Annotated in this window: 102 protein-coding genes, 1 tRNA gene and 1 pseudogene (2 of these 104 cut by a window edge); 51 read left to right on the top strand and 53 right to left on the bottom strand. The window is 73.6% G+C overall.

The annotated features are described in order from the left end of the window. A protein-coding gene (locus ABZ321_RS23210) for an MFS transporter (RefSeq protein WP_354894441.1) crosses the window boundary here: on the bottom strand, window positions 1-320 show its start. The gene continues 1,357 nt to the left of window position 1, outside the view; the window shows 320 of its 1,677 coding nt (coding positions 1-320); its start codon is at window positions 318-320; its stop codon lies beyond the left edge, outside the window. A gap of 156 nt (window positions 321-476) precedes the next feature. On the opposite strand from ABZ321_RS23210, the gene ABZ321_RS23205 reads away from it, so the two are divergent. Next, entirely contained in the window at window positions 477-1,193 is a 717-nt protein-coding gene (locus tag ABZ321_RS23205; protein ID WP_354894438.1) for a VOC family protein, read from the top strand. Window positions 1,194-1,347: 154 nt separating this feature from the next. Here the strand turns inward: ABZ321_RS23205 and ABZ321_RS23200 are convergent, their stop codons facing one another. After that, window positions 1,348-1,863, bottom strand: coding sequence for a hypothetical protein (locus ABZ321_RS23200; protein ID WP_354894435.1), 516 nt, complete (start codon window positions 1,861-1,863; stop codon window positions 1,348-1,350). A 69-nt stretch (window positions 1,864-1,932) separates the two neighbouring features. Here ABZ321_RS23200 and ABZ321_RS23195 point away from each other — a divergent pair, with 69 nt between their 5' ends. After that, window positions 1,933-2,796 (top strand): LysR family transcriptional regulator, encoded by an 864-nt coding sequence (locus ABZ321_RS23195; protein ID WP_354894432.1) that lies wholly within the window; start codon window positions 1,933-1,935, stop codon window positions 2,794-2,796. Window positions 2,797-2,929: 133 nt separating this feature from the next. Further along, window positions 2,930-4,516: a pectate lyase gene (locus ABZ321_RS23190; RefSeq protein ID WP_344499946.1), complete on the top strand. Its 1,587-nt coding sequence runs from the start codon at window positions 2,930-2,932 to the stop codon at window positions 4,514-4,516. Window positions 4,517-4,574: 58 nt separating this feature from the next. Here the strand turns inward: ABZ321_RS23190 and ABZ321_RS23185 are convergent, their stop codons facing one another. Then, on the bottom strand, window positions 4,575-5,333 hold the full coding sequence (locus ABZ321_RS23185) for a PIG-L family deacetylase (protein WP_344499944.1): 759 nt from the start codon (window positions 5,331-5,333) through the stop codon (window positions 4,575-4,577). A 172-nt stretch (window positions 5,334-5,505) separates the two neighbouring features. Here ABZ321_RS23185 and ABZ321_RS23180 point away from each other — a divergent pair, with 172 nt between their 5' ends. Further along, a complete protein-coding gene (locus tag ABZ321_RS23180) occupies window positions 5,506-6,462 on the top strand; it encodes an ion transporter (protein WP_344499942.1) in 957 nt (318 codons plus the stop codon). A 16-nt stretch (window positions 6,463-6,478) separates the two neighbouring features. On the opposite strand, the gene ABZ321_RS23175 is transcribed toward ABZ321_RS23180, so the two are convergent. Continuing rightward, the gene (locus tag ABZ321_RS23175; RefSeq protein ID WP_354894430.1) at window positions 6,479-7,966 is read right to left on the bottom strand and encodes a phenylacetate--CoA ligase family protein; all 1,488 of its coding nucleotides are present in this window, start codon (window positions 7,964-7,966) and stop codon (window positions 6,479-6,481) included. A gap of 99 nt (window positions 7,967-8,065) precedes the next feature. Here ABZ321_RS23175 and ABZ321_RS23170 point away from each other — a divergent pair, with 99 nt between their 5' ends. Together ABZ321_RS23170 and ABZ321_RS23165 are read left to right on the top strand one after the other, a co-directional pair. Beyond that, window positions 8,066-9,208 carry a histidine kinase gene (locus ABZ321_RS23170; RefSeq protein WP_354894427.1) on the top strand — a complete coding sequence of 381 codons (1,143 nt, stop codon included), beginning with the start codon at window positions 8,066-8,068 and terminating at the stop codon, window positions 9,206-9,208. Then, complete coding sequence (locus tag ABZ321_RS23165) at window positions 9,196-9,843, top strand: response regulator transcription factor (RefSeq protein ID WP_344499938.1); 648 nt, start codon at window positions 9,196-9,198, stop codon at window positions 9,841-9,843. The genes ABZ321_RS23170 and ABZ321_RS23165 overlap by 13 nt, the downstream gene beginning before the upstream one ends. A 93-nt stretch (window positions 9,844-9,936) precedes the next feature. Here the strand turns inward: ABZ321_RS23165 and ABZ321_RS23160 are convergent, their stop codons facing one another. Both ABZ321_RS23160 and ABZ321_RS23155 read right to left on the bottom strand, forming a co-directional pair. Then, complete coding sequence (locus ABZ321_RS23160; protein ID WP_354894424.1) at window positions 9,937-12,474, bottom strand: ABC transporter permease; 2,538 nt, start codon at window positions 12,472-12,474, stop codon at window positions 9,937-9,939. Between the two features lie 8 nt (window positions 12,475-12,482). Then, window positions 12,483-13,217 (bottom strand): ABC transporter ATP-binding protein, encoded by a 735-nt coding sequence (locus ABZ321_RS23155; RefSeq protein WP_354894421.1) that lies wholly within the window; start codon window positions 13,215-13,217, stop codon window positions 12,483-12,485. 139 nt (window positions 13,218-13,356) lie between these two features. Between ABZ321_RS23155 and ABZ321_RS23150 the strand changes: the two genes are divergently transcribed. Both ABZ321_RS23150 and ABZ321_RS23145 read left to right on the top strand, forming a co-directional pair. Continuing rightward, the gene (locus ABZ321_RS23150; RefSeq protein ID WP_344499932.1) at window positions 13,357-14,292 is read left to right on the top strand and encodes a 5,10-methylenetetrahydrofolate reductase; all 936 of its coding nucleotides are present in this window, start codon (window positions 13,357-13,359) and stop codon (window positions 14,290-14,292) included. Next, window positions 14,289-15,059: a phosphotransferase gene (locus ABZ321_RS23145; RefSeq protein ID WP_354894418.1), complete on the top strand. Its 771-nt coding sequence runs from the start codon at window positions 14,289-14,291 to the stop codon at window positions 15,057-15,059. The genes ABZ321_RS23150 and ABZ321_RS23145 overlap by 4 nt, the downstream gene beginning before the upstream one ends. A gap of 8 nt (window positions 15,060-15,067) precedes the next feature. Here the strand turns inward: ABZ321_RS23145 and ABZ321_RS23140 are convergent, their stop codons facing one another. Together ABZ321_RS23140 and ABZ321_RS23135 are read right to left on the bottom strand one after the other, a co-directional pair. Beyond that, on the bottom strand, window positions 15,068-15,574 hold the full coding sequence (locus tag ABZ321_RS23140) for a hypothetical protein (RefSeq protein ID WP_354894415.1): 507 nt from the start codon (window positions 15,572-15,574) through the stop codon (window positions 15,068-15,070). Window positions 15,575-15,664: 90 nt separating this feature from the next. Next, window positions 15,665-16,231 carry a hypothetical protein gene (locus tag ABZ321_RS23135; RefSeq protein ID WP_344499926.1) on the bottom strand — a complete coding sequence of 189 codons (567 nt, stop codon included), beginning with the start codon at window positions 16,229-16,231 and terminating at the stop codon, window positions 15,665-15,667. 114 nt (window positions 16,232-16,345) lie between these two features. Here ABZ321_RS23135 and ABZ321_RS23130 point away from each other — a divergent pair, with 114 nt between their 5' ends. Together ABZ321_RS23130 and ABZ321_RS23125 are read left to right on the top strand one after the other, a co-directional pair. Beyond that, window positions 16,346-16,744, top strand: a complete 399-nt coding sequence (locus ABZ321_RS23130) for a cupin domain-containing protein (protein ID WP_344499924.1) — start codon at window positions 16,346-16,348, stop codon at window positions 16,742-16,744. Window positions 16,745-16,778: 34 nt separating this feature from the next. Continuing rightward, on the top strand, window positions 16,779-17,525 hold the full coding sequence (locus ABZ321_RS23125) for an SDR family oxidoreductase (protein ID WP_354894411.1): 747 nt from the start codon (window positions 16,779-16,781) through the stop codon (window positions 17,523-17,525). A 115-nt stretch (window positions 17,526-17,640) separates the two neighbouring features. On the opposite strand, the gene ABZ321_RS23120 is transcribed toward ABZ321_RS23125, so the two are convergent. After that, window positions 17,641-18,513, bottom strand: a complete 873-nt coding sequence (locus ABZ321_RS23120) for an NAD(P)-binding domain-containing protein (RefSeq protein WP_354894408.1) — start codon at window positions 18,511-18,513, stop codon at window positions 17,641-17,643. A 59-nt stretch (window positions 18,514-18,572) separates the two neighbouring features. Here ABZ321_RS23120 and ABZ321_RS23115 point away from each other — a divergent pair, with 59 nt between their 5' ends. Then, a complete protein-coding gene (locus ABZ321_RS23115; protein WP_354894405.1) occupies window positions 18,573-18,920 on the top strand; it encodes a MerR family transcriptional regulator in 348 nt (115 codons plus the stop codon). A gap of 64 nt (window positions 18,921-18,984) precedes the next feature. Then, window positions 18,985-21,642: a CHAT domain-containing protein gene (locus tag ABZ321_RS23110; RefSeq protein ID WP_354894402.1), complete on the top strand. Its 2,658-nt coding sequence runs from the start codon at window positions 18,985-18,987 to the stop codon at window positions 21,640-21,642. Between the two features lie 17 nt (window positions 21,643-21,659). Here ABZ321_RS23110 and ABZ321_RS23105 read toward each other — a convergent pair whose 3' ends face one another. Then, window positions 21,660-22,184, bottom strand: coding sequence for a zinc ribbon domain-containing protein (locus tag ABZ321_RS23105; protein ID WP_344499914.1), 525 nt, complete (start codon window positions 22,182-22,184; stop codon window positions 21,660-21,662). 7 nt (window positions 22,185-22,191) lie between these two features. Continuing rightward, window positions 22,192-23,190, bottom strand: coding sequence for a M48 family metallopeptidase (locus ABZ321_RS23100; RefSeq protein ID WP_344499912.1), 999 nt, complete (start codon window positions 23,188-23,190; stop codon window positions 22,192-22,194). 109 nt (window positions 23,191-23,299) lie between these two features. On the opposite strand from ABZ321_RS23100, the gene ABZ321_RS23095 reads away from it, so the two are divergent. Then, entirely contained in the window at window positions 23,300-23,824 is a 525-nt protein-coding gene (locus ABZ321_RS23095; protein ID WP_354894399.1) for an RDD family protein, read from the top strand. Here ABZ321_RS23095 and ABZ321_RS23090 read toward each other — a convergent pair. Beyond that, window positions 23,750-26,473: a dipeptide ABC transporter ATP-binding protein gene (locus ABZ321_RS23090; RefSeq protein WP_354894396.1), complete on the bottom strand. Its 2,724-nt coding sequence runs from the start codon at window positions 26,471-26,473 to the stop codon at window positions 23,750-23,752. The two genes, ABZ321_RS23095 and ABZ321_RS23090, sit on opposite strands and share 75 nt — an antisense overlap. 743 nt (window positions 26,474-27,216) lie before the next feature. Next, window positions 27,217-28,212 carry an ABC transporter permease gene (locus ABZ321_RS23085; protein ID WP_344499906.1) on the bottom strand — a complete coding sequence of 332 codons (996 nt, stop codon included), beginning with the start codon at window positions 28,210-28,212 and terminating at the stop codon, window positions 27,217-27,219. Between the two features lie 98 nt (window positions 28,213-28,310). On the opposite strand from ABZ321_RS23085, the gene ABZ321_RS23080 reads away from it, so the two are divergent. After that, window positions 28,311-29,975, top strand: coding sequence for an ABC transporter family substrate-binding protein (locus ABZ321_RS23080; RefSeq protein ID WP_354894393.1), 1,665 nt, complete (start codon window positions 28,311-28,313; stop codon window positions 29,973-29,975). A gap of 3 nt (window positions 29,976-29,978) precedes the next feature. Here the strand turns inward: ABZ321_RS23080 and ABZ321_RS23075 are convergent, their stop codons facing one another. Genes ABZ321_RS23075 through ABZ321_RS23065 form a run of 3 tightly spaced genes read right to left on the bottom strand, consistent with a single transcriptional unit; the run spans window position 29,979 to window position 32,970 of the window. After that, window positions 29,979-30,452, bottom strand: a complete 474-nt coding sequence (locus ABZ321_RS23075; RefSeq protein WP_354894390.1) for a CoA-binding protein — start codon at window positions 30,450-30,452, stop codon at window positions 29,979-29,981. Beyond that, window positions 30,452-31,768, bottom strand: coding sequence for an O-acetylhomoserine aminocarboxypropyltransferase/cysteine synthase family protein (locus tag ABZ321_RS23070; protein ID WP_344499900.1), 1,317 nt, complete (start codon window positions 31,766-31,768; stop codon window positions 30,452-30,454). Before ABZ321_RS23070 ends, ABZ321_RS23075 begins: the two co-directional genes overlap by 1 nt. Then, the gene (locus tag ABZ321_RS23065; protein ID WP_354894387.1) at window positions 31,765-32,970 is read right to left on the bottom strand and encodes a homoserine O-acetyltransferase; all 1,206 of its coding nucleotides are present in this window, start codon (window positions 32,968-32,970) and stop codon (window positions 31,765-31,767) included. The genes ABZ321_RS23070 and ABZ321_RS23065 overlap by 4 nt, the downstream gene beginning before the upstream one ends. Before the next feature lie 87 nt (window positions 32,971-33,057). Between ABZ321_RS23065 and ABZ321_RS23060 the strand changes: the two genes are divergently transcribed. The 3 genes from ABZ321_RS23060 to ABZ321_RS23050 all read left to right on the top strand — a co-directional run bounded on the left by ABZ321_RS23060 (window position 33,058) and on the right by ABZ321_RS23050 (window position 35,361). Further along, window positions 33,058-33,606: an OsmC family protein gene (locus ABZ321_RS23060; protein WP_344499896.1), complete on the top strand. Its 549-nt coding sequence runs from the start codon at window positions 33,058-33,060 to the stop codon at window positions 33,604-33,606. Between the two features lie 10 nt (window positions 33,607-33,616). Continuing rightward, a complete protein-coding gene (locus ABZ321_RS23055; RefSeq protein ID WP_354894384.1) occupies window positions 33,617-34,831 on the top strand; it encodes an NAD(P)-binding domain-containing protein in 1,215 nt (404 codons plus the stop codon). Between the two features lie 77 nt (window positions 34,832-34,908). After that, on the top strand, window positions 34,909-35,361 hold the full coding sequence (locus ABZ321_RS23050; protein WP_354894381.1) for a hemerythrin domain-containing protein: 453 nt from the start codon (window positions 34,909-34,911) through the stop codon (window positions 35,359-35,361). Here the strand turns inward: ABZ321_RS23050 and ABZ321_RS23045 are convergent. Next, window positions 35,339-36,172, bottom strand: coding sequence for an alpha/beta hydrolase (locus ABZ321_RS23045; RefSeq protein WP_354894378.1), 834 nt, complete (start codon window positions 36,170-36,172; stop codon window positions 35,339-35,341). The genes ABZ321_RS23050 and ABZ321_RS23045 overlap by 23 nt on opposite strands. A 56-nt stretch (window positions 36,173-36,228) precedes the next feature. On the opposite strand from ABZ321_RS23045, the gene ABZ321_RS23040 reads away from it, so the two are divergent. Continuing rightward, window positions 36,229-36,651: a helix-turn-helix domain-containing protein gene (locus ABZ321_RS23040; RefSeq protein ID WP_354894375.1), complete on the top strand. Its 423-nt coding sequence runs from the start codon at window positions 36,229-36,231 to the stop codon at window positions 36,649-36,651. A 7-nt stretch (window positions 36,652-36,658) separates the two neighbouring features. Here ABZ321_RS23040 and ABZ321_RS23035 read toward each other — a convergent pair whose 3' ends face one another. Then, window positions 36,659-37,591: a GNAT family N-acetyltransferase gene (locus ABZ321_RS23035; RefSeq protein WP_354894372.1), complete on the bottom strand. Its 933-nt coding sequence runs from the start codon at window positions 37,589-37,591 to the stop codon at window positions 36,659-36,661. 140 nt (window positions 37,592-37,731) lie between these two features. On the opposite strand from ABZ321_RS23035, the gene ABZ321_RS23030 reads away from it, so the two are divergent. Further along, window positions 37,732-41,496, top strand: a complete 3,765-nt coding sequence (locus tag ABZ321_RS23030; RefSeq protein ID WP_354894369.1) for a hypothetical protein — start codon at window positions 37,732-37,734, stop codon at window positions 41,494-41,496. Between the two features lie 750 nt (window positions 41,497-42,246). Here the strand turns inward: ABZ321_RS23030 and ABZ321_RS23025 are convergent. The 5 genes from ABZ321_RS23025 to ABZ321_RS23005 all read right to left on the bottom strand — a co-directional run bounded on the left by ABZ321_RS23025 (window position 42,247) and on the right by ABZ321_RS23005 (window position 52,345). Continuing rightward, complete coding sequence (locus ABZ321_RS23025; RefSeq protein ID WP_354894366.1) at window positions 42,247-44,733, bottom strand: tetratricopeptide repeat protein; 2,487 nt, start codon at window positions 44,731-44,733, stop codon at window positions 42,247-42,249. Between the two features lie 176 nt (window positions 44,734-44,909). Continuing rightward, window positions 44,910-47,099 (bottom strand): DUF4132 domain-containing protein, encoded by a 2,190-nt coding sequence (locus tag ABZ321_RS23020; protein ID WP_354894363.1) that lies wholly within the window; start codon window positions 47,097-47,099, stop codon window positions 44,910-44,912. Between the two features lie 114 nt (window positions 47,100-47,213). Beyond that, on the bottom strand, window positions 47,214-47,900 hold the full coding sequence (locus ABZ321_RS23015; RefSeq protein ID WP_354894361.1) for an MOSC domain-containing protein: 687 nt from the start codon (window positions 47,898-47,900) through the stop codon (window positions 47,214-47,216). Window positions 47,901-48,116: 216 nt separating this feature from the next. Continuing rightward, a complete protein-coding gene (locus ABZ321_RS23010; RefSeq protein WP_354894358.1) occupies window positions 48,117-50,996 on the bottom strand; it encodes a DUF6493 family protein in 2,880 nt (959 codons plus the stop codon). Further along, the gene (locus ABZ321_RS23005; RefSeq protein WP_354894355.1) at window positions 50,993-52,345 is read right to left on the bottom strand and encodes an SWIM zinc finger family protein; all 1,353 of its coding nucleotides are present in this window, start codon (window positions 52,343-52,345) and stop codon (window positions 50,993-50,995) included. Before ABZ321_RS23005 ends, ABZ321_RS23010 begins: the two co-directional genes overlap by 4 nt. A gap of 67 nt (window positions 52,346-52,412) precedes the next feature. On the opposite strand from ABZ321_RS23005, the gene ABZ321_RS23000 reads away from it, so the two are divergent. After that, window positions 52,413-52,487 (top strand) — tRNA-Arg (locus ABZ321_RS23000). Between the two features lie 32 nt (window positions 52,488-52,519). Further along, window positions 52,520-54,052: a hypothetical protein gene (locus ABZ321_RS22995; protein ID WP_354894352.1), complete on the top strand. Its 1,533-nt coding sequence runs from the start codon at window positions 52,520-52,522 to the stop codon at window positions 54,050-54,052. Here the strand turns inward: ABZ321_RS22995 and ABZ321_RS22990 are convergent. After that, window positions 54,045-55,166, bottom strand: a complete 1,122-nt coding sequence (locus ABZ321_RS22990) for a pyridoxal-phosphate dependent enzyme (RefSeq protein WP_354894349.1) — start codon at window positions 55,164-55,166, stop codon at window positions 54,045-54,047. The genes ABZ321_RS22995 and ABZ321_RS22990 overlap by 8 nt on opposite strands. A gap of 74 nt (window positions 55,167-55,240) precedes the next feature. Between ABZ321_RS22990 and ABZ321_RS22985 the strand changes: the two genes are divergently transcribed. Then, window positions 55,241-56,209, top strand: a complete 969-nt coding sequence (locus ABZ321_RS22985) for an aldo/keto reductase (RefSeq protein WP_354894345.1) — start codon at window positions 55,241-55,243, stop codon at window positions 56,207-56,209. A 19-nt stretch (window positions 56,210-56,228) separates the two neighbouring features. Here ABZ321_RS22985 and ABZ321_RS22980 read toward each other — a convergent pair whose 3' ends face one another. Next, window positions 56,229-57,713 carry an MFS transporter gene (locus ABZ321_RS22980; RefSeq protein WP_354894342.1) on the bottom strand — a complete coding sequence of 495 codons (1,485 nt, stop codon included), beginning with the start codon at window positions 57,711-57,713 and terminating at the stop codon, window positions 56,229-56,231. A gap of 84 nt (window positions 57,714-57,797) precedes the next feature. On the opposite strand from ABZ321_RS22980, the gene ABZ321_RS22975 reads away from it, so the two are divergent. Together ABZ321_RS22975 and ABZ321_RS22970 are read left to right on the top strand one after the other, a co-directional pair. Beyond that, window positions 57,798-58,754: an Lrp/AsnC family transcriptional regulator gene (locus tag ABZ321_RS22975; RefSeq protein ID WP_354894340.1), complete on the top strand. Its 957-nt coding sequence runs from the start codon at window positions 57,798-57,800 to the stop codon at window positions 58,752-58,754. A gap of 104 nt (window positions 58,755-58,858) precedes the next feature. Beyond that, window positions 58,859-60,007 carry an endonuclease gene (locus ABZ321_RS22970; protein ID WP_354894337.1) on the top strand — a complete coding sequence of 383 codons (1,149 nt, stop codon included), beginning with the start codon at window positions 58,859-58,861 and terminating at the stop codon, window positions 60,005-60,007. A gap of 47 nt (window positions 60,008-60,054) precedes the next feature. Here the strand turns inward: ABZ321_RS22970 and ABZ321_RS22965 are convergent, their stop codons facing one another. Beyond that, window positions 60,055-61,017, bottom strand: a complete 963-nt coding sequence (locus ABZ321_RS22965; protein ID WP_354894334.1) for a YafY family protein — start codon at window positions 61,015-61,017, stop codon at window positions 60,055-60,057. Between the two features lie 62 nt (window positions 61,018-61,079). Between ABZ321_RS22965 and ABZ321_RS22960 the strand changes: the two genes are divergently transcribed. Together ABZ321_RS22960 and ABZ321_RS22955 are read left to right on the top strand one after the other, a co-directional pair. After that, window positions 61,080-62,066 (top strand): NADP-dependent oxidoreductase, encoded by a 987-nt coding sequence (locus ABZ321_RS22960; protein WP_354894331.1) that lies wholly within the window; start codon window positions 61,080-61,082, stop codon window positions 62,064-62,066. After that, complete coding sequence (locus ABZ321_RS22955; RefSeq protein WP_354894328.1) at window positions 62,063-63,160, top strand: winged helix DNA-binding domain-containing protein; 1,098 nt, start codon at window positions 62,063-62,065, stop codon at window positions 63,158-63,160. The genes ABZ321_RS22960 and ABZ321_RS22955 overlap by 4 nt, the downstream gene beginning before the upstream one ends. Window positions 63,161-63,186: 26 nt before the next feature. On the opposite strand, the gene ABZ321_RS22950 is transcribed toward ABZ321_RS22955, so the two are convergent. The 3 genes from ABZ321_RS22950 to ABZ321_RS22940 all read right to left on the bottom strand — a co-directional run bounded on the left by ABZ321_RS22950 (window position 63,187) and on the right by ABZ321_RS22940 (window position 67,830). Beyond that, window positions 63,187-66,237: an ExeM/NucH family extracellular endonuclease gene (locus tag ABZ321_RS22950; RefSeq protein ID WP_354894325.1), complete on the bottom strand. Its 3,051-nt coding sequence runs from the start codon at window positions 66,235-66,237 to the stop codon at window positions 63,187-63,189. 224 nt (window positions 66,238-66,461) lie between these two features. Further along, the gene (locus ABZ321_RS22945) at window positions 66,462-67,151 is read right to left on the bottom strand and encodes a hypothetical protein (RefSeq protein ID WP_344499856.1); all 690 of its coding nucleotides are present in this window, start codon (window positions 67,149-67,151) and stop codon (window positions 66,462-66,464) included. Then, window positions 67,141-67,830 (bottom strand): ATP-binding cassette domain-containing protein, encoded by a 690-nt coding sequence (locus ABZ321_RS22940; RefSeq protein ID WP_344499855.1) that lies wholly within the window; start codon window positions 67,828-67,830, stop codon window positions 67,141-67,143. The genes ABZ321_RS22945 and ABZ321_RS22940 overlap by 11 nt, the downstream gene beginning before the upstream one ends. A gap of 108 nt (window positions 67,831-67,938) precedes the next feature. Here ABZ321_RS22940 and ABZ321_RS22935 point away from each other — a divergent pair, with 108 nt between their 5' ends. Both ABZ321_RS22935 and ABZ321_RS22930 read left to right on the top strand, forming a co-directional pair. Beyond that, window positions 67,939-69,093 (top strand): histidine kinase, encoded by a 1,155-nt coding sequence (locus ABZ321_RS22935; RefSeq protein ID WP_354894321.1) that lies wholly within the window; start codon window positions 67,939-67,941, stop codon window positions 69,091-69,093. Then, entirely contained in the window at window positions 69,090-69,758 is a 669-nt protein-coding gene (locus ABZ321_RS22930; RefSeq protein ID WP_354894319.1) for a response regulator transcription factor, read from the top strand. Before ABZ321_RS22935 ends, ABZ321_RS22930 begins: the two co-directional genes overlap by 4 nt. Before the next feature lie 23 nt (window positions 69,759-69,781). Here ABZ321_RS22930 and ABZ321_RS22925 read toward each other — a convergent pair whose 3' ends face one another. Then, the gene (locus tag ABZ321_RS22925) at window positions 69,782-70,156 is read right to left on the bottom strand and encodes an Hpt domain-containing protein (protein ID WP_354894316.1); all 375 of its coding nucleotides are present in this window, start codon (window positions 70,154-70,156) and stop codon (window positions 69,782-69,784) included. Window positions 70,157-70,266: 110 nt separating this feature from the next. Between ABZ321_RS22925 and ABZ321_RS22920 the strand changes: the two genes are divergently transcribed. Beyond that, window positions 70,267-70,707, top strand: coding sequence for a hypothetical protein (locus tag ABZ321_RS22920; RefSeq protein WP_354894313.1), 441 nt, complete (start codon window positions 70,267-70,269; stop codon window positions 70,705-70,707). 182 nt (window positions 70,708-70,889) lie between these two features. On the opposite strand, the gene ABZ321_RS22915 is transcribed toward ABZ321_RS22920, so the two are convergent. Then, entirely contained in the window at window positions 70,890-71,477 is a 588-nt protein-coding gene (locus tag ABZ321_RS22915; RefSeq protein ID WP_354894310.1) for a hypothetical protein, read from the bottom strand. Between the two features lie 132 nt (window positions 71,478-71,609). On the opposite strand from ABZ321_RS22915, the gene ABZ321_RS22910 reads away from it, so the two are divergent. From ABZ321_RS22910 to ABZ321_RS22900, 3 genes are read left to right on the top strand one after another with little or no spacing between them, the layout of a single operon-like run. Further along, entirely contained in the window at window positions 71,610-71,987 is a 378-nt protein-coding gene (locus ABZ321_RS22910; RefSeq protein ID WP_344499845.1) for a DUF2089 domain-containing protein, read from the top strand. Then, window positions 71,987-72,244: a hypothetical protein gene (locus ABZ321_RS22905; protein ID WP_344499844.1), complete on the top strand. Its 258-nt coding sequence runs from the start codon at window positions 71,987-71,989 to the stop codon at window positions 72,242-72,244. Before ABZ321_RS22910 ends, ABZ321_RS22905 begins: the two co-directional genes overlap by 1 nt. Window positions 72,245-72,255: 11 nt before the next feature. Then, window positions 72,256-72,678 carry a hypothetical protein gene (locus tag ABZ321_RS22900; RefSeq protein ID WP_344499842.1) on the top strand — a complete coding sequence of 141 codons (423 nt, stop codon included), beginning with the start codon at window positions 72,256-72,258 and terminating at the stop codon, window positions 72,676-72,678. Here the strand turns inward: ABZ321_RS22900 and ABZ321_RS22895 are convergent, their stop codons facing one another. The 3 genes from ABZ321_RS22895 to ABZ321_RS22885 all read right to left on the bottom strand — a co-directional run bounded on the left by ABZ321_RS22895 (window position 72,679) and on the right by ABZ321_RS22885 (window position 74,527). After that, window positions 72,679-73,470, bottom strand: a complete 792-nt coding sequence (locus tag ABZ321_RS22895; protein ID WP_344499840.1) for a class I SAM-dependent methyltransferase — start codon at window positions 73,468-73,470, stop codon at window positions 72,679-72,681. An 86-nt stretch (window positions 73,471-73,556) separates the two neighbouring features. After that, window positions 73,557-73,991: a DUF1801 domain-containing protein gene (locus ABZ321_RS22890; protein ID WP_354894667.1), complete on the bottom strand. Its 435-nt coding sequence runs from the start codon at window positions 73,989-73,991 to the stop codon at window positions 73,557-73,559. Between the two features lie 80 nt (window positions 73,992-74,071). Then, window positions 74,072-74,527 carry a carboxymuconolactone decarboxylase family protein gene (locus tag ABZ321_RS22885; protein WP_344499838.1) on the bottom strand — a complete coding sequence of 152 codons (456 nt, stop codon included), beginning with the start codon at window positions 74,525-74,527 and terminating at the stop codon, window positions 74,072-74,074. 166 nt (window positions 74,528-74,693) lie between these two features. Between ABZ321_RS22885 and ABZ321_RS22880 the strand changes: the two genes are divergently transcribed. Further along, window positions 74,694-76,919, top strand: a complete 2,226-nt coding sequence (locus ABZ321_RS22880; protein WP_354894307.1) for a tetratricopeptide repeat protein — start codon at window positions 74,694-74,696, stop codon at window positions 76,917-76,919. Here ABZ321_RS22880 and ABZ321_RS22875 read toward each other — a convergent pair whose 3' ends face one another. From ABZ321_RS22875 to ABZ321_RS22835, 9 genes are all read right to left on the bottom strand, one after another. Beyond that, entirely contained in the window at window positions 76,920-78,098 is a 1,179-nt protein-coding gene (locus ABZ321_RS22875) for a hypothetical protein (protein ID WP_354894304.1), read from the bottom strand. After that, a complete protein-coding gene (locus ABZ321_RS22870; RefSeq protein ID WP_344499832.1) occupies window positions 78,091-78,624 on the bottom strand; it encodes a SigE family RNA polymerase sigma factor in 534 nt (177 codons plus the stop codon). The genes ABZ321_RS22875 and ABZ321_RS22870 overlap by 8 nt, the downstream gene beginning before the upstream one ends. A 23-nt stretch (window positions 78,625-78,647) precedes the next feature. Further along, the gene (locus ABZ321_RS22865; protein WP_354894300.1) at window positions 78,648-79,268 is read right to left on the bottom strand and encodes a hypothetical protein; all 621 of its coding nucleotides are present in this window, start codon (window positions 79,266-79,268) and stop codon (window positions 78,648-78,650) included. Window positions 79,269-79,400: 132 nt separating this feature from the next. Continuing rightward, entirely contained in the window at window positions 79,401-79,829 is a 429-nt protein-coding gene (locus tag ABZ321_RS22860) for a nuclear transport factor 2 family protein (RefSeq protein ID WP_354894297.1), read from the bottom strand. Continuing rightward, window positions 79,826-80,269, bottom strand: coding sequence for an SRPBCC domain-containing protein (locus ABZ321_RS22855; RefSeq protein WP_354894294.1), 444 nt, complete (start codon window positions 80,267-80,269; stop codon window positions 79,826-79,828). Before ABZ321_RS22855 ends, ABZ321_RS22860 begins: the two co-directional genes overlap by 4 nt. Next, on the bottom strand, window positions 80,266-80,610 hold the full coding sequence (locus ABZ321_RS22850) for a metalloregulator ArsR/SmtB family transcription factor (RefSeq protein ID WP_344499824.1): 345 nt from the start codon (window positions 80,608-80,610) through the stop codon (window positions 80,266-80,268). Before ABZ321_RS22850 ends, ABZ321_RS22855 begins: the two co-directional genes overlap by 4 nt. Window positions 80,611-80,666: 56 nt before the next feature. After that, window positions 80,667-81,188: a hypothetical protein gene (locus tag ABZ321_RS22845; protein WP_344499822.1), complete on the bottom strand. Its 522-nt coding sequence runs from the start codon at window positions 81,186-81,188 to the stop codon at window positions 80,667-80,669. After that, entirely contained in the window at window positions 81,185-81,946 is a 762-nt protein-coding gene (locus ABZ321_RS22840; protein ID WP_354894290.1) for a hypothetical protein, read from the bottom strand. Before ABZ321_RS22840 ends, ABZ321_RS22845 begins: the two co-directional genes overlap by 4 nt. Next, window positions 81,943-82,653, bottom strand: coding sequence for an ATP-binding cassette domain-containing protein (locus tag ABZ321_RS22835; RefSeq protein WP_344499818.1), 711 nt, complete (start codon window positions 82,651-82,653; stop codon window positions 81,943-81,945). Before ABZ321_RS22835 ends, ABZ321_RS22840 begins: the two co-directional genes overlap by 4 nt. A gap of 112 nt (window positions 82,654-82,765) precedes the next feature. Here ABZ321_RS22835 and ABZ321_RS22830 point away from each other — a divergent pair, with 112 nt between their 5' ends. From ABZ321_RS22830 to ABZ321_RS22805, 6 genes are all read left to right on the top strand, one after another. Continuing rightward, on the top strand, window positions 82,766-83,617 hold the full coding sequence (locus ABZ321_RS22830; RefSeq protein WP_354894286.1) for a histidine kinase: 852 nt from the start codon (window positions 82,766-82,768) through the stop codon (window positions 83,615-83,617). A 32-nt stretch (window positions 83,618-83,649) separates the two neighbouring features. Continuing rightward, a complete protein-coding gene (locus ABZ321_RS22825; protein WP_354894664.1) occupies window positions 83,650-84,297 on the top strand; it encodes a response regulator transcription factor in 648 nt (215 codons plus the stop codon). A gap of 54 nt (window positions 84,298-84,351) precedes the next feature. After that, a complete protein-coding gene (locus ABZ321_RS22820) occupies window positions 84,352-85,629 on the top strand; it encodes a sugar efflux transporter (RefSeq protein WP_354894283.1) in 1,278 nt (425 codons plus the stop codon). Window positions 85,630-85,665: 36 nt separating this feature from the next. Beyond that, window positions 85,666-86,346, top strand: a complete 681-nt coding sequence (locus tag ABZ321_RS22815; protein ID WP_344499812.1) for a GPP34 family phosphoprotein — start codon at window positions 85,666-85,668, stop codon at window positions 86,344-86,346. Window positions 86,347-86,405: 59 nt separating this feature from the next. Then, entirely contained in the window at window positions 86,406-87,560 is a 1,155-nt protein-coding gene (locus ABZ321_RS22810) for a winged helix DNA-binding domain-containing protein (protein ID WP_354894279.1), read from the top strand. A gap of 329 nt (window positions 87,561-87,889) precedes the next feature. After that, window positions 87,890-88,438, top strand: coding sequence for a hypothetical protein (locus ABZ321_RS22805; RefSeq protein WP_354894276.1), 549 nt, complete (start codon window positions 87,890-87,892; stop codon window positions 88,436-88,438). 106 nt (window positions 88,439-88,544) lie between these two features. Here the strand turns inward: ABZ321_RS22805 and ABZ321_RS22800 are convergent, their stop codons facing one another. Beyond that, window positions 88,545-89,036: a hypothetical protein gene (locus ABZ321_RS22800; RefSeq protein ID WP_354894273.1), complete on the bottom strand. Its 492-nt coding sequence runs from the start codon at window positions 89,034-89,036 to the stop codon at window positions 88,545-88,547. A 189-nt stretch (window positions 89,037-89,225) separates the two neighbouring features. Between ABZ321_RS22800 and ABZ321_RS22795 the strand changes: the two genes are divergently transcribed. Together ABZ321_RS22795 and ABZ321_RS22790 are read left to right on the top strand one after the other, a co-directional pair. Continuing rightward, window positions 89,226-89,633 (top strand): YciI family protein, encoded by a 408-nt coding sequence (locus ABZ321_RS22795; protein ID WP_344499804.1) that lies wholly within the window; start codon window positions 89,226-89,228, stop codon window positions 89,631-89,633. Next, entirely contained in the window at window positions 89,630-90,775 is a 1,146-nt protein-coding gene (locus ABZ321_RS22790) for a DUF6596 domain-containing protein (RefSeq protein ID WP_354894270.1), read from the top strand. The genes ABZ321_RS22795 and ABZ321_RS22790 overlap by 4 nt, the downstream gene beginning before the upstream one ends. 61 nt (window positions 90,776-90,836) lie before the next feature. On the opposite strand, the gene ABZ321_RS22785 is transcribed toward ABZ321_RS22790, so the two are convergent. The 3 genes from ABZ321_RS22785 to ABZ321_RS22775 all read right to left on the bottom strand — a co-directional run bounded on the left by ABZ321_RS22785 (window position 90,837) and on the right by ABZ321_RS22775 (window position 92,228). After that, entirely contained in the window at window positions 90,837-90,959 is a 123-nt protein-coding gene (locus tag ABZ321_RS22785; protein ID WP_354894267.1) for a hypothetical protein, read from the bottom strand. Window positions 90,960-91,006: 47 nt separating this feature from the next. Further along, window positions 91,007-91,558, bottom strand: a complete 552-nt coding sequence (gene lepB, locus ABZ321_RS22780; RefSeq protein WP_344500718.1) for a signal peptidase I — start codon at window positions 91,556-91,558, stop codon at window positions 91,007-91,009. 214 nt (window positions 91,559-91,772) lie between these two features. Continuing rightward, window positions 91,773-92,228, bottom strand: coding sequence for a TerB family tellurite resistance protein (locus ABZ321_RS22775; RefSeq protein WP_344499798.1), 456 nt, complete (start codon window positions 92,226-92,228; stop codon window positions 91,773-91,775). A gap of 259 nt (window positions 92,229-92,487) precedes the next feature. Here ABZ321_RS22775 and ABZ321_RS22770 point away from each other — a divergent pair, with 259 nt between their 5' ends. Continuing rightward, a complete protein-coding gene (locus ABZ321_RS22770; RefSeq protein WP_354894262.1) occupies window positions 92,488-93,378 on the top strand; it encodes a hypothetical protein in 891 nt (296 codons plus the stop codon). A 13-nt stretch (window positions 93,379-93,391) separates the two neighbouring features. On the opposite strand, the gene ABZ321_RS22765 is transcribed toward ABZ321_RS22770, so the two are convergent. Next, the gene (locus ABZ321_RS22765; RefSeq protein WP_354894259.1) at window positions 93,392-93,787 is read right to left on the bottom strand and encodes an MmcQ/YjbR family DNA-binding protein; all 396 of its coding nucleotides are present in this window, start codon (window positions 93,785-93,787) and stop codon (window positions 93,392-93,394) included. 71 nt (window positions 93,788-93,858) lie between these two features. On the opposite strand from ABZ321_RS22765, the gene ABZ321_RS22760 reads away from it, so the two are divergent. Continuing rightward, a complete protein-coding gene (locus tag ABZ321_RS22760; protein ID WP_354894257.1) occupies window positions 93,859-94,884 on the top strand; it encodes a medium chain dehydrogenase/reductase family protein in 1,026 nt (341 codons plus the stop codon). Window position 94,885: 1 nt separating this feature from the next. On the opposite strand, the gene ABZ321_RS22755 is transcribed toward ABZ321_RS22760, so the two are convergent. Continuing rightward, complete coding sequence (locus ABZ321_RS22755) at window positions 94,886-96,142, bottom strand: hypothetical protein (protein ID WP_354894255.1); 1,257 nt, start codon at window positions 96,140-96,142, stop codon at window positions 94,886-94,888. Window positions 96,143-96,247: 105 nt separating this feature from the next. On the opposite strand from ABZ321_RS22755, the gene ABZ321_RS22750 reads away from it, so the two are divergent. From ABZ321_RS22750 to ABZ321_RS22735, 4 genes are all read left to right on the top strand, one after another. Next, on the top strand, window positions 96,248-98,107 hold the full coding sequence (locus ABZ321_RS22750; protein WP_354894252.1) for a hypothetical protein: 1,860 nt from the start codon (window positions 96,248-96,250) through the stop codon (window positions 98,105-98,107). After that, a complete protein-coding gene (locus tag ABZ321_RS22745) occupies window positions 98,104-100,860 on the top strand; it encodes an ATP-binding protein (RefSeq protein WP_354894249.1) in 2,757 nt (918 codons plus the stop codon). Before ABZ321_RS22750 ends, ABZ321_RS22745 begins: the two co-directional genes overlap by 4 nt. Next, a complete protein-coding gene (locus ABZ321_RS22740; protein ID WP_354894246.1) occupies window positions 100,857-101,546 on the top strand; it encodes a hypothetical protein in 690 nt (229 codons plus the stop codon). The genes ABZ321_RS22745 and ABZ321_RS22740 overlap by 4 nt, the downstream gene beginning before the upstream one ends. Before the next feature lie 287 nt (window positions 101,547-101,833). After that, entirely contained in the window at window positions 101,834-102,523 is a 690-nt protein-coding gene (locus ABZ321_RS22735; RefSeq protein WP_354894243.1) for a class I SAM-dependent methyltransferase, read from the top strand. Window positions 102,524-102,578: 55 nt separating this feature from the next. On the opposite strand, the gene ABZ321_RS22730 is transcribed toward ABZ321_RS22735, so the two are convergent. After that, window positions 102,579-104,153 carry a discoidin domain-containing protein gene (locus tag ABZ321_RS22730; RefSeq protein ID WP_354894240.1) on the bottom strand — a complete coding sequence of 525 codons (1,575 nt, stop codon included), beginning with the start codon at window positions 104,151-104,153 and terminating at the stop codon, window positions 102,579-102,581. Window positions 104,154-104,318: 165 nt separating this feature from the next. Between ABZ321_RS22730 and ABZ321_RS22725 the strand changes: the two genes are divergently transcribed. The 4 genes from ABZ321_RS22725 (at window position 104,319) to ABZ321_RS22710 (ending at window position 110,171) form a co-directional block, all read left to right on the top strand. Beyond that, on the top strand, window positions 104,319-106,670 hold the full coding sequence (locus ABZ321_RS22725; protein WP_354894237.1) for a tetratricopeptide repeat protein: 2,352 nt from the start codon (window positions 104,319-104,321) through the stop codon (window positions 106,668-106,670). 260 nt (window positions 106,671-106,930) lie between these two features. Next, complete coding sequence (locus ABZ321_RS22720) at window positions 106,931-108,370, top strand: S8 family serine peptidase (protein ID WP_344499776.1); 1,440 nt, start codon at window positions 106,931-106,933, stop codon at window positions 108,368-108,370. A 152-nt stretch (window positions 108,371-108,522) separates the two neighbouring features. Continuing rightward, window positions 108,523-109,023 (top strand): SigE family RNA polymerase sigma factor, encoded by a 501-nt coding sequence (locus ABZ321_RS22715; RefSeq protein ID WP_354894234.1) that lies wholly within the window; start codon window positions 108,523-108,525, stop codon window positions 109,021-109,023. Then, entirely contained in the window at window positions 109,020-110,171 is a 1,152-nt protein-coding gene (locus ABZ321_RS22710; RefSeq protein WP_354894231.1) for a hypothetical protein, read from the top strand. The genes ABZ321_RS22715 and ABZ321_RS22710 overlap by 4 nt, the downstream gene beginning before the upstream one ends. 45 nt (window positions 110,172-110,216) lie before the next feature. Here ABZ321_RS22710 and ABZ321_RS22705 read toward each other — a convergent pair whose 3' ends face one another. The 3 genes and pseudogenes from ABZ321_RS22705 to tnpA form a co-directional block, all read right to left on the bottom strand. After that, window positions 110,217-111,602, bottom strand: a complete 1,386-nt coding sequence (locus tag ABZ321_RS22705) for a hypothetical protein (protein ID WP_344499771.1) — start codon at window positions 111,600-111,602, stop codon at window positions 110,217-110,219. Between the two features lie 132 nt (window positions 111,603-111,734). Continuing rightward, entirely contained in the window at window positions 111,735-112,952 is a 1,218-nt protein-coding gene (locus ABZ321_RS22700) for a transposase (RefSeq protein WP_354894227.1), read from the bottom strand. Further along, window positions 112,953-113,172 (bottom strand): annotated as a pseudogene (gene tnpA / locus ABZ321_RS22695) (IS200/IS605 family transposase); it runs 181 nt beyond the window's last position. It abuts the gene before it with no gap.

Here is a 113,172-nt window from a genome sequence, read left to right as displayed (position 1 = left end):
CCGTCGACGACGGCCAGGCCGGCCGCAGCGACGGCCGCGACGAGGCTCACCACCGGCAGCACGACCCTGGCACCGAACCGGTCGGTCAGCACCCCAGCCGGGACCCGCAGCAGCACGCCGACGACGAGCGGCACGCTGCCGAGCAGGGCCCAGGCGCCCGCGTCGAGCCCGAAGCGGTAACCGAGCTGCGGGCCGAGCGGGCCGATCAGCATCCACACCCAGTAATGCAGGATGTAGCCCGTGACGGCCACAGCCAGCGTGACGCCGGCCCTTCCCGCCGGTGCCGCCCTGCCCGGCGGATCCACCCGCCGCATCAGCATCGTGCCATCAGCCCCGCACCCCCACGCAACCCTCGACCTGCCCACCTCGTCTGGTGGACCTCACTCCTCAACGACCTGAGGACGTAGCCGGTTACGCGTGCCCCGGGCGAGATCCCGCGCACGGGTGCGCCGCGGCGGCGGTCGTATCCTCGACGCATGATCGGAACGCTGGACGTCGTGGTCCTGGACGCCGCCGACTACCGCGGCCTGGCCACGTTCTACGCCGAGCTCGCCGGCTGGGAGCAGACCTACGCCGACGACGACTGGGTGTCGCTGCGCGCGAACGACGGATGGAAGGTCGGCTTCCAGCTCGCCCCCGACCACCGCCCGCCGCTGTGGCCCGGCCAGGAGCGCCCGCAACAGGCGCACCTGGACCTCCGCGTCCCCGCACTCGAGCCCGCCCTCGAGCGGGTGCTGTCGCTGGGCGGCACCCTGCTGCGCCGCAACGACCGCTGGATCACCGTCGCCGACCCGGCCGGCCACCCGTTCGACCTCTGCTGGCAGCCCGGCAACGACGGCGTGACCCTCCTCGGCCCGGTCGTGGACTGCGCGGATCCGTGGCGCCTCAGCCAGTTCTACACCGCCCTGCTCGGCAAGCCCCTGACCCACAACGACGACGACTTCGCGCAGATCGGCGACAACGGCGACCGCCCCGTCCTCTTCCAGCGCGTCGACGGCTACACCCCGCCGCGCTGGCCGGACCCGGCCCGCCCGCAGCAGCTCCACCTCGACGTGCTGGTCGACGACCTGGACGGGGCCGAGGCGGCGACCCTGGCCCTGGGCGCGACCCGGCTCCAGGCCGGCGGCGACACCTTCCGCGTCTTCCTCGACCCGGTCGGCAAGCCCTTCTGCCTCTGCTCCCAGCCCGGCTGACCCACCCCGGCCGGCCCGCGGCGCCGCTACGCCGCTGCGGGCGGGTCCGCCGCGGCGCGACGGCGGCGGCGGAGCAGGCCGGCGGCGCCCCGATCACGCTCGGCATCGCCGGCCTTCTCGCCGGGCTCGCGGGGCTGTTCGCCGCGGTCGTCGTCTACCGCCGCGCGGGCGCCTGATCGAGGCTGCGCAGGATCGCGGCCTCGGCGGCGTCCCACGTCTCGGTGTGGTGCAGCCACGGCGGCGCCGGGGCCGGCTGCGGGCCGAACAGGAACCGGTGCGGCACGATGCCGCGCAGCGCCTCGTGCACGTCGAGCTTGTCGTCGACGAAGTGGGTGATGCCCAGCTCCGCGCAGTGCACGGCCTTCTCGGGCCGCCGCAGGCAGAACCGGAGGTGTTCGCGGGGGATGCCGGTGCGGGCCGCGAACGCGTGATGGTCGAGCCATTGCCGCGTGTGGCGCTGCACCCGCTCGCCGCACTTGGAGACCAGCCACACCTGCTCGAAGCGCGGCACGAGACGGGCGAGGGCCTCCAACGCGCCGAGCACCGCCGGCGTGGCCAGCATCCTGGCGGTGTCGCCGCTGAAGAACTGGGTGTCGCCGCCGCCCGGGGCGGCCCCGCCGATGATGACCCGGCCGATGTCGACGCCGAGCCTGCTGCCTGCTGTGTTCATGTGGTTCAGCGTCGCCGCCGCGGTGCTAGCGCGGAACTATTCTTGTCCGCGCGACTATAGTCTGCGGTTATGGCAGTGTCGCCGGACGCCCTCGCCGCGTTCGCGGTGTTCGCCGAGCACCTCAACTTCACCCGGGCGGCGGAGCGGCTGCGCATCTCCCAGCCCGCGCTGCACGTGAAGATCGGCAAGCTGGCGCGGGAGCTGGACCGGCCGCTGTACCACCGGGTGGGGCGGCGGCTGGTGCTCACGCCCGAAGGTGAGGCGGTGGCCCGGTTCGCCCGCGCGCACGACGAGCGGCTCGCGCAGTTCCTGGCCGAGTTCGCCGGTGCCGCGCCGCGCCGGCCGGTCGTGCTCGCCGCCGGTCAGGGCGCCTACCTGTACCTGCTGGGCGACACGATCCGGGCGGTGCTGGCCGAGGAGCCGACCCGGCTGCGCCTGATCAACTGCGACCACCGGCAGATGCTCGCCGCGGTGCGGACCGGGCAGGCGCACCTCGGGGTGAGCGTGCTGGACGTGCTGCCCGAGGACCTGACCGTGGCGGAGCTGGCGACGTTCCCGCAGATGCTGTTCGTGCCAGAAGGACACCGGCTGGCCCGGCGCAGGAGCGTCGGGCTGCGCGACCTGGACGGCGCCCGCATGGTCGTGCCACCGCAGCACCGGCCGCACCGGGTGCTGCTGGAGCAGGCGCTGCGGGCCGCCGGCGCCGGCTGGACGGTCGCGGTGGAGGCGGAGGGGTGGCCGCTGATCGCGCAGTTCGTCGCGCTCGGCGTGGGGCTGGCGGTCGTCAACGGCTGCGTGCCGCCGCCCGCGGGGGTCGTGGCCCGCCCGGTCCGGGACCTGCCGCCTATCACGTATCACCTGGTCCATCAACCTTCGGCGATGTCAGACCCGCGAATCACCGGTCTTGCGCAGCGCATTCTTGCCCGCGCCTGAAAATTTCACGGATCCGGATTCCTGCAACAAACCTGCACACCAGAACCCTTGTCGTGGAGGAAAGCGCTTTCCTAGTATCGGGTTCCGCCGATGCTTTGACACCCCCGTCGCATCACCCCCACGGAGGCTTCGCATGAGCCCACAGTCCCGAACACCCCGCCGCCTCGCACTCCGGGCCGGCGTGGCCGCGGCCGCCACCGCCATCGTCGGCACCGCGATCGGCGTCGCCCTGTCCACGCCGGAGGCGTCCGCGGCGACCGGCGGCGTCACCGGCTTCGCGACCCAGAACGGCGGGACCACCGGCGGCGCCGGCGGGCAGACGGTCCGGGCCACCACCGGCACCGCCATCCACGCCGCCCTGTGCAACCGCGCCAGCAGCAGCACCCCGATCATCATCCAGGTCGAGGGCACGATCAACCACGGCAACACGACCAAGGTCTCCGGCAGCAGCTGCAACACCGCCGAGGACAAGATCGAGCTCAAGGAGATCAGCAACGTCACCATCATCGGTGTCGGCGGCGGGGCGGTCTTCGACCAGCTCGGCATCCACATCCGCGACTCGAGCAACATCATCATCCAGAACGTGACGGTCAGGAACGTGAAGAAGTCCGGCTCGCCCACGTCCAACGGCGGCGACGCCATCGGCATGGAGAGCACCGTCCGCAACGTCTGGGTCGACCACGTGTCCCTGGAGGCGTCCGGCGGCGAGTCGGCGGGCTACGACGGCCTGTTCGACCTCAAGGACGACGTGCAGTACGTGACGCTGTCCTACAGCACCCTGAAGAACTCAGGCCGTGGCGGCCTCATCGGCTCCAGCGAGAGCGACCGGGGCAACAGCTACATCACGTTCCACCACAACTCGTACACGAACATCGACTCCCGCACGCCGCTGCTGCGCGGCGGCATCGCGCACATCTACAACAACTCCTACGTGAGCCTCAACGAGTCCGGCATCAACTCCCGGGCCGGCGCGCGGGCACGCATCGACAACAACTACTTCAAGAACTCCAAGGACGTCATCGGCACGTTCTACACCAGCGAGGCCGGCTACTGGCAGGTCGCGGGCAACATCTTCGACAACGTGACCTGGTCGCCGAAGGGCACCGACACCAACCCGGCGGGCCCGAACCCGACGTCCAACACCAGCGTCAGCATCCCGTACAGCTTCTCCCTCGACCCGGCCAGCTGCGTGCCGGACGTCGTGAGCCGCACCGCGGGCGCGAACAAGGGCCTGCAGGTCTCCAACGGCAGCTGCACGCCGACCAGCCCGACCGGCGGTCCGACCTCCGCCGGGCCGACCTCGTCGTCGCCGCGGCCGTCCTCCCCCGGCCCGTCCTCGCCGGGACCCACGCAGGGCGGCACGAACCTCAGCATCGGCGCCGGCTCCGACGGCTCCAGCAAGGCCGACGGCACCAGCTACGGCGACGTCCGCGACGGCAGCATGAGCACGTACTGGTCGCCGTCCGGCACGACCGGCTCCATCTCCATCAAGTGGGGCTCGGCCACCGCGATCTCGCGCATCAACATCCGCGAGGCGTCCGGCTCCACCGGCGTCATCCGCAACTGGCGCGTGCTCAACGGTGACACCGGCGCGGTCCTCGCCTCCGGCACCGGCGCGGGCGTCATCACCTTCACCCGCACCTCGCTGAAGAAGGTCACCTTCGAGATCACCAGCGCCACGGGCACCCCGAAGGTCGCCGAGTTCGAGACCTACGCCTGATCCACGGGCACGGGCGGCGGGGCCGGATTCCTCCGGCCCCGCCCGCTCGCGGAAGCGGTCAGAGCAGGCTCAGCTTGAACACCTCGAACGCGGCGGCGAACGTGACGCCGAGGCGGGTGCCCGTCTGCCGGGAGAAGCCCTCCAGGAACTCCTCCGCGTCGAAGTCGCCGGTGCCGAGACCGCGCAGGTAGGCCTCGTGCGCCTCCAGGGACCGCACGCCGAGATCGAAGGTGGCGGTCGTGTCGGCGGCGTGCTTGGACAGCGGCGAGTTCGCCGCCCACACCTGCCGCACCCCGCCCCACCGCTCCAGCCCCTCGTCGATCTGCTCCCGGAACACCCACCGGTTCCCCGCGTCGCGCGCGGCGTCGAGGACCGCCCGGCCCGTGACGATGTGGTCCGACATGTTGAGCGCGTCGCCGGCCTCGTCCCAGCTGTCGCGGAAGTTGTTCGTGATGACGATGTCCGGCCGGTGCGTGCGGATCACCCGCGCCAGCTCGCGGCGCAGCGGCACACCGCCCTCCAGGACGCCGTCGGGCAGGCCCAGGAACTCCACCTGCGACACCCCGACGATCTGCGCGGACTCCCGCTGCTCCCGCTCCCGCAGCGGCCCGGCCTCCGCCGGGTCCATCCCGTCGATGCCGGCCTCGCCGCTGGTCAGCAGCACGTACGCCACCTCCTTGCCCTGACCGGTCCAGCGGGCGATCGCGGCGGCGGCGCCGAACTCCAGGTCGTCGGGGTGCGCGACGATCGCGAGGGCCCGCTGCCAGTCCTCGTCGACCGGCTGCAGCGGGTGCGGTGTGGCAGGCGTTTCAGTCATGCCTCCCATCTTGCTGCACGCCGCGCGCCGGTGCCGCCAGGTCCGCCCGGCCCCGGGCAGGCCGGTTGAGCACGGCTTCCTCCGGCGGGTTGTCCCGTCGATCCGGACATGTCGATCATGTCGTAGGCTGCGTCCCGGTTGAAGGTCACCGTCCTGGGAGTCCGGCCCGTCAATGAACACCATCCGTCCGTCCGTGGCCCGCGTCGCCACGGCGTGCCGCACGCTGATCGACGCCCGCTGGTTCACCGTCGCCTCGTTCACGGTGATCGTCATCAACGCGGCGGTGCTCGGCCTGGAAACCTACGACGGTGCGCACCGCGCCGCCGCCGACGTGCTCCGGGTCGTCGAGTACGGCTGCATCGTGTGCTTCGCGGTCGAGCTGCTGGTGCGGTTCGGCGCGCAGCTGCCGGCGCCGCAGGCGTTCTTCCGCGACGCCTGGAACCTCTTCGACCTGTTCATCCTGCTCTCGCCGCTGCTGCCGGGGGTGCGGGAGAACGTGACCGTGCTGCGCATGCTGCGCCTGGCCCGGATCGTGCGGACGTTCCGGCTCTTCCCGAGCCTGCGGGTCATCCTGGTGGGCATCCGGCGCAGCCTGCCCGGCCTCGGCAGCTTCCTGCTCGTCACCGTCCTGCTGCTGTACGGCTACGCCATGCTCGGCTGGATGATGTTCGCCGACGCCAACCCCGCCCGGTACGGCACCGTCGGGCAGGCGATGCTGACCCTGTTCCTGCTGCTGTCCCTCGACGGCATCACCGACACCCTGCAGACCGGCCGCGCCGTCACCGAGTGGGCGGTGCTGTACTACGTCTCCTACATGGTCGCCGCCTGCTTCCTGCTGACCAACCTCCTCGTCGGCGTCGTGCTCAACGCGCTGCAGGACGCCCATCAGGAGGAGCGCGACACGGCGAACGCCGCCCTCGCCCCTACCGAAGACCCTGCCGAAGACCCAGCCGAAGACCCCGCCGACGACCCTGTCGGGCGGCCGGGAGACGCGACGGTCGCGGCGCAGCTGGCCTCGCTGCGGGCGGCCGTCGACGCCCTCGAGCAGCACCTCGCCCGCCAGGCCGCGACGGATCCGGCCGGACCGGTGCCGCGCCAGCCATCGCCGGTCGGCGACGCATCTGGATGAGACCGTCCCGCGCGGGTCACTCGGCCGGGCGGGTGTAGCGGTGCTTGACCTGCGGCGGGAAGTACTCGGGGTCGCCGGTGGGGCGCAGCTCGACCCGCGGTGTCTGGTAGGCGGCCGGGACGTAGTTGGCGAACTCGCTGTTGAGCCTGCGCAGCTCGTCCCGGATCGCGCCGGCCAGCTGCCCGACTCTTGTGGGGTCGCCGGTCTCGCCCTGCGCGAGCTCCGCCACGACGGACAGGTGGCGCTCCTCGTCGCTGTCGGAGAGGACCTGCAGGACGAACTTGCCCGTGACCCAGTCGCTGATGCCGTCGCGTTCCAGGGCGACGGTCACGTTCTCCGGGTAGATGTTGGCGCCGAAGTACGACACGGTGAACAGCGACCGGCCGAAGACCCACACGAACGGCAGCCGCGGGGCGGCGCCGGCGTCCAGGCCCTCCTCCGGGTCGAAGCCCAGGCCGGCGCAGTACGCGAGCATCGCCTCGTGCGACAGCAGGCCGCCCTCGTCGGCGATGTGGTAGCGGACCAGCGGGATCCCGCCGTCGCCGGTGAAGAGCAGCGTGCCCTCGTGGGTCTCGAAGTAGCGGGTCGCCGGGTCGTACTGCACGAGCGTCGGCAGCCGCGGGTCGCCGAACAGCGCGCGGGCGGCGTCGGGGCGGCCGGCGAGGAACCGCCGGATCGCCACGCTCAGCGGCGTCTCCGTGCCCAGGACGCCGGCGTCGGCGGTGCCGTACAGCGAGACCGAGTCCGACAGCGGGTCCGCCATCCCGGCCCTGGCGCCGACGAGCGTGCGCCACTCCTCGCTGAAGACCTCACCGGCGAGCAGCAGCTTGATCGCGTACGCGGGCCAGTCCACGCCCCGCTCCCGGCCGGCGTCCACGACGTTCTTCACGAACGGCGGGTACCCCGCGAGGACCACCTGCTCGAAGTGCGGCCCCAGCTCCTGGACGACCCGCAGGATCTCGTCGACGTTGTTGCCGGGCGTCGCCACCGTGACCGGGTAGCCCTTCGCCGCCAGGTGCCGGCAGGCGGCGGCGGTGTACATGCCGCCGACCCACGACCCGAGCGCGAAGCACACCACGACCAGCGTGCGCCGGCGGTCGGCCCGGAAGCTGCCGACCAGCGCCTGCTCGAACCGGCGGGCGACGACGAGCTCGTCCGGCACGGAGCGCGGCCACACGGTCGGCTGCCCCGACGACCCGGACGACACGGCGACCGTCTCGGCGCCGTCGAGCGTCCCCCCGCGGCACAGCTCCGGCAGCGGATACCTGCGGTGGTAGTCGGCCTTCGTCAGCAGCGGCACCCGCGCGAGGTCGCCCGCCGTGGCGATGCCGGCCGGGTCGACGCCGCGCTCCCGCAGGAACGACCGGTACGCGGGCACGCTCGCGGCGACGTCGTGAAACAGCCGCAGCGCCCGCTCGGCGCCGTCCTCCACCGCCGCCGCGCCCGGTGGTGCCTCGTAGAACTCGCGCAGGCCCGCGAGGACCCGCTGCGCCCTGTCATCCACTGTCCGCACTCCGTCCGCTTCAGGCCCGGCCGATTGTATTGGCGGGCGCGGCGATCTTTGGGCAGACTCGACGCCGTGCGGGCGGCGCGGCGGGGCGGTGTGTACCTCTTGGGCGCGTTGCTGTCCGCGGTCGGCACCGTGCTCGCGCTGCCGCTGCTGTGCGTGCCGCGGCTCGCCCGGTGGTGGGCGGCCTGGCACCGCGACCGCGCCCGGCGGCTGCTCGACCCGGCGTCTGGGGCGCGGCCCACGCTGCGGGCGGCGTGGGCGCACGCGGCGACGGGCCGGACGGCCGGCGCCCTGCTGTGGCTGCCGGTGCACGCGGTCACCGGCGTGGCGTTCGGGCTGCCGGCGCTGCTGTGCGTGGGCAACATCGTGGTCGCGCTGATCGCGACGCCGCTGTGGTGGGCGTTTCCGTTCGTGGAGCGGCCGCGGCTGTTCATCGACGTCCCGGTGACCGGGTGGGCGACGGCGCTGACCCTCGGGCCGCTGCAGATCGGGCTGCTCGCCGCGCTGGCCTTCGTGGCCTTCCCGCCGGTCGCCCGCGCGCACGCCCGGATCTGCGTGGCGGTGCTGGCGCGCCGGGCCGGCGAGGAGCTCGCCGAGCGGGTCGCCGTGCTGACCCGGACCAGGGCGGACGTGCTCGACGCGCACGGCGCGGAGCTGCGCCGGATCGAGCGGGACCTGCACGACGGCACCCAGGCCCGGCTCGTCGCCATCGCGATGCGGCTGGCCGTGGCCCGGCAGGCGTTCGCCGAGTCGCCGCGGGACGAGCAGTTCGTGGAGGGGCTGCTCCGGGACGCGCACGAGGGCACCGAGGAGGCGATGGCCGAGCTGCGTGAGGTGATCCGGTCCGTGTACCCGCCGATCCTCGCCGACCGGGGGCTCGACGGCGCCCTGACCGCCGTGGTCACCCGCTGCGGCGTGCCGACCCGGCTGGAGATCGGTGAGTTCGAGCGGGTCCCAGCCGCCGTGGAGGCCGTCGTGTACTTCGCCGTCGCCGAGGCGCTCACCAACGTCGCCAAGCACAGCGGCGCGACCGCGGCCCGGGTACGGGTCGGCCGCGCCGCGGGCCGGCTGTCGGTGGTGGTCACCGACGACGGTGCCGGCGGCGCCGACGAGCGGCGGGGCACCGGTCTCGCCGGGATCCGCCGCCGGGTGCTCGCGCTGGACGGCGCCGTCGACGTCGACAGCCCGGCCGGCGGGCCGACGACCGTGACCGTGGAGCTGCCGTGCGGGTGGTGATCGCCGAGGACAACGTGCTGCTGTCCACCGGGCTGGAGCTGCTGCTCGGCCGGGCCGGCTTCCAGATCGCGGCCGTCGCGCAGGACGCTGACGGGTTCCTCGCCGCCGTGCGGGAGCACCGGCCCGACGTGACGATCGTCGACGTCCGGCTGCCGCCGACGTTCCGCGACGAGGGGATCCGGGCCGCACTGCAGGCCCGGCGGGAGCACCCCGGGCTGCCGGTGCTGGTGCTGTCGCAGTACGTGGAGCAGCAGTACGCCGCGGAGCTGCTCGCCACCGCCGGCGGTGGCGTCGGCTACCTCCTCAAGGACCGGGTCAGCCGGGTCGACGGGTTCGTCGACGCGCTGCGCCGGGTCGCCGACGGCGGCAGCGCGATGGACCCCGAGGTCATCGCCCAGCTGGTGCAGCGCGCCGGCGACCCGCTCGCCGCCCTCACGCCCCGCGAACGCGAGGTGCTCGGGCTGATGGCGCAGGGCCTCGACAACACCGCCATCGGCGCCCGGCTCGTCATCACGGACAACGCCGTGCACAAGCACATCGGCAACATCTTCGCCAAGCTCGGCCTCGCCGTCACCGACAGCGGCCACCGCCGCGTGCTGGCCGTCCTCGCCTACCTCAACGCCGCCGGCCGCTGAGCGACCACGCCGAGGCCCTCACTCGCGCGCGGCGACGGCGGGTCGTGGCCCTCACGAACGGACGCCGATCCCAGGCGACGGCGGCTGAGGCGTTCACGAGCGGGCGCCGATCGCGTCGACCGGCGCCGGCCGCATCGCGATCCGGGTCGCCGTCATGATCGCCGCCCAGCCGAGCAGTGCCGCGACAGCCACGATCCCGGCGTACATCGGCGGCGGCACCGACGGGATCGGCGTCCTGGTCAGCGCGAGGCTCGTGCCGACCAGCGACGGGAGCGCGGCCAGCGACCCGATGACCACGGCGGCCACGACGACGATCCTCGTCTCGCCGCGCATCATCGCGCGCACCTGCCCGGGGCTCGCGCCGACCAGCCGCAGCAGCGCGAACTCGCGGAAGCGCGCGGCGGTCGCCATCACCAGCGTGTTCACCACCGCGATCGCGAGGTAGCCGAGGAGCACCGCGTTGAGGACGAGGCCGACCACCGACTCGCCGGCGGTGGCGTCCTGTTGCGCGGCCACGAACGAGTCCCGGTCGCTGACCCGGACCGTCGGCAGGTCCCGGACGGCGGACCGCAGCGCGTCGCCGACCGCCCGGGCGTCGGTGCCCGGCGCCGCCGCGACCAGCACGGCGAAGTCCAGCCGGTCCGTGGTGTGCGCCAGGACGAGGTCGTGCGGCAGGGTGACGTCGCCGAGGCCGAGGCCACGCTCGTAGATCGCCACGACCGTCGGGGTGACCGGCGTGCCGTCGCCGAGCCGGAGGTCGACGGTGCCGCCGAGCGTCGCGCCGAGGGTGCCCGCGGCGATACGGCTCAACGCCACCGTGTCGCCCCGCAGGTCCGCGACGTCGCCCTCGAGCACGCCGAGGTCCAGGGTCGCCGCGAGCCGGTCGCCGGTGACCCCTTGGGTGGCGTAGCTGCGGATCTGCCGGTCGTCGCCGGAGCCGAAGAGGGCGAGGGTCCGCGTGCGCACGAGCGGGGTCACCGCCGCGACGCCCGGCACGTCCCGCAGCGAGTCGGCGACCTCGGGCGACACCCCCGCGGAGGTCGCGGTGACGACGTAGCCGGCGCGCAGCCCGTCACCGGCCTGCTCCAGGGCGGCCGCGCCCGCGGTCGTGCCGCTGAAGAGCTGCCCGGCCGCGAGGGTGACGCCGATGATCAGCGGGGTGGTCGCCGCGGCGAGCCGCCGGGAGTTGGCGCGGGCGTTCGCGGTCGCGAGGAACCCGCTGACGCCCGACCCGCGGTGCAGCCAGGGGCTCAGGACGCGGACGGCGCCGGTGAGCAGCCGCGGCCCGAGCAGCCCGACGGCGAAGACCAGCAGGAACGCCGAGAACGCGGCGCCCTCGGCGGCGCCCTCGCCGGGCACCCGCAGCGGCGGCACGATCGCCATGGCCAGGCCTGCGGGGACGAGCAGCAGGCCGGCGGCCAACCGGATCCGGCCGAGTCTCGCCGGCTCCGCGGCGGCCTCGCCGAGCGCGTCGACCGGCCTGAGCCTGGCCGCGCGCCGGGCCGCGATCCAGCCGCCGAGGCGGGCGCCGATCAGGCACAGCACCGTCGCGGCCAGCAGCGGCAGCGGGCCGATCGACAGCTCGAAGTCGTCCGGCACCGCACCGGCGAGGACGAAGACGCCGCGCAGGAGGAAGGCGAGCCCGATGCCCGGGACCACGCCGAGCACCGCGCCGAGCGCGCCCACCAGCACGGTCTCCGCGGCGATCATGCGCAGCACCTGTTTCGGGGTCGCGCCGATCGCCCGCAGGAGGGCCAGTTCCCGCAGCCGCTGCCGTACGGACAGCGCGAGGGTGCTCCCGACGACGACCATGATCACCACGACCATGCTGCCGCCGAAGGCGAACGACAGTTCGGTGATGAACGACCGCGTCGCGCCGACGTCGAGGAACTCGGCCTCGCCGCGGTCCCTGCCCGCGTAGACGACCACACCCGGGACCGCGTCCTTGACGGCGCGAGCGAGGTCGTCGACGCCGGGAGCGGCCAGCACGCCGATCACGGCCACCCGGTCCGGCCGGCCGGTCAGCTCCATGGCCCGCTCGTCGGTGAAGTACACCGCGGGCTGCCGGCTCCCCGGCGGCACCGCGATGCCGGTCACCCTGTACGTGGTCGTGTTCGAGCCGACCGCGAGCCGGACGTCCGCGCCGGCGGTGATGCCGGCCCGATCGGCCAACGCGGCGTCCAGCACCACGTCCCGCGGCGCGGCCGGCGCCCGTCCGGCGCTGATCGTGACCGGGCCGAGCGCGGCGGATCCCCAGCCGTGCCCCAGCACAGGGCGTCCATCCGACGCGTCGGCCGTCAGCAGGCTCACCGGGACGCTCACGTCGGCGATCGCCGCCCGTACACCGGGAACCCGCGCGATCTCCGCGACCTTGGCGGCCGGCAGGGTGGCCCGCTCAGCGAACCGCGGGTCGACGTCGTCGGCCACCGGCAGCGCCTGCGGGGCACCCACCACGAGGTCGGCGGCCCGGTAGCGTTCGGTGGGAGCCCCGGAGCGCTCGCTGCTCTCCAGCAGGATCCCGCACGCCGTGATCACCGCCGAACCGAACACCACCGCCACGAACGCGGCCACGAACGCGCCCTTGCGGTCCCTGACGGTGCTCCCTGCCAGCCACACAGCAAGCCACAGCATTCGCCGGTTCACGCATCCCCCAGGTGCGTCAGCCGCTGCGCGATCCGCTCCGCGGACGGCCGGTGCAGCTCGCCGGCCAGCCTCCCGTCGGCGAGGAACACGACGGTGTCGGCCCACGCCGCGGCGACCGGGTCGTGCGTGACCATCAGCACCGTCTGGCCGAGCTCGTCGACGGTCCTCCTGAGCAGATCCAGGACCTGGCGGCCGCTGCGGCTGTCCAGCGCGCCGGTCGGCTCGTCGGCGCACACCAGGTCCGGCCCGGTGATCAGCGCCCGGGCGACCGCCACCCGCTGCTGCTGGCCGCCGGAGAGGCTGCCCGGCCGCCGGTCGTGGTGCTCGGCGAGCCCGACCGCGGCGAGGACGCCCGCCAGCCGCCCGCGGTCGACCGGCTTCCCGGCCAGCCGCAGCGGCAGCGTGACGTTGTCCGCCACGCTCAGCGCGCCGAGCAGGTTGTACGCCTGGAACACGAACCCGATCCGGTCCCGCCGCAGCTGCGTCAGCTCGGTCTCGGACCGGCCGGACAGCTCCGTGTCGCCCAGCAGCACCCGCCCCGACGTCGGGCGGTCCAGTCCCGCCGCGCAGTTGAGCAGCGTGCTCTTGCCGGATCCGGACGGCCCCATGACCGCGGTGAACGTCCCGCGCGCGAACCCGGCCGTCACCCCGTCGAGCGCGCGCACCGCGTGCTTGCCCGACCCGTACACCTTCGACACCGCATCGAGGCGCACCGCACAGTTGGATCTCATGCCCTCCGAGGCTAGGCACGGCGGCGACCAGGACCGATACCCCGCGCCACCGCATCCGTGGTACAGCGGGCTGTAGTGCCGCTGAGGCGTGAGTCGGGTGACATCGTCCGCGGCGGGGGTCGGCTCGTAAGGTGATGGGATGTCTGGAAGTGGTCTTCACCAGAAGCTGGCGGAGGCGCGGTCGGGGATCCTGCTGTTCAGCCTGACACCGCCGCGGCGCAGCGAGAGCGATGAGCGGGTCAAGGAGATCGCCGCGGTGACGCTCGACCGGCTCGCCGGGCTCGACGTCGACGGCCTCATCCTGTACGACATCGACGACGAGTCGGACCGCAACCCCGACGAGCGGCCGTTCCCGTACCTGCCGACGATGGACCCGGCCGTGTTCCACGCGCAGCACCTCGGCGGCTGGGACAAGCCGACGATCATCTACCGCTGCGTCGGCAAGTACCACGAGGACGACCTCGCCGACTGGCTGCGGCACGCCGACCCGAGCCGGGTCCTCAGCGTCTTCGTCGGCGCGTCGTCGGGCGACAAGTCGGTGCGCACCGACATGCGCCGCGCCCAGGCCGTGCGGCAGGAGGTCCGTCCCGACCTGCCGCTGGGTGCGGTGGTCATCGGCGAGCGGCACACCCGCGGCGGCGACGAGCACCTGCGCATGCTGGCCAAGCAGGAGCGCGGCTGCTCGTTCTTCGTCTCGCAGGTCGTGTACCACGTGAACGACACCAAGAACCTGCTCTCCGACTACTTCTACGCGTGCCGGGAGCGGGGGACGGCGCCGCGGACCGTCGTCTTCACGCTGTCGCTGTGCGGGTCGCTCAAGACGCTCGAGTTCGTCCGCTGGCTGGGCGTCGACGTGCCCCGCTGGCTGCAGAACTCGATCCGCTACTCCGACGACCCGCTCGCCGAGTCCTACCGGCAGGCCATGGCGATCGCCCGGGACCTCGCCGACTTCTGCGAGCACCTCGGCATGCCGTACGGCTTCAACGTCGAGAGCGTCTCGATCCGCCGCGCCGAGATCGAGGCCACGATCCGGCTGGCGGCCGACGTCGCGGCGCTGCTGCGGGAGCGCCGTTGACCGCTGAAGGCGACGGGCAGCGCCTCGCCGGCGGGTTCGACAACGGCGCGGTCCGCGTGGGCGACACCGTCCGGCGGGCCGCGGGGGCGTGGACGCCGGCCGTACACCTGCTGCTGCGGCACCTGGAGACCGCCGGGTTCGACCGTGCGCCGCGCGCGCTCGGCCTCGACGACCAGGGCCGGGAGGTGCTGTCCTTCCTGCCCGGCACGGTCGTCGGCGCGCAGCGGCCGTGGCCGGACTGGGTGCACAGCGACGACGCGCTGCGCCAGGTGGCCACCTGGCTGCGCGACTACCACGCCGCCGTCGCGACGTTCGTGCCGCCGGACGGCGCGGTCTGGCGCGACGGGAGCGTCTGGCGGCCCGGGCTCGTCATCGCGCACAACGACGCCGCGCCGTACAACGCGGTCTGGTCCGGCGGGCGGCTGGCCGGGTTCTTCGACTGGGACCTCGCCGCGCCCGCCACGGTCGAGGAGGACCTGGCGTCGGTCGCGTTCGGGTGGGTGCCGCTGCACGCGCGGCACGTGGTGGCGGCGGAGGGGTTCACGGCGTTCGCCGACCGGCCGCGCCGGCTGCGGTTGTTCCTCGACGCGTACGGGTGGCCCGGCCCGACCGGCGACTTCGTCGGCGTCGTGCGCCGGCGGGTCCTCGCCATGGCGGCGGAGGTCCGTCGCGCCGCGGCGGCCGGCGACGCCACGTTCGTGCGGATGCTGGCACACGGCACCGACGCGACGCTGGAGACGGCGGCCGCCGAGCTCGCCGCGTTCTGATACCGGTTCTAGACCGTCAGGAGCCGGTCCAGCAGCTGGTGGTACCGCAGGACCGTGTCGCGCATGCCCTCGGTGCTGTCCGAGGAGCGGGCGCCGGCGCGTTCGAGCTGGTCCTCGCGCTCGTGGACGCTGGCGGACAGGGCCTGCATCGCCTCGTCGACCAGCTGGCGCGCCTCGGTGACGCTGCCGCGGGGGTCCTCGACGAAGTGGGTCTGCACGTCGTGCCAGCGGTGCCGGAACTCGTCGGCCTTGCCGGTGTCCCAGATGCTCAGGTCGCGGACGCCTTCCGGCGCGGCGGCGGTGGTGGTCTGCGGCGCGGCCGGTTCGCCCGCGCTCGTGGTGGTCGTCTGCGGCGCGGCCGGTCCGCCCGCGCTCGTGGTGGTCGTCTGCGGCGCGGCCGGCTCGCCCGCGCTCGTGGTGGTCGTGGGTGGCGGCGTCGCGGGCGGCGTCTGGAACGCCCCGGGTGGCTGCGGCGCCTGGCCCCCACCGACGGGAGCGTTGTCGTCTCGGATCACGGTCGCGCCTCCTTGCATCCCTGCGTCTCAGCGGTTCCCTGTGGTTCCCTGTGTCTCAGCCGTGCCTTTGTCTCAGCCGTGCCTTTGGTCTCAGCCGTGCCTGGGGATCGGCCGGCCGCCGCCCGAGGGGTCGCCGAGCAGCTCGGCGAACAGCAGGCGGTAGTGCATCAGCGCCTGGCGGAGCTGCTCCGTCGACGCCTGCCCACGCTCGTTCACCTGATTGATCTCGTGGGCCTCGCGGTAGTGGCCGAGCGTCTCGGCGTGGTCGACGCTGAGGTCCTGGACCCGGACGTCGAAGTCCCCGGTCGGGTATCCGCGCTCGTGCATCACCTTCGTCACCAGGTCGTCGGCCTCGCGGGTGGCCGCCTCCGGCTCCTCCACGAAGTGGGCCTGCATGCGCTCCCATTGCTCCGCGTACCGCTGCCGCTGCTGAGGATCGAGCTCCCTGAGTTCCAGCTCGTCGTGGCGGCGCTGGCGCTGCTGCAGGTCGCGCTCGGCCGCGCGGCGGCTCGACTGCTCGCCGATCGCCCGGTCGTACTCGGGCCCGAACTGCTGCTTGAGCTCATTGGTGCGACGGTGCCGGCTGTAGCTGACCGCGATGAGCGCGATGACGAGCACGACGATGATGGCGACGAGCAGGACTGCGGTTGAGGACATCACGAATCCCTTCCGAGGTAGCCACGTCCGACGCTACTGCGACGCGGGACGGCTCGGCCTCACCCTCTCGCCGGCGGCTTGTGTGGGCCCGGTCTGGCCGGGTAGTGCGCCGGCATGAAGGCTCACTCTGATGCCTGGAGGTCGGCGGTCACCGTCGTCCAGGAGGCGACACCGCCGTGGATCCCGGCCGACGCGCACGAGATGACGGTCATGGTGGAGTTCCCGCCGGGAGACCCCGGCACGCCGCCGCACCGGCACCCCGGGCCCGCGTTCGGTTTCGTCCTCGAGGGCGAGATGCTGTTCGAGCTGCAGGGCTCGCCGCCGCGGGTGGTCAAGGCCGGGGAGGCGTTCTGGGAGCCGGGCGGCGACGTCATCCACTTCCGGGACGGCAACAACCGCGACGACGTCCCGCTCCGCTTCATCGTCACCATGTTCTGCGCCCCCGGCGAGCCGATGCTGACGCTCGTCGACGAGGCCGAGCTCCGAACGCTGTCCAGGGAGTCCCAGCTCTGAACGCCTTGTAGGAACGCCTTGTAGGGAGGGCATCATGCACATCGCTGTGATCGGCGGCACCGGCCGCATCGGCTCACGGGTGGTCGACATCCTCACCTCGCGTGGCCACCGGGCCGTGCCGCACGCCCTGTCCACCGGTCTCGACCTGTTCACCGGCCGGGGCGTCACCGAAGGCCTGCGCGGCGCCGACGTCGTGATCAACGTGACCAGCTCGCCGACGTTCGACGACAGGGCGGCGGCGTTCTTCCGCACCACGATGGACAACCTGCTGCGGGCGGCCGTCGCCGAGGACGTCGGCCACACGGTCCTGCTGTCGATCGTCGGCATCGACCGCGTGCCCAACCTCGCCTACTACCGGGCGAAGATCACGCAGGAGGACATCCTGAAGTCCGCCCCGGTGCCGTACTCCATCATCCGCGCCACCCAGTTCTTCGAGTTCATCGACACGGTGATGTCGTGGACCTCCGACGAGCACGCCGTGCGCCTGCCGGCCACCCCGATCCAGCCGATCGCCGCCGACGACGTGGCCCGCGCCGTCGCCGACGTCAGCGTCGGAGCGCCGTTGCGGGGCACCCGGGAGGTCGCCGGCCCCGACGTCTTCTCCCTCGACGCGCTGGGCCGTCTCGCCCTCGCCGCCCACCACGACCCTCGCCCGGTCATCACGGACAGTTCGGCGGGCCTGTTCGCCGCCGTCCCGGGCGACGCCCTCATCCCCCGCCCCGGCGTCGTCATCGCCCCGACCCACTTCGAGGACTGGTCCGCCCGCGTCCCTGTCCGCTGAACCGCTGCCAGAACACCGCGCGCGCTTCCACCGGCACGCGCACGAGGTCGACGGCCTCAGCGACGAACCCCTGCCGGACGAGCCGGACCGCCACTCGCGTGCCGGTCTCGTCCGGTCAGGTCGCGGGCTCGCGGAGGAGCTGGGCGAGGCGGGCGTAGCTGTCGCCGCCGTGGCCCGCGGCGACGGCGCGGTCGACGATGCGCTGGACGGCGCGCAGCGGGGCGGCGTCGATGCCGCGGGCCGTGGCGGCGTCGGCGACGTGGGCGACCGCGGAGCCGGCGGACGCGATGCTGGAGATGTCGGCGGGGAAGCGGCCCTCGGTCAGCTGGTCGGCGAAGCGGTCGGCCATGCCGGGCAGCATGGCGCCGATGCCCCTGGCGAAGCGCGCGAACGCGGCCGGCTCGATGCCCTCCGCCATGGCCAGCGCGAACGCGTGCGCGAGCCCGCCGACCGACATGGCGAACACGTCGAGCAGCGCCATCTCGTAGGCCGCCGCCGCGCCGGCGTCCTCACCGAGGTGGACACCTGTCCCGCCGAAGGCTTCCAGGGTGCGGCGGTTTCGCTCGTACGAGCGGCGGGCGCCACTGTAGAGCACCGTCGCGGCGGGTGTCCCGATCGTCGGCGCCGGCGTGAGGATCGCCCCGTCGAGGTAGTCGATGCCGTGCTGCCCGGCCCAGTCCGCCATGGCGCGCGCCTGCGCTGCGGGCCCGCTGCTCAGGTTGACGAGGGTGCCCCCGAAGCGGTCCCGTACGGGCGCCACACACGCCCGGACGGCGGAATAGTCGAGCAGGCATGCGACGGTGACCCTTGCCCCGGCCACCGCGTCGCCGGCCGACGGCGCGAGCACCGCGCCCTTCTCGACGAGCGGCGCCGCGCGCTGCGGCGTCCGGTTCCAGACCACTGTGGAGCGGCCGGCGGCGAGCGCCGCCGCGGCGAGCGCCCGGCCCATCGGACCGAGCCCGAGAATCGCGATGTCGGTGTCTGTCACGGCGCCGACCGTAAACGTTCACGTTGACGTGAAGGTCAAGTCCTGATGCAGTGCAGGGCATGCGGATCAGCGAGCTCGCCCGCCGGACCGGCACCACGCCGAGAGCCCTGCGCTACTACGAGGAGCAGGGGCTGCTGCACCCCACCCGCCGCGCGAGCGGCTACCGCGACTACGACCAGCGGGCGGTCCACACCGTCGGGCACATCCAGCTCCTGCTCTCCGCCGGACTGGGCACGACCGTGATCGCCGAGATCCTGCCCTGCGTCCCGGACGACACGACCGTGCTCGCTCCAACCTGCCCGGAGCTGCTCGACGGGCTCGCCGAGGAGCGCACCCGGATCACCCGGTCCATCGAGAAGCTCGCCGCCGCCCGCGCCATCCTGGACCGCCTGATCCAGGGCCCTTGACGGGTGCGTGCGGCGCGATCGGGGACTGTCGCGCGTGAGGGGCCGTCCTCTACGTTGGTCCGTGATGGAACTGATCCTCAAGGCGATCGACGTGGACGGCCGGCATGCGTGGCGGTGGCTGTTGACCGACGCCGTCGGCAACGTGCTCGGCGATCACACCGTCAGGGTCGACCGGTCGGCCTGGCAGGCCGCCGGAATGGACGACCTGCACCGGTTGGTGCGCCACGGGAGCGGGGGCGGGTCCGCGGTCCTCGACGGGTTCGGGGAGTGGCTGGGCCGGGAGGTGCTCGGGGAAGGCATCGGCCGGGCGATCGTGGCCGCGCGGCCCGCCACCGTGTGGGTCGAGGCGGCGCCGCCGGTCGATCCAGGGCCGCTCGAGTTGGCGCACGTCGCCGGTGTACCGCTGGCCGCCCGCGGCGACATCGCGCTGGTCTTCTGGGCAGCGGGCGCCGGGCAGGACAAGCGGCCGGTCGGGGCGCGGCTGCGGATGCTGGCGGTGTTCAGCCAGCCGACCGCGACCACGGCGCTGGCGCTGCGGCACGAGCGGTTCGCGCTGAGCCGGCTCGTCCGCCGTCTGGCGGCGCACGAGCGCAAGGCGATCGACCTGGAGGTGCTGCAGTACGGCGCGACCCGCCAGGAGCTGATCAACAAGATGTGGCTGCGCCAGGGGCCGGACGTCCTGCACATCTCGGCGCACGGCACCGCGGGCGGCCTGGTGCTGGAGTCCGAGACCGGCGGCCGTGACCTCGTCGGCACCGACGATCTCGTCGAGCTGCTGCGCCCGGGCAAGAACCAGCTGAAGCTGGTGGTGCTGTCGGCCTGCGAGTCGGGCGCCGGCCTGGCGGAGGCGGCGGCCTGGGCCGGCCTGGCCGGTGGCCCGGACGAACCGGACGGTGGCCCCTCAGACCGGGACCTCGCCGGGTGGGACCTGCCGGGTCCGGGGCCCGGCGGCCTGGAGCGCGGCCCGGTCCGGTGGGCCGGCAGCAGCCTGGCGCACGTGATCGCGCGCGAGCTCGGCGCCGCGGTGCTGGCCATGCGGTTCCCGGTGAGCGACGAGTACGCCATCGCGCTGGCCCGCGAGGTGTACACCGGGCTGTTCACGTTCGAGCTGCCCGTGGCCGCCGCGGTCGCCCGGGCGGTGCCGGCGGCGGCGGGCACGACGCCGACGCCCGACCGGCCCGCGATCTCGATCGCCGTCCCGACGCTGCACGGCGCGGCGACCGCCGCGCTGCCGCTGGTGCCGCCGGCCGCCGGGCCCGTGCTCGACCCGGCGCAGGCGCCGATGGCGGGGTTCCCGGCCGAGCCGGAGTCCTTCGTGGGCCGCACCGCGGTGCTGATCTCCGCCGGCCGGGCCCTGTCCGCGGGCAGCGGGTTCACGACGGTGCTGCTCGACGGCGAGGCGGGCGTCGGCAAGACCGCGTGCGCCCTGGAGCTCGCCTACGGCCGCCACGACACGTTCGCCGCCTCCGCGTACTGGGCCGCGCCGCCGCCGGACGGGTTCGCCGGCGCGCTCCTCGGCCTGGCCCGGTCGCTGGAGCGCCAGCTGCAGCCGTACGGGTTCGCCATGGCCGAGGCGGTCGAGTCGGTCGCCGGCCTGCACGCGTTCCTGCCGCAGCTGACCAAGCTCCTCGCGGACCGTGGCCTGCTGATCGTGCTGGACGGCCTGGAGAGCCTGCTCACCCCGGAAGGCCGCTGGCGCGACCCGCGCTGGGCGGACCTGATCGGCGCGCTCACCGGGCACCGCGGCGAGTCGCGGGCGATCCTGACCAGCCGGGTCGCCCCGGTCGATCTCCAGCGTCCCGACGTGTGCCGGCACCGGCTCCTGGGCCTCGACCTGATCGAGTCGCTGCAGCTGATGCGCGAGCTGCCCGGCCTGAGCGGGCTGCTGCCGGCCCGCGCCGGCGAGCACCGGTCCGGGCAGGCGGGTCCCGGCGGCGACCGGGCCCGGTGCCGCAGGATCCTTGGCACCACGCGTGGCATCCCGCAGCTGATCATGCAGGCCGAGGCGAAGCTCGCCATCGGCGTCCCCGACGGCCCCTGGGAGCCCATCGCGCCGCCGCCCGACGAGCCGGAGCCGGCCACACCGTGGATGCCGCCCGTGGAGCCCCAACTGGCGCAGCCCCGCACCTACACACCGCCGCCCGTAGACCCGCCGCCGACCGCAGACCCGCCGCCGTACACAAACACGCCGCCGTACATGAGCACGCCGCACACGAGCACGCCGCCGTACACGAGCACGCCGCCGTACGGGTACGCGCTGCCGTTGCCGGACGAGGCGCCGCCGATGCCCGCGGCGCCGCAGTCACCGGCCGCGCCGCCGGCCGCGTTGATCGATGCCGTGGTCGCGGCCCGGACCGGCGCGATCGCGGGCATGCAGGTCGCGCCCGCCGCCCGCAGCCGCCTCGAACGGACGATCCGCAGCACGGCGGGCGTCGCCGACCGCGAGCAGACCCTGGCGGTCGGCCGGCTGCCGGTCGGCGCGGGGCTGCTCCTCACCGACGCGGCGCTGTACTGGCTGGACAAGGACCGCGGCTCGGTGGTGATCGCGGTCCCCTACCGGGCGTTCCCCGGGCGCACGTTCCGCTCCGTCGCCAGCATCGCTGGGGCGCCACCCACCCACGTCGACCTCGGCGACGGCATCCCCCGCTCGGCCGGCGGCGCGGCGGCCGACCTGATGGACCTGCTGAGCGCCATGCAGGCGGAGCTGCGCGCCACGTCCTGACGCCGCCCGGCGCCGCGTCACCCGACCGGCAGCGGCGCCCCGCAGTTGGTGCAGAACCTGCCGGTGTCGTTGACCTGTCCGCACCGGGCGCAGCCGTTCGCGGGCGGCTGGCCGGGCGCCGCCGGTGCGGGCGGCGGCAGGGCCTTGCGGTGCTCGACGCTGCGTTCGATCACCCTGATCGCATCGTTGTCGATGCGCGCGGCCTGGACCACGCCCCACACCTGCGTGAGGATCACCGGCCAGAACACGAACGCCGTGATCAGCGTCGGCAGCGCCTGCTGGCCGAGCACCCCCACGCCCGCCCGGGCGACCAGCGCCTGGTCGTCGCACTCGAGCCGGATCTTCAACGCGGTCCGCATGCCCGCCACGGTGCGGAACATGCCGGTGCGGGTGACGTCGACGTCCCACGCGCCGGCCCCGGTCCGCGCCGACACGACCTGGTATCCGGCGCCCTCGAAGTGCCGGGTCACGTCGGCGACGATCGGCGCCGGGTCGATCGGTGCGTCGAGCCAGAAGCGCCGCTCGCTCTTGAACACGCCCATCGCCGGATCACCGCTTCCAGGCCGGCTGGGCACCGGCCTGCGGCACCGGCTGCCCCGGGATGGGACCCGTGGCGGCCACGGCGGGCGCGCCGCCGTAGATGAGCGTCGTGCCGCAGCGCTGGCAGTGCCGCCAGCCGGGCTGGGTCCGCCCGCCGCAGCTGTGGCAGCGCGGCGCCGAGCGCACGCTCGCCGCCAGCGCCGCGAGGTTCGCGAACGTCGGCGTGCCGACCCAGCTCTGGATCTCCCTGACCCGCACCGCCAGCAGCGGGTGCGTCGAGGACTGGCTGATCTGCCACTGCAGGAACCGGTCCCACTTCGACTCCCGCAGCGCCTCGTATTCGAGGGCCTGGTCGGCGAAGGGCTGGATGTTCTGCGTGTACCGCGAGTCGTGCCGGATGCCCGCGAACCGGAACATCACCCGCGTGATCGCGTCGGCGCTGCCCATGTACGCCGCGGCCGCCCGGTCCGCCGACAGCTCGCTCTTGCGGCTCCAGTTGCTCAGCGCCATCCGCAGCGGGTGCGAGGCGACGCTGAGCACCGTGGAGGCGATCGGGATGTTGGCGGCGCTGCCGACCTTGACGGTGAGCTCGATGAACTGCGCCATCGAGTGGAACAGCATGTGCTGGCACAGGATGTGCCCGCACTCGTGCGCGATCACCGCCTCGATCTCGTCCGGCGACAGGTGGTCGAGCAGCCCGCTGTACAGCGTGATGGACGTCCTGGTCGCGCCGGTCGTGAACGCGTTGACCGGCCCGAGCGCCAGGTACAGCTCGGGCTCCTCGATCCCGAACGCCTCGCAGATCGGCGGCAGCAGCCGGTAGATCTCCGGCAGCTGGTGCGGCCCGAGCCGGAGCGCCTCCGCGAGCTGGCTGTTGCGGATGAGCCGTTCGCTGAAGTTCTTGTGGTACGTCTTGACCGCGTTCTGCAGCCCGCTCATCGACTCCAGATGGCGCCGCGCCGACTCGTCGGCCGGATGCAGCAGGTCGCTCGCGGAAAACGTCGTCATCCCATCACCCGATTCGTTCGGTCCCGTCCCCACGGGCACATCTGACGGACCGCGCGGCGCCCGCCGCTCGGTATGACCCGTTCGGGGGACGCCGGACCAGGTCGCTGGCATGATCGGGGACGTGGAGGAGGGGCCGCCGATGGCGCCGGCGACGGTCAGGGACCGGGCCGTGGCGCGGCTCATCGACACCGGGGTCCTGGCCGGGGCGGTGCTGGTGCTGGGGCTGGCGGTGCTGCTGCTCGGGGACGGCAGCCGGTTGCCGGCGATGCTGGCGGTGCCGGCCTTCGGGGTGCTGTGCGGCTACGAGTTCGTGATGCTCGGCGCGTACGGCGAAACCATCGGCAAACGGGTGATGCGGCTGCGGGTCGTCCGCCTCGACGGCGACGAGCCCGGGTGGGGAGCCGCGTTCAGCAGGACGTTCTTCCTGACCATCGCCGGCTGCCTGTCGTGCGGCCTCGGCGGGCTGCTGTTCTACCTGTCCCCGCTGCTGGACCCGGGACCGTGGAAGCGCGGCTGGCACGACCACGTCGCCGCCACGTTCGTCGTGTCCACCCGGGACTCAGACGTGGTGGCACGCGGCACGGTCGACGAGCCGCGGTGGCGTGGTCTCGCACAGCGAGCGCTCGGGCGGTGACAGGGTGGCGTACAGGGGGCACCGTGGGCGGAACGCGCAGCCGGTGATCCGCTCGTCGGCCGCCGGTGGGTCGCCCGGCAGCAGCACCGGCGGGCGCTGCCGCGCGGCCACCGGGTCCGGCACCGGCACCGCGGACAGCAGCGCCCGCGTGTAGGGGTGCAGCGGGTCGCCGAGGACGAGCGCCGCGGGACCTGTCTCGACGACGCGGCCGAGGTACATGACGCTGACGACGTCCGCGATCTGGGCGACCACCGCCAGGTCATGGGTGACGAACAGGTACGCCAGCCCCAGGTCCGTCTGGAGCCGTCCCAGCAGCGCGAGGATCGCGGCCTGCACGGTCACGTCGAGCGAGGACACCGGCTCGTCGAGCACCAGCAGGTCGGGGGCGACGCTGATCGCGCGGGCGATCGCGATGCGCTGCCGCTGCCCGCCGGAGAACTCGTGCGGGAAGCGGCGCGCGAGTGCGGGGTCGAGCCCGACGAGGCGCAGGACCTCCGCGACCCGCGCCCGCGCCGCCGGGGCGGGGCGGCCCTGGGCGAGCAGCGGCTCGGCGACGACGTCGCCGACGGGCAGGCGCGGGTCGAGGCTGGCGAACGGGTCCTGGAACACCAGCTGCATCCGGGACCGCAGCTCGGCCTGGTCGGCGGCGGTGAGTCCGCTGGAGACGGTGCGGCCGAACAGCTCGATCGTGCCGCCCTCCGGCGGCCGCAGACCGAGGATCTCCAGCAGCGTCGTGGACTTGCCGCTGCCCGACTCCCCCACGACCGCGTGCGTCTGTCCGGCGTGGACGGTCAGGTCGACGCCGTCGACGGCGTGGACGCTGCCGACCCGGCGGCGGAAGACACGGCCCTTGTGGACACCGAAGGTGCGGCGCAGCCCGGTGACCCGCAGCACCGGCGGCGCCGTGACGGGCCGGGGCGGCTTGAAGGCGTCGAGGCGGGGCTGCGCGTCCAGGAGGTCGCGGGTGTACGGGTCCGCCGGGCGTCCGTACAGCTGCCGCACCGGTGCCTGCTCGACGATGCGGCCACCGCGCATCACCGCGACCGTGTCCGCCATCCCGGCGACCACGCCCAGGTCGTGGCTGACCAGGACGAGCGCGGCGCCGGTGGCCTCGCGCACGTCCTGCAGCACGCGCAGGACCTGCGCCTGCACGGTCACGTCGAGGGCGGTGGTCGGCTCGTCGGCGAGGATGACGTCGGGGTCGTTCGCGATGGCCATGGCAATCATCACGCGCTGCCGCATGCCACCCGACAGCTCGTCCGGAAACGTCCGGGCGCGCAGCTCCGGCGACGGGATGCCGACGAGCCGCAGCAGCTCGACGGCCCGCCGGCGCGCCTCGGTCCGGGACACGTCGCGGTGCGCGGTGATCGCCTCGGCGAGCTGGTCGCCGATGCGGTACACCGGCGTGAGCGCGGACAGCGAGTCCTGGAAGACGACCGAGGCCACGTTGCCGCGCAGCCGCCGCAGGTCGCGCGGTGCGGCGCCGATGACCTGCGTGCCGCCGAGGACGACACTGCCGGAGACGGTGGCGGCGGGCAGCAGGCCGAGCGCGGCGAGGACGGTGACGGACTTGCCGGAGCCCGACTCGCCGACGATGCCGAGCACCTGTCCACGGTGGACGGTGAGGTCGATGCCGTCGACGGCCGGCGGCCCGTCGCCGAACCGGACGCGGAGGTCCCGGATCGCGAGCACCACGTCGTCATCCACTGTGGACGCCCCGACGGCCGTCGCCGGTCCGGCCGGTCGCGGTGGGCGGGACGGGCGCGAGCGCGGGTCGACGGCGTCGCGCAGGCCGTCGCCGACGAGATTCACGGCGAGGACAAACACCACGAGCAGCCCGGCCGGGTAGAAGAACATCCACGGGTAGGTGACGGCGGACGGCGTGCCGGCGGCGATCAGCGTCCCGAGGGACACGTCCGGCGGCTGGACGCCGAACCCGAAGTAGGACAGCGACGTCTCGGTCATCACGGCGGCGCCCACGGCGAGCGTCGCGTCGATGATGAGGAACGAGGCGGTGCTCGGCAGCACGTGCCGCACGATGACGCGCGGCGCCGACACGCCCATGAAGCGGGCCGCCCGCACGAACTCGAGCTCCTTCAGCGAGATCGTCAGCGACCGTACGACCCTGGCGGACACCATCCACCCGAAGGCCGCGAGCAGCCCGACGAACGCGACCCAGCCGCCACCCCGCAGCCGCGGCGACACGACGGCGATGACGAGGAACGACGGGAAGACGAGCAGCAGGTCGACGACGAGGACGAGACCGCGCCCGGTCCACCCGCCGACGTAGCCGGCGACCGCGCCGACGGCCGCCGCGAGCACCGTCGACACGAGCGCCACGGCGAGCCCGATGAGCAGCGACTTCTGCAGCCCGCGGACCGTCTGGGCGTAGATGTCCTGCCCGATGCCGTTGGTGCCCCACCAGTGCCGCGCGGACGGCCCGGCGCGCAGCGCGGTGTAGTCGATGTCGTCGTAGGACCAGTGGGTGAGGAACGGCCCGGCGAACGCGAGCACGAACAGCAGCAGCACGATGACGGCGCCGGCGAGCGCACCCTGGTCCCGGCGGAACCTGCCGGCCACCACCCGCAGCCGCGTCGGCGGCGCCTGCCCCGCCTCGTCGACGAGCTCCGCGGCGAGCGCGTCAGCCACGGCAACCACCTGCCCGAACGCGCATACAATACGGAAGGTATGTCACCGACGACCGTCCGCAGTGACGATTTGCAAGCGTCAGGTACGGTGGTGGAGAACCGGCCAGCCCCGCCGCCGACACCCGTCGTTGTCCGCCCTGACAGGCGAAGCGCGTCTTGGATGCCGAAGCCGAGCCCCGGTCAGCCGATCGAGCCGCACGAGCGCCCGCGCGCGTCGCGCGCGGCGAATGGGCTCCGCGCGGCCAGCGGGCTCCGCGCGGCCAGCGGGCTCCGCGCGGCCAGCGGGCTCCGCCAGGTGCGGTTGCCGCGCATGGCATGCGCGCCGCACCCATGGCGTGCATCCCGGCGGGCGTATGCGTCACGCACTGCGCGTGCGCCCCGCCGGGCGTGGGCGCCGCACCCATGGCGTGCGTCCCGCCGGGCGTGAGCGCCGCGCCCATGTGGCGCCTCCCGCGCGGCGCGGGCGTCCCGCCCATGTGGCGCCTCCCGCGCGGCGTGGGCGTCCCGCACGGCAGGGGCGTCGCGTCAGCCACGGCAGCCGCCCAGGCGGACGCGCGGGTCGAGCGAGGCCAGCGGGCTCCGCGAGGCCAGCGGGCTCCGCGAGGCCAGCGGGCTCCGCGAGGCCAGCGGGCTCCGCGAGGCCAGCGGGCTCCGCGAGGTGCGGTTGCCGCGCATGGCATGCGCGGCGCACCCAGGGCGTGCATCCCGCCGGGCGTGGGCGTCCCGCACGGCAGGGGCGGCGCGTCAGCCACGGCGGCCGCCCAGGCGGACGCGCGGGTCGAGCACGGCGTGCAGCACGTCGGCGAGCAGGCCCGCGAGCAGGACGGTGACGGCCGCGAACAGGTTGACCGCGACGACCGCGTTGACGTCGTTGTTGTTCACCGAGTCGATGAACCACTCGCCCATGCCGTGCCAGCCGAAGATCTTCTCGGTGAAGGTGGCGCCGGTGAGGACCCCGAGGAACCCGAAGGAGAAGAACGTCGACATCGGGATCAGCGCGGTGCGCAGGCCGTGCTTGACGAGCGCGGCGCGGCGGGACAGCCCCTTTGCCTCGGCGGTGCGCAGGTAGTCGGCGCCGAGCACGTCGAGCATCGCGCTGCGCTGGTAGCGGCTGTACGTGGCCAGCGCGACGAGGCCGATCGACAGGGTCGGCAGCAGCAGGTGCACCGCGCGGTCGGCGAAGAGGGTGAGCCCCGAGCCGGTCAGGCCGGGGGTCGACTCGCCGGTGAACGCGACCAGCTGCCGCCCGCTCGCCTGGTTCACGGCCAGGGCGCCGATCTTGAGCAGCAGCGCGATGAGGAACGTCGGCATCGACAGCAGCAGGAACGCCACGAGGGTGAACGAGCGGTCCGGCAGCCGGTACTGCTTGACGGCGGTCCACGCGCCGGCGGCCACGCCGGCGCCGATGCCGAGCAGCGTGCCGAGGACGAGCAGCCGCAGGCTGACCCCGATGCGCCGGCCGAACTCGGCGTTGACGGAGGTCCCGGTGATGCTGACGCCGAGATCGCCGTGGGCGGCCCGGGTGGCCCAGCCGGCGAACCGCGAGGTGACCGGCTCCCGGTCGTCGAGGCCGACCGCGCGCAGCTGCCGGTCGACCTGCGCGGCGGGCGGCGGTGGCAGCCGGGCCTGGAAGTACGCGCGCGGCGACAGGGCGGTGGCCGCCAGCAGATAGGACAGGAACGCCGCAGTCAGCAGGAGCACCACGTAGTACGCCAGTCGCCGGGCAAGGAAGGCGAGCACAACACCTCACATTCACCGCTATCGTATCGATAAACGTAGCAGAAGATGTATATATAGCTGATCGACAAACTAGGAGACGAGGGCGGGAGGCGGGTTCGATGAGGAACTCCACGGTCCTGACAGTGGCCGCGGTGCTGCTGGGCACGAGCCTGGCGGCGGGCTGCGGCGACGACGGCGCGACACCGGGCAAGCAAGGCGAACAGCCGAAGACCGGCAGCTCCGACATCAACCCGAAGCCGCGCGAGTCCCTCCGCAAGGGCGGCACGCTGCGGCTGTCCATCCAGCAGTGGATCACCCAGTACAACGTGGGACAGACCGACGGCACGCAGGGTGACGGCGCCTCCATCCTGGCGCTCACCCAGCCCGCCCTGTGGTTCCTCGACGACAACGGCGTCCCGGCCGCGAACCCCGACGTCCTCGCGGGTGCCGAGGTGAGCAAGGAGGGCGGCGCGCAGGTCGTCACGTACCGGCTGAACCCCAAGGCGACCTGGTCGGACTCGACGCCGATCACCTGGCAGGACTTCGCCACCCAGTGGAAGACCCGCAACGGCACCGACGAGCGCTTCCAGGTCGCCTCCACCACCGGCTACGACGCGATCACCGCCGTGGAGCGCGGCGCCGACGACCGGACCGTGAAGGTCACGTTCAAGGCGCCGTACGCGGACTGGCGGTCACTGTTCGACCCGCTGCTGCCCGGCGCCGCGCTGGACACACCGGAGGAGTTCAACACCGGCTGGATCGAGAAGATCCCCGTCTGGGGCGGGCCGTGGAAGCTCGGCACCGCCGACAAGACGACCCAGACGATCACCGTGGTCCCGAACGAGGCGTACTGGGGCACGAAGCCGCTGCTCGACTCGGTCGTGTTCCGCGCGCTGGACGCCGCGGCGATCACTGACGCCTACCTCAACAACGAGATCGACCAGGCGCCCGGCCGGGAGGCCGACGCGTACCGCCGGCTCGCCGGCGCGGCCGACACCGCGATCCGCACCGGTGGACGATGGGACGAGACCCAGCTGACGGTCGGCCGCAACGGCCCCCTCGCCGACGAGCGGGTCCGTCAGGCCGTCGCCAACGCGATCGACCGCACGGCGCTCGCCGCGGCGCAGTCGGCCGGGCTGCCGTTCAAGGTGAACACGATCGGCAACCACTTCTTCATGCCGAGCCAGGACGGGTACCGCGACAACAGCGGCGACACCGGCAGGTTCGACGTCGCCCGGGCGAAGCAGCAGCTCGACCAGGCCGGCTGGGCCGCGTCCGCCGACGGCAGGAGCAGGACGAAGGACGGCGGCACGCTGAAGCTCGTCTACGTCGTCAACTCCCGCGGCAGCACGGACCTGCCGCAGCTGGTGCAGAACATGCTGGCCCAGGTCGGCATCGCCGTCGAGCTGCGCAAGGTGCCCAGCAACGACTTCTTCAGCAAGTACGTCAACATCGGCGCCTTCGACCTCACGTCGTTCCGCAACGTCGACAACATCTTCCCGTCGCTGCTGTTCCCGGTGTACCGCAGCGACGGCGAGCAGAACTACGGCAAGGTCGGCGCGCCGGAGATCGACAAGCTGCTCGACCAGGCGGGCGCGGAGACCGACCGGGGCAAGGCCGTGGACCTGCTCAACCAGGCCGACGTCCTGCTGTGGAAGGCAGGGCACTCGGTGCCGTTGTTCCAGACGCCGCAGATCTCGGCGGTGCGGCCGGGGCTGGCCAACTTCGGCGCCTTCGGCCTGCGCAGCGACCGCCAGTACGTCGACGTCGGCTGGACGCGGTGACCGCTACTGCAGGCCGCCGCGCACCGACGTGATGCGGGAGGTGTTGAAACCGAGCCAGTGCATGCGCCCCACGTAGCGGGCGTGCTCGACCTTCAGGCACCTGTCCATGATCACCGTCAGCCCGCCGTCCGTCGCGATCTGGGCGCCCTCGGCGTTGATGACCCCGAACTGGGTCCACAGCGCCTTCGCCTGGATCGCGACGGCGTCGCGGGCGATGCCCGGCAGCGCGGACGGCGCCCGGAACACGTTGACGATGTCGACCGGCACAGGCACGTCAGTGAGGCTCGGGTAGCTGGTCTCGCCGAGGATCTCCGGCTCCCGCGGGTTGACCGGGATCACCCTGTACCCGTGGCGCTTGAGGTAGTAGCCGACGAAGTGGCTGGCGCGCAGTTCGTTACCGGACAGGCCGACGATCGCGATCGTCTTCGCGCCGTGCAGCACCTGTTGGATCGTCAGCGGATCCTGGAAGAGGGACATCACGCACCTGCCTTGACGTTCGCGAAGCCCTGCTCCAGGTCCCAGATCAGGTCGTCGACCGACTCGGTGCCGACCGACAGCCGCACCGTGCCCGGCGCGACCCCGGCCGCGCGCAGCTCGTCGTCGCTGAGCTGGCGGTGTGTGGTGCTCGCCGGGTGGATGATGAGGCTCTTCGCGTCGCCGACGTTGGCCAGGTGCGACCACAGCTGCACGCCGCGGATCAGGTCCTGCCCGCCCTCGCGGCCGCCGGCGCACTCGAAGGAGAACACCGCGCCGGCGCCCAGCGGCAGGTACTTGTCCACCAGCGGACGGTACCGGCTGCCGGGCAGCCCGGGGTAGGTGACGTTCGCGGCCAGGTCGTGCGCCGCCAGGAACTCCGCCACGCGCCGGGCGTTGGCGACGTGCCGGTCCATCCGCAGCGACAGCGTCTCCAGGCCCTGCAGGAACAGGAACGCGTTGAACGGCGACAGCGCCGCGCCCAGGTCGCGCAGCGTCTCCGCGCGCAGCTTCATGAGGTACCCGTAGGTGCCGAACGTCTCGTGGAACTGCAGCCCGTGATACGCCGGCGACGGGTCCGCGACGACCGGGAAGCGCCCGTTGGACCAGTTGAACGTGCCGGCCTCGACCACGACGCCGCCGATGCTGGTGCCGTGCCCGCCGATGAACTTCGTCGCCGAGTGGATGACGATGTCGGCGCCCCACTCGATCGGGCGGCACAGGTACGGCGTGGCGAACGTGTTGTCGACGATCAGCGGCAGGTCGTGCTCGTGCGCGATGCGGGCGATGGTCTCGATGTCCAGGACGTTGCCCGACGGGTTGCCGATCGTCTCGCCGAAGAACGCCTTGGTGTTGTCGCGGACGGCCTTCGCCCACGCGTCGGTGTCGTCCGGGTCGACCCAGGTCACCTCGACGCTCATCTTGCGCAGCAGGTGCTTGAACTGGTTGACGGTGCCCCCGTACAGCGCGGACGACGACACCACGTGGTCACCGGGCTGCAGCAGGGTGAACAGCGCCGCCGCCTGCGCCGCGATCCCGCTGGCGAACGCGACCGCCCCGCTGCCGCCCTCGAGGTTCGCGACCCGCTCCTCGAAGACCGCGACGGTCGGGTTCATGATGCGGCTGTACGTGTTGCCGTACTCCTGCAGGTTGAAGTACGCGGCGGCGGACTCGGGGTCCTCGAAGACGTAGCTGGTCGTCTGGAAGATCGGCACGGCCCGCGCGCCCGTGTTGGGGTCGGGGCGCTGCCCGGCGTGCAGCTGCCGGGTCTCGAACCCGAACTCGCGGGCCTCCTCGGCCCGCAGGGGCTTGTCGGTCACGGTGCCTCTTCCAGGTTCAGAAATGCGCGGATCAGGGGCGTCTGCCGGGCTTCCTCCAGCAGGAAGCAGTCGTGCCCGTACGGCGCGTCGATGACGTGCAGCTCGACGGGCTTGCCCGTGCTTGCCAGGGCGTCGTGGATCTCCTGCGAGGCCTGCGGCGGGTACAGCCAGTCGGACGTGAACGCGATCAGCAGCGTCCGGGCCCGCACGTGTTCCAGCGCCCGCTCCAGGGACCCCTCGCCGTGCTGGCGGGCCAGGTCGAAGTAGGTCAGGGCGCGGGAGGTGTAGAGATACGTGTTGGCGTCGAACCGGCGCACGAACGTCTCCGCCTGGTGCCGCAGGTAGCTCTCCACCTGGAACTCGGCGTCGGTGATCGTGTAGCGGACGTCGTCGGAGGACTGCAGCCGCCGGCCGAACTTGTCGCCCATCGACGCCTGCGACAGATACGTGACGTGACCGACCATCCGCGCCACGCCCATGCCCGCGTCGGGCTTCCGGCCGGTGCCGTAGTACTGCCCGCCCTGCCAGTCCGGGTCGCGCATGATCGAGTCGCGGGCGATCGCGTTCCACGACAGGCCCTGCGGGTGCAGCGCGTGCGTGCTGGCGATCATCACGACCGCGTCGACCTGATCGGGGTAGAGCACCGCCCACTGCAGGGCCTGCATCCCGCCGAGGGACCCTCCGGCGACCGCGGCCAGCCGCTCGATGCCGAGCACGTCCAGAAGGGCGCGCTCGGTCCGTACCATGTCGGCGACGGTGACCACGGGGAAGTCGGCGCCGAACGGCCGGCCCGTCTCAGGGTCGATCGACGAGGGGCCGGTGGTGCCCGCGCAGCCGCCGAGCAGGTTCGTCGACACGACGAAGAACCGGTCGGTGTCGAACGCCTTGCCCGGGCCGATCATCCCGTCCCACCAACCGAGACCCTTGCCGGCCGAGCCGTCGCGATCCTCGGCGCCGAAGCCGTCGCGGGTGCTCTCCCTCGGCCCGCTGGACTCCCCCGCGGCGTGCGCGTCGCCGCTCAGCGCGTGGCAGACGAGGAGCACGTTGTCCCGTTGCGCGCTCAGCGTCCCGTACGTCTCGTATGCGACACGAACTCGGGACAGCTCCCGGCCGCAGTCAAGGTGGACCGGTCCGGGCAGGTCGGCATACTGGGTCTCGACGACGCCGACCGAGCCGGCCGCGCGGGTCGAGGCTGAACTCATGGTGGCGATCATAGCCGCCGCCGCGAAGCCGATGTACTGTCAACCATCCCGATGGGGAATATGGCTGTTTGAAGGGAGCGTCATCCGATGACCACGGTTGAGAACGGCGTCAACGTGCAGGCCCTGCTCGAGGCGCGCACCGCGCTGCAGAGCGCGCCCGAGGCCGCGCAGTTCACCTGGCGGGCGACTTCGAAGTGGGACCACGGCGTGCACAGCACCACGCGGGTCCAGCAGTTCTACGGCCTCGGCCAGGAGCAGAGCCACAAGAACGAGTCGGTGTTCGACGCCGACCACCCCGCGGTCTTCGCCGCCGAGGACAACGGCATCACCCCGATCGAATACCTGCTCGTCGGCCTCGCCGGCTGCCTCACCGCGGGCGTGGCGTCGGTCGCGCAGAACCGCGGCATCCAGCTGCGCTCCGTCGACGCCGTCGTCGAGGGCAAACACGACATCCGCGGCATCCTCGGCGCCGACGCCGACGTCCGTAACGGCTTCAACGACATCAAGGTGACGTTCACCATCGACGCCGACGCGTCGAAGGAGGACATCCAGGCGCTCGTCGCGCAGTCGCAGAAGCGGTCCGCGGTGTTCGACGCGCTGACCAACCCCACCGACGTCACGGTCGAAGTGGCCTGAGGTCCCCACGTTGAACGTCACCACCGTCGTCATCGGCGCAGGACACGCCGGCCTCGCCGCCAGTCACTTCCTCCGCGAGCGGTCCATCGACCACGTCGTGCTGGAGCGCGGCGAGGTCGCCAACTCGTGGCGCCGCGAGCGGTGGGACTCCCTGCGGCTGCTGACGCCCAACTGGCTGACCCGCCTGCCCGGGTCCGCCTACGACGGCGCCGACCCCGACGGGTACATGACGATGGGCGAAGTGGTCGACTTCATCGAGCGCTTCGCCACCGTCACCGCCGCTCCCGTCCGCACCGGCACCACGGTGACCGCGGTGCGGCGGGTCGACGACGGCTATCACGTGGTCACCGACCAGGGCCTGTTCCGCTGCCGGACCGTGGTCATCGCGAGCGGCGCCTGCAACCGGCCCGTGGTGCCCGCGTTCGCCTCGGCGGTCCCCGGTGACGTCGAGCAGTTCACGCCCTTCGACTACCGCGGGCCGTCCAAGCTCCCGGAGGGCGGGGTCCTGGTCGTCGGCGCCTCGGCGACCGGCGTGCAGCTCGCCGCCGAGCTGCAGCGCTCCGGCCGGCCCGTGACCCTCGCCGTCGGGGAGCACACGCGGCTGCCCCGCACGTACCGCGACCGCGACATCCTCTGGTGGATGGACGCCTCCGGGGTGTGGGACCAGCGCCACGACGAGATCGACGACCTCACCCGCGCCCGCCGGCTGCCGTCGCCGCAGCTCGCCGGCACGCCGGACCGCTCGACCCTGGACCTCAACGCCCTCACCGACCTCGGCGTCCAGCTCGTCGGCCGCTGGGCCGGGCTCCGCGACGGCCGCGCGCTGTTCTCCGGCGGCCTGCGCAACGTGTTCTCCCTCGCCGACCTCAAGCAGCAGCGCCTGCTGCGGGGGTTCGACGCCTTCGCCGGCCTCCCGCCGATCGAGCCGTTGCCCCCGACCCGGGTGCCGGCCACCTCCCGGCTGCACCTCGACCTCACCTCCGGCGAGATCCGCAGCGTCGTGTGGGCGACCGGCTTCCGTCCCGTGTACGACTGGCTCGACGTCCCCGTCCTCGACCCGAAGGGCAACCTGGACCACGACGGCGGCGTCCTGCCCAGCCCCGGCCTCTACGCCCTGGGCCTGCCGGTCCTGCGCCGCCGCAAGTCCACCTTCATCCACGGCATCGAGGACGACGCCCGATTCGTCGTCTCCCACCTCGCCGACCACCTGGCGGCGCGCCCCTGATTGAATGGGTCCAGCATCGCGTGCCGGTGACGGTCTGCGTCAGGCATGGAGGTGCGGGACCGAAGGGCAGCCATTCCATGGCACCCCAGCACGGCGACCGGGCGGTCGCGTTCAGCCTCCAGCTCAAGCAGGCACACCAGGAGCTGCGGCGGCAGCTCGCCACCCTCAGGACCGGCAACCCCGGCACGCTCACCACGCACTGCCTCGCGTTCTGCGCCGCGGTGACCGCGCACCACCAGGGCGAGGACGCCGGCATGTTCGCCGAGCTGCTGCGCCTGCGCCGCGACCTCGAGGGCACCGTCGCCAAGCTCGTCGAGGACCACGAGATGATCGCGGGGCTGCTGACCCGGATCGCCGGCCTCGCGGACGGGCCTTCGACCGACTCGATCGACGGGCTCGCCGCCATCCTCGAGTCGCACTTCCGGTTCGAGGAGCGCACGATCAGCGCCGCCCTCGACGCCACCCCGGACACCGGCTGGACCGCCTCGGTGTTCGAGTTCCGCGACCCTACCGGCGGGCCGCCGTCCTGACCGCCAGGGCCTCGCACACCCCTTCGGCGAACGCGCGCGGGTGCGTCAGGTTGCCGTTGTGGCCACCGGCGAAGCTTCGCGCCGGGGTTTCCAGGTGTACGGCGAGTGCCTGCGCCGCCAGATAGTCGAACCCGTCACGCGGGCTGGTCCGCCCCACCGCGGGGATGACGTGTGCGGCCTTCGGCACGTCGTGAAGCTCGAGGTCGTCGGCGAGCACGGCGGCCAGGTCGTTGGCGAGGAAGAACTCGAAGTTGGCGGCGCGCGCCTCGGTGAACGGGAACTGGGTGATACCCGGCTCCGTCTCCTGCGCGTGCGGGTCGATCCCGAGCACCGCGGCGACCCGCGCCGCCGCCGCCCGCCAGCCCTGCTCCCGGTGCGCCCGCCGGACGCTCTCCAGGTCCGCCCGCGCCGTGGCCTGCTCGGCGGCGGTCAGGAACCGCGGCGCGATCGGCTCATGCGCGACGAGTGTGCCGACGGTGCCGGGATGCGCGGTGATCAGGTGCAGGCCGATGGCCGCGCCAAGGCTGAGCCCGAGCATCAGCGCCGGCGCGTCGGTGACCTGCCGCAGCACGGCGGCCGCGTCGTCGGCGTGCTGCCGCACCGACACCGGGGCGGCCGGGTCGTCGGGCCGGCTGCGGGACAGCCCCCGCCGGTCGTACGTCACGACCGTGAACCGCCCGGCGAGGTGACCGACCAGGTCGACGGTCCTGTCGGCGTCGCCCTCCCCGCTCTGCGCGACGAGCAGCACCGGCCCGCGGCCGGTGACGTCGTAGTGGATCCGGGCTCCGTCGACCTTCACTGAGGTGTCCATGCGCCCAACGTAATGCATCATTTCTGATGCATCAAGAATGATGTACTCTGCCTCACATGGGTCCCGTGGAACTGATGCTGCTCGGCCGCACGCTCATGAAGCTCGGCGAGCAGGCCCTGCCGTCCACCGGCGGCGGCGGCGAACGCACCGTCGTCATCGTCATGTCCGACGTGTACGAGCACCCCGGCACCACGGTCGGCGAGGTCGCCGCCCGGACCGGCCTCCCCCAGAGCGCGGTCTCGGGCGCCGTGGCCCGCCTGCGCGAGGCGGGCTCCGTGCTCGCCGAGCCGGACCCCGCCGACCGCCGCCGCCAGCTCCTCGCCCGCAACCCCACCCCCACCGCCCGCCAGCGCGAGGTCGCCGCCATCGACATCGCCCCGACGGTCGCCGCCGCCCTCAGCACCGACGAGCCGGCGGCCCTCGCCGAGGTCCTGGCCGCCCTGGACACCGTCGCCCGCCACCTCCGCCCGCACCGCTGACCGCTGGTCACGCCCATCCCACCCGGCCGAGGATCTCCGTGGCGATCTCGGCGGGGCCGCGGTCGTTCGCGACCGCGAGGTCCTCGACGGCGGTCCCGGCCGGTGGCCGGTCCAGCGCCCGCAGGTGTTGTTCAAGCTTCGGTCCGGTGTCTCGTCGGTACAGGCGGTCGCGGACGATGCCGACATCTGCGGTCAGCCTGACCACCCGGACGTCACAGCCCGCGAGGCTCGCCTCAAACCGTTCCCGCTGGGCCACGCTGTCGATGACGGCCGCGACGACGACGAAGCGCGCGCCGGCGGCCCTGAAGTTCGCCCACACCGAGGCCAGGTTGGCGCACTTGAGCTCGTCATAGCCTCCCGCACGCGGCCCGAACTGCGCCAACAGGTCCGTGTCGACGACCGCCGTGACGTGGCCGGCCCCGGTCAGCACCCGTCCGACCGCGTCCGCCACGGTCGACTTCCCCACCCCGGCGACGCCGGTGAGCAGCAAGGCCCGGCAGTCAGGCGGCTGATCGGCCGCCGCGTCCGGCCGCAGCGGGAACCAGTAGCTGACCGTGGGACCTTGCGCGGCAAGCCCACCGCCCAGCGACTCGTACAGCGCCCGGGCCGGGACATTCGCCTCGCCCGTCGTCAAGAACATCCTGCTGGCACCGGCCCGCACGCCGTCCGCCATGAACGCCCGCAGCAACGCCCTGCCGACTCCCCGCCGGCGGTGCTGCCGCGCCACCTCCAGCCGATGCAGGTACAGCATCGAGGACGCATCCGGCCGGACCAGGTGATAGCCCCAGCACCAACCGAGGACCTCCGCACCGTCAGAAGCCACGAAGGCCAACGCGCCCGGACTGCCCAGAAACGCCCGGCCGCCACCCGGCACCACCCCGAACTCGGCCATCGCCCGATCGAAGAGCCGAACGTCGGCCGCCCCCACTCGACTGATCACCCGCTGATTCTGCCGCTCGACCCTGAGTGCCCGCCCTGTTTCGCCAAGCCGCTGCGATGCGCACCGGACAGCCGGCGTCAATGCACATTCATCAGTTCAGGCATTGAACAAGTGGCCCGGCAGTCCGCATCATCGGGGGTATGGGCGTCGCACCTGGATCCGGCGAGGCCGGTTCGCGGTCGCAAGGGGTGCAGATCGGCGACCACAACGTCCAGCACAACTACTTCCACGCTGCCGGGCCGGCGCGGTCGACGTACCGGCACCAGGTGGAGCGGATCGCGCCGCAGACTCTTGAGGGCCGCGACGGCGAGCTGGCGGACCTGGCCGCGTTCGCCACGGGCACCGCGGCGCAGTACGTCATGTGGCAGGCACCGGCCTGGGCCGGCAAGACCGCGCTGCTGTCCTGGTTCGCGCTGCGGCCGCCGGCCGGGGTCCGCGTGGTGCCGTTCTTCATCTCGGCGAGCCTGGCCGAGCAGGACGGCAGGATCGCGTTCACCGAGTTCGTCATCGAGCAGTTCGCCGAACTGCTCGACGAGCCGACGCCTGCGATCACCGAACCGAAGCGGGACACCCTGTTCCTGGATCTCCTCGACCGGGCCGGCGAGCGCTGCGCCCGGCAGGAACGCCGGCTCGTCCTGCTGGTCGACGGGCTCGACGAGGATCTGGCGCTGGCGACCGACCTGCACACCCCGAGCATCGCCGCGCTGCTGCCCAGACGCCCGCACGCCAACGTCCGGGTCATCGTCGCGTCAAGGCCCAATCCACCGCTGCCGGACGACGTCCCACGGGACCATCCGCTCCGTGATCCGTCCGTCGTACGCACGCTGACCAGCTCGCCGGCGGCGGCGGTCATCCGGCATGACCTGATCCGCGACCTGAAGGTCCTGCTCGGCGGCGCCGGTCCGGGACGGGACGTGCTCGGCCTGCTCGCCGCCGCGCGTGGCGCCCTGACGGGACGGGATCTCGCCGAGCTGACCGGACGGCCGGACTGGGAGCTCGCCGAGCTGCTGGGCAGCCGGGCCGGCCGGCTGTTCCTGGCCCAGCCGAGCCGGTGGCGGGTGGGGCAGGACACCGAGGTGTACGTCTTCAGCCATGACGCGTTGCGGACCACCGCCATCGAGCGGATCGGTCCGGGCCACCTGACCGAGTCGCAGGACAGGATCCATGCCTGGGCCGACCGGTACCGCGACGAAGGATGGCCGCAGGAGACGCCGGTCTACCTGTTGTCGGGCTACGGCGCCCTGCTGCTCACGACGGGCGATGCGACCCGCCTGGTGGAGCGCGGGGTCGACCGGGTGCTGCACGACAGGGTGCTCGTCGCCACGGGCGGCGACCACCTGACCATGACCGAGATCGACGCGACCGCACGGCTGCTCACCGCCGGCGTCGAGGTCGACCTCGACGCGGTCGGACGGCTCGCGGCACACCAGGCGTTCCTGCGGCGCCGCGGCACGCGAATTCCGGTCGACCTGGCCGCCGCCTGGGCGAGCCTCGGCGAGTTCGACCGCGCGGAGGTCCTCGCGCGGTCGATCACCGACCAGGAGGAGCGCGAACGGGCACTCTGCGAGGTCGTGAGCGCGCTGGCGAAGGATGCGGGATCGCTGGAAAAGGCCCGGCTGGTCGCCGGGTCGATCCGGGGCGCGCACGCCAAGGGCAGAGCACTGATGGAGATCACCCGTGCACTGGTCGAGTCCGGTCAGTACCGCGCCGCCGAGGACACCGCGAGGTCCGTCGGCGCACCGGCCCTGCGGACCGCCGCGCTGGGCATCCTCGTCCGTGACCTCGCGGACCGCGGCGCATGGCCGCAGGCCGATGCTCTCGTGGACGCCCTCGACGAGCCGACCCAACGCGAATGGATCCTCGTCGACCTGGTCGGCAAGGCGGGTGCCGCCGATCTGGAACGCGCCGGCCGGTTCCTCAGGTCGATCGGCCCGTCCGAGTACATGAACACCCGGAGGGCCGCGAAGAAGGAGATGGCCCGGGCGCTGGTGGCGGCCGACCGGGTGCAGGACGCCGGTCGCCTCGCCGACGAGTTCGGGGAGAACCCGTTCCGGTTCTCCGCCATGCTGGCCGACGTCGCTGAGATCGTGGCCGACGCCGGGCGGGTCGACGACGCGCTGCACATGACCGAGACGATCCCCGACCCGGTGGCCCGCGGCCGAGCGCTCGGCGGCATCGCCCGGTCGCTGGCCGTCCAGGGGGAATGCCGCCGCGCCGAGCACGTCACGCGGCGCATTCCCGACCTGCAGCCGGTCGAGTCCAACGCCCTGTCCCAGGTCGCCATCGCGATGGCCCAGCACGGCGATCCCGTCCGCGCGGAGCGGATGGCGCGCAGGATCACCGAGGCCGATGTCCGGGCCGGGACCTTCGGCGTCCTTGCCCTGGTGTCCGCGCTGTCCGGCAACACCGGCCACGCCGAAACCCTCACCGGCGAGGCGGAAACCGCGGCGAACCTGCTCAAGGGCGCGCACCGGGAGTTCGCCCTGCTCGGTGTCGCGGTGGCGTGCGTGCACGCGCACGCCGGCGACCGCGCGGACGCCATCGTCGGGTCGCTGCGCCCGCTGTCCATCCACCCCAACCAGCAGACCGACGCGCTGCGGGCGCTGGCGGGCGCCTACGCAACCGCCGGACAGGTCGGTCAGGCCGAGGCGGCGGTACGCGAGCACTCGGAGCCGGCCATGCATGCGGCGCTGCTCGCACAGCTCGCCGAGCACCACGCCACGCAGGGCGACCGACAGGTTGCGGAGCAGCTGGCCGTCCGGGCGGAGCAGCTCGCGCGTTCCGCCGCGGTGCCGTACTGGCACGTACCGGCACTCATCAACCTGGCGCGGTCGCTGGCCGGCACCAGCGAACGGGCATTCTCCGCCGCGCTGCTCGACGCGATCCCGGACCACCAGATCCGGGACGCCGACCTGGACGACCTCGCCGGTCTGCAGGCATCGATCGCGCACGCGCTGGTCGCCCTGGGCCGCCTCGACGAGGCGGCCGACATCGCCAAGGGGATCCGCCGCCCGCAGGAGCGGGCCGATGCGCTGACGGCGCTGGCAACGGCGTATGCGACCGCCGGCGCCTTCACCGAGGCGATCGCGGCGGCCCGGTCCTGCCCCGACGAAGGCCCGCGCGAGGAGGCCCTGGTCCGCGTCTTCGACATCGCCGCCTCGGTTCGCCGGACAGACGTCGCGGTCGAGGCGGCCACCGCGATCAGCGACACGGTCCGGCGGTCGGAGCTGCTCTTCGCCGTCGTCGACAGCCTCGTCTCCACCGGCGACCTGCCCGCCGCGACGCGTCTGGCCGCGACCATCGCCCACCCGCAGACCCGGATCGAAGCGACATCGGCAATCGTCCGGACCCACGTCCTGGCCGGCGACCAGCACCTCGCGGAAGCCCTGCTGGCCACGATCGAGAGCCACCCCGAACGCGCCCGCGTGACGATCGCCGTCGCGGCGGCGATGGTGGCACTGGACCAATTGGACCTGGCGGAGGAGACCGCCGGCTCGTTCGCCGACCCGAGCCTGCAAGCGGCCGCCTTCAGGCAGCTCGCCCGCGCCGCCGACGAGCGTGGAGCTGCCGGGCACGCCCGCCGCTGGGCCGAACGCGCCGCTGCCGTCGAACGGTTCGCCATGCCCAGGTCGGCCGGCGACACCCGTCCACGCCGGCCGCGTCAACCGCGCCGGCCGATCGCCGCCCGCCCGCCGGTGACGACCGCACCGGCGCCGGAAAAGGCCCTGGATGCCGACTCCCGGACGGCCAGACGCCAGGCCGCCGAGGCGCTGCTGGCGTTCGACGGCAGCGGCCCGGTCACCGCGGCCGCGGCCCTGGATCCCCGAGCGGTCCGTCGCATGGCGGAGGAACTGCTTCGCGTCGCCGCGCCCGAACTCCTCCCTCTGGTCGCCGGCATCGCATGAGCGGACGCTGAACGCTGGTTCATCGGCGGTACGACAGGCCCCGAGTTGATCGTCGGGGCACCAGGACGCGTCGGCTTCTGTTCTCGCGGGACTGAGATCCGGCGTTCTCCGCGCTGACCCGGGTGCCGCTCGCATCGCCGCGCGACGGCGTGCCGGTGAGCGGCCACGACCAGCGGGCGAGCCGCCCGCAGGTTCTGCTCGACGCGCTCGGCTACGACGGCGACCGGCGTGCGTTCGGGACGGCGGTGCCGCGCCGGGCCCAGCGGCACGCCGACGTGATCCGCCAGATGGCCGACGCCGGGACGCGGCGTCGATCGCGCTGCTTCCCAACGCGGAGCTGCGCCAACGGCCCGCGATCGACGTCGAGGCCCTCCTGGACGACTACTGGGCGCATCGACAAGGTCGCCGCGGCCCGCCTACCTGGATGGCTCCAGGTCCGGGTCGGGGGCCAGGAACTCGATCCGAGACATGCCGCGCGGCCCCGGCCCGAAGCCGGCCGTCGCGCAGCAGCAGCGCGGGCCAGCAGCCCAGCAGCGCGGGCCAGCAGCGCAGCAGCGCGGGCCAGCAGCGCAGCAGCGCGGGCCAGCAGCGCAGCAGCGCGGGCCAGCAGCGCAGCAGCGCGGGCCAGCAGCGCGCCCAGTCCCCACGCCGGCCCGGGGTCGGCGCGACCCCGTCACGGTCACATCAGGTCGGACGCGGATGGATTGCGGCGGCACGGACACCCGCACGCCCACGACGCGGCGGGCGGAGTCAGCGTGGACCTTCTTCGGGGGCGCGGGTCAGGCGGGTGCGGAGGCCGTCGGCCTCGGGCATGCCGAGCTCGGTGAACAGAGCAACCGCCTCCTCGTGGTGCGCGCGGGCGCTGGACAGGTCGTGCATGGCCTCGTGGGCGTCGCCGAGGCCGAGGTGGGCGCGGGCCTCCTGGTCGCGGGCGGCGGCGATCGTCGCGGCGGCGAGGGCGGCCGCGTGGTGGGTGAGGGCGGTGGACGGGTCGCCGAAGGCCATGGCGGCCTCGCCGAGGCCGTTGCGCGCCCAGGACTCGCCGAGGCGGTCGCGGCCGTCGAGGAACAGCTCCAAGGCCTGGCGGTGGTGCGCGGCGGCCTGCTCCGCCCGGCCGAGCCGGTGCTCGACGATGCCCAGGTCGGTCAGCGCGGCGGCCACTCCCAGCAGGATGCCGAGCTGCTCGTACAGCACGAGCGCCCGCTGCTGGTGCGCCTCGGCGGGGCTGTAGCGGCCCAGGCGCTCCTCGACGAGGCCGAGGTTGTTGAGGGCGCGGGCCTCGCCGGTGCGGTCGCCGGCCTGCTCGAACAGGTGCAGCGAGCGCTCGAACCTGGCGGCGGCGGCCTCGAGCCGGTGCCGCTGGCCCTCGGCCAGGCCCTGCCCGAGGGTGGCGCGGGCCTGGCCGGCGAGGTCGCCGAGGTCGGCGAACAGGGCCTCCGCCCGGTCGAACTGCGCCGTGGCGGTCGCGGGCCGGCCCTGCCGCAGCAGCGCCAGGCCGAGGGCGTCGCGGGCCGCCGCCTCCCTCGCCCCGTCGCCGAGCGCCGCGTCGGCGGCGAGACCGTGGACCGTGACCGCGTCGGCGGGCGGGCCGTCGACGAGATAGCGCGCCAGGATCGCCGCCAGGTCGACGGTGTGCGCCGGGTGCCCGCTCGTGGCGGCCTCGGCGACGATCGCGAGCAACGCCGCCCGCTCGGCCTCCAGCCAGGCGTGGGCCGCGTCCCGGTCACCCACCAGACGAACCGGCGACACCGCATCCCGGTCACCCACCAGACGAACCGGCGACACCGCGTCCGGGTCGCCCGACGGCAAGACCGGCGAAACCGCGCCCCGGTCGCCCTGCGGCAGGACCGGCGACGCGGCCGCCGGCATCTGCGCACGCGGGAACAGCGTGGCGACGGCGCTCGCCGCGGTCGCGCGGTAGAAGTCGAACATCCGCCGTCGGGCCTCGCCCGGCTGCTCGGCATGGGCGCCCGCATACGCCCGCAGCAGGTCATGCATGCCGTAGCGGCCCGGACCCGTCCGGTGCGCGAGGTGTGCCCGGACGAGCAGCGCCAAGGCATCGCGCGTCTCCGCCAGGCCCGCGCCGGTCAGGCTCGCGGCGGCGTGCGCGTCGAAGTCCGGCCCAGGATGCAGCCCCAGCAGTCCGAACGCCCGCGCGACCGGCTGCGGCAGGTGCCGCACCGACCACGACAGGACCGCAGGCACCGACGCCCGCGGGTCCTCACCGGCGGCGAGCACGGCGAGCCGGCGCCGCTGGTCCTGCAGCTCGTCGACCAGGTCCTCCAGCGTCACCTCGGGGCGCGCCGCGATCAGCTCGGCCGCGACCCGCAGCGCCAGCGGCAACCGCGCGCACTGCTCGGCGAGGGTGGCGACGGCGTCGGGCGCGGACCGGGCCCGCGCCCCGATCAGCCGCCGCAGCAGGACCTCCGCGTCGCCGGCGGTCAGCAGGTCGACCTCGACCCGCCGGGCGCCGTCGACGGCGACGAGCCCCGGCAGCGTGTCGCGGCTCGTCACCAGCACCGTGCACGACGCGGTGCCGGGCAGCAGCGGCCGGACCTGCTCGGCCGACGACGCGTTGTCCAGCAGGAGCAGCAGCGGGCGGTCGGCCACCTCGGTGCGGAACCGGGCGGCCCGGTCGTCCTCGTCGACCGGCACGTCCTCGGCGGCGACCCCCAGCGCCGTCAGGAACCTGGTGAGGGCGTCGCCGGCGGCCATCGGCCGGGCCGGGTCATAGCCGCGGAGGTTGACATACAGCTGCCCGCCGGGGAACCGGTCACGGACGTGGTGCGCCCACCGCACCGCGAGGGCCGTCTTGCCGACGCCCGCCGGCCCGGTCACGACCGCGACGAACACCGCCGTCGGCTGGTCGGCGGCCGCGAACGCCAGCGCGTCGAGGGCGGCCAGCTGCGCCTCCCTGCCGGTGAACGCCGACACGTCCGGCGGCAGCTGCGCCGGCACCCGGCCGGAACCCACCCGCCCGCCGGCGGGCGGCTCGGCGGCGACGCCGGCCGCGCAGCGGCGGAAGTCCTCGGCGTCGGCGCCGGTCAGCCCGAACACCTGCGCCAGCAGCCGCACCGTCGGCGGCCGTGGCACCCCGATCCGGCCGCCCTCCAGCTTGACGATGCTGCGGACGCTCAGGCCGGCCTTCGTGGCCAGCTCCTCCTGCGTGAGCCCCAGACGCTGCCGGTGAGCACGCACGAGCGCTCCGAACGCCCCGTCGACCTCGACCATCGCCATCCCCAGACCGCGTGTTCTGCCGCTGCCGCCACCCTATGCCTCCGGTATGACAAGTTCCGACCAAGTTCCGGTCAACGTCCTGGAGGTCCGGCCACCTGTCGGCGACGATGAATCCAGCGAAGGACGGCACCGGTGACACGAGGGCACCGGTGCCGTCCTTCGCTTTGTGCGATGGTTCAGGTGACGGCGTACAGCTCCGCGAGCACCTCCGACAGGGCGGCCGCGTCGCAGCGCCCCATCGGGATGCGGCGCTCGACCTGCCAGTGGTCCGACCACGAGTCGTCGGCCCAGATCTCGGTGACGCGCTGCTCGCGGACGGCGGTGACGGCCGACGTCTCCACCCCCGGGTCCAGCTCGACCAGCACCGTCAGGCCGCCGGGCAGCCGGTGGGCGAGCTGCGTGTGCAGCCGTTGCTGCCGGTGGTAGCCGTTGCCCTGCCACCGGGCGCCGCCCAACAGGTGCGCGATCCGGTCCGTCGGCACCGGCCCGAAGCCGGTCAGGCCCGTCATGTCGCGTTGCGCCTCGGTGAGCGCCATCGCCGGGCGGTACAGCTGCGGAAACGGCTGCAAGATTTCGTAGTCGGTGAACACCTGCACCCAGCCGGCCAGGTCCCCGCCCAGGTCGGCCGGGTGCACGACGCCGAGCCAGGCGTCGCCGCCGACGGTCACGGTCGCGTCGTGGCGGTCGGTGAAGCTGCCGTCCTCCGCGATCCGCAGCGCCCGGACCAGGTGGTCGCGCGGCCCGTACTCGCCCCACAGCAGCCGCCGCGCGATCGGCCCCAGCACCGGATGCGGCAGGACGACCGCCGGGAGGTCGCGGGCCGGTCGGAACCGGCGCGCGAGCATGTCCCGTTCCAGGCGCGCGACCTGCGCCGCCGCGGCCGACCGCAGGTCCTTCTTCAACCCCAGGAAGTGTTGGTACGCCGCAGGGTTCGTGTCCTTGACGCCCGGCTTCGGCGGCCGGGCGAGGCGCCGCCCGTCGGCGTCGGCGACGAACGCCGTGAGCTGCCCGTCGACGCCCACCGTGAACGCTCGCGGCCCGTAGTCGAGGGTGACGCCGGTGTCCAGCCCGTGCGCCGGCGCCAGCCGGTCCGCCAGCTGCGTGACGGTCATCCCGCGCCGCTCGGCGGCCTGCGCCAGGTAGTCGCCGGTCCGGTCGTTCGTCGGCCCGGCCGACAACCGCTCCTCCACCGCCAGCAGATGCCGCAGCGACACGTCGGTGCCGGCCGTGGCCAGCACCGCGAGCCCCTCGACCGACCGCTCCCACCGGCCGCCCTGCGACCACGACCGCCGCAGCGGCGCGAGCATGTCCATTGTGGAGTCGTCGCCGACGTGGGCCTGCGCCGGCACGACCCACGCCTCCGCCGGCGGCATCCCGTCCGCCACCCACGCCGTCAGCAGCGCCCGGCCGAGCTCCGCCAGACTCCCCCGGTCACAGTCGTCGATCAGCGCACGTGTTTGCGGATCCGGCAGGTGTACGAGCGGCTGCCGCGCCTTCGACGACTCCACACCCGACGTGGGACGGTCGTGCCGCGGGGCCGGATCGCCGGGCGGTGGCTCGGGCGGATCCGCCAGCCGCGCCCGGGTCAGCCCGTCGACCAGCCGCGCGACCTCGTCCGGCGGCATCGTCCCGCCACCGGCCAGGCCGACCTCCGGCAGCCGCTCCGGCAGCGTCCACCCCGGCCGCTTCCCTCTCCGCGCCGCCCGCGGCGCCGGTTGCTCGAGTCCGGCGGCGACCAGGTCGGCGACGTCCGGCCCGTACTCCGCGGCGGCCTCGGCGATCGCCGGCCCGTGATCGGTCGAGGCCAGGAACCGCAGCCCCTCCTCGGCGTGCTGCCGCTCCCTGGCGGAGCGTCCCACCGCGGCCGGGATCAACGCCCGCGCCGCGGTCCCGGCGTGCCGGCCCAGCCACAGCCGCGCCCACAGCCGCGCGGACCCGAGGTGCCGCAGCCACCCGGCCACCAGCGTGGCCACCTCCGGCGCCCGGAACGGCAGCAGCAGCACCCCCAGCTCGTCCGCGTGCTCCTTCGCCTCGCCGCGCACGAACGGCAGCGCATCCAGCTCGAACCGCGCCACGAGCACCCGGCACAGATCGACCCGCTGCCGGTGCCGCAGCATCACCAGCTTGCCGAGCAGCGCCCGCGCCGGCACCTCCGGCCCCTTCGCGAACAACCACACCACCTGCGGCGGAGTCAGGTCGGAGACCCGGTCCGCGCCGGCCGCCACCGCACCCCAGTCGGGCCGCTCAAGGCCGTGCTCGAGCGCCGCGGCCCGCGACCACCACAGGTCCCGCTCCCCGTCCTCCCACGCCATGCCGGCGGGCTCCTTGCACACCAGCCCCTCGACCACGACCCGCCCTGCCGCCATCGCCCCGGCCTCCCCGCTCGTCCCCGCCGGCGGCGTGGTCCTGCCGCCCGGCCCGGTCCGGCGACCGTACCGGATCGCTACGTTCCCTCCAGGATCGAGCCGACCCGGGTGAGGTCAGCGGGCGGACGTCGTCGGAGGTGCCGGCCGGCGCTTGGGGAGGCGTTCCTCGAACGTCGCGCGGAGATCGTCGGGCAGGCCTTCGATCGCGAGCAGGCCGGGCAGCAGCTCTGTCTCGGTCATGTACGCGCGGAACGCCTGCGCGATCGTCACCCCGTGCGCCGGGCGGTCCAGGACGGTCACCGGGTCGCCGGCCCACACCTCGCCCGGCTCCACCACGCGCAGGTACGCACCGGGGCGGACCGACCGGGTGAACGTCTTCAACCAGCGCGGCTCGCCCATCTTGTGCTGGAACGTGGAGCAGGGAATCCGGCCGAACGTCGGCTGCAGCACCAACCGCGGACCGATCCGCCACAGCTCGCCGATGACGGCACCGTTGACGTCGACGCCCTCCGTGGTCAGGTTCTCGCCGAAGAGCCCGTTGGCGAGCCGGCGGGTCAGCCGGGCCTGCCACCAGTCGTAGTCTTCCCGGGCGTACGCGTACACCGCCTGGTCGTCGCCGCCGTGGTTCTGGATGTCGTAGATCTGGTCGCCGACCAGGCCGGTGTGCAGGCCGGTCGTCTTCGGTCCCGGCGCGCGCACGGTCACCAGGTGGTCGACCGGCTGCTTGTTGATACCTGTGAGACCACCCTTGGCCGGGTTCGGCTCCGGCACCGCGAGGTTGACCGAGAGAATCCTGCTCACGCCCAGCAAGCTACCGACCCCGGCCAATGCCCGCCGCCCAATTTCCGCCCGCCGCCACCGCCATGAGCCTGCTCGACCCCAGGTGACGGGCCCACGGGGAGGCCTCCCCGCCGCCGCAAGCGCTGGCCAACCCGCATCCACCAAGCGGTGCCGGCGGCAGTGGCTGCCCACAGGCCCGCCGGCATCGCGGTGGTTGAGGTGGTGCGGTGGCAGGGGTCAGGTCGTGGTCAGGGTCCGGTGCAGGCGTTTCGCTTCGACGACGAGACGGGTCGAGCCCTTGCGTGCGGCCAGGTCGGCGAGGCCCGGCACCTCACCCCGGCTGCCGGACGCCGCCGCCGTGGTCGAGGCGAGCGTCAGCAGGTCCGGCAGTCCGCGGGGCGTGACGTGCGCCTTGCCGTCCGCCCCTGCCCCGCCACCCCGGACAGCTGCACCCGACGCCGCAGTCACCCCAGCCGAGCCGGAAGCCCCAGCCGAGCCGGAAGCCGCAGCCGAGCCTGAGGCCGCGACCGAGCTGGAGGCCGCGACCGAGCCTGAAGCCGCGACCGAGCCGGGAGCTGCAGCCGAGCCGATAGCCGCGGCCAGGTCCCTTGCGGCGGCCCTGGCGGCGGCCCTGGTGAGGGGTGCGGCGGACGCCGGCGGGGTGATGGCGGGGCCCGGCGCGGGCCTGCTGGTCTCCGCCGGCAGCAGGCCGCCGAGCGCGCCCGACGCGATCCGCCACGTCAGCGCCGGGGCGATGCGGCCCGCCTCCTCCAGCTGGGTGACGACGCGGCTCAGGACGATCAGCTTGGTGCCGGCCATGCGGGCCAGCTGGGCGCCGAGCTCGCCGCCGTCGAAGTCGGCGGCGCCGCCGAGGGCCATGAGCGCGTCGAGCGCGGCGATGCGCTCGTCGGGCTGGGTGGCGGCGAGGCCGTAGGCGACGGCGGTGAGGGTCGCGGGGCCGACCGGGCCGGCGAGGTCGGCGAGCAGCGGCAGCAGCTGGACATTGCCGCGGCCGGAGTCGAGGTCGGCGGCGCCGGCGACGAGGGGCAGCAGACACGCGGCGACGATCTCCCGCTGCGACGGCAGCACCGCCGGCCACAGCGCGGCCAGGCCCAGGCCGTCGCTGCTGTCGGCGTTGACGACCGGGGGTGCCGCGAGCTCGGTCAGCCAGTAGTGGTCCAGACCGGACCGGTCCGGCGACGAGGTGGCGTAGAAACGCGACTCGGGCAGCCACTCGAGATAGCGGCCCCGCTCGGCGCGCTGGCGGTGCACCCGGACCACCCGGACGTCGGGCCGGCCGGCGCCGCCGGTCTCCAGCCACTCGACGAGGGTCCGGCCGGCGTCCGAGGTCAGGGTGCGGGCCTGCCGCAGCGTGTCGGGATCGGCGTCGGCGGGCAGCCGGTACAGCGCCTGGCGCAGGTCACGCTTCCACGGCTGCCAGCCCTCCCGCTCGGCCCTGGCCAGCCGCTCGACCAGCGCGGCGGGGTCGAGCAGCCCGTTGACCAGGGTGGGCGTCGCGACCAGGGCCGGGACCGGGTCGGTGGACAGCCGCATGACGATCTCGGCCAGCCGGATCGTCAGGACGCCCTGCAGCTTGGCGTAGGAGTTGCCGAGACGGAGGTCGGCGGGAGTGCCCTTCAGCGCGCGGGCCGCGTCGTCGAGGACGAACGGCAGCCCGGCGGCCTTGTTGAGCACCGCGGTGAACATCGCGACCGTGCGCCGGTGGCCCTCGGAGCCCCACCAGCCGTCGCCGATCCGGTTGTGGGCCCGCTGCATCACCGGGGCGATCGCGGCGCGCAGCCCGACGGGGTCGGCGGCGTGCATGCGGACGACCGCCGCGAGGACCCGCTCGAACGGCACCGTCTGCCAGTCGGTCTGGTCGAGCGCGGCGATCTCCTCCGCCAGCTCGTCGGGGGTGGCGATCGGCTCGGGCATGTCGGCGGCGCCGACCGGCGCGGTCAGCAGGTCCGGCTCGGGCGGGACGACCTGCACGCCGGTGGCCCCGGGCGCCGCGTGCTTCGCCAGGAACGCCGCCGAACGGTCGCGGGCCTGGACGTCGGGATGGTCCGCGGCGACGGCGACGACCTCGGCGATCTCGGCGACGCGGGCGGGGTGCCGCTTCGCGAGCTTCTCCAGCCAGATCAGCTGCGCCTTGACGAGGCCCTTCTCGCTGCGGGTGAGGACGGTGCGGGACGCGTCGAGCAGCGACTCCAGCTCCACGCCGCCGGCCGCCTCCGCGGTCTTCAGCACCTTCTGCGCCATCGTCGCCACCGAGCCCATGGCGTCGGTGAGCAGCTTCAGGTAGATCGTGGTGCGCTCGGCGACCTCGGCCTCGGTCGGGGCGAGCTTGTCGTGGAAGCTGACGAAGGCGTGCAGCACCGCCTTGGGGCGGACGGCGAGCAGGGCGTCCAGGCAGCGGTCGAGGATGTCGGCACGCGGGAACCGGCCCTCCTCGACGAGCGCGGCGGCGGCGAAGAGGATGCCGGGCCATGTGACCCACTTGCCGGTGTCCGGGTCGTGGCCGCCGACGGTGAAGACGATCTGGTCGCGTTCGAATGCGTGCGGCAGCAGCGCGTCGGTGAACGGGCTGCTCCTCAGCCTGTCCGCCACGACACTGTTGCGCTCCGAAATCTGCAGCGACAGCAGCCAGCCGTCGACGAACCGCTCGCCGGTCGGGACCGGCACGCCGGTGGCGACGACCAGGTCCGCGACGAGGCGCCACGAGCGCAGCGACCCACCGTCGCGCGGCAGCTTGCCGGCCAGCCTGGTCGCGAGGTCACCGAGCCACGGCACGCCGCGGTCGGCGGCGGCGCGCAGCACCGGCTGCGGCTGGATGGCCGACCAGGGCCAGCCGCGCCGGGCGATCACGGTGACGGCCTTCGCGGCCGTCGACGCGCATCCGACGGCGGCGACCGCATAGGCGGTGGCCTGCTGCGGGTTGAACCAGGTGCCGGCGTCCCCGCGCAGCGCGACGAGCTTGTGGCCCAGCTCGGCGCGCTGGGTCTCGTCGAGGTCGCGCAGCGCCTCCACGGTGGCCGCGAAGTTGCCCTTCTGCAGCATGGCCAGCAGGTCGGGCCACTCGATCGGGCCGGAGCGGCGCCGGGTGAACAGGTTCACCGGGTCACCGCCGGGGCGGCGGCGCGGGCCAGCTCGGTGGCCAGGGCGTGCTTGCAGGGGCCGCGTCCGCCACGGTACTTCGCCCACCACGGGCAGGTGCAGTGCAGCGCGTCGCCGGCCGCGCGGACCCGGTAGGTCTCCTCGCCGCTGCGCACGCTCGCCCCGGACCCGTCCAGCGTCACCGCGCCGGTCTCGACGAGCGCCCTGGCACCGGCCAGCCGCGGGTTGTGCCGCTCGGCGCGCTGCGCGTCATAGGGCAGCACGCGGTGGAAATAGGCGGCCTCGGACACGTCGAAGCCGACCTGGCCGGCGGTGCCGAGCTGGGTGAGCGCCGCCCTGACCCGCGCGGCCGGCATCGCGGCCTGCTCGGCGAGCGCGTCGACGTCGACCGTCGGGTCCCAGGCGAGCAGCGTCGCGATCAGCTCGGCGTCGTCGGTGACGTCGTCGCTGGCGAGCGCGGCGAGGACCGCGCCCTCGCCGGAGAAGCCGCGGCTCGGCTGCGGCGACAGCGTGAGCGACAGGCGCAGCTCACCGGTGTCCAGCTCCCACGTGCTCGACACGGGCCCGCTGCCGGCGGTGACCGCCGGACCATAGACCCGCAGGTGCTTGGCGAAGCGCAGGACCGGCTTCAGCGCGGCGAGGCGGGCCGGCCCGGGCAGGCAGACGGCGCCGGGCACCGGGCGGGACGTGAGCCGCAGCGAGCGGCCGGCGGGGACGGCCCACAGCACCGAGCGGTCGCCGCCCGACGGGAGCCGGCGCAGGAACGCGGTCGCCTCGGCCGCGGACAGCTCCGCCCGCGGGTCGAAGCCGGACGCGATGACCTGCACCTCGGCGAACCCGCGCAGCCAGCGCGACGGCAGCGGCACCTTCTTCTCCACCACCGCACCGTCCATCGTGGACACCGTGAGGTCGTCGGGGCCGACGCTGACGTGCAGCGGGTCGACGCCGGTCAGCCGCTGCAGCGCCTGCCGCAATGGCGTGTTGACGTCGACGTTGGTGGTGCCGTGGTCGACGATCTCACCGTCGAGGCCGGTGGGCAGCACGTCGAGGCGGGCATAGACGCCGCAGCAGCCGGAGAACGACTCGAACCGCAGCCGGTCCCGGCTGCCGGTGACGACCGGGTCCAGGCTGGCCGGGCTGAGGGGCTGGAAATAGCGGGTGCGGGCCACCTCGGCGACCGCGAGCAGCCCGGCCGCCGCCGCGGCGGGCGTGGTCAGGAACCCGGTGAAGAACCGCGGATTGGCGGTGACGGCACGCTGCGCCACACCACCGGCGGTCTGCAGCTGCAGCCCTCCGTCGTGGAGTGCCGACGGGGCCAGATAGCTCAGCGACTGCACAGCGTTGCTCATGCCCGACAACGTAGCTCCCGGGTACGACATTTTTCTGAAGGCGGGTCGTGGCCTAGGCTCGCGGGCGGCAGGTCGTAGTGCAGAGGTCGTCACACCACCTTGCGAAGTTGGAAGACGCCGGTTCGAATCCGGTCGGCCTGCCGCCTCAGACCCCGCGTGGAGGTATGCACCGCAGTGCGCAACGACCTGCCGCAGTGGCGCCGGATCAGGGCCGAGTCGCTGCCGCACGACGTCGTGGACGCGGCGGCCAGGGCCCGGGAGGCCGGTGACTGGCGGCGCGCCGCCGAGCTCGCCCGCTGCGACGTCGACATAGCTTCGGGGTACGAGAGCGACGACCTGCGGCACCTGAGCCTCGACCTGCTGTGGTGGCACCTGCCGAGGCACCGCGGCGGGATGAGCACGCTGCAGCCGATGGTGAGCGCGGTCCTGCCGCCGCGGACCGGTGCGGACAGTGCGCCGCTGCTGAAGGTACGGCTGCCGAAATCGCCGACCGGGCCCCAGCGGCTGCTGCTGACCGTGACGACCCTGGCCGAGCTGGAGCACGAGCGCTGGTATGTCGCGCCCCGCTACACCTGGGACGTGCGCGAGGCCGCCGCCGTGCGGAAGGCGTGGGGCGGGTCCGCGACCAGGATGCCGTTCCTCACCCCGGAGGGGAAGGCCCTGTCGAGAGAGACGATCGCCGCCGGTACCGACGAAGCCGCCACCACCGAGCGCATCCATCAGCGGATCGTCGCGGGGGACCTCGAAGGGGCGTGGCGCGAGTGCGGCATCGACGTGCGTGGGGTCGACCCCGACGCCCTGCAACGGCCCTCGGCCCCGCCGACGCTGCCGGTCGGGGTCGCGGACGAGGCCAGGGCCGCCGCGGCCGCGTTCGGCGTGCAGCAGGTCGCCACCCTGTACGGCGCGTCGCTGACGCTGACCGTCGACGGGATGACCGCCGAGGCGCTTGATCTCAGCGAATACCTGGAGGTGCCGACGCGGATCCTGACCGGCCCGGTGCCGCCGGACCTGGCGCTCCTCGCGGCCGGCCTGCAACGCCCCGCCGACCTGCACCCGCTCGTCCGCGAGGCGCTGTTCCCGGCGTCGGTGGCGGCCCACGGTGTTGCGAGACCCGACGCGGCCCAGACCGCGGTGCGAGTGCGCTGCCAGGGCGAATGGCACCGGGTCGGCGTCGACGGCGGTGCGCTGCGCCTGCCGGACCACGACGAGGAGGAGCAGCTGCGCGAGCGGGTGCTGCGATCCCTCGGCGGCGCCAGCAGCGGCTGCTACGCCGTGCAGCAGACCTGGACGACCGGCGTCGGCCGGCTGCCGCACGGGCTCGCCGCGCAGCGCCGGCAGGTGAAGCACCGCATGCAGCACGGCGACACCGGCTGGCTGCTCGACGGCCTCGGCCGCGGCGTGATCGACCCGCAGATGCGCGACGCCAACGGCTGGTCGCTGCTGCACCTGGTGATGTGGGTCGACTGGGAGCGGGTGCTGCCGCTCCTGCTCGCCGCGGGGGTCCCCGTCGACGCCCGGGACCGCGTCGGCCGGACGCCGCTCTACCTCGCGGTGATGAACGGCGGCCCGCCGGAGCTGATGCGCCGCCTGCTCGCCGAGGGCGCCGACCCGCGCGCCGAGACGGTCCACGGCTCCTGGCCCGCGCACGTCGCCCGGTCGCGCCAGTACTGGCAGGACCTGTCGTTCCTGTTCGAGCCTGTTACATGACGGGCGGCTTGGACTTCAGCCCGCTGCCGCACAGCGGCGCCACGACCGTGCCTGCCGGCTCGACCTCGCCGGCCTCGATGGCCGCCCAGCAGACGGCGGACGTCGGCTCGACGTAGAGGCCGGAGCGGGCCAGGGCGGCGTGCGCGGCCCGCACCTGCTCGTCGGTCACGGTGACGACGGCACCGCCGGTCGCACGGACGGCGGCGAGGATCTGCGCGCCGCGGGCGGGCCGGGCGATGGCGATCCCCTCGGCCACGGTCCCCTGCGTGCCGACGTTCGCCGGTACCGGCGACCCACCGGCGAACGCGGCGGCCAGCGGCGCGCATCCGGCGGCCTGGACCGCGACGATGCGCGGGAACCGTCCGATGTGCCCCGCCTCGAGCAGCTCCGCGCAGGCGAGGTGGGCGCCGAGGACGAGGGTGCCGTTGCCGACCGGCAGCACGAGCGTGTCGGGCAGGCGGCCGCCGAGCTGCTCCCACACCTCGTAGACGTAGGTCTTGGTGCCGTGCACGAAGAACGGGTGATACACGTGGCTGGCGTAGAACACGCCCGGCTCGCCGGCGGCGAGCGCCGCGGCCCGGGCGGTGTCCTCGCGGCTGCCGGGGATCTGGTGCACGGCCGCGCCGTAGGCCCGCAGCTGCCCGACCTTCCCGGCGGAGGTGTCGGCGGGCACGTAGACGTCGCAGGCGATCCCGGCACGGGCGGCGTACGCGGCGACGGCGGTCCCCGCGTTGCCGCTGCTGTCGGCCATGAGCCGCGCGACGCCGAGCCGGGCGGCGAGCGCCACGAGCATGACCGCGCCCCGGTCCTTGAACGACCCGGTCGGCATGAGGTGGTCGACCTTGAGCGTGACCCCGGGCCGCCCGGGCGCACCGACCAGCGGCGTCATCCCCTCCCCCATGGTGATGTCGCCCGGCTCGGCGATTGGCAGGGCTTCCCGATACCGCCACAGGCTGGTGCCCCGCCCGGCGAGGTCGGTCAGGGAGGGCGGGGCCGCGGCGAACCCGTCTAGGTCGAGCACGCCGTGGCACTTCGCGCACCGCCAGGCCAGGCTGCGCAGCGGTTCGGTGTGGCCGCACGCGCCGCAGCGCAGCGACAGGGATTCCAGTGTCACGCGCTCGATAGTAAACGTCCAGACTCTGGACGAACAGTCCAAGCGAGGTATGGTGTATTCGGGAGGGCAGCGCATTGGAGTACGCACGGCTGGGCCGGACCGGGCTGCGGGTGAGCCGGATCGGGCTGGGCTGCATGAGCTACGGCGTCGCCGCCGCGGGCATGCACCAGTGGACGCTGGACGAGGACGCCGCCGCCCCGTTCTTCCGCCAGGCCGTCGAGCTCGGCGTCACGTTCTGGGACACCGCCAACGTCTACCAGGGCGGCACGTCGGAGGAGTTCGTCGGCCGCGCGATCCGCCGGTTCGCGCGGCGCGAGGACATCGTGCTCGCCACCAAGGTCAGCGGGAAGATGCACGACGGGCCCGGCGGCAGCGGCCTGTCCCGCAAGGCCGTCCTGGAGCAGGTCGACGCGTCGCTACGGCGGCTGGGCACCGACTACATCGACGTCTACTACATCCACCGCTTCGACCCCGAGACGCCGGCCGAGGAGACCATGGCCACGCTGCACACGCTGGTGCAGGCGGGCAAGGTCCGCTACCTCGGCGCCTCGTCGATGTGGGCCTGGCAGTTCGCCAAGCTGCAGCACGTCGCGGTGCTCGGCGGATGGACACCGTTCGCGGCGATGCAGGACCAGTACAACATCCTCAAACGCGAAGAAGAGCGGGACATGATCCCGATGTGCCTCGACCAGGGCGTCGGTCTCACGCCGTATTCGCCGCTCGCGAAGGGCAGGGCGGCGCGGCCCTGGGGCGAGCGGACGGCGCGGTCCACGTCCGACGCCGTCGCCCGGGCGTTCGACCGCGACGTCGACCGGCCGGTCGTCGACGCGATCCAGCGGGTCGCCGAGGCCCGCGAGGTGCCGATGGCACAGGTCGCCCTCGCCTGGCTGCTGACCAGGCCGGTCGTGTCCTGCCCGATCGTGGGTGCGACGAAGCCGCACCACCTGCGCGACGCCGAGGCCGCCCTCGCCCTCGAGCTCACCGCCGACGAGCTCACCGATCTCGAGGCCGCCTACACACCGCAGGACAACTTCTGGTGGTGAGCGCGCCGGCGGCCGGGCGTCAGGCTGCGACGCCCGACGGTGCCTCGGTCCGGTCCGGCTCGGCGCCGCCGACCGCGGGCGGGCGGAGCAGGGCCAGGACCGCCACCCCCGCGACGCCGGCGATGACGGCGCTGATGAGGAAGATCCGGTCGAGGCCGGCGACGTACGCCGCCCGCAGCACGCCGGCCGGCACCTGCCCGACCAGGTCCTGGTAGCCGCCGCCGGTGAGGCGCCGGGCGGTGCCGGCATCGCCGAGGACCTCACCGGCCCGGGCGGTGACGACGGTGGCGAAGACCGGCAGCGCCAGGGCATAGCCGAGCTGGCGGAACGTGTTCGACGCGCCGTTGGCCATGCCCGCCCGGCCGGGTGGCGCGACGGCGAGGGCCGCCGACGCCAGGACCGGCGTGCACAGGCCGACGCCGAGGCCGGACACGCACAGCCCCGGCATGAGCGCCGCCCAGCCCGACCCGGGGCCGGCCAGCATGCACAGCGCGGTGCCGGCGGCGACGAGCAGCAGACCCCACCCGATGCTGTGCCGCGGCGGGACCGCGTGCAGCAGCCGGCCGCCCAGCCCCGCGACCACGAACGCGACGACCGCCATCGGCGCCAGGATCAGCCCCGCCGCCATCGCGCCGAGTCCGAGCACCGACTGCGCCCACAGCGACACGAACACCAGGTTGGCGAACGCCGCCGCGGTCACCGCCGCCGCGCCGAACATCAGCACCGCGAACGACGGGCGGCGGAACAGCGCGAGGTCCAGCATCGGGTCGGTCCGGCGGCGCTCCACCAGCAGGAAGCCGGCGGCCGTCACCGCGCCGGCGGCGAGCACGCCCACGGTCAGCGGGTCGGTCCAGCCGGTGTCGCCGGCGCGGATCAACCCGTACACGCCGAGCGTGGCGGCGGCGGTGAACGTCGCCACACCGGGCACGTCGACCCGCCCCGCCGCCGAGCCGCGGCCGCCGGGCATCGCGACCCGGGCGAGCACCACGGCGACCACGGCCACCGGCAGGTTGACCAGGAAGATCGACCGCCAGCCGACGTGCTCGGTGAGGAACCCGCCGAGGATCGGGCCGGCCGCGGCGGCGGCGCCGTTCGCCGCGCCCCACACGCCGAACGCGACCGACCGGTCCCGGCCCGCGTAGACGACGCCGAGCAGCGCCGCGTTGGTGGCGTACATGGCCGCGGCGCCGGCGCCCTGCACGCCGCGGGCGGCGATCAGCGTCCCGGTGCCGGTGGCGAGACCACACGCGAGGGACGCGGCGGCGAAGACGACGAGGCCGGCGACGAAGACGCGCCGGTGTCCGAGCCGGTCCGACAGCGAGCCGGCCGCCATCAGCAGGGCCGCGAGGACCAGCACGTACAGGTCGACGGTCCATTGCAGGGCGGCGAACGACGAGTGCAGCTCCCGCGCCAGGTCCGGCGCGGCGATGCTGACGATGGTCAGGTCGACCAGCAGCATGAAGGTGCTCAGCGAGACCGCGAGCAGGGGCAACCATTTGCGCATGCCACGACGATGCCCACCGGATCGTCCGGCCGGCGTTTGCGTACAAGAACACGGCGGATTCCGACACGTTGGTACGGTCTGGCGGTGGATCTGGACACGCTCGACCGTCAGGTCGTGCACGCGCTGCAGGTCGACGGGCGGGCGCCGTTCAGCCGGATCGCGGCCGTGCTCGGCGCCTCGGACCGCACGATCGCCCGGCGGTACGGGCGGCTGCGCGAGGCCGGCGCGCTGCGGGTCGTGGGCCTGCCGGACGCCGCGGCCCTCGGCCACGTCGACTGGCTGGTGCGGATGCGCTGCTCGCCCGACACCGCCGTGCCGGTGGCCGCGGCCCTCGCCCGGCGCGAGGACACGTCGTGGGTGACGCTGGTGTCCGGCGGCACCGAGATCACGTGCATCACCCGGACCCGGTCGCAGTCCGCGGACGGCGACCTCCTGCTGCAGAAACTGCCCCGCACGCCACGGATCACGGTCCTCAGCGCGCACTGCATGCTGCGCGGCGTCGCCGGCTTGCACGGCTGGCCCGGCCGCACCGACGCACTGGACCCCGACCAGGTCACGGCGCTGCGCCCGGCGTCACCCGTACCGCTGCAGACACCGCCGACCAGAGCGGACAACGCGCTGCTCGCCGCGCTCGCCAGGGACGGCCGGGCGCCGCTGCCGGCGCTCGCGGCCGCCACGGGATGGTCCGAGACCACCGTCCGGCGGCGGCTGGACGAACTGTGCCGCGGCAACGTCCTGTACTTCGACGTGGAGATCGAGCCGGCGCTGCTCGGCTACCACGCGGAGGCCATGATGTGGCTGACCGTCGCGCCGTCCGCCCTCTCGGCCACGACCCGGGCCCTGGCCACGCACCCGCAGATCGCGTACGCCGCCGCGACGACGGGCCCGGCCAACATCGCGGCGTCGGTGATCTGCCGCGACCTGAACGAGCTGTACGAGTACATCGCCGGGGACATCGGCTCCCTCGACGGCGTGACCTCGGTGGAGACCGCCCCGGTCGTGCGCCGCGTCAAGGCCGGCGGCACCCTGCTGGTGACCTGACGTCCGCACCCTACATGTAACCCGCCCGCCCTCTGCGGTCCACGCCGCCCGACACATCGGCAATCTACGATGTCTCCACACGGCTGCGAGATGAGGTTCTGGCCATGTGGAGATCGCGGCGGATCGCGACGGCAATTGCTCTTACCCTGACCGCGGCCGGTGCCGCCGTGGTCATGACCTCGACCGCGGCGGTGGCCGCGGACCTTTCGGTGAGCCAGGCGCTCGCGGCGCAGGACGGCCGGTCGGCCTCCGTCGTCGGGTACGTCGTCGGGCAGCCGACCGCGACCAGCACCGTGCTGCGGTCCGGGTTCACCGGCGACACGGCCCTCGCCCTCGCCGACTCAGCGAGCGAGACCGGCACCTCGCGGATGCTGTACGTGCAGATCACCGCCGCATACCGGGCGCAGTTCGGGCTGCAGACGAACCCGTCGGTGATGGGCCGCCGGCTCGTCGTCGCCGGGCAGCTGACCGCGTACTTCTCCCACGGCGGCCTGAAGTCCCCGACCTCGATGGCCTTCGCCGGCACCACCCCCACGGGCAGCCCGACCACCGGCCCGACCGGCCCCGTCGAGACCTACTACGCCGCCGCCGCGGGCAAGACCGGCACCGCGCTGCGCAACGCACTGCACGGCATCATCAAGACGCAGACGAAGCTCACGTACGACCAGGTGTGGGACGCCCTGAAGGACACCGACCAGGACCCGAACAACAGCGCCAACGTCATCCTGCTCTACTCGGGCCGGTCGCAGAGCAAGTCGACGAACGGCGGCGGCGCCAACGACTGGAACCGCGAGCACGTCTGGGCCAAGTCCCACGGCGACTTCGGTACCGCCACCGGCCCCGGCACGGACGTCCACCACCTGCGCCCCGAGGACGTGTCGGTCAACTCCGCCCGCGGCAACAAGGACTTCGACCTCGGCGGCTCGGCGGTCAGCGAGGCCCCCGGCTGCCTCACCGACAGCGACTCCTTCGAACCCCGCGCCGCCGTCAAGGGCGACGTCGCCCGCATGATCATGTACATGGCCATCCGCTACGAGGGCGACGACGGCTGGCCCAACCTGGAGATCAACAACTCGACCGCCAACGGCTCCGCCCCCTACATCGGCAAGCTGTCGGTCCTGCTCCAGTGGAACCAGCAGGACCCGCCCGACGCCTTCGAGCGCCGCCGCAACGACCGCATCTACGCCACCTGGCAGCACAACCGCAACCCCTTCATCGACCACCCGGAGTGGGCTGCCGCCATCTGGGGCTGACCCCGCGGCGAAGACGGCCGGTCGCGGAATGCGACCGGCCGTATCCGTCATCCGGCGGCGGGCGGTGTCGCGGCACGGAGGAACCGGGTGCCCCAGTCCCGGAGGTGGTCGGTGAACTCCGGTGGGCTGATCACCTCGAACTCCGCGCCGATGTTGCCCAGCGCCTGGGTGGGCCAGTCCAGGCTGGTCGAGACCATGGTGAGCCGGCAGCACCGACCGTCGACGGCTTCGATCGTGCCCCACTGGCCGACGACCCGGCGGACGTGTTCGGCGGGTGCGTGGACCAGGGCCTGGACGACGTGCCCCGACGGTACGCCGGTGGAGGCGCGCACGAATTGGGCGGCGTCGTCGGCGGGAAGGGACCGCGGGCGGAATTTCGCCCCGGTGCTGTGCGGGTCGGTCAGCCGGTCGAGGCGGAAGCTGCGCCAGTCATGTCGGGTCAGGTCGTAGGCGGCCAGGTACCAGCGGCCGCCGAGCGCGACGAGCCGGTGCGGTTCGACCTCCCGGTCGGTGTCGGGGCCGCCGCGTGCGGCGTAGCGGAACCGCAGCCGCTCCTCGTCCCGGCACGCCTGGGCGATGACCGTGAGCACCTCGGCGGGCACGACCGGCCCCGCGGCCGCGGGCGAGACGGTCATCGCGCGCAACGCGTTCACCCGTGCGCGGAGGCGCGGCGGCAGCACCTGCACCACCTTGGTCAGCGCGCGCACCGCGGCGTCCTCGATCCCGGCGATGCCGCTCTGAGTGGCGTCACCCATGCCGACCGCCAGCGCGACGCCTTCCTCGTCGTCGAGCAGCAGCGGCGGCAGGACCGCACCCGGCGCCAACTGGTAACCGCCGTCGGTGCCGCGGGTGGCGTGCACCGGGTAGCCGAGCTCCCGGAGCCGGTCGACATCGCGGCGCAGGGTGCGTTCCGAGATCCCGAGACGGTCGGACAGATCCGTCCCGGACCAGTGACGATGGGTCTGCAGCAGCGACAGCAGCCGGAGCGTCCGGGAACTGGTGTTGGCCATGCCGCGATCGTTGCACGACTTCCGGTCAGGAACTGGCCGGAAGCCTGGCTACGGTCGATCTCATGATTGCTCGTGAGATTCAGCTGACCAGCCAGATCGCCGGCGTTCCGGGCCGGGACCACTTCACCGTCGTGCAGACCGAGATCGACGGTGAGGTCCTGGTCCGCACCGACCACCTGGGGCTGGCCGCTACCTACCTGGAGCTCATGCGCGCCGACTGCCACCTGCCGATCCCGGCCTGGCAGCCGGGCCGGCGCATCGGCGTGATGGCGCTCGGCACCGTCCTGCGGTCGGACAGCCGGGACCTGCGAGAGGGCGACCTGGTCCAGTCGATGACCGGCTGGGCGACGCATTCCGCCGGGCCGGCCACCTCGTACATCAAACTGGACCGCGACGCGTACCCGGATCCGAGCTATCACCTCGGTCAGGGGCCGACCGCCTACTACGGCATGGCAGAGGTGGCCAAGGTCGGCCGCGGCGACGTCGTGTTCGTGTCCGGCGCGGCCGGCGGCGTCGGCTCGCTGGCCGGGCAGATCGCCCGCAACCTGGGCGCCTCGAAGGTCATCGGCAGCGCGGGCAGCCAGGCGAAGGTGGACTACCTGGTCCAGGAGCTCGGCCTCGACGCCGCCTTCGACTACCGCCAGGACCCGGTCGCGGCGCTGAAGGAGCTCGCACCCGAGGGCATCACGGTCTTCTTCGACACGGTCGGCGGCCCACTGTACGAGGCCGCGCTCGAGGTTGCGGCGCCCGGCGCGCGGTTCGCGCTGTGCGGGTCGCTGTCCACCCAGCTGGGTGCGGCGGCGCAGCGATTCCCCGAGCCCGACCAGGCCGTCGCCGCGGCAAAGGAGGTCGAGCTGCTGCCGTTCTCCTGCCACCACACGCCCGATCAGATCGCCGCATGGCACACCCACTTCCGGGCCTGGCTCGACCAGGACAGCTTCGTCTTCCCGCACACCGTCGTCGAGGCCGGCATCGACGCCGTGCCCGACACCTTCCTGTCACTGCTGCACGGCGCCTACCGCGGCAACGTCTCGGTGCGGCTGACGTGACGCGCCTGTCGCGTCGCGCCCTCAACCGGGCGCTGCTGCAGCGTCAGTTCCTGCTGGAGCGCACCGACCAGGCGCCGCTCGATGTGATCCGGCACCTGGTCGCCCTGCAGGCACAGGAACCGAACTGGCCCTACGTCGGGCTGTGGAGCCGGATCCGTGGGTTCACCCACACCGATCTGACCGGCCTGCTGCTCGACAGGCACGTCGTGCGCTCCAGCCTGCTGCGCAGCACCCAGCACCTCGCCGCGGCCGACGACTTCCGTCGGCTGCGGCCCCTCCTGCAGCCCGTCCTCGACCGCACCGCGAGCTCGCCGTACTTCCGGCGCGACGGCGACCGGCCGCCCACCCGAACGCTCATGGCCGACGGACATGCGCTGCTGGACGCTGGACCGCTCGCCCGCAGAGACCTCGCCCGCGGCCTGTCGGCCCGCCATCCGGGTCGCGACGGGCGGATCCTCGCCGACGAGTTCGAGCTCCGCACCCCGCTCGTCCACGATCCCGCCACCGCGTCCTGGGGCAGCTGGGGCAACCGGTCCTCCGTCATCGTCACCACCGTGCCGACTGACGCCATCGAGACCGCGGCGACGCACGAACTGATCCGCCGCTACCTCGCCGCCTTCGGACCGGCCTCGGTGGCCGACGTCCAGGCCTGGAGCGGGCTGACCCGGCTGAACCGCGTCGTCGCCGAGATGGGCGTCGCACTGCGCCGCTACACCGGACCCGACGGCCAGTCCCTGCTCGACCTGCCGGATGTGCAGTTGCCCGACCCGGACGTCCCTGCGCCCGCGCGTCTGCTGCCCGCCTACGACAACGCCCTACTGGGTCACGCCGACCGCACCCGCATCATCAGTGACGAGGACCGCAGGCAGGTCATGCCGGGCCGAGCCCTGGTGCGCCCCACCATCCTTGTCGACGGCGTCGTCCGTGGCACGTGGTCGTTCACCGACGGCGACATACGGCTCGCGCCCCTTCGCCCGCTCACCGCCGCCGAGCGGCAGGACATCGACGACGAAGCCCACCGGATGTTGCCGTTCCTCACCCATCGGGATCCCCCAGGTCCACAGTGGACCGCAAAGGGGCCGCCCTCGGTGTGAGGACGGCCCCGTCTACAGCAGGAGTGTTACGGCAGCAGCTTCCAGGGGCCCCACTGGTCGCCGGGGGCCTGGTTGCGGGTCCACCACTTGGCTTCGTACTTCTTGCCCTGGTAGAGGACCACGTCGCCGGTGGTGAAGATGCGCGAGGCGGTCCAGATCGCGGTGCCGTCGGGGGCGGTCGAGATCTGCTGCCACGGGCCGTAGGGGTCGCCCGGGGCCTGGTTCTTCGTCCACCAGGTCGCCTGCCAGACCGAGCCCTGGTAGAAGACCTTGTCGCCGGCGTTGTAGACCGTCGAGGCGCTCCACGCCGGGGCCGGCGGCGTCACCGGCGGGTTCAGGCCGATGACGACCGGGTCGTGGTCGGAGGCCGCGAACGGGTCGCCGCCGTTGAACAGCAGCGTGGCGTTGTAGTTGTACCGGCTGTACGCGTAGGCGACCGCCTCCTGCGCGTTGATCTGCCAGACGTCGGCGCCGGTGACCAGCGTGCGGGCGGCCGCGTTGGCCAGCACGTGGTCGAGGGAGCCCTGCAGGCCGTCGAAGGAGTACGTCGACTCGTTCGGGTCGAAGGCCGCACCGAGGTCGGTGTAGCCGGCGTCGTACAGGACGTGCATCGGGTCCTCGTGGGTGTACGAGTTGAGGTCGCCGACGAGGAAGATGCGGTCGGTGCCGATGCTGGTCGCGACCTGGTTGGCGAACGCGACGGTCTCCTCCGCCTCACGGACCCGCGTCGCGTTGAACGAGCCCTGGTTCTTCGCCGGCGAGGACGTGTCCTCGGCGTCGCCCGGGTACAGCGGGTCGCCGCTGCCCTTGGACTTCCAGTGGTTCGTGACGACGAGGAACGCGTCGGCGTCGGTCGCGCCGACCTTCTTGAACGCCTGCGCGAGGGGCTCGCGGGCGATCGAGAACGGCTGGCCGGGGCCGGACGCGGTCGTGAGGATCACCGAGGTGCCGACGAGCGCGATGTCCGCCGGCTTGTAGATGAACGCGCTGCGGATCACGTCCTCTTGCGCGATCGGCGGCAGGACGGCCGGCGACGGCACGTACGCCCACACGGGGCCGCCGGCGGCGGCGTTGAGCGCGTCGACCAGCTGGGCGAGGGCGGCGTCGCGGGGCTTGCCGAACTTCGCCGAGTTCTCGACCTCTTCCAGCGACACGACGCTGGCGCCGAGCCGGTTGATGCCGGTCACGATCTTCGCCTGCTGCCGCTGGAAGCTGGCGTCGTTGGCGGCGCCGCGGACGCCTGCCGCGTTGCCCGGCCCGACGCACTTGTCGACGGCGATGTGGGTGCCGGCCCGGTCGTTGAAGTAGCTGCAGGTGCCGAAGCCCTGCGCGACGTACGACTCGCCGGTCGTCGGGAAGTAGTTCTCGACGTTGAACGTCGCCAGGCGCACCGTGCCACCGACGTTGGCCGGCTGCGCGTTGCCGGTGCGCGTGTCGCTGAACGTCGCGACGGCGGCACCGTTGTCGGTGACCCGCTGCCGCGGCTGGAAATTCCAGAGCGAGAAGCGGTACTCGAGGATCACCGGCTGGTTGAAGGTGACCTTCGACCCGATGCTGACCGCGTTGGTCGGCGTCAGCCACGGCAGCGGAGTGCCCGTGTTGGCGGAGCCGCTGTAGTTGACGCTGGCGCCGTCGTCGAGGGTGATGCTCCGGGCCGCGTTGTCGGCGACCGCGGCGAGCGCCTCGGCGCTGCCCGGCCGGCCCGCGTCGGTCGGCTGGCGCAGCGGCGCGTCACCGGCGGCGAGCGTGAACGAGCCGTACCAGTTGGCGTCGTAGTTGTCCGCGACGGTGAACGTGCCCTGCGGCGCGATCAGCTCACCCTCGTGGGCCTCCTTCTGCGCGGCCGTGGTCAGCGACGCCCACGGGATCGTGCCGGGCGCGACGGCCGGCAGCGGGGTCGCCAGCTGCGTGACCGTCGGCGCGGAGATCTCCGTCGTGCCCTGGAACTCCACGACGTTGCCGGTGACCCGCACGCTGTCGCCGATGTGGACCTGGCCCGCCGCGGCGGAGCCGAAGACGAAGATCGCGTCGGAGGCACCCGGGGTGGCGTCGTCGGCCTCGGCGCCGCCGGACCCGCCCGTCTGCAGGTAGAACCCGTTGAACCCGCCGGTTGCATAGACGGCGGTCACGACACCCTCGGTCGTCACGTTCCGGCCGACCTCCGGCGACGTGTCGGTGTTCGTGCCCTGGATCGCGGCGATCGGCAGCACCGTCGTGGTCGTCGTGACGGTGTACGTGAACGTGGCCGAGCCGCTCGCGCCGCCCGACTCGGTCGCGGTGACCGTCACCGACGCGGTGCCGGCCGCGGTGGGCGTACCTTCGATGACGCCGCCGCTGGAGATCGTGAGGCCGTCGGGCAGGCCCGTCGCGGACCACGTGTAGGGCGCGGCCCCGCCGGACGCACTCAGGGTCAGCGGCGAGATCGCGGTGCCGACCGTGGCGTTCTGGTTGCCGGGGCTGGTGACCGTGACGGTCGCGGTGCCGCCGTCGGACGCCGCGTTCTGCGGCACCGGGGTGGCCGTGCGGAAGTCGGCGCCGTTGTTGTCCGTGTCGGCGCCGGCCGCGTCCCGCTGGTAGCTCAGGACCAGGGAGTTCCCGGTCGAGGCGGTGCCCTCGGGCGCGTTGCTGGTGCCCCAGCCGACGCGGTCGATGACGGCCGCGTCGGTGGGCAGCACGCCGGTGGCGCTGGCCGCGATGTACAGCGTGCCGCCACCGGCGCCCGGGTTGACGCTGGTGCCGGTGAACAGGTCGGGCGTCGGCAGCGGCGCGCCCGGGTTGGTGGTGGCGTTGTTGCCCGGCAGCATGATCAGGAAGTGCCCGTGCGCCGCAACGGCGCCGGTCAGCGTGAACACCTGCGACCCGCTCGGCACGACGGTGCTGGTGGGGGCCCGGTACTGCAGCGTCGTGCCGCTCAGCGGGATCGAGGCGGACGTCGGGTTGTACAGCTCGACGAACTTGTTCAGGTAGCTCGCGCCGGACGAGCCGCCATTGACATATACCTCGCTGATGACCAGACCCGTGCCGGCCGGGTTCGCGGCGGCAGGGTCGGCGAGTAATGGCCAGGCTGCGCCGGCCATGGTAAGGGACAAAACGACGGTTGTGCGTCGGATGACCGCACGGGACATAGACCCGGACCTCCAGGTGGGCGTGATTCGGCTCCGTCACTGCTGGAGGCCGACTCACGGACGTTAGGCCCTGCCGGCGGACGAGAGCTGAACGGCGTGTGACAGCCTAAGGCAGGTTCCCTGGATTGACGCCGGTGTCAGCATGAGGCGAGGGTTAACCCCATCGACGCATCGACTCACATCGGGTCGCGGCGTTGGGCGGCGACGGCGGCGATCGTGAAGGCCGCGGCGTAGCCGGCGAGGACCGCGGCGGCCGTCCACTGGTCCAGGCCGGTGGCCGCCGGGAGCCGGCCCAGGGCGCTGCCGGCCCGGAACGGCAGCCAGCGGGCCGCGTCGGTGCCGATCAGCTCGGCCGCGACGCCCTCGATCAGGGCGAGCCAGGCGAGGGCGCCGGCGACCGCGGCGATCTGGTTGCGGACCAGGGCGCCGAGCCCGACGCCGATCGCCGCGAAGGCGGCGTTCCACCCGACGTCGCCGGCGAGGGTCGGCCACACGTCGTCGAGCGTCGACGACGTCCAGGAGCCCCACGCCGCGATCGTGGCGAGGGCCGTCAGGGAGGCGGCCACGCCGAAGCCGGCGCCGAGCAGCGTGTGCACGGCGAGCTTGTCCAGCAGCACCCGCTCGCGGCGCGGCGTGGACAGGTAGGTGTCGGCGACGGTGCGGTGCCGGTACTCGCCGGCGACCGCGATGACGCCGAGGATCAGCGGGAACAGGGCGACGAGCCCGACGTGCGCGGCGGCACCGGCGACGTCGTCGGGGTGGCCGGACAGCCGGCCGCTCGCGCCGAGCACGACGAGGGCCACGGTGGCGGCCAGCAGCAGCCACGGGGTCCGGACGGTGGCGAGTTTGCGCAGTTCAGATCGCATTCGAGGTCACCGCCAGGAAGGTGCGCTCCAGGTCGTCGCCGACGGGGCCGGCGTGGCGCAGGCGGCCGGCGCCGACGATGACGGCGTGGTCGGCGGTCTGCGCGATCTCCGACAGCACGTGGCTGGAGACGATCACCGTCCCGCCGGCGGCCGCCCGCCGCCGCAGCAGGCCGCGCAGCCAGGACATGCCGGCCGGGTCGAGGCCGTTGGCAGGCTCGTCGAGCACGAGCAGCCCGGGGTCGCCGAGCAGGGCGCCGGCGAGGCCGAGCCGCTGGCGCATGCCGAGGGAGTACGTGCGGACCCGCCGGTCGGCGGCGCCGGTCAGGTCGACCTCGTCGAGGACCGCGTCGACGCGGGCCATCGGCAGCCGCGCCGAGCCGGCGAGGATCCGCAGGTGGTCGCGGCCGGTGCGGCCCGGGTGGAAGCCGCCGGACTCGAGGACGGCGCCGACGGTCCGGCGCGGCTCGGCGAGGTCGTGGTAGGCGCGGCCGTCGATGAGGGCGGTGCCGCTGGTCGGCCGGGCCAGGCCCAGCAGCATGCGCAGGGTGGTGGTCTTGCCGGCGCCGTTGGGGCCGAGGAAGCCGGTGACCGAGCCGGCGGGGACGTCGAAGGTGAGGGCGTCGACCGCGCGGACACCCCGGTACCGCTTGGTCAGCTCTCGGACGTGGACTGCTGTCATGCCGCCAACGATCGCCGCCGGGGCCGGAGAAGTCGTCCCGCAGCGGCGGCATCCCGTATACCGCGGCTGCGGGATGTCCACGCGGTAGCACCGGCCTACCGTGTGGGCATGCGCATCGACCCGGCCGTCGACCGTGCCGTCGATCTGGCCATCGGGCTCGTCGTCGGGGTCGTGGTGCTGGCGACCACCCACGGCACGCCGCACGCCGCGCCGCTGGACGTGACGGCGACGCTGGTCGCGGCGGTCGCGTGCCTGGTGCTGGCGCTGCGGCGGCGGTGGCCGCTGCACACGTTCCTGGTCAGCTCGGTCGCCGCGGAGGCGTACCTGGTGTTCAACCACAAGACGGCGAACGGCATGCTGATCCTGGCCGCGCCGCTCATCGCCCTGTACACGGTCGCGGAGTCGGCCAGCCGCCGGCGGGCGCTGACGATCGGGGTCCTGGCGGTGTCCGCGTTCGCCGGCCTGCACATGCTGGCGAAGCCGGCCTCGTGGCTCGGCGCGGAGAACCTCGCGCTCGCCGCGCTCGGCGGGCTGGCCGTGGCCGCCGGCGACGGTGCCCGCAGCCGCCGGGAGTACCTGGCGGAGGTGGAGGCGCGGGCGCTGCGCGCCGAACGCGACCGTGACGCCGACGCCCGCCGCCGCGTCACCGACGAGCGGCTGCGGATCGCCCGCGACCTGCACGACGCCGTCGGGCACCAGCTGGCGCTGATCAACGTGCAGGCGGGCGTGGCCGCGCACCTGCTCGACGCGCAGCCCGGCCGGGCCCGGGAGGCGCTCACCCATGTACGGCACGCGAGCCGGACCGCGCTCGGCGAGCTACGCGACACGATCGGCCTGCTGCGCCAGCCGGGTGACCAGCTCGCGCCGGTCGATCCGGTGCCGGGGCTGACGGGCCTGCCCGACCTGCTCGACACGTTCCGCCGGTCCGGGCTGGCCGTGTCGGCGTCGGGGCTGGGCGACGCGCTCGACCTGCCGGTGCCTGTCGACCTGACCGCGTACCGGGTGGTGCAGGAGGCGCTCACCAACGTCTGCAAGCATGCCGGGGCGGTGGCCGTACACCTCCTGCTGCAACGGACTGGAGATGCCCTCACGATCCGGGTTGAGAACGCACCGGCGGCGCACCCGCGGAAGGCGGCAACGCCCGGTGTCGGGCTGGTCGGGATGCGGGAGCGGGTGTCGGCGCTCGGCGGGTCGCTGGAGGCCGGCACGCGCCCCGCCGGCGGCTACCGGCTGACCGCGGTGCTGCCGCTGGAGGCCCGGTGATCCGGGTGGTGCTGGCCGACGACCAGCCGCTGATCCGCAGCGGGTTCCGGGTGTTCGTCGACTCGGCCGACGACGTGACCGTCGTGGGTGAGGCCGCCACCGGGCGCGAGGCGGTCGAGCTGGCCCGCTCCGCCCGCGCCGACGTGGTGCTCATGGACATCCGCATGCCCGACCTCGACGGCCTGGCCGCGACCCGGCTGATCACCGCCGACCCGGACCTCGCCGGCGTTCGGGTGCTCATCCTCACCACGTTCGAGGTCGACGAGTACGTGTTCCAGGCCCTGCGCGCCGGCGCCGGCGGCTTCCTCGGCAAGAGCGCCGAGCCGGCGGAGCTGCTCGCCGCGATCCGCACCGTGCACCGCGGCGAGCAGCTGCTCTCGCCGGCGGCGACCCGCGCCCTGATCGCCCGCTTCCTGTCCGAGCCCGCCCCCGCCGCCCGCCGCCGTCTCGACGCGGCGCCGCTGGTGGACCTGCTGACCGGCCGCGAGCGGGAGATCGTCGGCCTGGTGGCGACAGGCCTGTCCAACGACGAGATCGCCGCCCATCTGCGGGTCAGCCCGCACACGGTGAAGACCCACATCAACCGCTCGATGACGAAGCTCGGCGCCCACGACCGCGCCCAGCTCGTCGTCGTCGCCTACGAGTGCGGCCTCGTCCCGCGCTGAGCGGACGGCGGCGGGCGCCGGGGTCAGAGCGCGGAGCGGCTCCCGGCGAGGGCCTCGCAGATGGCGGCGACCTCGGTGTACTCGGTGCGGATGCGGTCCAGGGCGGGGCCGGCGTCCGGCAGGCCGCCGCCGCCGCGGGCGCGCTGCTCCAGGTCGGCGAGCAGGTCGGCGAGGGCGGTGCCGCCGATGTTGGCGGCGGAGCCTTTCAGGGCGTGCGCCTGGACGTGGACGGCGGCCGTGTCGCCGGCGTGCATGGCGACGGCGAGGCGGTCGACGGCCGGCGGTGTCCTCGTGGTGAAGGCGGTCAGCAGCCGGGCGAGCATGGCGAGGTCGTCGGGCGACGGGTCGGGCCCCGCGACGTCGTCGAGGCGGGCCCTGATCCCGGCTGCACGATCCACGTCTTCATTTCAGGCCGCCGGGGGCGGGTGGCACCGGCGCCGCAACCGGTCCGCACCCGGATCGCAACCGAGCGCCGCCGGCCGCACCTCCACTGCGCCTCCTCAGCGCCGTGCCGATGCTCGACGACGTCATCGCGATGATCCGGGGGCTGGACGGCACGGCGCCGGTGGGCGCCGTGCCGCCGCTCGTCCTCACCGGCGTGGCGGTGCTGCGCGCCGCGATCGACATGGAGCTGCTGGAGCGGCGCGGACTGACGACCGCGAGCGCCCTGGTCATCCTCGACCGCGACCCGAGGCACAACCCGGCGGTGCTGGCCGCGCTGCGGCAGCTCCTGCAGGTGGTCGAGGCGCAGGAGGTCGTGCAGGCCTGCACCGTCGGCCGGCTCGACGCCGGCATGCGCATCGCCGAGGACGTGCTGACCTCGGGCGGTCTGGTCCTGATCGGCCGCGGCATGTACGTGACCGACGTGCTGCTGGAGCGCCTCGCCAACTTCAAGCACATGGGCCAGCTCGTCGAGCCGATCATGGCTTCGGTGCCGGTGTCGCCCTGATCCCGTCCATCGACGTGCCCCCACGTCCGCCGGCGATGCTGCGATGATGTCGCGGCGGCCGATGGGCGCGGACCGAGGGGGCGGTGTTTGGACACGCAGGTGCTTGTCGAGCCGCACGACCGGCTCCATCTGCACCTGCGGCCAGTGCGGGCCGCTGCGCTGAGCCGTGCCTCGCGTCGAGCTCAGGGTGCCAGCAGCTGCTCTCGCAGGACGGTGGCGAGCTCGTCCATCGGCAGCGTCCCCTTCTCCGCGATGACGGTGAGCGTCTGGTACGCCGGATCCGCCGGCCGGGCGAGCGTGATCACGGCGACCGGCTCCGTGTAGTGGTTGGCGGAGTTGGTGTACTCCGAGTAGTCCTGGGTGAACGCCGTCGCCTCGCCCAGCGGCGTCTGGATGCTGGTCGCGCCGGCGCGGAGGTCGGCGGGGATGTCCGCGGTGCTGCGGTAGACGCCGTGCCGCCCGTTGATGCGCCGGGGGTCGTCCGGCAGCGGGCAGCCGGTCGCGTAGGCCGTGAACCGGACGAGCCGGCCGTCGCCGAGGTGCACCCGCGTGTCGACGCCCGGGCAGCCCTGCGGCCCCGGCGACAGCGGGATGAGCCGCTGGCCCGCGCCGAGTCTGACGCTGAACGGGACGGGCCCGCCGACGGCCGCCGACGACGGCTCGGGGTTCGGGCTTGAGTCCGGGTTCGGGCTCGGCCGGGCCGCTCCGCCGTCGCAGCCCGCGGCGGCGAGGACGGTCACGACGGCGGCTGCGGCGAATCTGCGTCTCATGGCAGCTCTGACCGGCCGCCGGGCGGCGCCGTTCCCCGCTGTCAGGATCGCGACTGCCCTCCAGAGGGCGTAATTAAAAATCTTAAGATCAACTTCTTGAAAGTTAATCCACGGCGCGTGCATACTTCAGGTATGACAGAGCAGGCGATGGACTGGCAGGAACTGACGAACCTGACCCGGGGCCGGCCGTTCGTCGTGGAGCGGGTGCGGCTGGCCGACAGCGACGTCGCGATCGAGGGCCGGTTCGAGCTGCCGCAGCTGGCCCAGCTCAACGTCGAGGACCAGGTCTTCGTCACGGCGTTCGTGCGGTGCCACGGCTCCATCAAGGAGATGGAGCGGATCTTCGGGGTGAGCTACCCGACGATCAAGGCGCGGCTGAACAGGATCACGCAGTCCCTCGACTTCGTCGAGACCGATCCGCGGCCGTCGCGGGCCGACGTCATCGACCGGCTGCGGCGCGGCGAGATCACCGCGCAGCAGGCACTGTCCGAACTGGACGGTCGCACATGATGCCGCAGCTGCTCACGGTGCGGGTCGACCGGCGGCACCGCCGGCCCGTCCGGCTCTGGATCCCGGTGCTGCCCGTGGCGCTGATCCTGGCGCCGCTGCTGGTGCTGGCGTTGCTGGGCGGGATCATCGCCTGCATCGTCTTCCGCATCAGCGTGCCACGGACCCTGGGCACCGGCTGGCGCATCGTCTCCGCGCTGCCGGGCACCCGGGTCGACATCAAGGACGGCCACACGGCCTTCCTTGTCTCCATCCGATAGGAGCGTCAACCATGAACGAGCAACGCAAGGACATCCTCGACATGCTCGCCGCGGGCAAGATCACCGTCGACGAGGCGGAGCAGCTCATCGCCGCGCTGGAGCGCGACCAGCCGCCCGTCGCGACCCTCCCCGAGGCCCGGCCGAAGGGCAAGCCCAAGTACCTGCGGGTGCTGGTCGACACCCTCGAGGGCGGCGAGCCGGGCCGCGTCAACGTCCGCGTGCCGCTGCAGCTGCTGCGCGCCGGCGTGAAGCTGGTGGCGCTCATCCCGCCGCAGGCGCTCCAGCACGCCAACGCCGAGATGCACAAGTCGGGCGTGCCGTTCGACCTGACCCAGCTGAAGCCCGAGCAGCTCGAGGCGCTCATCGAGCACCTCGACGAGATGACCGTCGACGTCGACCAGCCCGACGCCAAGGTCCGCGTCTTCTGCGAGTAACTACGCGGCCCGGGCGAGGAACAGGTCGCTCAGGCGCACCATGTCGATCCCGCCGCCGTTGGCGTCCAGCACCCGCGCGGTCTCCGAAAGGGCCAGCTCACGGTCGGCGACGGGCAGGATCCGGTAGGCGGAGATCGAGGTCAGGTAGGCCAGGTAGCGGCCGGTGTCGTAGCTGACATGGTCCCGGAACCGCACCGACCGCAGGTCAGCGAAGCGCCCGTCGCGCAGGCACTCCTCCAGCGGCCAACCTTCCTCACCGGTCCAGGCCCCCGGCACGTCGCCGTAGAAGGACGCGACCGCGTCGTGCGGTGAGTGCTCCACACCGTGCCGGCGGTCGATCTCGGCCAGCTCCGCCTGCAGCCCGGCGTCCACGACGCCGTGCGGGTTCCAGAACAGCGCGAGGGTGCCGCCCGGCTCCAGGGCGGCGTGCACCAGATCCCACCGGCGGCCCGGGTCCGTCCAGTGCCAGGACGTCGCCGCGTACAGCAGCCCGAAGCGCCGGCCGGCGCGCTGCCAATCCTCGAACGCGCTCACCTCGACCGTCACCGCACCGTGCCCGGCGGTGTTGCGACGGAGCACCTCGGCCATCCGCTCGTCGGGCTCCACGCAGACGACCGGGACACCGCGGGCCGCGAACTGGACCGTCGCCTTGCCGGTGCCGGCCCCGATCTCGGCCGCCGGCCGCGCACCCAGCGCGGCGTAGGCGAGGACCTCGTCGACCATGTCGTCGCAGTAGCCGGGCCGCCCGGCGTCGTACAGCTCCGCGACCTCACCGAACACCCTGCTCCGCATCTCACGCATGATGCCCGTGCCTCACCGCGGAAGGCCCCCTGGGGAGGGGGCCTTCTGGCGGCATGGCGAACCAGCGGCGACTGGCTTCAGCCGACGGCCTGCTTGAGCAGTGCGGCGATGCGGGCCTCGTCGTCGGCGGACAGGGTGGTCAGCGCGTAGTACGTGGGCCACATGGTGCCGTCGTCCAGCTGGGCCTCGTCGCTGAAGCCGAGGACGGCGTAGCGGGTCTTGAACTTGGCGGCGCTCTGGAAGAAGCACAGGACCTTGCCGTCGCGAGCGTAGGCGGGCATCCCGTACCAGAGCTTCGACGTCAGCGTGGGGGCGCTCTCCTTCACGATGGCGTGGAGGCGCTCGGCGAGGGTGCGGTCGGCGTCGGACATCTCGGCGATCTTCGCCAGGACCTCGCTCTCGGTGTCCGCCTTGGCACCGCGCCGCGCGGTCGACTTGAGCTCCTTCGCCCGGTCCTTCATCGCGGTGCGCTCGGCGGTGGTGAAGCCGTCGTACTTCTCGGTGTTCGCCATGGTCGTGCCTCTCTCGTTGAAGTCGGAGTCGGAGTCGAAGTTGGAGTCGGAGTTGGAGTTGGAGCTGACGTCGAAGGTCGTCACCACTGCCCGGCCTGCTGGCGGGTCGGGGCGTTGAGCCGGTTGAAGGCGTTGGTGACGGCGATGTTCAGCAGCAGCGCCGCCAGCTCCTTGTGGTCGAAGTGCTTCGCGGCCAGGTCCCACACGTGGTCCGGGACGGCGTCGGGCCGGTCGGCGAGCCGGGTCACCGACTCGGTGAGGGCGAGCGCCGCCCGCTCCTCGTCGCTGAACCACGGCGTCTCCCGCCACGCGGCGACGGCGTCGACCTGGTTGTCGCCGGCGCCGTGCCGGCGGGCCTGGGCGGCGCCGCCCGCGACGCACGGCCCGCAGCCGTTGATCTGGCTGGCGCGCAGGTGGCTCAGCGCCAGCACCCGTTCGCTCACCCCGGCGCCGGCGATCGCGCCGGTGAGGGCCATGAGGGCCTCCATCGCCCCGGGGATCAGGGCCGCCGGGTTGGGCATGCGCTCCGTCGACATCGCGAACTCCCTTGCTGTGTGCTCTCGCTGACAGGACCCATCTGACCAGCGGCGCACCCCGTCCCTCGACGTCCGTGGGACACCGTGGGACACGCGCGACGGCGCTGAGCTGGGCCGTTGCACCGTTGAGCCGGCCCCGTGGGGCGGGACGGGTACGGTGTTGCACGTGTCGAGCCCGCAGGAACACCTCGTCGCGCAGCTCGCCCGGATCAAGGAGCTCAGCGGGCTCAGCCTGCGCGCCCTCGCGACGAAGGCGAGCCTGAGCAGCTCGTCGCTGTCGCGGTACATGTCGGGCCAGCTGGTGCCGCCGTGGGAGGCCGTCGTCGCGCTCTGCCGGGCGGTGGGCCGCGACCCGCGCCCGCTGCGCGCCGTGTGGGCGGAGGCGGCCAAGGCCGGCGCCGCTCCCCCGCCCCGCCGCAACGACCTGCCCGCCGACCTGTTCGACTTCACCGGCCGGGAGGCGGAGTCGGCGCTGGTCGAGCAGCTGCTGCGCACCGCCGGCGCGGTCGCCGTCGACGGCATGGGCGGGGTCGGCAAGACCAGCCTCGCCGTGCACGTCGCGCACCGGGTCGCCGGCGCGTACCCGGACGGCGGCCTGTACCTGGACCTGCACGGGTTCACGCCGGGCCAGGAGCCGCTCGACCCGCCCGCCGCGCTCGGCCGGCTCCTCGCCGCGCTGGACGTCACGCACCCGCCGGCCGGCCTCACCGAACGGGCCGCGCTGTGGCGCTCGGAGCTGTCCCGCCGGCGGGCGCTCGTCGTGCTCGACAACGCCGTCGACGCCGAGCAGGTGCGGCCGCTGCTGCCCGGGGCCGGGAAGTCCGCGGTCCTCGTCACCAGCCGCAACCGGCTCGTCAGCCTCGACGGCGTGCCGCCGGTGTCGCTCGAACCCCTCGCCGACGGCGACGCCGCGCGGCTGTTCGGCCGCGCGGCCGGGCTCACCGCCACCGAGGAGGACGCCGTCGGCCAGGTCCTCCAGCAGTGCGCCGGGCTGCCGCTCGCGCTGCGGATGGCCGGCGCCCGGCTGCGGCACCGGCCCGGCTGGACGGTCGCGGTGCTCGCCGAGCGGCTGCGCGACGCCACCGGCCGGTTCGACGCGGTCTTCGGCATGTCGCTACAGCAGCTCGACGCTGACCAGCGGCGCGTGTTCCGGCTGCTGGGAGTCCTTCCCGGCGCCGACTTCGACGCCTCGACGGCGGGCGCCCTGGCGGGCCTGCGCTCCGGCGTCGGCGCGGTCCTCGACGAGCTCGTCGACGCGCACCTGCTGCAGGAGGTCGCGCCGGGCAGGTTCCGGATGCACGACCTGATCCGCCAGTACGCCGCGGACCTCGCCGCCGACGAGGAGCCCCAGTCGGACGCCGCGCTGCGCCGCGCCCTGGACCACTACCTGGCGCAGGCCGTCGCCCACGAGCGGACCCTGCCCTCGCCGCACCGCCCGCGGCCGGAGCCGGGCGACCCGGCGCGGGCGATGGCCTGGTTCGAGCTGGAGTACGTGAACCTGGTCGCCTGCGTCGACGCCGCCGTGCGGGTCGGCGCGGACGAGGTCGCCGCCGCGCTGCCGCAGCTGATGCGGGTGTACTTCTTCCGCCACCGCGGCACCGACGACCAGGCCCGGCTGCTGGAGGCGGCGGCCGGTGCGGCGGGCCGGCTCGGCCGGGAGCGGGAGCGGGTGGCGCTGCTGTCGGACCTCGGCTTCACCCGCGCCGCCGCGGGCCGGCTGACCGATGCCATGGCCGCCTACGAGCAGGCCCAGGCCGCCGCCGCGGACGACGACGAGGCCGCCGCCGGCCTGGCGCTGCGCACCGGCATGGCCCACCGTGACCTCGGCGACCTCGAGGCGGCGCGGGCGCAGCTGCGGCGGGCCGGCGAGCTCTTCGAGAAGCTCGGCCGGCCGGCGGGCCAGGCGCAGGCGCTGGCCATCGACGGCTGGGTGACCCTGCGGCTGGGGCGGCCCGCCGAGGCGGTCGAGCTCGCGCGGGCGTCCGTCGCCCTCGCCGCCGGTCCGGGCCGGATCACGGGGCTCGTGACGCTCGGCCTCGCCACCGGCGAGCCGGAGGAGGCGCTGCGCACCCTCCAGGACGCGCTGCGGCTCGCGGAGGAGCACAACCTGGCGCACAACCAGGCCCTGTGCCACAACGCCCTCGGCGTCGCGCTGCGCGCGCAGGGCTCGCTCGACGAGGCCCTGGAGCACCACCGGCTCGCCCTGGAGCTGCTCGAACCGCTCGCCGAGGTGCAGCTGGAGCTCGACTGCCGGCACGCCTACGCCGAGACGTGCCGGGCCGCCGGACTGCGCGACGAGGCCGCCGCGCAGCTCGAACGAATCATCGCCGTCGCGCGGGACCTGGCCCGGCCGCACGACGAGCAGCTCGCGCGTGCGGCGCTGGGCCGGTAGTCACCGCTGGAAGTACTCGCCGTTCCAGGTGTACCGCACCTCCTGGCCCGACGCCGTGGCCAGCGTCAGGACGCCGTTCGCGAGCGACCAGTTCGACACGGTCGTGCCCGCGGGCGGCCGGACGGCGTCGACGGCGCGGAACGACCCGTCGGCCTGCCGTTCGAGCACCGCCACGAACGCCGCGCCGCCGCAGGAGATCGCGACCAGCAACCGCCGGTGCCCGTCGCCGTCGAGGTCCACCAGGTGCGGCAGCTGGTCCGGCATGACCGGCTGGGTCAGGTCCCAGGTCACGCCGTCCACGATGACCTGCTGCCGGTCACCGAACCGCAGCGACACCGCGGGACAACCGGTGAGCCCGGCCACCGGCGCCAGGTCGACCGCCGAGACCAGCCCCGGCAGGCCCGAGTCCTCCTCGTCGAACGCCTGCCCGGTCCACCGGTAGGCGCGGGCGGCCCCGGGCAGGTACCCCCAGTTGATGTGCCACGGCTTCACGTCCATGACGAGCCGGCCGCCGTCGACCCACCAGTCGGTGTAGATGCCGCCGCGCGGTCCGGCCCACCCGGCCGCCCGCAGCGTCGCGCCGTCGCGCCGCACGACCAGCAGCTGCCCCTGACCGTCGCCGGAGTCCTCCGCCGTCGGCCAGCAGGTGGCGCGCAGGACCGCCTCGGGCTGCCCGTCGGCCGCCAGTTGCCCGTACACCACCTGCTGCGGATCGATCGAGATCCTCGGCCATGACGTGGGGCCCACGATCGCATCCGCCGCGCCCTTGAACTCCTGCCTGCGGAGGGTGACCGTCCCGGACGGGCAGCCATCCTGCGCGGGAAGCGTGATCGTGGCGGACGCCCAGTCGACACCGGCCCACGCCGCGGGCGCCTGCGGGATCTGCCTGGCAGGGACCGGCTTGCTCGGTCTCGTCGCGGCGGGTGATGTACGGGCCGGCGCGGGGCTGGACGATCCACCCGGCACGGGTGCCGTCTTGGACGGCCCGCCCCGCCAGATCAGCCCGCCGCCGACGAGGACGGCCAGCACCACGACGGCGGCGACGACCGCGGTGGCGGTCCGGCGGGCGCGTTGCCGGCGCTCGGCCTTCCTTCGCAGCTGGGCGCCCGCGGGTGGGGCGACGGCGGCGCCGACGTCCGCGCGCAGCCGCGACAGCGCCTGGGTCAGCTCTTCAGTCACGGTGGGTCACCTCCTCGATGGTGTGTGCCAGCTCGGCGGCGAGCGCCGCGCGCCCGCGGTGCAGCCACGACTTGACGGTGCCGACGGCGGCGTCCATCTCCCGCGCCACCTCGGCGACCGGCAGATCGATCAGGTGGTGCAGCACGACCGCCCGCCGCTGCTCCTTGGGCAGCCGGCGCAGGGCCGCGACGAGCGCCACATGGTCGGGGCTCAGCGCGGGGACGTCGGTCGTGCGTTCCCGGCCGAGATACGCGCGGGCGACCCGGCCGCGCCGCCACCGGGACGTGGCGAGGTTGGCCGCGACCCGGCGGATCCAGGCGAGCGGGTCGTCGTACCGTGAGACGTCGCCCCAGCGTTGCCAGGCGCGGCAGAACGCTTCCTGGGCGAGGTCCTGCGCCTCGGCGAGGTCGCCGGCGAGCGCGTAGACCATGGCGACGACGTCGCCGTAGCGTGCGTCGTAGAGCGCGTCGAAGTCGGCCGCGGCTGGCGGCGGCCGGTCGGTGGCGCGGCGGTCGGACTCGGGCATGTCACGTCACACGCTATGCCCGTCTATCCGGTTGCGACGCGCTCCCTCGTCTGTCGCAGGCTTGACACCACCGCCGCCAGCAGCACGAGCTCGCCCAGGTTGCCCAGCCACGGCACCGCGAACCCGGCCGCCGCGGCGGCGAACATGGCGACCGCCCCGGCGAACAGCCACGGCCACCCGTCGCGCCGCCACAGCACCACCCCGACGCCGATCAGCACGAGGATCGCCACGACCGCCGGCACCGGCGGCCCGGCCGCGTTGTCGTTGACGTAGCGGAGGGTGTCGGCGTACCGCTCGGGCACCAGCCGCAGCCGCACAACGTCGGCCCAGATCCCGATCCCGACCAGCACCGCCGCGAGCGCTGTCAGCGCCCTGCGCCCGCCCCTTGCCAGCCCGGCCAGCCCGGCCAGCCCCGCCCCGACCACGATGAGCAGCGGCGTGAACAGCGCGTGCCCCACGAACCGCCCCGCGTTGAGCCCTTCGAGCGCATCCCCTTCACCGACGAACCGCCCGGCCGCGATCACCGTGTTGTCGTAGACGAGCGCACCCGCCACCACGACGACGAGCCACGCCCGCAGCCGCACCGCCACCACCCCGGCACCGACCATGCCGACCGCCAGCACCGCGAAGATGAGTGACACCATGCCGGACCCACCGTTTCACTGGAAGAAACACAGTTCCACTCACGGCAACGTACGGCCCTTCACCGGAACCGGTCAATCACTTCCAGGCATCGAACTCGCTGAGAACGTCCGGGACCCGGTCCTGGAGCGTCGTCAGAGCTCGGCGCGAAGCTCGGCGCGGCCGGTGTCGGCGTCGAAGGGCACCGACGCGTGCTCGTGAACGATCGTCCAGGCATCGCCTCGGCGGCGGAGGCAGCTCGTCGCGCGCACCCACATGCCGACCTCGGTGCCGTCCCGCATCGTGCCGCTGATCCGGACCAGGAAGTGGCAGAACGCAAGGTCGGCGCCGGCGGTGATCTCCAGGTCCCGGATCTCGTGCCCGATCCCCGTGCGGTACGACCCGATCCACCGCTCCAACCGGTCGGCCGGGTCCTCGCCGCGGCGGACGAGCGGGCCGACCGCGTCGTACAGCACGAGGTCGTCGTCGTAGCCGGCGGCCGCGGTGGCGGCGTCCCGGCGGGCGAAGGCGCGGGTGCGGTTCTCCAGCAGCGCGCGGATCTGCTGCTCGCTGCCGGCCGTCATCGCTGGGCCACCTGACGGCCGAGGGCGTCCAGCCAGTCGCCGGTGCCCTGCTCGCGCCACTCGGGCTGTTCCTGGTCGTCCAGGAAGGTTCCCTGTTCGGTGAGCACCAGGCGGGTCCCGTCGCCTTCGCGGGCGAGCTGCACGGTGGTCAGCGACACGGTCGACAGGACGCTGCCGGTGAACAGGGCCGTGGTGTACACGATGCGCTCGTCGGGGACGATGTCGTGATATTCGCTCCTCGCCACGAGGTCGGTCCCGGCGCCGCCGTGCACGGCCTCGGTGCCGCCGACCCGGAAGTCCAGCGAATACCGTCCGTCCTCGGCCGCGAACCACTTCGCCTTCGTGTCGCGGTCGGACCAGGCCGCGAAGACCGTGGCGGGCGCGGCTGCGTAGGTCCGCTCCAGCGTGAACGTGCTGTGCTTCACCGAGTGGTCGGTCATGATCCTGGCTCCTTCTGCTCGTCGTCGAGGACCGCGCCGAGGCGGTCCAGGCGGTGCTCCCACGTCGTGCGCTGGCGCTGCAACCACGCCTCGGCGTCGCGGAGGCCGGCGGGATCGATCTGGCAGGTGCGGACCCGGCCGGCCTTCTCCGACCGCACCAGCCCGCTGTCCTGCAGCACCTGGAGATGCTGGACCGTCGCGGCGACGGTCACGCCGAGCTGGGCGGCCAGCTCGCTCACGGTCGCCGGGCCGCGGGCCAGTCGCTCGATCACCGCCCGCCGGTTGCCGTCCGCGAGCGCGTGGAACACCCGGCCCGTCGCCCCCGCCTCATGCTTAAGCATGCACTTAACCGTAGCCGCCTGACCGGCAAAGCTCAAGTGATGGCTTAAGTGTTTGGTCATGCGTCCCGGCGGTGGAAGACGTACCCGGCCACGGCGATGGCGACCAGCGTGCTCACTGCGACCGCCGTGGTGTCCGGCACGTAGGTGGTCCGGAGCAGCGGGCCGACGTAGTACACGACGAGCAGCAGCACCACGGCCGCCTCGGTGCGCCGGACGAGGGTGCCGGCGGCCGCGGCGAGCAGGGTGGTGAGCGTCAGGTGCACGGTCGAGTGGAGGGCGACCAGCGCGGCGACCGGCAGCGCCACCACGGCGAGCGCGACGACCTTCGCGGCGTACAGAGGGAGCCGGCGCGGCATGGCGAGGAGGGTCGCGCGGATCTGGTCGCCGCCCTGGTGCTCGGAGGCGGTGGCCAGGACGCCGAGCACCAGGAACCCCGCCTGGACGTAGCGGACGGGCTGCGCCGCGTCCAGGGACGCCAGCAGGAGCGCGACGGCGACCGTCAGCAGCACGGTCAGCCGCAGCGACGGCAGCGTCAGCAGCTTGCGCAGCTCGGCGTGCAGGAGCGTCAGGAGCGTCACGGGTCGCGCCGGTGGAAGAGCGCGGCGCCGACGGCGAGGAGGGCCGCGATCCACGCCGTCATCACCAGGCCGGCGGTGAGCGGGGCGATGCGGACCGGGAAGTCGGGCGTGTGGAGGAACATTTGCGCGCCGACGATGTCCGGCAGGTACGCGGCCGCGTCGGTGACCTTCGTCAGCAGGTACGACACGGAGACGACGGTGCTGTTCACGATGAGGAACGTGAGCGGCACGATCCCGTTGCGCGTGATGAGCGTGATGGCGAACGACAACAGGGCGATCAGCGTCCAGTACAGGACGGCGGCGGCGACCCGGCCTGGCGCGGGCGCGGACACCCGGTCGCCGTGCAGGGCCTCGGTGAGCGTGAGCGCGGCGGCGGCGGTGACCGCGGCCTGGGTCGCGGCGACGAGGACGAGCGCGGTGGTCTTCGCGGCAAGCAGGCGCAGCCGGCCCGGGACGGCGGCGAGCGTCGCGGTCAGCTGGCGGGCGCGCGGGGCGTCGTGGCCGGTGTTGGTGTATTCGCTGCTGATGATGACCACGCCGAGCACCATCGGGCCGATGAGGCCGACGCCGAGGTCCTGCAGTCCCAGGTCGGACGTGTCGGTGATGGTGCCGTCGTCGATGCCGCGGCGGATGTACGGCGCGTTGAGCAGCACGATGACGGGTGCCAGCAGGGTGCCCAGGACGATGCCGATCCAGGCGGTCGGCAGGCCCAGCAGCTTGCGGACCTCGGCCGCCACCGCCCAGCGGAAGGCGCTCACCACGGCGCACCCGCGGTGGCGGTCAGGGCCAGGAACGCGTCCTCGAGGGTCGCGTGGTCGCCGGTGACCTCGGCGAGGCCGCCCTGCACCAGGATCCGGCCCTGGTGGATGACGACGACGTCGTCGGCGATCTCGGCGAGCTCGCCCATGAGGTGGCTGGAAAGCAGCACGGTGCCGCCCCCCGCGGCCCGGTCCCGCAGGAACTCGCGCATCCACCGGATCCCGGCGGGGTCGAGGCCGTTGACGGGCTCGTCGAGGACCAGCACCGCCGGGTCGCCGAGCAGGGCGGTCGCCAGGCCGAGCCGGCGGCTCATGCCGAGGGAGTAGCGGCCGGCGCGCTTGCGGGCGTCGCCGGCGAGGCCGACGACCTCGAGCACCTCGTCGGCGCGCGACACCGGCAGGCCGTTGCTCACGGCGACCCAGCGCAGGTGCGCGCGGGCGGTCCGGGCGCGGTGCGCGCCGCTGCCGTCCAGCAGCGCGCCGACGACGGTGAGAGGACGGTCGAGCTCGCGGTACGGGCGGCCGCACACGAGCGCGCTGCCGTGCTCCGGGCGGTCCAGCCCGAGCAGGACCCGCAGCGTCGAGGTCTTGCCGGCGCCGTTCTGCCCGAGGAACCCGGTGACGCGTCCGGGGCGCGCCTCGAACGTGACGTCGTGCAGGACCCGCGCCCTGCCCTTGCGCTTGCTGACGCGATCGATCGTGATCATAGGCCGAGTCAACCGGGGCGCCCGGCCGCGGGCATCGGGCCCGGCTCGGATCGTCGCGGCGGCGTGCGACCGTGGGCCGTCAGACCCTGGTCTGAGCACTACAGTCGGCGGCGTGAACGCCCATCCGCGTCCGTCGGGACGCTCCAGCGTCCTGCCGGTGCTCGTCATCGTGGGCACGGTGCTGCTGGCGGCGATGTGCACGGTCGGCGGGGACGGCCCGGGCCGGATCGTGCTGCCGTGGGCGATGGTCGGCGCCGCGCTCGCCGCCGCGGCGTGGGCGGTGCGCCGCGCCCGCGCGGACCGGGCCGCCTACGAGTCGCGCCTGACCGCGTGGGCCGCGTCGGAGGCAGTGCTCGCCGAGCGGCTGCGGATCGCCGGCGACCTGCACGACATCGTCTCGCACGGCCTGGGACTCATCACGGTCCGCGCCGCGGCGACCCGGCACCTGCCGAAGCCGGCGGAGGTCGAGGCGGCGCTGACCGACATCGAGGACGCGAGCCGGCACGCGACCGCGGAGCTGCGGCGGATGCTGACGGTCCTGCGCGAGCCGTCCGCCGCCGGGCTGCGCGCGCCGCTGGACGGCCTGGACGACCTGCCGGCGATCGTCGACGGCGCGGCGGTCGCCGGCCTGCGCACCCGGCTCACCGTCGACCCGGAGCTCGGCGCGGTGTCGCAGGGCGTGCAGGTGGCGGTGTGCAAGACCGTCCGGGAAGGGCTCAGCAACGCCGCGCGGTACGCGGGCCCCACCGACGTCCGGGTGGCCGTGCACCGTGACGGGCGGTTCGTCGTGGCCGCCGTGACCGACGCCGGGCCGTCCGACCCCGCGTGGCGGGCGACGCCGGGCGCCGGGCACGGCCTCGTGGGCCTGCGGGAGCGAGTGACCAGCCTCGACGGCACGCTGACGGCCGAGCCGGTCGGCGGCGGATTCCGGGTCGCCGCGCGGATCCCGGATGACGCGGCATGACGTACATGACGGATATCGCGGACATCAGGGTCATGCTGGTCGACGACCAGCCGCTGCTCCGCCACAGCCTCGCGATGATCATCAACAACGAGACGGGTCTCCGCGTGGTCGCCGAGGCGGGCGACGGTGCCGACGCCGTCGCGCAGGCCCGCGCCGCCAGGCCCGACGTGATCCTCATGGACGTGCGGATGCCGCACCTCGACGGCCTGCAGGCGACCCGCCGCATCTGCGCCGACCCGTCGCTGGCCGCGGCGCGTGTGCTGGTGCTGAGCATGTTCGAGCTCGACGAGTACGTCTACGAGGCCCTGCACGCGGGCGCCTCCGGCTTCCTGCTCAAGGACGCCCGGCCCGCCGAGCTGATCGAGGCGATCCGCCGCACGCACCGCGGCGAGTCGCTCTTCGCGCCGTCGATCCTGACCCGGCTCGTCGCGCACTACGTGGCCGCGCCCCGCCCGGACCGGCCGACCGCGGCGCTGCGGCGGCTCACCGGCCGCGAGGTCGAGGTGCTCACGCTCATCGGCGGCGGGCTGTCCAACGACGAGATCGCCACCGCGCTGTCGATCTCGGTGAAGACCGTGAAGTCGCACATCACGCACCTCATGGCGAAGCTCGCGGCGCGGGACAGGGCGCAGTTGGTGATCGCCGCCTTCGATGCCGGTCTGGTACGGCCACGCTCGTGAAAGCCCTGTGAAACGGGGTCGCGCGGGGTTTGGCTGTAGCGGTACAGTCCGGCCATGACCTTGGCCGCTCCGCCGCGCCAGCGGCCGCTCAGTCGTGCCCTCCTACCGCTCGGGCTGATGTTCTTCGCCGTCGGCATCTCCGTCGCCGTCGTCTTCCCGTTCCTGTCGCTGTTCCTGAGCACGGCCGTGCACGCGGACCCCGTCCAGGTCACCGTGTTCCTCATCGCGTCACCGCTGACCGGCGTGCTGGTCTCCTCCGTGGTCGGCCGGGTGTCGGACCGGTGGCCGATCCGCCGGAAGATCCTGGTCGGTGCCGCCCTGTTCGGCGTCGTGGGCAGCCTGGTCGCGATGTTCGTCCGCGACTACTGGGTGCTGTTCGCGCTGTGCATGACCGCCTACGCGTTCGCCGGCTCGCTGTTCCCGCAGTCCTTCGCGTACGCCCGGCAGATCCTCGAGCGGGACAGTCCCGGCCAGGCGGCGATGGGCATCAGCGCGCTGCGGACCGTATTCTCCCTCTCGTGGGTCGGCGGCCCGGCGCTCGCCGCGGTGCTGCTGGACGTCGGTGGGTTCCGGCTGGTGTACGGGCTGGCCGCCGCCACGTATGCCCTCGCCGCCCTGATCGCGGTGGTCTGGCTCGAGGAGGTGGAAGCGCCGGCCCCTTCGAAGACGGCGGAACCGTCCGCCGACGCGCCGGCGGGACCTTCGGCCGACGCGGCGGCGGGACCTTCGGCCGACGCGGCGGCCGGGCCGGAGGGGCCGCGTTGGGTGCTGTGGTTGACGATCGTGGCCTTCGTGCTGATGCAGGTGCCGATGACGCTCGGTGTGCAGGCGCTGCCGCTGTACATCGAACAGGACCTGCACAGCGACGCGTCCCGGGCCGGTCTGATCCTCGGCCTGTGCGCCGCCCTGGAGATCCCGCTGATGCTCGGCCTCGGCGCGCTCACCACCCGCTTCAAGCTGCAGACGCTGATCCTCATCGGCGGAGCGTGCGGGACCGCCTACTACGCGATCGCCTGGGTCGCGCCCAACCTGTGGGTGCTCGCCGCCGGGCAGGTGGTCAACGCGCTGTTCATCTCCGCCATCTCCGGCGTCGGCATCACGTACGTCCAGGACCTGCTGCCCGGTCAGCCGGGGCGGGCCACCACGTTGTACACCAACACGTTCCCGATCGGGTCGGTCGTCGCCGGCCCGTTGTTCGGCGTGGCCGCGCACTTCGGCTACCGGTCCGCGTTCGGCATGAGCACAGCCCTGATGGGCGCCGGGTTCCTGCTGCTCGTCGTCACCGCCATGTGGGTCCGGCCGTCGCGCTCCGCAACGTACCCGACACGGTAATGCGGGACGAGCGGGCGCGCGCTACCGTTCCGAGCCATGAGTTCCGTTGCACTGGCGGAGGAGCTGCTCCTGCTCGCCTACGATGACGACACCGGGAAGGCCACCGGCTCCCACATCGGCCTCGACCTCGGCATGGCCGCGGGCGTCCTGGTCGACCTGGCGCTCGCCGGGCGGCTGGCGTACGCCGGGGGGATGATCGTCGTCGTCAAGGACGCGCCGACCGGCGAGCCGATCGCCGACGAGGTCCTCGCCCGGGTTGTCGGCGACACGCCGCACACCCCGGCGTCGTGGCTGCAGCGGCTCCGGCACGGCCTGCGCGACCGGGTCCTGGCCGACCTCTGCTCCCGGGGCATCCTCACCGACGTCGACGAGGTCCAACTCGGCTTCATCCACGTGCACCGCTACCCGATGGCCGACGCGACCGTGGAGACCGAGGTGCGCGCCCGCCTCGGCCGCGCCCTGACCGGCGACGACGTCCCCGACGAGCGGACCGCGGCCCTCGCGGCGCTGGTCGCGGCGGCGCGGATGGAGCCGGCGCTCTACCTGTCGGGCGACGAGATCGCGGCGGCGCACCGGCGGCTGGAGGAGATCAGCGACAACGCCGGCTTCACGGGCACGGTCAGCATGGAGGAGTCCTCGATCCGCCCGTCGGTCGCGCTCGTCGTCAGCGTCCTCGTCCAGGCCATCCAGACCGCGCTCGGCACCGCCCGCGCCTGACCCCGCTCGTGACGGCGGGCCGCCCGGCCCGCCGTCCGGCCTTGTGGCAGCATGTCCGGGTGCGTCACGTGTCCGACGACCAGCGCCGGTCCCGGCTCGCGGTCCGGCACGCGCTCGCCCCGGACTTCAGGGTGGCGACCCCCGAGTCCGTCACCGGGGCGATGACCGTCCTGCACGCCACCGAGCCCGCCACGGTCCACCTGTCGTGCCAGGCCCGGACCACGGACCTGCGCCCCGCCGACGTGGACCGCGCCCTGTACCAGGAACGGACCCTGGTCAAACAGCTCGCCATGCGCCGGACACTCTTCGTGTTCCCGCGCGAGCTGCTCCCGGCCGTCTGGCCGAGCGCGTCCGCCCGGGTCGCCGCCGGCGAACGCACCCGCCTGGTCAGGGACCTCGTCGCCACCGGCACCACCACCGACGGCGACGAATGGCTCGACCGCGCCCGCGCCGAGGTCCTCGCCGCGCTCACCGCCGCACCCGACGGCCTGCAGCCGACCGAGATCCGCCGCGCCGTACCGATGATCGACGTCACGCTCGACATCACCACCGCCGACCCGCGCGTGTCGACCCGCGTCCTGACCTACCTCGGCGCCGCCGGCGACATCGTCCGGGCCGTCAACGCCGGCGGCTGGCACCTGTCCCGCCCGCGCTGGACCCTAATGTCCTCGTGGCTGCCCTCGGCGGAGCACGCCGTGGCGGCGGACGGCTACCGCGAGATCGTGCGGCGCTGGCTCTTCACCTTCGGCCCCGGCACCGAGGACGACCTGGTCTGGTGGCTCGGCGCCACCAAGGGCATCGTCCGTGCCGCCCTCGCCGCCCTCGGCGCCGTGCAGGTCTCCCTCGACGGCGGCGGCACCGGCTGGCTCCTGCCCGACGACCTCGACGACCTCCCCGACCCCGGCCCGTGGGCCGCCCTGCTCCCCGTCCTCGACCCGACCGTCATGGGCTGGCAGCACCGCGACTTCTACCTCGGCCCGCACCGCGCCGGCATCTTCGACCGCCGCGGCAACGCCGGCACCACCGCCTGGTACGCCGGCCGCGTGGTCGGCTGCTGGACCCAGGACCCCGCGGGCGTCGTGCGGCTCCGCCTCCTCGAGGACGTCCCCGACGAGGCCCGCCGCCTGCTGTCCGCCGAGGCCGACCGCCTGACGCAGTGGTGCGCGGGCTTCCGCGTCCCGACCATCTACAACTCCCCGGCCATGCGCGCCTGACCCGCCGCGCCGGCTCACAGCCTCGCGCTCGTCCACCGGCTGCCGGTAGATGAACTCGAACCCGAATCCGCCGCCGAGATCGTCGTCGTAGCAGATGTGGTCCGGGGCACCCCGCCGCCCGATGGCCAGGCTGTCGGTCTCGCCCGCGTAGAACGGCCCCGGCACGTTGCGCCAGTTCCGATGCTCCCAACGCCCGGTGAAGAGCCGATCGGCGGGCTCGCCGAGGCGCTCCACCACACTCCGCGCGGTGGGCAGCGGGTCCCAGTAGCCGGTCATCGGCCCATCCTGCCCGACGCGGCCGCCGCAGCCCCTGCCGGTACTGTGGGTCGATGGGGGAAGCGGTCAACGTCATCGATCTCGACGAGCCCGCGGAGCGGTCCGTGCGGCCGCCGGTGGTCGCGCGGTGGCGACGCAGGGTGCCGGTGAAGGCGGTGGCGCTCGTGGTGCTCGGCGTCCTGATCGGTGCCGTCGCCGGTCAGCGGTGGGAGGCCGCGCGGCAGGAAGAGCGGCGGGCGGCGGAGGTGTCGCTGTTCGTGACGGTTGCCGGGACGGAGTCGGGCCAGGGCGACCGCAGCCGGCTGACCATCGGGGGCACCGTGACCGTGCTCAACGGCGGGCCGAGGCCGGTTCAGGTGGCCGGCGCGGGCGTGGTCGCCGACGTCATGGTCTGGGGCGAGCACCGGATCGAGCCTGGCGCGGCGGGCTGGTTCCGGGTCAGCGCCACCATCACCTGCACCGACGACGCCGCGAGCCGGCCGCTACGGGTCGGGCTGGTGGCGGTGACGGAGGACGGGGTCCGACGCCCGGTGACGACCACGATCCAGCTGAACGGCACCAGCTGGCAGGACCAGGTGAGGCGCGGCTGCCCACGGCGCTGACCGCCCGGCCTCACCGACCGGATTCCCGGCGCCGTCCTTGTGCGGATGCCGGCAAGGTCGAGGCCGTACGTCTTCCACCGCCGGGACGCATGACCAGCGCGCGGCCTTACTCGCCCGCTGCCGCACCCCACACCAGCGGCTCCCGGGCGTGCAGGACGGTGATCGCCTCGTCGACCCTGCCCTGCCGGATCAGCACCTCGGCGAGCAACTCGCCGTGGAGGTGATCGGAGCGGCCGGGCTGCAGCACCGACTCCGCCGCGTTCCGGTCGCCGGTGTCCGCGTGCCGCCGAGCCGTCGCGATGGCTGCCTCCACGTCACCGCCGGCCACGAGCGCATCCACGGACAGCTTGGCCGCTTCTCCCGGGACGCCGTCGGCCGGCAAGGGGCGGTGCGGGTCGGGGGGCGCGGTGCCGTCGGTCAGGAACGGGCGGTACAGGTCGAGAGCCGCCGCGAACCCGCCCCGCGCCACCAGGTCCTTGCCCAGCGCCCGCGCGCAACCCCAGTCGCCGTCCAACGCCTCCCGCCGCACGGCCTCGCTGTGCCCCTCGGCGACCAGCAGCTCAGTCAGCGGAAACGGGATCCACCGCGGATCTAGCATGACCACGAATCCTACGGTTTCGCGGCGCTGCGAGCTTCTGGCCAGGGATTTGCCGGCCTGGCGGCGTGGGGGCCGGGTGACTTCGGCGGGGCGGGGTACATATTTTTCGCCGGGATGCCTGACGGTGTCGAGAACGGGGAGCCGGCTCCGTCCCAGGGGGACAACCGGTCGAGAACGAAGGAGCACACCGTGAAGTACCTGCTGCTGAAGCACTACCGTGGCGGACCGACGCCGGCGGTCGACCACCCGCCGATGGACCAGTGGGCGCCTGAGGACGTCGACGCGCACATCCGGTACATGGGCGAATTCGCGACCAGGTTGGAGAAGGCCGGCGAGTTCGTCGACATGCAGGCGCTGGCTCCGGAGGGCGCGTTCGTGCGGCACGACGGGGAGGGGCGGCCGCCGGTGACCGACGGTCCGTTCGCCGAGACGAAGGACCTCATCGCCGGCTGGTACGTCATCGACGTCGAGTCGTGGGACCGCGCGGTCGAGCTGGCCGGCGAGCTGTCCGCCGCTCCCGGCCCGGGCGGCCGGCCGATCCTCGAGTGGCTGGAGGTCCGGCCGTTCTACACCGAGCTGCCCTCGGTCGGCGAATGAACGAGCCCCTGCTGCGGGAGCTCGTGCCCGCGGTGATCGGTGTCCTCGTCCGGCGCGGAGCGGATTTCGCGTCGGCCGAGGACGCCGTGCAGGAGGCGCTGATCCGGGCCTTGAAGCTGTGGCCGGACGACCCGCCGCGCGACCCGAAGGCCTGGCTCGTCGCCGCGGCGTGGCACAAGTTCGTCGACGCCGCCCGCTCCGAGGCGTCCCGGCGGGACCGGGAGCTGGCCGTGCAGGACGAGCCGCCCGCCGGGGCGGTGCCCGGCGCCGACGACACGCTCCGGCTGTACTTCCTGTGCGCGCACCCGTCGCTGCCGCCCGCCGCGGCCGTCGCCCTCACGCTGCGCGCCGTGGGCGGGCTGACGACGCGGCAGATCGCCCTCGCCTACCTGGTGCCGGAGGCGACGATGGCGCAGCGGATCAGCCGCGCGAAGCGCCGCATCGCGGGGCAGTCCCTCGACCGGCCCGGCGACCTGGGCACGGTGCTGCGGGTGCTGTACCTCGTGTTCAACGAGGGCTACAGCGGCGACGTCGACCTGGCCGCCGAGGCGATCCGGCTCACCCGCCAGCTCTTCGCGCTGACCCGGGAACCTGAGGTCGCCGGGCTGCTCGCGCTGATGCTGCTGCACCACGCGCGGCGCGCCTCCCGTACCGGCGCCGACGGCCGGCTGGTGCCGTTGAGCGAACAGGACCGGTCCCGCTGGGACACCGCCCTCATCGCCGAGGGCGTCGAGATCCTGCAGGCGGCGCTGGCCCGCGACCGGCTCGGCGAATACCAGGCGCAGGCCGCGATCGCCGCCCTGCACGCCGACGCGCGCACCACGGAGTCGACCGACTGGGTGCAGATCGTCGAGTGGTACGACGAGCTGCTCCCGCTCACCGGCGACAGCCCCGTGGTGCGCCTCAACCGGGCCGTCGCGGTCGGCGAGGCCGACGGCCCGCGGGCCGGCCTGGCGGCGCTGGGCGGCGTCGACCCGGCCGTCCCCCGGTACGCGGCGGTGGCGGCCCATCTGCACGAGCGCGCCGGCGACCTGGCCCGCGCCGCGGACCTCTACGCCGAGGCGTCCCGCGCCGCGACCAGCGTCCCGGAGCGCGACCACCTCACCCGCCAGGCCGCCCGCGCCCGCCACCGCGGCCGTTGAGCCGACCAGCGGTGGAAGCAGGCTGGCCTTCACATCCGGTCGCGGCTGCAGTACGCGGGCCTCATCCGGTGGCGCGGCTGCCGTACGCGGGGCCGAACACGACGAGCAGGGCCAGGTCCTCGGTCACGTCGACGAACCGGTGCTCCTCCCCCGCCGGCACGAACACGACCGACCCCGGGCCCACGTCCGCCGACCCGCCCGGCGTCGCGCGGGTCGCGATGCGGTGGCAGGTCAGTGCGGGTTGGGCACGCCGGCGAAGGTCGAGGGCACGGAGAGGCTGCGCCATCTGGGGAGGGGCCAGCAGGTGACGAACGCGCGGCCCACGACGCGGTCGACGGGGATGGTGCCGCTGGAGGCGCCGAGGTGGGCGCGGGAGTCGGCGGAGGCGCTGCGGTGGTCGCCGAGCACGAACAGGCGGCCGGCGGGCACCGTGACGTCGAACGGGGTCATGGACGGCTCGTCGCCCGGGTAGAGGTAGTCCTCGTCCAGGGCGGTGCCGTTGATGGTGACCCGGTGCTTGTCGTCGCAGCACTTGACGCGGTCGCCGGCGACGCCGATGACGCGCTTGATGTAGTCCTCGTCGGGGCCGGCGGACCACGCGGGCGGCGGGCGGAAGACGATGATCTCGCCGCGCTCGGGGTCACGGAAGCGGTACAGCACCTTGTTGACGAGCACCTTGTCGTCGATGATCAGCGTCTGCTCCATCGAGCCTGACGGGATGAAGAACGTCTGGACCAGATAGGTGCGCACGACGATCGCCACCAGCGCCGCCACGACAAGCATGACGATGTTCGCCGTCCAGCGCGACCGCCTGCTCTTCACGTTCCCCGTTGCAGGCACGGCCGCAGCGTACATCGTCGATGCCAATGGATCTGCCCGGCACTGGTGGCGGTCGTTGTGGCATTGGCGACCCGGCTACGTTCAGCACCCAGGTCAATACATTCGGTGACGATACCGGCGCGGGGCCGGGGCCGCCGCGCCGGGTGTGCGGGGCTTGCTACAGGTCGAACTCCGCCGGTGGGATGCCGACGGCGAAGCAGGCCTCGCGGACCGCCCTCTTCTCGTTGTCGTCGAAGTTGCCGTCGGCGCCGCCGATGATGATGCCGATCTGGATGACGGCGCGGGCGTGGTCGGGCTTCGACTTGAGCTTCGCGATCGTGGCGATCGCCTCGACCTTGCCGAACTCGAAGTCGCGGACCAGCCGGTCGGCATAGAAGGCGAACTTCTGCCGCAGCTCGTCGGGCGGGAAGACCGCCAGGATGTCGTTGCTGGTGATGACGCCCTCGGTGCGCTGGCGCTCCGACGGGTCGATGCTGCCGTCGGCGGCGGCTATGAGCGCGCACATCGCCATGCTCGCGTTGGCGAACTCCTTGCTCTTGAACTGGCCGGCCCGCGTCTTGAGCTGCCCGCTCATCTCCTGCGTCCGACTCTTGAGCTGGTCGAAGAATCCCATGCTGCCATCCCCCATCGTTCGAAGCCCCCGCCGGGAAGCCTACCCGCGCCGCCTGACAGAAAGCTGCGAGCGCGCTGCCCGCGACCGGCGGCCTGAGCAGGCGTCACCCCGTACCGGCGACGCTGCCGCAACATGAGCGGCACCGCGGACAATTCGGGAAACTCCGCAACATTTCACCCACGTGTGAGGTTGACCGTTGAGGTCAGCGTGCCGGTCATCTCGTCGCCTGATCGCCGGTACCGTCCGGCTCGAGTGGCCCGTGGAGGTGCCGCCGACGAACCCTCAGATCACCCAGCGCGAAACGGTCGTGGACGCGACCGACCTGGAAGGCAACGGCACCTGGCTGACGGTCGCCGCCGCCACCGCCGGTGACCGTGCGTGGGCCGACACGACCCTCGGCGGCCCGTCCGGCGGGGTGTCGGGCCGGCTCCGCGAACCCCCCGACGACCGGGGCGACGTGCCGGTGGCCGTCGGTGCCGTCCACAGTCAGTACGCGGTCGTCGGACGGCACGGCGACGAGCCGACGGTGTACCTGTCGCCCAGCGGGAGCCACTGGTGGGACCGCCCGCTGCCCCTGCCCGGCACCGGCCCGGCGGAGCCGCTCGGCGTCGCGGGCGCGCCGGACGTGTTCCGCCCCGAACGCTCCGCCTTCGACATCGGCCCGGGTGTCGTGGTCGGCCGCGCGGGCGGCACCGCCGTCATCTGGTCCAGCGCCGACGGCGGCTTCACCTGGCAGGTCCGGGCGCACCCGGAGGCGGCCGAGCTGACCGGCGTCGCCCACGACGGCTCGGCGTTCGTCGCCACCGGCACCGGCCCGGGCGGCGACGTCGTGGTCCTCACCTCCGCCGACGGCGTCACCTGGCAACGGGATCCCCGCGCGGTGCCGGCGGGCGCAAGGCCGTTCCGTTCGGTGTACGCGCTGCGCCCACCCGCCCGGCCGGTGTTCGATCTCGGCGGCCCGCCGACGCCACCGCCGTCCGTCTACGCCGTCAGCGCGGACGGCGGGTGCGCCACGGTGTGGCGGCGTGACCCGGACGCCTGGGTGGCGGAGCCGCTCGGCTGCCACGGCGTGCCGGCGTCCCTCGCCCAGCTCGCCGACGGCCGCGTCGCCGCCATCGGAGGCACCACGCTCTGGCTGCGCAAGCCGTAGACAGCAACCGTGGTCAGGCGTCCTGGTCCAGGAGAGCGACGCGGCGGCGGCCCGCGGTCCGCCGGTAGCTCGCGTCCAGCAGCTCGGTGATCTCGTCCCAGTCGGTGCCGTCGCCCAGGTCCACGCCGATCCAGCCGGACGGGCCGAGGTAGGCCGGGACGTAGCTGCGGGCGTCCTCCAGCAGCGCCTCGCGTTCGGCCGGGTCGACCAGCACGAGCACCGAGCGCTCGTGCTGGCGGTAGGTGCCGTCGACCTTGACCGAGCCGCCGTAGTAGGCGAACACCTTCGTCGTGTAGAACGCCGGGTGCCCGTGGGAGATCTTCTCCGCGGCGTCGGGCAGGGCGAGCGCGAGCTCCCGCACCCGGCCCAGGATCGGGTCGGCGTCGTCGAACATGATGGGGTGGCCCATGGAGCGACGATAACCGGGGCCAGCCGCGGGCCCGGCGACGGGTGTGACCCAGGACACCTTAGAGTCGGTGTATGCGAGCGGTTTGGATCACCAGGGCCGGCGGCCCCGAGGTGCTCGAGGTGCGCACCACGCCCAACCCGTCGCCCGCCGCGGGCGAGATCCGCATCCGGGTGCACGCGGCCGGGCTGAACTTCGCCGAGGTGATGGCCAGGCAGGGCCTCTACCCCGACGCGCCGCGCCTGCCGTGCGTCGTCGGCTACGAGGTGGCGGGCGTGGTCGACGCGCACGGCCCGGGCGTCGACGGCCCGGCGATCGGCAGCCGGGTGCTGGCGCTCGTGCGCTTCGGCGGGCACGCCGAGCTGGTGTGCGCCCCCGTCGCGCAGGTCGTCGAGCTGCCCGACGCGCTGGGGTTCGAGGAGGCCGCCGCCATCCCGGTCAACTACCTCACGGCGTACCACATGCTCTTCCGCGTGGCGAACCTCCGCGCCGGCCACCGGATCCTCGTGCACATGGCGGCCGGCGGCGTGGGCCTCGCCGTGCTGCAGCTGTGCCGCACCGTGCCGGACGTGGTGACGTTCGGGACCGCGTCGGCCGGCAAGCACGAAGTGCTGCGCGAGTTCGGCTGCACGCATCCGATCGACTACCGCACCGAGGACTACGCCGCCCGGGTCCGTGCCATCACCGGCGGGGACGGTGTCGACATCGTCCTCGACCCGCTCGGCGGTCGCGACTGGAAGCGCGGGATGCGGCTGCTGCGACCGGTCGGGCAGCTCATCGCGTACGGCTTCGCGAACGCCGCCTCCGGTGAGCGGCGCAGCATCCTTCGACTCGCCCGGCAGGCGGTGGGCGTGCCGCTGCTGAGCCCGCTCGGCCTGATGAACCAGAACCGCACGGTCAGCGGCGTGAACCTCGGCCACCTGTGGGGCCGCCCCGACCTGCTCCGCGAGGAGCTGTCGGCGCTCATGGACCTGTGGCACGCCGGCGTGGTGAAGCCGCGCATCGACGGCGTCTACCCCTTCGACCGCGCCGCCGACGCGCACCGCCGCCTCGGCGAGCGCCGCAACATCGGCAAGGTGCTGCTGGTGCCCTCCGGCTGACCTACGTCGCCGCCCGCACCCACAGGTCCCGGTTGCCGGCGATGACGACCCGCCCGTCGCGCAGCGTCGCGACCGCCTGCGGCGGGGCGTCACCGCAGCCCAGCTCCCCGCGCTGCCACGCCCCGGCGCCGTCGCCGAGCCAGACGACGCCACAGTAGTCGTTGCGCTCGTCCACCTTGTGCTGCCGGGAGTCGTCGATGACGCCGACGACCACCACGGTCCCGTCCCCGCCCGCGGTGACGTCCGCGACCCGCCCGGCCCCCATGCCCTCGACCGTGCCCCGCGTCCACGTCAGCCCGTCGGCGCTGGTCAGCACGTACGTGGAGTCCTGCTGCCCGCCGCCCTCGATCCCGCCGAACGCCAGCCACCGGTCGGCGGCCTTCACCAGCCGGGTCAGCATGAGACCCGCCGGCAGTCCCTCCACTGTGGACACCTGCCAGGTCCGGCCGCCGTCGGTCGACCGCCACGCCCCCGGCTGGTCCCATCCGTAGCCGATCGCGACCACGGTGTCGCCGTCCGCCTCGAGCACCGCGAGCAGCTGCCGCTCCGCCCGGCTCTGCCGTGGTGCCGCCGGCAGGTCGACCCGCCGCAGCGTCACGCCCCCGTCGTCGGAGACGAGGACCGCCGGCGGCTGCTCCTTCTTCGCGGTCAGGTCGGCGTTGACGATGATCCTGCCGCTCGCCGTCCTGACCATCCCCCTGACCAGGCTCCGCGACCCCTGCCCCTCGAACCCGGTGGTCGACAGGTCCAGCCTGGCCAGCTGCTGGGGTTCGCCGCCGCGGTACCGGTAGAGCCCGGAGCTTCCGGCGGCGAGGACGCTCCCCTCCGCCTCGACGACGAACCCGTCCCCGCCGATCCCGCCACCGGCCCACCCGCCGCCCTTCCCGGGCGGCCGGTCCCCGCCGGCGTCGCTCCCGCCCGGCGCGGGGTCGATCGCCAGCCGGTCGCACGTCTCGTTCCCCGTCCAGTTCGCCCCGACCGCCCGGAACCCGTTCTGATAGGTGCCGATCCCGAGCACGCACCCCCCGACCGGCAGCAGCCGCTGCAACCCCTGCCCTTGCGGGATCCAGTCGGACACCGCCGGCCACTCGACCGCCCCGCCGTGCCTGACGAACCCGAGCTCGGTCGCCGGCACCTTCCCGAGTCCCCTCCGCCCCTCGGTGTCGGCGCTCCACCCGCCGTCGCCGACCTGCTGCCCGCACCCGCCGGAACCCAGCATCATCGCGACCACGACGACAGCACGAACCGCTCGGTACATCCCCGAATCCTCCCAGACCCCCGCGAATCCCATCGCCCGTGCGAGCGGCCGGAGATAGGGAATTTTCCTCTTCTGGGGGTCGGGCGGCGGCCGGAGACTCGCGGCATGGGTGACGAGGCGGTGCCGTGGGCGGCGGAGCTGGGTGAGCGGCTCTTCGTGACGCCGGGGCGATGGGGATGGCGGAGCGTCGACGTCGTGGCGGGCGAGCGGCACGACGGGCTCGTGCCGTCGGAGCGGCCGGAGTGGGTGGAGCCGCCGCGGCCGGACACCAGCGAGCTGCGACGGGCGGTGTCGGTCGCGTTCTGGGCGCTGATGGGGCAGGTCCTGGCCGTGGTCGGCGGCCTCGTCGCGGCCGGCGTCCTGCTGCCGCGGATGCGGCAGTGGCTGGCCGAGCAGGGGTTCGAGGGGGACGCCTACCCGGCCGTGCGGCTGTTCGCGGGGATCGGCCTGCTCGTGCTGGCGTTCAAGGTGCTGCCCCGGATGGGCGCGTACTACGTGGCGCTGCGTAACCAGCGGGAGTTCGAGGCGCCGTTCCGCCGGGCGAGGAGGCTGGAGCGGCAGCGGTACGAGACGGCCGCCGCCGAGTGGAACGACGCGATCCGCCGGCGGGACGAGCGGGTGCACGCGCGCAGGGACGGACCGGAGTGGATCCCCGTGCTGCCGGAGGTGCCGCCGGCCCGTACGGACGTGATCGGCGGCGACCCGCGCCGGCACGGCTGGGCGAGCCTGCTCGTTACGCTCGGCACGTCGGTGCTGGCCGGCGGGGAGCGGATCGCGCTGCTGGACCTCACGGGGCGGGACGTCGGCGGCGGGCTCGAAGCGGTCGCGCGGGCCCGGGGGCGGGCCACGCACCGGGTCGACCTGCCCGGGGCGGGCGTCGACCTGTTCGCCGGCGTCGGCGAGGAGGCGCTGCTCGACGTCGTGACGTACACCCTGACCGGGCGCGACGAGACCGGCGACCTGCGGCACGAGCGGGCCCTCACCAGGGATCTGCTCCGGCAGGTCCTGCGCACCCTCGACGGGCCGGTCACCCTCGCGCGGCTGGCCGCCGGGGTGCAGGTGCTGCGCAGGGCCACGGCCGCTCCGGTACTGACCCCCGCCGAGCTGCGGCAGCTGGCCGAGCGCGTCGGCGAGGTCGGCGACGACGACTGGTCGGTAAGGCAGCTGCGGTTCGTCGCCGGGCAGCTGGCCGTGCTCAGCGACGGCGAGACCGTCCGGGTGGGCAGCCGGCCGCTGTGGGCGGACGCGGCGCTGTCGGTGGTGGCGACGGCAGGCGGCCGGGACGACCGCAAGGACCTCGTCGACCGGATGCTCGCCCACCTCGCGCAGGCCACGATGCACCGCGGCCGGCGGTTCGCGGACGTGTTCGTCGTGGCGGGCGCGGACCGGCTCGGCGCGGCGACCCTGGAGATGCTGTCGGACAACGCCCGCGCCGCCGGGATCAGGCTGATCCTGATGATCGACCAGCCGCAGGGCGACATCGAGCGGACCGTCGGCACCGGCGGCGCGGTCTGCGTCATGAAGCTGTTCAACCACCGTGACGCCGAGGTGGCCGCCGCGTTCATCGGCCGCGAGCACCGGTTCGTGGTCAGCCAGGTGACCCGGGAGGTGGGCCGGGCGTTCACCGACGGCGGCGGCGACACGTTCACCGGCGCGACCGACCGCGCCTCCAACGCCCTGCCCGGCGCCGTCCGCGTACGCGGCGCCACCACCGGCCTCGCGGAGTCGCGCGGGCACACGTGGTCCGGGGTGCGCAGCTGGTCCTCGACGCAGCAGGTGAGCTCCGCCTCGGTGTCGTCGCGGGTGTACGAGTTCCTGGTCGACCCGCAGCAGCTGAGGAGCCTGCCGGAGACCTCGTTCGTCCTCGTCGACAACACGGCGCGCGGCCGCCGGGTCGAGCTGGCCGACGGCAACCCCGGCATCTGCCTGCTGGACCGGGTGGCGCTGCGGGGCGAGGACGGGTGACCGGGGACGCGCTGCGAGGGTTCCGGTTCCACCGCCTGCTGGAGGTCCCCGGACGGGCTGGCGACGAGGAGTTCCGGGCCGCGGTCGACGGCTCCCACGCCGCCCTCGCGGGCCACCCGGACGCCGCGGTCATGGCGGTCTGGACGCGCCCACCGGCGGACCGCCGGCTGCGGCTCCTGCTGGCCGGCCGCCCGCTGTTCCCGCCCGCGGTGGACGGCGGGGTGCTGTTCCCGCCCGGCGCCGTCGCCGAGCCGTTCGACGCGGGCGCGGCCACCGCGCTGCTGGACGCGTTCCCGCACTGGGTGGTGTGCGAGGGCCGGTTCGACCCGCTGTGGGGCGGCGAGGAGGGGCGCGGCGCGTTCGACAGCTTCGTCGGCCACCTGAGCGAACCGTTCGCGTTCCTCGTCGTCGCCGGGCCGCTGACCGCCGCCGCCGTCGAGCCCGAGCTGGACGGCCTCGTCACCGACATCGTGGTCCTCGACCGGCCGCAGCTGAGCGAGGCCGGCCGCCGCACCCTGGAGCGCAAGCAGGCCAGGCACCGCGAGCTGACCCGCGCCCAGCTCGGCGGCGCCTGGCGGGTCAAGGTGCTCGTCGCCGGGGCCGTCCCGCGGCAGGCGGCCGTCACCGCCGCGATGCTGTGCGCGGCCGCGCAGCTCGACGGCCTGCCGTACCGGTTGATCCCCGGCGACCAGGCGCGGCCGCTGCGGGACGCGCTGGCCGCCGGCGGCTGGTTCACCGCCGGTGCGCCGCTGCTCACCGCGCTGCTCCGCCCGCCCCGGCGGGAGCTTCCGGGACTGCGCCTGGTCACCCCGCACACGTTCGACGTGACCCCGGAGCAGCCGCCCGGTGAGGGCGTGCGGCTCGGCGCCGTCCTGGACCGCGCGAGGCACCCGTGCGACGAGCTGTGGCTGCCGTTCGGCGCGCTCAACCGGCACACGCTCGTCTGCGGCACGACCGGCGCCGGCAAGTCGCACACCGTGCGGCACCTGCTCCGGCAGGCGACCCGGCGGGGGCTGCCGTGGCTGGTCCTGGAGCCGGCGAAGGCGGAGTACGCCCGGCTCGGCGGCGCCGTCGTCATCCGCCCGAACGACCCCGACGCGCCGCCGGCCGGTCTCAACCCGCTCGAACCGGCGCCCGGCTTCCCGCTGCAGACCCACGTGGAGCTGCTGCGGGCACTGTTCCTGGCGGCGTTCGCGGCGCACGAGCCGTTCCCGCAGGTGCTCGCCGCCGCCCTGCACCGCTGCTACGAGGAGCTCGGCTGGGACCTGACCCTCGGCGCGCCCGCGCACCCCGGGCAGCGACCGCGCTACCCCACCCTCGGCGACCTGCAGCGCGTCGCCGAGGCCGTGGTCCGCGACGTCGGCTACGGGCGGGAGATCTCCGACAACGTGCGCGGGTTCATCGCCGTCCGCCTGGCCAGCCTCCGCCTCGGCAGCGTCGGCAGGTTCTTCGACGGCGGCCACCCGATCGACGTCGGGCGGCTCCTGTCCCACGACGTCGTGCTGGAGCTGGAGGACGTCGGCGACGACACCGACAAGGCGTTCCTGATGGGCGCGGTCGTCATGCGGCTCGTCGAGCACCTGCGGGTCGCGCCGGCCGGCCGCGGCCTGCGGCACCTGACGGTGGTGGAGGAGGCGCACCGGCTGCTGCGCCGCCCCGGCGCGGACACGCCCGGGCCGGCCGCGCACGCGGTCGAGCTGTTCGCGGCGCTGCTGGCCGAGGTCCGCGCGTACGGCGAAGGCATCGTCGTGGTCGAGCAGATCCCCGGCAAGCTCGTCCCCGACGTCGTCAAGAACACGGCGGTCAAGGTCGTGCACCGGCTCGCCGCCGCCGACGACCGGGACCTCGTCGGCGCCGCCATGAACCTCGACGAGGAGCAGTCGCGGCATCTGCTGACCCTCGCGCCCGGCGAGGCGGCGGTGTTCCCCGACGGCGCAGACCACGCGCTCCTGGTGCGGGTGCCCGGCGGTACCGACGCTGAAGACGCGAACAGGTCGGCCGCCGGCATCGGTGCCGTCATCGGCCGGCGCAGCGCCACGTGCGGCGCCGCCTGCCTGCGGTCGGCGTGCACGCTGCGGCACATGCGGACCGCGCAGCAGCTGCTCGCCGCCGAGCCGTGGCTGGCGCTGTGGGCGGAGCTGGCGGTCCTGGCGCACCTCGCCGGCCACCCGACGCCGGTGCCGCGGCCCGACCTCCGCGAGGCCCTCGCTGGCCGGGAGGTTGGCGCACGGGTCCTGGACTGCGCGATCTCCCACGCCGTCGACGACGCGGTCGCCGTCCGGTCGTCCGTGCTGCAGCCGTCGGTGAGCCCGGACGCCCTCGCCACCCACGTGTGCGCGGCCCTGCGGGCGCCGGGAGGGCACCGGTGCGGGGACGCCGCCCTGACGTTCCTCGCGCGGCCGTACCGGTGGGAGCGGGTGCGGCACGCGCTCACCCTGAGCGGGCCGGACGGACCGGACCCGCGGACGGCACGGTGGCAGCGCGAGCTCCACCGGATCATCCCCGGCACGACCCGAGCCGAGCAGCTGGCGGCGGTGACCGGCTGGCTCGCCGAGGAGCACCGCGACCGGCCACGGCGCGACCTGGTGACGTTCGGCGCCCGGCGACCGTCCACTGTGGAGCTGACGGTCGGCGGTGTACCGGACGCCGGGGACTGGCCCGAGCGGGTCGGCACCGCCCTGACCCAGTTCGACGGCTGCACCTGGCCCACCATCCACCTGCTGAACCCGGCCCAGCGAAGGAGCACCTCGTGAGCGACACCGGTTCCATGTCCAACGACTCCGTGTCCAGCTCGATGTCCACCTCGATGTCGTCGTCGAGCGGTGCCGACTCGCGCGGCGACCAGCACAGCGACGCACCGGCCCAGACCACGGCGAGCACCGCCGCCGACCACGACCATGACTTCCACTACTACGTGACCAGCCCCCGCGAGCCGTCCGGCGACGACACCACCGCCGACACCGCCGCCACGGGCTCCCCGATCGGTGACGGCGGCCAGACCGGCGTCACGCACCCGGCCGACGGTGAGAAGCCGGCCGGGTACTCCACGGGGGTGCAGGACCACGGCGCGGTCGCGAGCGTGCCCACCCAGCACGACAAGGACGTCGCGACCTGGATGGAGCAGGAGGCCCAGATCGCCAAGGCCCTCGCCCAGCAGGCCGAGCTCGAGAAAATGCCCGCCATCGGCGCCACCCACGCGGACACCCTCAAGACACTGGACGACGCCGCCCACTCCGCGGCCGCGGCGTATGTGGGCAACGTCGCCAGGAATCTCGGCGCCGACGAGCACGACGTCCAGCACTACTCCAAGGGCAGCGCGGGCGTGAGTGACCTCGCGAGCAGCGTCGCCATGACCAAGGGCAGCGGCGGGGCGTCGCTGCCCGGTCAGGAGTCTCCTCAGCAGATGGTCGACAAGGCTCAGTCCGCCACAGGTCGCTGACCGGCGCTCCAGTCGGCGGCGGTGTCGCGGACGTACGACTCGTAGGTGCGGGGCGGGAGGTGCACGGCGGCGGCCTCCAGCCCGGCGTCGTGGGCGCTCAGCGCGAGCAGTTCCTCGACCTGTCCGAACCGCCGAGACGCGGTGTCCGGGGTCCAGGACGCCCTGGATCGACGCGACGAGTGCGGGCCTGCATGCCGCGTACGCTACGCGCCGCAACCCCCGCGGCAGCGCCCGAAACCCGACACCAGACCGTGTTACGGTGCTGGTCGATCGGGGGCGAGATACAGATGAGTGAGCGCGGGGCACGGGTCCGCGAGGTGCGCCGCCGCCTCGCGCAGGACGGTCCGCCGTGGACGCGGGACCACGAGCTGGACTTCCAGACGGTCACGCTGCCGGAGCGGGACTGCGACCTGCTGATCGCCGACGGTGCCGGGACGGTCGTCGAGGTCGGGCTCGCCTACGCCAGCTCCGCCCTCGCGGTCGGCGAGGCGCTGGTCACGGTCGACCCGCCGCACCCCCGGCACGTCATCGTCGACCCCTTCCAGGACCAGGCGTATTCCGATGTCGGCTGGGACCTGCTGCGCGCCGCGGGCCTGGACTCCATCGCCACGCTCATGCGCTCGCCGTCCTCCGCCGCGCTGCCGGAGCTCGTCTCCGAGGGGTTCACCGCCGACGCGGCGTTCGTGGACGGCAGCCACCGCTTCCACGAGGTCTTCGTGGACCTCTACTTCCTGCGCAAGATCGTCCGGCCGGGCGGGTTGGTCGTCATGGACGACGACTGGACGCCGTCGGTGCGCACCGCGGTCCGCTACTACGAGCGGCACCTGGGCTGGACGGCGATACCCGGCGCCTTCGCCGCCGGCACCCTGCGGCACATCGCCGACGACCCCGCTGCCGAGGCGGTGCCCCGCTGCCGCGCTCTCCGGCTGCCCGACGCGCTGGTCGAGCCGCCCTTCACCGAGTTCCACCCGTTCTGACCGGTCCAACCGGGGCGGGCGGGCCGTCGCCGCCCGCCCCGTGCCTCTCGTCGAGTTACACCGCGTACACCTCGAGCTCGTTCACGCGGACGTAGTTGAGCTGATGGGTCGGTCCGCTACGGCCGGAGATGCGGATCAGCCGGGCCGTCCGCGACGGGAAGGTCGACGTGATGCTCAGCGCCGTGTTGCCGCGCACCGACGCGACCGTCAGGAACGAGATGCCGTTCCAGACCTGGATGTCGTAGTCGCGGATCGGGTAGCCGGCGCTGGTCTTGACCACGACCCTGGAGAAGGTCTTGTTCACGCCGAAGTCGGCCTGGAGCCACTCCGGGTTGTTCGGCGGGTACGTGCCGCTGTTGTTGGCCCAGCTGTACGCGGGGCCGAGGCGGGTGTCGGGGTTGCAGTCCGTGGCCCTCGACGGGGAGTACCCGGAGAAGGTGCTGGACGCCGACGCGATCGCGCCGCAGGCGAGGTTCTCGATGCCGGTGCCGCCGTCGCCGCCGGTGCTGCACATGTTGAACCTGATCAGGCCGGTGTCGTACTCCTGGAACGTCGACTCGCTGAACACGACCGCGGCGCCGCCGCCGTTGTCGTCGCGCTCCTGGCCCGACACGGTGCTGGTGATCGTGCCGCCGCCCTGGACGGGGACGCTGACCGCCGTGCTGGTGGTGCCGCCGCCGTCGAGCTCGAACCACTGGTAGGCGATGGCGTTGCCCCACACCGCGCGGTCCCACGTGGTGATGAACACGTCGGAGTTCTGCCAGCTGTCGATGTCCCGCTTCCTGACCTTGGGGAAGAAGTAGGTCTTGATGATGCCGCCGATCGAGCCGATCACGACCAGCTTCATCTCCCGCTTGCCCTCGAACAGCGAGCCGAACGAGCTCCGGTCCGGCACCCGCCAGCGCTGCAGGTACTCGGAGCCCTGGTTGTTGCGCAGCCCGGTCGGGTTGCACGCGGCGGCGAGACCGGCACCGGCCGCCTGGGTGGCCTGCGGCCCGGCCGGCTGCGCCTGCGCCTGCAACGGCGCGACCGGCACGGGGCCGCCGTAGTTGATCTTCTCGTTGACCCCGAGCACCCACACCTCGTAGGAGGCGACCCGCGTCTCGTCGATCATGTACGGGGTGGGCCGGATGACGCCGTTGAGGTCCACGTAGTAGCCCTGCACCGACGTCGTGGCGTCGCTGGCCGGCGCGACCGCCACGTCGACGACGGAGGTGGGGAGGGCGCCCTCGCCGAAGTTCGGGATGTAGATCTGCGGGTCGTAGCGGTATCCGTTGACGACGAAGTTGAGGGTCTTGCTCTTGAAGGACTGCCACCACGACGCGCTGGTGTCCACGATGCCGCCCGCCTCGGCCTCGGCGATGACGGTCGACAGCAGCGCGTTGGTGTCACCGTCGAACTGCCGGCTGACGACGTTGCGGGTCAGCGCGCGCAGCTGGCTGTTGGCCGACGCCAGGAGCGTCTCGTTCAGCATGTTGCGCAGCTGGCTCTCGATCTGCTGGTCCACGCTCGGGATCACCGCGGCCTGGGCCGCCGGGGCCGGCATGGCGACGGCGGGGATGACGAGCACTCCGCCCAGGAGCACCGTCACCGCCCGCCGCCACATGCGTGAGATCCGGGGTTTGTTCATGGGGTTCCCCTCGGGGTGGTTGTCAGGGCGGAAGCGATGATGCCGCCGCATCCGGCGGCGCGGCGCGGATCCTGAACACGCCTGAACAACCCTGGCCAAAGGCGAACGTCGATCCCTAGACTGTGACCGCTCTGCGACAGTGAGTGATCATGGGGGGTCGGCGACATGGGCGACGATCTGACCGACGCGGGACTGCGTGCCAACGATGTCACCAGTACCCAGCAACTGGCCCAGCTCCTGCGTCAGCTGCGCCGACGCGACGCCCGCCGGCGCGGGGAACCCGAGCTCACCTACCGCCAGCTGGCGGCCCGCACCGGATGGTCGATCGGCCTGCTCGCCGGCTACTTCGGCGGTGACATCCTGCCGCCGACGGACCGGTTCGACGTGCTCGTCGAGCTCCTCGGCGCGGCCCCCGGCGAGCGGGGCGTGCTGGCCACCGCGCGTGACCGGGTGCACGAGACGCGCCGCCGCCCCCGCCCGCCGGCCCCGGTCCGGCCCGTGCCCCGCCAGCTGCCGGCGGTGAGCTTCCGCCTGGCCGGACGGACCACGCACCTCGCCGAGCTGCACCGGCTCGCCCGCGGCGACGACGAGGACGACGGCGGTGCGACGGGACGCATCGCCGTGGTGTCGGGCACCGCCGGAGTCGGCAAGACCACCCTCGCCGTGCACTGGGCCCACCTGGTCGCGGCGCGGTTTCCCGACGGCCAGCTCTTCGTCAACCTTCGCGGCTTCGACCCCGACCGGCCACCGGCCGACCCGGCGGAAGCGGTATGCGACATCCTCGACGCGCTCGGCGTCGCCGTCGACGCGCGACCGGGCAGCACCACCGCGCAGGCCAACCTGTGCCGCAGCATCCTCGCCGACCGGCGGGTGCTCCTCGTGCTGGACAACGCCCGCGACGCCGAGCAGGTCCGGCCGCTGCTGCCCGGCGCGCCCGGCTGCTTCACGCTGGTGACCAGCCGCACCCAGCTGACCGGCCTCATCGCCGTCGAGGGCGCCCACCGGGTGATCCTCGACCTGATGCCGCTCGACGAGGCCCGCGACCTGCTCGCGCACCGGCTCGGCGCGCAGCGGGTGGCCGCGGAGCCCGGCGTCGCCGACGAGATCATCGACGGCTGCGCGCGGCTCCCGCTCGCCCTGACCGTGGTCGCCGCCCGCGCGAGCGCCCGCCCCGCGTTTCCGCTCGCCGCCGTCGCCGAGGAGCTGCACCGGGCACGGGGCAGCCTCGACCCCTTCACCGGCTCGGACGCCGCGGCCGACGCCCGGGCCGCGTTCACCTGCTCCTACGAGCATCTCACCGCGGCGGCCGCGACGACGTTCCGGCGCCTCGGCGGCCACTGCGGCCCCGACCTCACCGCGCCCGCCGCCGCCAGCCTCACCGGCCTCTCCCTTGCCGGGGTGCGCCCCGCCCTGGCCGAGCTGGCGCACGCGCACCTGATCATCGAGCACGTTCCCGGCCGGTACACCATGCATGACCTGCTGCGGACGTTCGCCGTGGAGCAGGCGCAGCGGCTGGACACCGACCGCGACCGGGGCGCCGCGGTCGAGCGGATGCTGGATCACTACCTGCACACGGCGTACGCCGCGGCGGTGCTGATGTACCCGGCGCGGGACCGGATCGCCGTGACCGAGCGCCGCGCGGACACCACCCCGGAGCGGCTGCCCGACCGGGAGGCCGCGCACCGCTGGCTCGGCCGCGAACACCGGGTGCTGATCAACGCGGTGACCCAGGCCGCCACCGCGGGATTCGACACCCACGCCTGGCAGCTGGCGTGGGCCCTGAGCGATTTCCTCGACTGGAGCGGCTACTGGCACGACTTCGCCGCCGTGCAGCGCGCCGCCCTCGACGCGGCGGAACGCTCGGCCGACCTGGTCGGGCAGGTCCACGCCGGCCGCTACGCCGCCCGGGCCTGCATCCGGCTGGGCCGCGACGACGAGGCGCGCACCCGCCTCGACCACGCCATCGAGCTGTGCCAGGCGATCGACGAACCCGCCGTGGAGGCCGGCTGCCGCATCAACCTGTCGCTGACCCTGGAACGCGACGCCGACCACCGCGGCGCGCTGGCCCACTCGCTGCGGGCCCTCGAGCTGTTCCGGGTCGCCGACCACGAGTCCGGCTACGCCCTGTCGCTCGGCATCGTCGGCTGGTATCACGCGCTGCTCGGCGACTACGACCACGCCCTCGACTGCTGCCGTCGGGCCCTGGACCTCCAGCGCCACCTGGGCGGCGAGATGCCGTCCACATTGGACAGCCTCGGCTTCGCCTACCACAAGGTCGGCCGCCACGCCGAGGCCGTCGCCTCCTACGAGCGGGCCATCGAGCTCTACCGCGACGCCGGCAACCGCTACTACGAGGCCGACACCCTGGTCCACCTCGGCGACTGCCACTGCGCCGCGGGCGCCGCCGGCCTCGCCGTGCACGCCTGGCGGCGCGCCCTGGACATCCTCGACGACCTGCACCACCCCGCCGCCGCCGACCTCCGGCTCCGCGTGGACGGCGCCGACCGCCTGGCGTGACGGGCGTTCCCGCGTGCCGGGTGGCTTGTCGCCGGGTGACGTTCCTCGATGTGGCCCCGGCGCGAAGCGTCCGGCAACGTTCACCAGGCGTTTCCGGCGCCGCCGGCTTCCGGGGCGGTGCGACGCGAGTGGGTGGTGTAACGCGAGTGGCCGGTGTGGCGCTCTTTCCGGCGTGCGGCGCTACCGCGCCGCACGGTCAACCGGACATTCCTGACGGAGGGAACACGGTGAGACATTCTCGTCGAACTACGCTGGCAGTCGTGTCGGCGCTGGTTGCCGGGGCCGGGGCTGTGGCCACCACCTCGGCACCGGCGTGGGCGGTCGGGCCGGAGAGCACGTTCCTGGTGCTGGCGCCGCAGGGGCAGTCGACCGCCAAGGCGGTGAGCCGGGTCGCCGCGGCCGGCGGCACGGTCGTGGCGCGCTACGACCAGATCGGCGTGCTCGTGGCCCGCACGACCAACCCGGCGTTCCAGTCGGCGGTCGCCGGGGCCGGTGTCGACGCGGTCGCGTCCACCGGCGGGCTCGCCACCGCGCTGGACGACGACGAGACGGTGGCCGTCGTCGACTCCGCGACCGTGCAGGCGACCGGCGACCCGACGGGCGAGCCGCTGTGGGGCCAGCAGTGGGACATGACGCAGATCGACGTCCCGCAGGCGCACAAGGTCACCACCGGCAGCCCTGACGTCGTCGTCGGTGTGCTCGACAGCGGCATCTCGAGCACGCACCCGGACCTGGTCACGCAGATCGCCAAGGACAAGAGCGCGTCCTGCATCGGCGGCGTCGTCGACACGACCGAGGCCGCCTGGAACCCGACCACGTCGGACCACGGCACGCACGTCGCCGGCACCATCGCCGCGGCCATCAACGGCGTCGGCGTGGCGGGTGTCGCGCCCGGCGTGAAGGTCGCCTCCGTGAAGGTCGTCAACGACGACGGGTTCATCTACCCGGAGGCCGCCGTGTGCGGGTTCATCTGGGCCGCCGAGCACGGCATGCGGGTCACCAACAACAGCTACTTCATCGACCCGTGGGAGTTCAACTGCCGCAACGACGCGCGGCAGCGGCCGGTCTGGACCGCCGTCCAGCGCGCGCTGCGGTACTCGCAGAGCAAGGGCGTGCTCAACGTCGCGTCGGCCGGTAACTCCAACGTCGACCTGCAGCACAAGTTCGTCGACAGCGGCAGCCCGAACGACGGCAGCTTCCCGGTCGAGGACCGCACCATCACCGGCGCGTGCGTCGACCTGCCCGCCGAGGCTCCGGGCGTGCTCACCGTCTCCGCGGTCGGCCCGACCAAGCAGAAGAGCTACTACTCCTCCTACGGCCAGGGCGTCGTCGACGTGACCGCGCCCGGCGGCGACACGCGCTTCCGCACCGGCGGCAGCCCGTCGACGATCACCGACGGGGTGCTGTCGACGACCTTCAACACGGTGACGAAGACCAACGGCTGGGGCTACAAGCAGGGCACCTCGATGGCCGGCCCGCACGCCGCGGGCGTCGCGGCGCTCGCGCTGTCCGCCCACCCGAACCTCACGCCCGGCGCGCTCGCCTCGTTCATGGAGCGCACCGCCGTCAGCCTGCCGTGCCCGAGCGGCGTCTACAACCCGGTCCCGAAGCTGGTCGGCTACGAGGCCACCTGCTCCGGCGGGAACCGTAACGGGTTCTACGGCGCCGGCGAGATCAACGCCTACAACGTCGTGCGGTAGCTCCACCCTGCCCCGTCCGGCAGCCGTCACCGTCCCGGTGACGGCTGCCGCGTTTTTGCCCCCGCATGGCACAGCGTCGCATCGGCGACAGAACGCGTGTCAACAGGCGGAGAGCGGTGTTGCGTCTGGACCCGCGAAGGAGGTTTCCCAGCGTGACATTCGAGGAGTACATCGCGGCGCGCGGGCCCAGTCTGATCCGGTTCGCCCGGGTCCTGACCGGTGACCCGCACCGCGCCGAGGACCTCGTGCAGGAGGCCCTCGCGAAGGCGTACCCGCGGTGGAACCGGATCCTGCGCACCGACCAGCCCGACGTGTACGTGCGGCGGGTCATCGCCAACGCGGCGCACTCGTGGTGGCGGCGGCGCAGCAACCGGGAGCCCGCGGTCGGCGAGCCGGTGGACGGGCCGGCCGCCGGGGACCACGGGACCGAGACGGTCGAGCGCGACGCGATGTGGCGGCAGATCCGCCGGCTGTCCGAGCGGCAGCGCACCGTGCTGGTCCTGCGCTACTACGAGGACCTCGACGACGCCACGATCGCCGACATCATGCGCTGCAGCCAGGCCACGGTGCGCACGCACGCGGCCCGTGCGCTGCAGGCGCTGCGCCTCCGGCTCGGTGTGACGGAGCCGGTACTGACGGGGAGGACCGGATGAAGCACGCCGAGCTCGTGGACTCGATCGCCGACGCCCTGCGCCCGCGCGGCGAGGGTGACGTCGACGTGGCGGCGCTGCGCGCCGGCACCATGGCCCGGGTCAGGTCCGCCCGGCGGCGCCGGATCGCGGTCGCCGCGGCAGGGGTGGTGGCCGCCGTGGCCGTGACCGTGACCGTCGAGCCGCAGCTGACCGCAGGCCGGGCGCCGGAGACCGGGGCGCCGCCGAACGTCTCGGCCAACAGGTCGTCCCCGAGGGCCGCGGCCCTGCCGGCGGCGAACGTGCCGGGTGCGGCGCAGCGTCCGGACACGGTCGGGACCGATCGGGCGGTGCTGCACTTCGACGTCGACCTGGCCTCGTTCGGTGGAACAGGCGCCTTGTGGGAGACCGAACCCGGCAGGGAACGGGTGAGCGTCTGGACCGGTTCAGGCACCCGGGATGCCACCACGGACCAAACCGCGAAGGTGGTGATCAGCCAGACCCTGGACCGGGCGCAGTTCGGCGGGATGACCACCCGCACCCTGCCGCCGAACAGTCCGGCACCGGTCACGGTCACCGTGGCGGGCCGGCCGGGGAAGATCCAGGCGTACCCCGGCGGGTGGGAAGCGGCGAAGGTGGCATGGGTGCTGTGGTGGCAGCCGGCCGACGGGGTGTGGGCCGAGGTCACGATGGACGCCGACGACGCCGGCACCGTCGTCGCCGCCGCCGCGACCGGCATCCATCTCGACCGGTCGCAGCGGTGCGCGGTGCCGATCCGGGTCGGTGCCGTGCCGGCCGGCACCGAGTGGGAGAACTGCATGACCGTCATGGCGCCGGCGGGTGCGGACGGCCGGTCGTGGCAGGCGGGTTCCCTGGAGTTCCGGGGACCGCGCGGTGACACGCTGATCCTCGCCTACGGCGACATCCGCGACTGGGACGCCGACGGCGACAAGTACGTGCCGAACCGGATCGTCCGCGGGCGGCCGGCGATGTGGTTCCCGAGCGGCCCAGGTCATCAGCTGGCGGTGCCCGACACCGGAGGTCGCAACCTGTTCGTCAGTATGCACGGTGAGAACGTCACCGAGCAGGACGCGGTCGCGCTCGCCGAGGGTGCGACGTTCAGCGACGACCTGGTCGACCTCGACACCTGGCCGAAGCGTCCGGTCGGCTGAGAGCCGGTGGGGCGCCCCTGTGCGAGGGGGCGCCCCACCATCAGGTCAGGCCATCGGCTGCACGCGGGCGATCCGGATCGTGGTCGCGTTCGCGCCGGCCGCCGCGTAGGCGACGCTGCCGTCCGGATACGCCTTGAACGCCTGGTACGCGTGGTCCTTCGCTTCGACGGTGAACGTGCCGCCGACGGCGCGGCCGGCGCCCGTGTCGTACACCTGCGCCGTCATCGACGAGCCGGACTCCCACGCCAGCAGCATCCGGCCGGAGCCGTAGGCCACCAGGTGCGGATGGGCGGTCTTCGCCGAAGTGGTGACGGTGGCGTCGGACGCGCCGGTGCTGAAGTGTTCGAGGCGGGCCTTGCCGCCCTGGCTCCACGCGGTCCAGTAGCCCTTCGAGGCGGCGAGGACCAGGTCACCGCCGAAGAGCGTGCCGTCGCAGGTGCCGGAGGCGACGGTCCGGTACGGATTGGGCTGCGCGATCCGGCACGCGTTGTCGGTGGCGCAGACCATCGCGAAGCGGGAGACCCGCGGGTCCCAGGCGATGCGGGTCGTCCAGCTGTGACTGCACCCGACCTCGAAGCTCCCGCGGCCCGGCACGAGGGCCCCGGAGGGCCCGACGACCTGCATGCGGTCGCCCTCGTGGATGTCGACGCAGGCACCGTTCTTGACGGTGATGGCGACGCCGAAGTAGGCCGCGTAGTTCGTGCCGTCGTACGCGAGCCGGCCGTGGTGCTGGTACCACCAGATGAACCTGGCGCCGTCGTCGTAGCCGGTGCGGTCGCCGGTCAGGTTCGTCACCTGCCGCTCCCACACCTGCTTGCCGGAGTTGTCGAACCGGATCATGTGCATGGTGTTGCACGGGCTCGACGAGCCGCCGCAGAGGGTGCCGCCGCCGCAGTCGCCCTTGCGGGTGAGCAGCAGCACGCCGCCGTTCGCGTCGGCGGCGACGTCCTGCAGGTCGATGCCGGTGAAGCTGGTCGGGCTGCCGACGAGCTTGTCGTCGCAGCCGAGCCGGCCGAGATACACGCGACCGTCGGTGCCGAGCCACGCCAGCCACGACCCGCCGCCGGGCGCCGCCGCGATCGCCATCGGCAGCGGGTCGGTGTCGCCCTCGCGGCCGTAGCCGGTGACGCGGACCCCGGTGGCGACGTCGGTGACCTTCACGACCGGCGCGGCGCCGACCGGGCGGGAGCAGGCGCCGGCGGTCTGCGCCGAGGCGGACACCGAGGCCGACGGGCCGGCGCTGGTGAGCCCGGCCCCCTGGGCGCCGTCGGCGGGCAGGCCCGCCTGCTCCGCCGCCTGGACCTGCGGCCGCTCCCCGCCGGCGCCGCCGCCTGACCCCGTCGTGACGTAGAGGGTCACGGCGAGTGCGACGGCGGCCACCGTACCGGCGACGACACCGACAATCAGGCGGCGCCTTACTCTGAGCTCCATGTCCGTCCATATTCGATGCCGAAACCCTTTTCGGCAATCGATGTGACGGCGCATGAGCGACTCTTCACGAAGACCAAAGGTTGACTTCCTCCCCACGGCTGAAGCCGGGGGATTCCCGTGGCTGAGGCGCGTTCATGCCGAGCGCCGTTCGGGTGGTTGGCGCTTCGCGGACCGCCCGGTGGCGAGGTCTCCACGCCCGGTGACCGCCAGTCCGGCGGCCAGGATGTTCTTTGCCGCGTTCACGTCGGCGTTGTCCTGGTGCCCGCAGGCGACGCACCGGAAGACCGCTTGGCTCTCGCGGCTGTCCCGGGCGATGTGCCGGCAGGAGTTGCAGGTCTGCGACGTGTACGCGGGGTTGACCTTGACGACGGTCGCGCCGTGGTAGCGGGCCGCGTGTTGCAGGGTGAGCAGGAACCCGCCCCAGCCCTTGCCGAGGATGGCCCGGTTCAGCCCGGCCTTCTGCCGCACGTTACGGCCGGGCTGCTCGGCGGTGCCTCTCGCGCTGGCCGTCATGGTCGTCACGCGCAGGTCTTCGACGGCGACCAGGCCGTGTTCACGGACCAGCCGCACGGCGGTCTGCGCAGCGAAGTCGGCCCGCCGCGCCCGGATGCGGGAGTTGAGCCGGCCGAACTGGGCACGCACCGCGTCGCGTCGGTTGGAGCGGCGGTTACGGCCATGGGTGCGCAACGATCGGGACAGGCGTTGCTGCAACCGCTTGAGACGTGCCGTCTCGCCCGGGGTGGCGAAAGCCCGGTCGTGCAGGCCGCCGTCGGAGGTTGCGACCGCAACTGCCACGCCCCGGTCGACGCCGACGGGCGGCCTGCCGTTCCCGGCGGCCTCGGCGACGCCGTCCTCGACGCAGAATGAGACGTACCAGCGCCCGCCGTCCCGGGACACGGTGGCGTTGCGGATGCTGCCGCCGAGCGGCCGGGTCCAGCGGAACCGGACCGGACCGAACTTCGGCAGCCGCACCTCACCCCACCGCCGGTTCAGCCGCCGTACCGCGATGTGCTTCGGGTCGGGGAACCGGAACGACGGCGCGGTCCGCGTCTTGGACCGCCACCGCACCTTCCACGTCCCGTGGGTCCTGCACGCCCGGTCCAGGTCCCGCAGCGTCTGCTGCAGCGTGTGTGACGGGGCGTCGGCCAGCCACCCGCAGTCCGGGTCCTTCTTCGCCTCGGCCATCTGCCGGGCCTGCTCCACATAGGAGATGAATGCGCCGCGGCGACGGTAGACGCGGCGCTGCTCCAGCGCGGTGTTCCACACCGCACGGCAGACCGCGCCGACCGCCTCGGCGTAGGCGGCCTGCTCGTCGGTGAACGCCAGCAGATAGCGGCGGCCGGTCAGCATTCAACGGTCCTTCCGCTGACCGACGTACGCCCGGACCGCAGCCAACGGGGCACCGCCCGTGCTCGCCACGAAGTACGAGTTCGTCCACAGCGTCGGCAGCCGCGAACGAAGTGACGGGAACTCGTCGCGCAGTACCCGCAACGTGCGGGCCCCTTGACGGCCTTCACCAGCTTATGGACGCCGAACTGCGGGTCGACCTTGACCAGCAGGTGGACATGGT

Origin of the sequence: Dactylosporangium sp. NPDC006015 (genome assembly GCF_040614215.1) — a bacterium.
In the GTDB taxonomy this organism is placed as follows: Bacteria; Actinomycetota; Actinomycetes; order Mycobacteriales; family Micromonosporaceae; genus Dactylosporangium; species Dactylosporangium maewongense.
This window is presented reverse-complemented; position numbering and strand designations above follow the sequence as displayed.

Bases quoted from the DNA above. Each gene is read 5' to 3' on its own strand.
- ABZ321_RS22825 (WP_354894664.1), top strand. From the start codon at position 83,650: ATGCTGGTCGACGACCAGCCGCTGCTCCGCCACAGCCTCGCGATGATC.
- ABZ321_RS23135 (WP_344499926.1), bottom strand. From the start codon at position 16,231: ATGTCCTCAACCGCAGTCCTGCTCGTCGCCATCATCGTCGTGCTCGTC.
- ABZ321_RS23160 (WP_354894424.1), bottom strand. From the start codon at position 12,474: ATGCTGTGGCTTGCTGTGTGGCTGGCAGGGAGCACCGTCAGGGACCGC.
- ABZ321_RS22855 (WP_354894294.1), bottom strand. From the start codon at position 80,269: ATGACCGACCACTCGGTGAAGCACAGCACGTTCACGCTGGAGCGGACC.
- ABZ321_RS22700 (WP_354894227.1), bottom strand. From the start codon at position 112,952: ATGCTGACCGGCCGCCGCTATCTGCTGGCGTTCACCGACGAGCAGGCC.
- ABZ321_RS22935 (WP_354894321.1), top strand. From the start codon at position 67,939: ATGCGCATCGACCCGGCCGTCGACCGTGCCGTCGATCTGGCCATCGGG.
- ABZ321_RS22950 (WP_354894325.1), bottom strand. From the start codon at position 66,237: ATGGCCGGCGCAGCCTGGCCATTACTCGCCGACCCTGCCGCCGCGAAC.
- ABZ321_RS22905 (WP_344499844.1), top strand. From the start codon at position 71,987: ATGCCGCAGCTGCTCACGGTGCGGGTCGACCGGCGGCACCGCCGGCCC.
- ABZ321_RS22735 (WP_354894243.1), top strand. From the start codon at position 101,834: ATGAGTGAGCGCGGGGCACGGGTCCGCGAGGTGCGCCGCCGCCTCGCG.
- ABZ321_RS22755 (WP_354894255.1), bottom strand. From the start codon at position 96,142: ATGTACCGAGCGGTTCGTGCTGTCGTCGTGGTCGCGATGATGCTGGGT.
- ABZ321_RS22860 (WP_354894297.1), bottom strand. From the start codon at position 79,829: ATGACGGCCGGCAGCGAGCAGCAGATCCGCGCGCTGCTGGAGAACCGC.
- ABZ321_RS22960 (WP_354894331.1), top strand. From the start codon at position 61,080: ATGATTGCTCGTGAGATTCAGCTGACCAGCCAGATCGCCGGCGTTCCG.
- ABZ321_RS22835 (WP_344499818.1), bottom strand. From the start codon at position 82,653: ATGATCACGATCGATCGCGTCAGCAAGCGCAAGGGCAGGGCGCGGGTC.
- ABZ321_RS23095 (WP_354894399.1), top strand. From the start codon at position 23,300: ATGATCGGGGACGTGGAGGAGGGGCCGCCGATGGCGCCGGCGACGGTC.
- ABZ321_RS23005 (WP_354894355.1), bottom strand. From the start codon at position 52,345: ATGAGCAACGCTGTGCAGTCGCTGAGCTATCTGGCCCCGTCGGCACTC.
- ABZ321_RS22750 (WP_354894252.1), top strand. From the start codon at position 96,248: ATGGGTGACGAGGCGGTGCCGTGGGCGGCGGAGCTGGGTGAGCGGCTC.
- ABZ321_RS22970 (WP_354894337.1), top strand. From the start codon at position 58,859: ATGTGGAGATCGCGGCGGATCGCGACGGCAATTGCTCTTACCCTGACC.
- ABZ321_RS22775 (WP_344499798.1), bottom strand. From the start codon at position 92,228: ATGGGATTCTTCGACCAGCTCAAGAGTCGGACGCAGGAGATGAGCGGG.
- ABZ321_RS23045 (WP_354894378.1), bottom strand. From the start codon at position 36,172: ATGGACACCTCAGTGAAGGTCGACGGAGCCCGGATCCACTACGACGTC.
- ABZ321_RS23190 (WP_344499946.1), top strand. From the start codon at position 2,930: ATGAGCCCACAGTCCCGAACACCCCGCCGCCTCGCACTCCGGGCCGGC.
- ABZ321_RS22850 (WP_344499824.1), bottom strand. From the start codon at position 80,610: ATGCTTAAGCATGAGGCGGGGGCGACGGGCCGGGTGTTCCACGCGCTC.
- ABZ321_RS23125 (WP_354894411.1), top strand. From the start codon at position 16,779: ATGCACATCGCTGTGATCGGCGGCACCGGCCGCATCGGCTCACGGGTG.
- ABZ321_RS23020 (WP_354894363.1), bottom strand. From the start codon at position 47,099: ATGGCGGCAGGGCGGGTCGTGGTCGAGGGGCTGGTGTGCAAGGAGCCC.
- ABZ321_RS23150 (WP_344499932.1), top strand. From the start codon at position 13,357: ATGTCTGGAAGTGGTCTTCACCAGAAGCTGGCGGAGGCGCGGTCGGGG.
- ABZ321_RS22945 (WP_344499856.1), bottom strand. From the start codon at position 67,151: ATGCGATCTGAACTGCGCAAACTCGCCACCGTCCGGACCCCGTGGCTG.
- ABZ321_RS22980 (WP_354894342.1), bottom strand. From the start codon at position 57,713: ATGCGCAAATGGTTGCCCCTGCTCGCGGTCTCGCTGAGCACCTTCATG.
- ABZ321_RS22790 (WP_354894270.1), top strand. From the start codon at position 89,630: ATGAACGAGCCCCTGCTGCGGGAGCTCGTGCCCGCGGTGATCGGTGTC.
- ABZ321_RS22865 (WP_354894300.1), bottom strand. From the start codon at position 79,268: ATGGTGTCACTCATCTTCGCGGTGCTGGCGGTCGGCATGGTCGGTGCC.
- ABZ321_RS22820 (WP_354894283.1), top strand. From the start codon at position 84,352: ATGACCTTGGCCGCTCCGCCGCGCCAGCGGCCGCTCAGTCGTGCCCTC.
- ABZ321_RS22710 (WP_354894231.1), top strand. From the start codon at position 109,020: ATGAAGCACGCCGAGCTCGTGGACTCGATCGCCGACGCCCTGCGCCCG.
- ABZ321_RS22965 (WP_354894334.1), bottom strand. From the start codon at position 61,017: ATGGCCAACACCAGTTCCCGGACGCTCCGGCTGCTGTCGCTGCTGCAG.
- lepB (WP_344500718.1), bottom strand. From the start codon at position 91,558: ATGCTTGTCGTGGCGGCGCTGGTGGCGATCGTCGTGCGCACCTATCTG.
- ABZ321_RS22800 (WP_354894273.1), bottom strand. From the start codon at position 89,036: ATGCTAGATCCGCGGTGGATCCCGTTTCCGCTGACTGAGCTGCTGGTC.
- ABZ321_RS23060 (WP_344499896.1), top strand. From the start codon at position 33,058: ATGACCACGGTTGAGAACGGCGTCAACGTGCAGGCCCTGCTCGAGGCG.
- ABZ321_RS23030 (WP_354894369.1), top strand. From the start codon at position 37,732: ATGGGCGTCGCACCTGGATCCGGCGAGGCCGGTTCGCGGTCGCAAGGG.
- ABZ321_RS22730 (WP_354894240.1), bottom strand. From the start codon at position 104,153: ATGAACAAACCCCGGATCTCACGCATGTGGCGGCGGGCGGTGACGGTG.
- ABZ321_RS23130 (WP_344499924.1), top strand. From the start codon at position 16,346: ATGAAGGCTCACTCTGATGCCTGGAGGTCGGCGGTCACCGTCGTCCAG.
- ABZ321_RS23180 (WP_344499942.1), top strand. From the start codon at position 5,506: ATGAACACCATCCGTCCGTCCGTGGCCCGCGTCGCCACGGCGTGCCGC.
- ABZ321_RS23155 (WP_354894421.1), bottom strand. From the start codon at position 13,217: ATGAGATCCAACTGTGCGGTGCGCCTCGATGCGGTGTCGAAGGTGTAC.
- ABZ321_RS23205 (WP_354894438.1), top strand. From the start codon at position 477: ATGATCGGAACGCTGGACGTCGTGGTCCTGGACGCCGCCGACTACCGC.
- ABZ321_RS23105 (WP_344499914.1), bottom strand. From the start codon at position 22,184: ATGGGCGTGTTCAAGAGCGAGCGGCGCTTCTGGCTCGACGCACCGATC.
- ABZ321_RS22870 (WP_344499832.1), bottom strand. From the start codon at position 78,624: ATGCCCGAGTCCGACCGCCGCGCCACCGACCGGCCGCCGCCAGCCGCG.
- ABZ321_RS23115 (WP_354894405.1), top strand. From the start codon at position 18,573: ATGCGGATCAGCGAGCTCGCCCGCCGGACCGGCACCACGCCGAGAGCC.
- ABZ321_RS23100 (WP_344499912.1), bottom strand. From the start codon at position 23,190: ATGACGACGTTTTCCGCGAGCGACCTGCTGCATCCGGCCGACGAGTCG.
- ABZ321_RS23075 (WP_354894390.1), bottom strand. From the start codon at position 30,452: ATGTCCCTCTTCCAGGATCCGCTGACGATCCAACAGGTGCTGCACGGC.
- ABZ321_RS23185 (WP_344499944.1), bottom strand. From the start codon at position 5,333: ATGACTGAAACGCCTGCCACACCGCACCCGCTGCAGCCGGTCGACGAG.
- ABZ321_RS23200 (WP_354894435.1), bottom strand. From the start codon at position 1,863: ATGAACACAGCAGGCAGCAGGCTCGGCGTCGACATCGGCCGGGTCATC.
- ABZ321_RS22940 (WP_344499855.1), bottom strand. From the start codon at position 67,830: ATGACAGCAGTCCACGTCCGAGAGCTGACCAAGCGGTACCGGGGTGTC.
- ABZ321_RS22805 (WP_354894276.1), top strand. From the start codon at position 87,890: ATGGGGGAAGCGGTCAACGTCATCGATCTCGACGAGCCCGCGGAGCGG.
- ABZ321_RS23065 (WP_354894387.1), bottom strand. From the start codon at position 32,970: ATGAGTTCAGCCTCGACCCGCGCGGCCGGCTCGGTCGGCGTCGTCGAG.
- ABZ321_RS22915 (WP_354894310.1), bottom strand. From the start codon at position 71,477: ATGAGACGCAGATTCGCCGCAGCCGCCGTCGTGACCGTCCTCGCCGCC.
- ABZ321_RS23110 (WP_354894402.1), top strand. From the start codon at position 18,985: ATGGAACTGATCCTCAAGGCGATCGACGTGGACGGCCGGCATGCGTGG.
- ABZ321_RS22765 (WP_354894259.1), bottom strand. From the start codon at position 93,787: ATGGGCCACCCCATCATGTTCGACGACGCCGACCCGATCCTGGGCCGG.
- ABZ321_RS22725 (WP_354894237.1), top strand. From the start codon at position 104,319: ATGGGCGACGATCTGACCGACGCGGGACTGCGTGCCAACGATGTCACC.
- ABZ321_RS22910 (WP_344499845.1), top strand. From the start codon at position 71,610: ATGACAGAGCAGGCGATGGACTGGCAGGAACTGACGAACCTGACCCGG.
- ABZ321_RS22885 (WP_344499838.1), bottom strand. From the start codon at position 74,527: ATGTCGACGGAGCGCATGCCCAACCCGGCGGCCCTGATCCCCGGGGCG.
- ABZ321_RS22705 (WP_344499771.1), bottom strand. From the start codon at position 111,602: ATGGAGCTCAGAGTAAGGCGCCGCCTGATTGTCGGTGTCGTCGCCGGT.
- ABZ321_RS23040 (WP_354894375.1), top strand. From the start codon at position 36,229: ATGGGTCCCGTGGAACTGATGCTGCTCGGCCGCACGCTCATGAAGCTC.
- ABZ321_RS22760 (WP_354894257.1), top strand. From the start codon at position 93,859: ATGCGAGCGGTTTGGATCACCAGGGCCGGCGGCCCCGAGGTGCTCGAG.
- ABZ321_RS22900 (WP_344499842.1), top strand. From the start codon at position 72,256: ATGAACGAGCAACGCAAGGACATCCTCGACATGCTCGCCGCGGGCAAG.
- ABZ321_RS22815 (WP_344499812.1), top strand. From the start codon at position 85,666: ATGAGTTCCGTTGCACTGGCGGAGGAGCTGCTCCTGCTCGCCTACGAT.
- ABZ321_RS23025 (WP_354894366.1), bottom strand. From the start codon at position 44,733: ATGGCGATGGTCGAGGTCGACGGGGCGTTCGGAGCGCTCGTGCGTGCT.
- ABZ321_RS23080 (WP_354894393.1), top strand. From the start codon at position 28,311: ATGAGGAACTCCACGGTCCTGACAGTGGCCGCGGTGCTGCTGGGCACG.
- ABZ321_RS23195 (WP_354894432.1), top strand. From the start codon at position 1,933: ATGGCAGTGTCGCCGGACGCCCTCGCCGCGTTCGCGGTGTTCGCCGAG.
- ABZ321_RS22890 (WP_354894667.1), bottom strand. From the start codon at position 73,991: ATGGCGAACACCGAGAAGTACGACGGCTTCACCACCGCCGAGCGCACC.
- ABZ321_RS23050 (WP_354894381.1), top strand. From the start codon at position 34,909: ATGGCACCCCAGCACGGCGACCGGGCGGTCGCGTTCAGCCTCCAGCTC.
- ABZ321_RS22895 (WP_344499840.1), bottom strand. From the start codon at position 73,470: ATGCGGAGCAGGGTGTTCGGTGAGGTCGCGGAGCTGTACGACGCCGGG.